At 70.0% G+C, this 111186-nt stretch carries 115 protein-coding genes, 5 tRNA genes and 1 pseudogene (1 of these 121 only partly in view); 36 read left to right on the top strand and 85 right to left on the bottom strand.

The annotated features are described in order from the left end of the window. Positions 1–130: 130 nt before the first annotated feature. The 3 genes from glmM to rplM all read right to left on the bottom strand — a co-directional run bounded on the left by glmM (position 131) and on the right by rplM (position 2792). On the bottom strand, positions 131–1489 hold the full coding sequence (gene glmM / locus AB0F01_RS06905; protein ID WP_362090637.1) for a phosphoglucosamine mutase: 1359 nt from the start codon (positions 1487–1489) through the stop codon (positions 131–133). A gap of 304 nt (positions 1490–1793) precedes the next feature. Continuing rightward, on the bottom strand, positions 1794–2306 hold the full coding sequence (rpsI, locus tag AB0F01_RS06900) for a 30S ribosomal protein S9 (protein WP_164335014.1): 513 nt from the start codon (positions 2304–2306) through the stop codon (positions 1794–1796). 42 nt (positions 2307–2348) lie between these two features. Beyond that, the gene (rplM, locus tag AB0F01_RS06895; RefSeq protein WP_019526965.1) at positions 2349–2792 is read right to left on the bottom strand and encodes a 50S ribosomal protein L13; all 444 of its coding nucleotides are present in this window, start codon (positions 2790–2792) and stop codon (positions 2349–2351) included. 891 nt (positions 2793–3683) lie between these two features. Between rplM and AB0F01_RS06890 the strand changes: the two genes are divergently transcribed. After that, positions 3684–4565, top strand: a complete 882-nt coding sequence (locus AB0F01_RS06890; RefSeq protein ID WP_362090635.1) for a hypothetical protein — start codon at positions 3684–3686, stop codon at positions 4563–4565. 295 nt (positions 4566–4860) lie between these two features. On the opposite strand, the gene truA is transcribed toward AB0F01_RS06890, so the two are convergent. From truA to AB0F01_RS06725, 33 genes are all read right to left on the bottom strand, one after another. Next, the gene (gene truA / locus AB0F01_RS06885) at positions 4861–5718 is read right to left on the bottom strand and encodes a tRNA pseudouridine(38-40) synthase TruA (RefSeq protein WP_362090633.1); all 858 of its coding nucleotides are present in this window, start codon (positions 5716–5718) and stop codon (positions 4861–4863) included. A gap of 82 nt (positions 5719–5800) precedes the next feature. Continuing rightward, the gene (gene rplQ / locus AB0F01_RS06880; protein WP_362090631.1) at positions 5801–6328 is read right to left on the bottom strand and encodes a 50S ribosomal protein L17; all 528 of its coding nucleotides are present in this window, start codon (positions 6326–6328) and stop codon (positions 5801–5803) included. 152 nt (positions 6329–6480) lie between these two features. Continuing rightward, positions 6481–7503 (bottom strand): DNA-directed RNA polymerase subunit alpha, encoded by a 1023-nt coding sequence (locus AB0F01_RS06875; RefSeq protein ID WP_362090629.1) that lies wholly within the window; start codon positions 7501–7503, stop codon positions 6481–6483. 144 nt (positions 7504–7647) lie between these two features. Then, the gene (gene rpsK, locus AB0F01_RS06870; protein WP_003956432.1) at positions 7648–8052 is read right to left on the bottom strand and encodes a 30S ribosomal protein S11; all 405 of its coding nucleotides are present in this window, start codon (positions 8050–8052) and stop codon (positions 7648–7650) included. 65 nt (positions 8053–8117) lie between these two features. Next, positions 8118–8498, bottom strand: coding sequence for a 30S ribosomal protein S13 (rpsM, locus tag AB0F01_RS06865; protein WP_164332821.1), 381 nt, complete (start codon positions 8496–8498; stop codon positions 8118–8120). A gap of 191 nt (positions 8499–8689) precedes the next feature. Beyond that, positions 8690–8803: a 50S ribosomal protein L36 gene (gene rpmJ / locus AB0F01_RS06860; protein WP_003974245.1), complete on the bottom strand. Its 114-nt coding sequence runs from the start codon at positions 8801–8803 to the stop codon at positions 8690–8692. A gap of 60 nt (positions 8804–8863) precedes the next feature. Next, on the bottom strand, positions 8864–9085 hold the full coding sequence (infA, locus tag AB0F01_RS06855) for a translation initiation factor IF-1 (protein ID WP_003948620.1): 222 nt from the start codon (positions 9083–9085) through the stop codon (positions 8864–8866). A gap of 158 nt (positions 9086–9243) precedes the next feature. Then, positions 9244–10080, bottom strand: coding sequence for a type I methionyl aminopeptidase (gene map / locus AB0F01_RS06850; RefSeq protein ID WP_362090626.1), 837 nt, complete (start codon positions 10078–10080; stop codon positions 9244–9246). Between the two features lie 148 nt (positions 10081–10228). Further along, positions 10229–10882: an adenylate kinase gene (locus AB0F01_RS06845; RefSeq protein WP_362090624.1), complete on the bottom strand. Its 654-nt coding sequence runs from the start codon at positions 10880–10882 to the stop codon at positions 10229–10231. Then, positions 10882–12195, bottom strand: coding sequence for a preprotein translocase subunit SecY (gene secY, locus AB0F01_RS06840; RefSeq protein ID WP_362090623.1), 1314 nt, complete (start codon positions 12193–12195; stop codon positions 10882–10884). Before secY ends, AB0F01_RS06845 begins: the two co-directional genes overlap by 1 nt. 233 nt (positions 12196–12428) lie before the next feature. Then, the gene (rplO, locus tag AB0F01_RS06835; RefSeq protein WP_362090621.1) at positions 12429–12884 is read right to left on the bottom strand and encodes a 50S ribosomal protein L15; all 456 of its coding nucleotides are present in this window, start codon (positions 12882–12884) and stop codon (positions 12429–12431) included. A gap of 2 nt (positions 12885–12886) precedes the next feature. Next, the gene (gene rpmD / locus AB0F01_RS06830; RefSeq protein ID WP_362090619.1) at positions 12887–13069 is read right to left on the bottom strand and encodes a 50S ribosomal protein L30; all 183 of its coding nucleotides are present in this window, start codon (positions 13067–13069) and stop codon (positions 12887–12889) included. Between the two features lie 2 nt (positions 13070–13071). Next, positions 13072–13677 carry a 30S ribosomal protein S5 gene (rpsE, locus tag AB0F01_RS06825; RefSeq protein ID WP_362090617.1) on the bottom strand — a complete coding sequence of 202 codons (606 nt, stop codon included), beginning with the start codon at positions 13675–13677 and terminating at the stop codon, positions 13072–13074. 41 nt (positions 13678–13718) lie between these two features. Then, the gene (gene rplR, locus AB0F01_RS06820) at positions 13719–14102 is read right to left on the bottom strand and encodes a 50S ribosomal protein L18 (RefSeq protein WP_164332814.1); all 384 of its coding nucleotides are present in this window, start codon (positions 14100–14102) and stop codon (positions 13719–13721) included. 3 nt (positions 14103–14105) lie between these two features. Continuing rightward, complete coding sequence (rplF, locus tag AB0F01_RS06815; RefSeq protein ID WP_164332813.1) at positions 14106–14645, bottom strand: 50S ribosomal protein L6; 540 nt, start codon at positions 14643–14645, stop codon at positions 14106–14108. A gap of 24 nt (positions 14646–14669) precedes the next feature. Next, on the bottom strand, positions 14670–15068 hold the full coding sequence (rpsH, locus tag AB0F01_RS06810; RefSeq protein WP_184760998.1) for a 30S ribosomal protein S8: 399 nt from the start codon (positions 15066–15068) through the stop codon (positions 14670–14672). Positions 15069–15308: 240 nt separating this feature from the next. Continuing rightward, the gene (locus AB0F01_RS06805) at positions 15309–15494 is read right to left on the bottom strand and encodes a type Z 30S ribosomal protein S14 (protein ID WP_003948630.1); all 186 of its coding nucleotides are present in this window, start codon (positions 15492–15494) and stop codon (positions 15309–15311) included. A gap of 5 nt (positions 15495–15499) precedes the next feature. After that, positions 15500–16057, bottom strand: coding sequence for a 50S ribosomal protein L5 (gene rplE / locus AB0F01_RS06800; RefSeq protein WP_019329632.1), 558 nt, complete (start codon positions 16055–16057; stop codon positions 15500–15502). Further along, positions 16057–16380, bottom strand: a complete 324-nt coding sequence (rplX, locus tag AB0F01_RS06795) for a 50S ribosomal protein L24 (RefSeq protein WP_164332812.1) — start codon at positions 16378–16380, stop codon at positions 16057–16059. Before rplX ends, rplE begins: the two co-directional genes overlap by 1 nt. A 2-nt stretch (positions 16381–16382) precedes the next feature. Then, complete coding sequence (gene rplN, locus AB0F01_RS06790) at positions 16383–16751, bottom strand: 50S ribosomal protein L14 (RefSeq protein ID WP_003992364.1); 369 nt, start codon at positions 16749–16751, stop codon at positions 16383–16385. Between the two features lie 135 nt (positions 16752–16886). Then, positions 16887–17174: a 30S ribosomal protein S17 gene (gene rpsQ / locus AB0F01_RS06785; protein ID WP_023587024.1), complete on the bottom strand. Its 288-nt coding sequence runs from the start codon at positions 17172–17174 to the stop codon at positions 16887–16889. Next, the gene (gene rpmC / locus AB0F01_RS06780; RefSeq protein WP_007494763.1) at positions 17174–17398 is read right to left on the bottom strand and encodes a 50S ribosomal protein L29; all 225 of its coding nucleotides are present in this window, start codon (positions 17396–17398) and stop codon (positions 17174–17176) included. Before rpmC ends, rpsQ begins: the two co-directional genes overlap by 1 nt. After that, positions 17398–17817 (bottom strand): 50S ribosomal protein L16, encoded by a 420-nt coding sequence (gene rplP / locus AB0F01_RS06775; RefSeq protein ID WP_125504725.1) that lies wholly within the window; start codon positions 17815–17817, stop codon positions 17398–17400. Before rplP ends, rpmC begins: the two co-directional genes overlap by 1 nt. Positions 17818–17822: 5 nt before the next feature. After that, complete coding sequence (rpsC, locus tag AB0F01_RS06770; RefSeq protein ID WP_164332810.1) at positions 17823–18647, bottom strand: 30S ribosomal protein S3; 825 nt, start codon at positions 18645–18647, stop codon at positions 17823–17825. Next, positions 18647–18994, bottom strand: a complete 348-nt coding sequence (rplV, locus tag AB0F01_RS06765) for a 50S ribosomal protein L22 (RefSeq protein ID WP_006130776.1) — start codon at positions 18992–18994, stop codon at positions 18647–18649. Before rplV ends, rpsC begins: the two co-directional genes overlap by 1 nt. Positions 18995–19038: 44 nt before the next feature. Beyond that, positions 19039–19320 carry a 30S ribosomal protein S19 gene (rpsS, locus tag AB0F01_RS06760; RefSeq protein ID WP_010036728.1) on the bottom strand — a complete coding sequence of 94 codons (282 nt, stop codon included), beginning with the start codon at positions 19318–19320 and terminating at the stop codon, positions 19039–19041. 12 nt (positions 19321–19332) lie between these two features. After that, a complete protein-coding gene (gene rplB / locus AB0F01_RS06755; protein WP_164332808.1) occupies positions 19333–20169 on the bottom strand; it encodes a 50S ribosomal protein L2 in 837 nt (278 codons plus the stop codon). Positions 20170–20219: 50 nt separating this feature from the next. Next, positions 20220–20639 carry a 50S ribosomal protein L23 gene (gene rplW, locus AB0F01_RS06750; RefSeq protein WP_362090612.1) on the bottom strand — a complete coding sequence of 140 codons (420 nt, stop codon included), beginning with the start codon at positions 20637–20639 and terminating at the stop codon, positions 20220–20222. Then, complete coding sequence (rplD, locus tag AB0F01_RS06745) at positions 20639–21298, bottom strand: 50S ribosomal protein L4 (protein ID WP_362090610.1); 660 nt, start codon at positions 21296–21298, stop codon at positions 20639–20641. The genes rplW and rplD overlap by 1 nt, the downstream gene beginning before the upstream one ends. Positions 21299–21306: 8 nt before the next feature. After that, complete coding sequence (gene rplC / locus AB0F01_RS06740) at positions 21307–21951, bottom strand: 50S ribosomal protein L3 (protein ID WP_030571197.1); 645 nt, start codon at positions 21949–21951, stop codon at positions 21307–21309. Between the two features lie 17 nt (positions 21952–21968). Continuing rightward, complete coding sequence (rpsJ, locus tag AB0F01_RS06735; protein ID WP_003948644.1) at positions 21969–22277, bottom strand: 30S ribosomal protein S10; 309 nt, start codon at positions 22275–22277, stop codon at positions 21969–21971. Positions 22278–22761: 484 nt separating this feature from the next. Further along, positions 22762–22950, bottom strand: a complete 189-nt coding sequence (locus tag AB0F01_RS06730) for a DUF397 domain-containing protein (RefSeq protein WP_362090607.1) — start codon at positions 22948–22950, stop codon at positions 22762–22764. Continuing rightward, a complete protein-coding gene (locus AB0F01_RS06725; protein WP_362090605.1) occupies positions 22947–23792 on the bottom strand; it encodes a helix-turn-helix transcriptional regulator in 846 nt (281 codons plus the stop codon). Before AB0F01_RS06725 ends, AB0F01_RS06730 begins: the two co-directional genes overlap by 4 nt. A 143-nt stretch (positions 23793–23935) precedes the next feature. Here AB0F01_RS06725 and AB0F01_RS06720 point away from each other — a divergent pair, with 143 nt between their 5' ends. After that, on the top strand, positions 23936–24409 hold the full coding sequence (locus AB0F01_RS06720) for an ATP-binding protein (protein ID WP_362090603.1): 474 nt from the start codon (positions 23936–23938) through the stop codon (positions 24407–24409). Positions 24410–24641: 232 nt separating this feature from the next. Here the strand turns inward: AB0F01_RS06720 and gdhA are convergent, their stop codons facing one another. After that, entirely contained in the window at positions 24642–26000 is a 1359-nt protein-coding gene (gene gdhA / locus AB0F01_RS06715) for an NADP-specific glutamate dehydrogenase (protein ID WP_362090601.1), read from the bottom strand. 594 nt (positions 26001–26594) lie between these two features. Between gdhA and AB0F01_RS06710 the strand changes: the two genes are divergently transcribed. The 9 genes from AB0F01_RS06710 to AB0F01_RS06670 all read left to right on the top strand — a co-directional run bounded on the left by AB0F01_RS06710 (position 26595) and on the right by AB0F01_RS06670 (position 36151). Then, positions 26595–27071: a hypothetical protein gene (locus tag AB0F01_RS06710; protein ID WP_362090600.1), complete on the top strand. Its 477-nt coding sequence runs from the start codon at positions 26595–26597 to the stop codon at positions 27069–27071. Positions 27072–27402: 331 nt separating this feature from the next. Then, entirely contained in the window at positions 27403–27918 is a 516-nt protein-coding gene (locus AB0F01_RS06705) for a TetR/AcrR family transcriptional regulator (RefSeq protein ID WP_362092469.1), read from the top strand. A gap of 198 nt (positions 27919–28116) precedes the next feature. After that, complete coding sequence (locus AB0F01_RS06700; protein WP_362090598.1) at positions 28117–28650, top strand: hypothetical protein; 534 nt, start codon at positions 28117–28119, stop codon at positions 28648–28650. Next, on the top strand, positions 28647–29312 hold the full coding sequence (locus AB0F01_RS06695; protein ID WP_362090596.1) for a hypothetical protein: 666 nt from the start codon (positions 28647–28649) through the stop codon (positions 29310–29312). Before AB0F01_RS06700 ends, AB0F01_RS06695 begins: the two co-directional genes overlap by 4 nt. After that, a complete protein-coding gene (locus AB0F01_RS06690) occupies positions 29312–31321 on the top strand; it encodes a putative T7SS-secreted protein (RefSeq protein ID WP_362090594.1) in 2010 nt (669 codons plus the stop codon). The genes AB0F01_RS06695 and AB0F01_RS06690 overlap by 1 nt, the downstream gene beginning before the upstream one ends. Before the next feature lie 501 nt (positions 31322–31822). Beyond that, positions 31823–32899, top strand: coding sequence for an ADP-ribosylglycohydrolase family protein (locus AB0F01_RS06685; protein ID WP_362092466.1), 1077 nt, complete (start codon positions 31823–31825; stop codon positions 32897–32899). Then, entirely contained in the window at positions 32896–33573 is a 678-nt protein-coding gene (locus AB0F01_RS06680) for a toxin glutamine deamidase domain-containing protein (protein WP_362090592.1), read from the top strand. Before AB0F01_RS06685 ends, AB0F01_RS06680 begins: the two co-directional genes overlap by 4 nt. Before the next feature lie 124 nt (positions 33574–33697). Next, a complete protein-coding gene (locus tag AB0F01_RS06675; protein WP_362090590.1) occupies positions 33698–34666 on the top strand; it encodes a LysR family transcriptional regulator in 969 nt (322 codons plus the stop codon). A 93-nt stretch (positions 34667–34759) separates the two neighbouring features. Next, positions 34760–36151, top strand: coding sequence for an alpha-lytic protease prodomain-containing protein (locus AB0F01_RS06670; RefSeq protein WP_362090588.1), 1392 nt, complete (start codon positions 34760–34762; stop codon positions 36149–36151). 92 nt (positions 36152–36243) lie between these two features. Here the strand turns inward: AB0F01_RS06670 and AB0F01_RS06665 are convergent, their stop codons facing one another. The 18 genes from AB0F01_RS06665 to AB0F01_RS06580 form a co-directional block, all read right to left on the bottom strand. Then, the gene (locus AB0F01_RS06665) at positions 36244–36573 is read right to left on the bottom strand and encodes a hypothetical protein (RefSeq protein ID WP_362090586.1); all 330 of its coding nucleotides are present in this window, start codon (positions 36571–36573) and stop codon (positions 36244–36246) included. A gap of 155 nt (positions 36574–36728) precedes the next feature. Further along, positions 36729–37655 carry a hypothetical protein gene (locus AB0F01_RS06660; RefSeq protein WP_362090584.1) on the bottom strand — a complete coding sequence of 309 codons (927 nt, stop codon included), beginning with the start codon at positions 37653–37655 and terminating at the stop codon, positions 36729–36731. Between the two features lie 177 nt (positions 37656–37832). Continuing rightward, on the bottom strand, positions 37833–39026 hold the full coding sequence (gene tuf, locus AB0F01_RS06655; protein WP_164350660.1) for an elongation factor Tu: 1194 nt from the start codon (positions 39024–39026) through the stop codon (positions 37833–37835). 170 nt (positions 39027–39196) lie between these two features. Then, a complete protein-coding gene (gene fusA / locus AB0F01_RS06650) occupies positions 39197–41323 on the bottom strand; it encodes an elongation factor G (RefSeq protein ID WP_362090582.1) in 2127 nt (708 codons plus the stop codon). Between the two features lie 39 nt (positions 41324–41362). Further along, entirely contained in the window at positions 41363–41833 is a 471-nt protein-coding gene (gene rpsG / locus AB0F01_RS06645) for a 30S ribosomal protein S7 (protein ID WP_003998848.1), read from the bottom strand. A 2-nt stretch (positions 41834–41835) separates the two neighbouring features. Then, a complete protein-coding gene (gene rpsL / locus AB0F01_RS06640) occupies positions 41836–42207 on the bottom strand; it encodes a 30S ribosomal protein S12 (RefSeq protein ID WP_003948652.1) in 372 nt (123 codons plus the stop codon). A gap of 271 nt (positions 42208–42478) precedes the next feature. Then, complete coding sequence (locus tag AB0F01_RS06635) at positions 42479–43036, bottom strand: DUF1707 and DUF4190 domain-containing protein (RefSeq protein WP_362090580.1); 558 nt, start codon at positions 43034–43036, stop codon at positions 42479–42481. Between the two features lie 369 nt (positions 43037–43405). Further along, positions 43406–47317: a DNA-directed RNA polymerase subunit beta' gene (locus AB0F01_RS06630; RefSeq protein ID WP_362090578.1), complete on the bottom strand. Its 3912-nt coding sequence runs from the start codon at positions 47315–47317 to the stop codon at positions 43406–43408. A gap of 111 nt (positions 47318–47428) precedes the next feature. After that, positions 47429–50914 carry a DNA-directed RNA polymerase subunit beta gene (rpoB, locus tag AB0F01_RS06625; protein ID WP_362090576.1) on the bottom strand — a complete coding sequence of 1162 codons (3486 nt, stop codon included), beginning with the start codon at positions 50912–50914 and terminating at the stop codon, positions 47429–47431. 599 nt (positions 50915–51513) lie between these two features. After that, entirely contained in the window at positions 51514–51900 is a 387-nt protein-coding gene (gene rplL / locus AB0F01_RS06620) for a 50S ribosomal protein L7/L12 (RefSeq protein ID WP_362090574.1), read from the bottom strand. A 114-nt stretch (positions 51901–52014) separates the two neighbouring features. Next, entirely contained in the window at positions 52015–52545 is a 531-nt protein-coding gene (gene rplJ / locus AB0F01_RS06615; RefSeq protein WP_164334174.1) for a 50S ribosomal protein L10, read from the bottom strand. A gap of 324 nt (positions 52546–52869) precedes the next feature. Next, on the bottom strand, positions 52870–53700 hold the full coding sequence (locus AB0F01_RS06610) for a DUF1396 domain-containing protein (protein ID WP_362090571.1): 831 nt from the start codon (positions 53698–53700) through the stop codon (positions 52870–52872). A 208-nt stretch (positions 53701–53908) separates the two neighbouring features. Further along, the gene (locus tag AB0F01_RS06605; RefSeq protein WP_362092463.1) at positions 53909–54808 is read right to left on the bottom strand and encodes a hypothetical protein; all 900 of its coding nucleotides are present in this window, start codon (positions 54806–54808) and stop codon (positions 53909–53911) included. Between the two features lie 225 nt (positions 54809–55033). After that, positions 55034–55759: a 50S ribosomal protein L1 gene (gene rplA, locus AB0F01_RS06600; protein WP_362090569.1), complete on the bottom strand. Its 726-nt coding sequence runs from the start codon at positions 55757–55759 to the stop codon at positions 55034–55036. An 85-nt stretch (positions 55760–55844) separates the two neighbouring features. Further along, positions 55845–56279, bottom strand: coding sequence for a 50S ribosomal protein L11 (gene rplK / locus AB0F01_RS06595; RefSeq protein WP_164334178.1), 435 nt, complete (start codon positions 56277–56279; stop codon positions 55845–55847). 180 nt (positions 56280–56459) lie between these two features. Next, positions 56460–57305 carry a transcription termination/antitermination protein NusG gene (gene nusG / locus AB0F01_RS06590; RefSeq protein WP_362090567.1) on the bottom strand — a complete coding sequence of 282 codons (846 nt, stop codon included), beginning with the start codon at positions 57303–57305 and terminating at the stop codon, positions 56460–56462. An 80-nt stretch (positions 57306–57385) separates the two neighbouring features. Beyond that, positions 57386–57673, bottom strand: a complete 288-nt coding sequence (gene secE / locus AB0F01_RS06585; RefSeq protein ID WP_164334180.1) for a preprotein translocase subunit SecE — start codon at positions 57671–57673, stop codon at positions 57386–57388. Between the two features lie 108 nt (positions 57674–57781). Then, positions 57782–57854 (bottom strand) — tRNA-Trp (locus AB0F01_RS06580). 271 nt (positions 57855–58125) lie between these two features. Between AB0F01_RS06580 and AB0F01_RS06575 the strand changes: the two genes are divergently transcribed. Together AB0F01_RS06575 and AB0F01_RS06570 are read left to right on the top strand one after the other, a co-directional pair. Further along, a complete protein-coding gene (locus AB0F01_RS06575) occupies positions 58126–59352 on the top strand; it encodes a pyridoxal phosphate-dependent aminotransferase (RefSeq protein WP_362090564.1) in 1227 nt (408 codons plus the stop codon). A gap of 287 nt (positions 59353–59639) precedes the next feature. Continuing rightward, positions 59640–60683: an adenosine deaminase gene (locus tag AB0F01_RS06570; protein WP_362090562.1), complete on the top strand. Its 1044-nt coding sequence runs from the start codon at positions 59640–59642 to the stop codon at positions 60681–60683. Between the two features lie 262 nt (positions 60684–60945). On the opposite strand, the gene AB0F01_RS06565 is transcribed toward AB0F01_RS06570, so the two are convergent. The 9 genes from AB0F01_RS06565 to AB0F01_RS06525 all read right to left on the bottom strand — a co-directional run bounded on the left by AB0F01_RS06565 (position 60946) and on the right by AB0F01_RS06525 (position 67020). Then, the gene (locus AB0F01_RS06565) at positions 60946–62001 is read right to left on the bottom strand and encodes a UDP-N-acetylmuramate dehydrogenase (protein ID WP_362090560.1); all 1056 of its coding nucleotides are present in this window, start codon (positions 61999–62001) and stop codon (positions 60946–60948) included. An 84-nt stretch (positions 62002–62085) separates the two neighbouring features. Beyond that, the gene (locus AB0F01_RS06560) at positions 62086–62466 is read right to left on the bottom strand and encodes a DUF3291 domain-containing protein (RefSeq protein ID WP_362090558.1); all 381 of its coding nucleotides are present in this window, start codon (positions 62464–62466) and stop codon (positions 62086–62088) included. A 245-nt stretch (positions 62467–62711) separates the two neighbouring features. After that, on the bottom strand, positions 62712–64148 hold the full coding sequence (locus AB0F01_RS06555; protein ID WP_362090556.1) for a DHA2 family efflux MFS transporter permease subunit: 1437 nt from the start codon (positions 64146–64148) through the stop codon (positions 62712–62714). A gap of 385 nt (positions 64149–64533) precedes the next feature. Next, complete coding sequence (locus AB0F01_RS06550; protein WP_362090554.1) at positions 64534–65133, bottom strand: TetR/AcrR family transcriptional regulator; 600 nt, start codon at positions 65131–65133, stop codon at positions 64534–64536. A gap of 422 nt (positions 65134–65555) precedes the next feature. Beyond that, positions 65556–65984: a MaoC family dehydratase gene (locus tag AB0F01_RS06545; protein ID WP_362092460.1), complete on the bottom strand. Its 429-nt coding sequence runs from the start codon at positions 65982–65984 to the stop codon at positions 65556–65558. Positions 65985–65992: 8 nt separating this feature from the next. Beyond that, positions 65993–66445, bottom strand: coding sequence for a MaoC family dehydratase N-terminal domain-containing protein (locus AB0F01_RS06540; protein WP_362090553.1), 453 nt, complete (start codon positions 66443–66445; stop codon positions 65993–65995). A 129-nt stretch (positions 66446–66574) separates the two neighbouring features. Next, positions 66575–66739 (bottom strand): 50S ribosomal protein L33, encoded by a 165-nt coding sequence (gene rpmG, locus AB0F01_RS06535; protein WP_003948671.1) that lies wholly within the window; start codon positions 66737–66739, stop codon positions 66575–66577. Positions 66740–66828: 89 nt separating this feature from the next. After that, positions 66829–66901, bottom strand: a tRNA-Met gene (locus AB0F01_RS06530). Positions 66902–66947: 46 nt separating this feature from the next. Then, a tRNA-Thr gene (locus AB0F01_RS06525) sits at positions 66948–67020 on the bottom strand. Between the two features lie 509 nt (positions 67021–67529). Here AB0F01_RS06525 and AB0F01_RS06520 point away from each other — a divergent pair. After that, on the top strand, positions 67530–68786 hold the full coding sequence (locus tag AB0F01_RS06520) for an amidohydrolase family protein (protein ID WP_362090551.1): 1257 nt from the start codon (positions 67530–67532) through the stop codon (positions 68784–68786). A 198-nt stretch (positions 68787–68984) separates the two neighbouring features. After that, positions 68985–69641 carry an SDR family oxidoreductase gene (locus tag AB0F01_RS06515; RefSeq protein WP_362090549.1) on the top strand — a complete coding sequence of 219 codons (657 nt, stop codon included), beginning with the start codon at positions 68985–68987 and terminating at the stop codon, positions 69639–69641. A gap of 82 nt (positions 69642–69723) precedes the next feature. Here the strand turns inward: AB0F01_RS06515 and AB0F01_RS06510 are convergent, their stop codons facing one another. The 4 genes from AB0F01_RS06510 to AB0F01_RS06495 all read right to left on the bottom strand — a co-directional run bounded on the left by AB0F01_RS06510 (position 69724) and on the right by AB0F01_RS06495 (position 71597). Beyond that, entirely contained in the window at positions 69724–69936 is a 213-nt protein-coding gene (locus AB0F01_RS06510) for a hypothetical protein (protein WP_164333294.1), read from the bottom strand. Between the two features lie 181 nt (positions 69937–70117). Then, positions 70118–70312, bottom strand: a complete 195-nt coding sequence (locus AB0F01_RS06505) for a hypothetical protein (RefSeq protein ID WP_362090547.1) — start codon at positions 70310–70312, stop codon at positions 70118–70120. Next, on the bottom strand, positions 70309–71283 hold the full coding sequence (locus AB0F01_RS06500; RefSeq protein ID WP_362090545.1) for a hypothetical protein: 975 nt from the start codon (positions 71281–71283) through the stop codon (positions 70309–70311). Before AB0F01_RS06500 ends, AB0F01_RS06505 begins: the two co-directional genes overlap by 4 nt. Before the next feature lie 218 nt (positions 71284–71501). Continuing rightward, positions 71502–71597, bottom strand: a tRNA-Tyr gene (locus AB0F01_RS06495). Positions 71598–72127: 530 nt separating this feature from the next. Between AB0F01_RS06495 and AB0F01_RS06490 the strand changes: the two genes are divergently transcribed. Beyond that, positions 72128–73288 (top strand): DNA sulfur modification protein DndB, encoded by a 1161-nt coding sequence (locus AB0F01_RS06490; RefSeq protein ID WP_053665103.1) that lies wholly within the window; start codon positions 72128–72130, stop codon positions 73286–73288. A gap of 195 nt (positions 73289–73483) precedes the next feature. On the opposite strand, the gene AB0F01_RS06485 is transcribed toward AB0F01_RS06490, so the two are convergent. Next, complete coding sequence (locus AB0F01_RS06485; RefSeq protein ID WP_362090543.1) at positions 73484–74035, bottom strand: hypothetical protein; 552 nt, start codon at positions 74033–74035, stop codon at positions 73484–73486. Between the two features lie 1257 nt (positions 74036–75292). Here AB0F01_RS06485 and AB0F01_RS06480 point away from each other — a divergent pair. Further along, a complete protein-coding gene (locus AB0F01_RS06480) occupies positions 75293–76081 on the top strand; it encodes an NUDIX domain-containing protein (protein WP_078936753.1) in 789 nt (262 codons plus the stop codon). On the opposite strand, the gene AB0F01_RS06475 is transcribed toward AB0F01_RS06480, so the two are convergent. After that, positions 76065–77072 (bottom strand): hypothetical protein, encoded by a 1008-nt coding sequence (locus AB0F01_RS06475; protein WP_053665146.1) that lies wholly within the window; start codon positions 77070–77072, stop codon positions 76065–76067. The genes AB0F01_RS06480 and AB0F01_RS06475 overlap by 17 nt on opposite strands. A 666-nt stretch (positions 77073–77738) precedes the next feature. Between AB0F01_RS06475 and AB0F01_RS06470 the strand changes: the two genes are divergently transcribed. The 8 genes from AB0F01_RS06470 (at position 77739) to AB0F01_RS06435 (ending at position 83504) form a co-directional block, all read left to right on the top strand. Further along, entirely contained in the window at positions 77739–78008 is a 270-nt protein-coding gene (locus AB0F01_RS06470) for a DUF6284 family protein (RefSeq protein ID WP_053665107.1), read from the top strand. Continuing rightward, entirely contained in the window at positions 78005–78538 is a 534-nt protein-coding gene (locus tag AB0F01_RS06465; protein WP_053665109.1) for a hypothetical protein, read from the top strand. The genes AB0F01_RS06470 and AB0F01_RS06465 overlap by 4 nt, the downstream gene beginning before the upstream one ends. Next, entirely contained in the window at positions 78535–79542 is a 1008-nt protein-coding gene (locus tag AB0F01_RS06460; protein ID WP_362090540.1) for a DUF2637 domain-containing protein, read from the top strand. The genes AB0F01_RS06465 and AB0F01_RS06460 overlap by 4 nt, the downstream gene beginning before the upstream one ends. Continuing rightward, complete coding sequence (locus AB0F01_RS06455; protein ID WP_053665148.1) at positions 79542–79883, top strand: RRQRL motif-containing zinc-binding protein; 342 nt, start codon at positions 79542–79544, stop codon at positions 79881–79883. Before AB0F01_RS06460 ends, AB0F01_RS06455 begins: the two co-directional genes overlap by 1 nt. 29 nt (positions 79884–79912) lie before the next feature. Then, positions 79913–80413: a hypothetical protein gene (locus AB0F01_RS06450; protein WP_362090538.1), complete on the top strand. Its 501-nt coding sequence runs from the start codon at positions 79913–79915 to the stop codon at positions 80411–80413. An 18-nt stretch (positions 80414–80431) separates the two neighbouring features. After that, a complete protein-coding gene (gene traA, locus AB0F01_RS06445) occupies positions 80432–80974 on the top strand; it encodes a plasmid transfer protein TraA (protein WP_053665115.1) in 543 nt (180 codons plus the stop codon). A gap of 14 nt (positions 80975–80988) precedes the next feature. Next, positions 80989–83037: a plasmid transfer protein TraB gene (traB, locus tag AB0F01_RS06440; protein ID WP_053665116.1), complete on the top strand. Its 2049-nt coding sequence runs from the start codon at positions 80989–80991 to the stop codon at positions 83035–83037. Positions 83038–83195: 158 nt separating this feature from the next. Beyond that, positions 83196–83504 carry a hypothetical protein gene (locus tag AB0F01_RS06435; RefSeq protein ID WP_053665118.1) on the top strand — a complete coding sequence of 103 codons (309 nt, stop codon included), beginning with the start codon at positions 83196–83198 and terminating at the stop codon, positions 83502–83504. A 28-nt stretch (positions 83505–83532) separates the two neighbouring features. On the opposite strand, the gene AB0F01_RS06430 is transcribed toward AB0F01_RS06435, so the two are convergent. Continuing rightward, positions 83533–84543: a hypothetical protein gene (locus AB0F01_RS06430; RefSeq protein ID WP_053665150.1), complete on the bottom strand. Its 1011-nt coding sequence runs from the start codon at positions 84541–84543 to the stop codon at positions 83533–83535. 202 nt (positions 84544–84745) lie between these two features. Here AB0F01_RS06430 and AB0F01_RS06425 point away from each other — a divergent pair, with 202 nt between their 5' ends. From AB0F01_RS06425 to AB0F01_RS06405, 5 genes are all read left to right on the top strand, one after another. Further along, positions 84746–85549 (top strand): hypothetical protein, encoded by an 804-nt coding sequence (locus AB0F01_RS06425; protein ID WP_053665120.1) that lies wholly within the window; start codon positions 84746–84748, stop codon positions 85547–85549. Then, positions 85546–86463, top strand: coding sequence for a bifunctional DNA primase/polymerase (locus AB0F01_RS06420; RefSeq protein ID WP_053665122.1), 918 nt, complete (start codon positions 85546–85548; stop codon positions 86461–86463). The genes AB0F01_RS06425 and AB0F01_RS06420 overlap by 4 nt, the downstream gene beginning before the upstream one ends. Positions 86464–86875: 412 nt before the next feature. Continuing rightward, positions 86876–88018 (top strand): DUF3631 domain-containing protein, encoded by a 1143-nt coding sequence (locus AB0F01_RS06415; RefSeq protein WP_362090534.1) that lies wholly within the window; start codon positions 86876–86878, stop codon positions 88016–88018. Between the two features lie 182 nt (positions 88019–88200). Further along, a complete protein-coding gene (locus AB0F01_RS06410) occupies positions 88201–88389 on the top strand; it encodes a helix-turn-helix domain-containing protein (RefSeq protein WP_199825946.1) in 189 nt (62 codons plus the stop codon). Between the two features lie 69 nt (positions 88390–88458). Beyond that, positions 88459–89826 carry a site-specific integrase gene (locus AB0F01_RS06405; RefSeq protein WP_362090532.1) on the top strand — a complete coding sequence of 456 codons (1368 nt, stop codon included), beginning with the start codon at positions 88459–88461 and terminating at the stop codon, positions 89824–89826. 164 nt (positions 89827–89990) lie between these two features. On the opposite strand, the gene AB0F01_RS06400 is transcribed toward AB0F01_RS06405, so the two are convergent. Beyond that, a tRNA-Tyr gene (locus AB0F01_RS06400) sits at positions 89991–90072 on the bottom strand. A 233-nt stretch (positions 90073–90305) separates the two neighbouring features. Between AB0F01_RS06400 and AB0F01_RS06395 the strand changes: the two genes are divergently transcribed. Then, a complete protein-coding gene (locus tag AB0F01_RS06395) occupies positions 90306–90794 on the top strand; it encodes a YajQ family cyclic di-GMP-binding protein (RefSeq protein WP_362090530.1) in 489 nt (162 codons plus the stop codon). Between the two features lie 164 nt (positions 90795–90958). Here AB0F01_RS06395 and AB0F01_RS06390 read toward each other — a convergent pair whose 3' ends face one another. Next, positions 90959–91225 carry a GlsB/YeaQ/YmgE family stress response membrane protein gene (locus AB0F01_RS06390; RefSeq protein ID WP_362090528.1) on the bottom strand — a complete coding sequence of 89 codons (267 nt, stop codon included), beginning with the start codon at positions 91223–91225 and terminating at the stop codon, positions 90959–90961. A 121-nt stretch (positions 91226–91346) separates the two neighbouring features. Here AB0F01_RS06390 and AB0F01_RS06385 point away from each other — a divergent pair, with 121 nt between their 5' ends. After that, positions 91347–92597 carry an APC family permease gene (locus AB0F01_RS06385; RefSeq protein WP_362090526.1) on the top strand — a complete coding sequence of 417 codons (1251 nt, stop codon included), beginning with the start codon at positions 91347–91349 and terminating at the stop codon, positions 92595–92597. Positions 92598–93096: 499 nt separating this feature from the next. Here the strand turns inward: AB0F01_RS06385 and AB0F01_RS06380 are convergent, their stop codons facing one another. From AB0F01_RS06380 to AB0F01_RS06325, 12 genes and pseudogenes are all read right to left on the bottom strand, one after another. Next, complete coding sequence (locus tag AB0F01_RS06380) at positions 93097–93492, bottom strand: YccF domain-containing protein (RefSeq protein ID WP_362090524.1); 396 nt, start codon at positions 93490–93492, stop codon at positions 93097–93099. Further along, complete coding sequence (gene htpX / locus AB0F01_RS06375; protein ID WP_362090522.1) at positions 93489–94352, bottom strand: zinc metalloprotease HtpX; 864 nt, start codon at positions 94350–94352, stop codon at positions 93489–93491. The genes AB0F01_RS06380 and htpX overlap by 4 nt, the downstream gene beginning before the upstream one ends. A gap of 252 nt (positions 94353–94604) precedes the next feature. Continuing rightward, a complete protein-coding gene (locus AB0F01_RS06370) occupies positions 94605–96104 on the bottom strand; it encodes an NADH-quinone oxidoreductase subunit N (RefSeq protein ID WP_362090521.1) in 1500 nt (499 codons plus the stop codon). Then, positions 96101–97675: an NADH-quinone oxidoreductase subunit M gene (locus AB0F01_RS06365; RefSeq protein ID WP_362090519.1), complete on the bottom strand. Its 1575-nt coding sequence runs from the start codon at positions 97673–97675 to the stop codon at positions 96101–96103. The genes AB0F01_RS06370 and AB0F01_RS06365 overlap by 4 nt, the downstream gene beginning before the upstream one ends. A 6-nt stretch (positions 97676–97681) precedes the next feature. Then, a complete protein-coding gene (locus AB0F01_RS06360) occupies positions 97682–99676 on the bottom strand; it encodes an NADH-quinone oxidoreductase subunit L (RefSeq protein ID WP_362090517.1) in 1995 nt (664 codons plus the stop codon). Continuing rightward, positions 99673–100104: an NADH-quinone oxidoreductase subunit NuoK gene (gene nuoK, locus AB0F01_RS06355; protein WP_362090515.1), complete on the bottom strand. Its 432-nt coding sequence runs from the start codon at positions 100102–100104 to the stop codon at positions 99673–99675. Before nuoK ends, AB0F01_RS06360 begins: the two co-directional genes overlap by 4 nt. Next, positions 100104–100940 (bottom strand): NADH-quinone oxidoreductase subunit J, encoded by an 837-nt coding sequence (locus AB0F01_RS06350; protein WP_362090513.1) that lies wholly within the window; start codon positions 100938–100940, stop codon positions 100104–100106. Before AB0F01_RS06350 ends, nuoK begins: the two co-directional genes overlap by 1 nt. Before the next feature lie 386 nt (positions 100941–101326). Next, positions 101327–101866 (bottom strand): annotated as a pseudogene (locus AB0F01_RS06345) (NADH-quinone oxidoreductase subunit I); the annotation flags it as partial. Next, positions 101866–102834 carry a complex I subunit 1 family protein gene (locus tag AB0F01_RS06340; RefSeq protein WP_362090511.1) on the bottom strand — a complete coding sequence of 323 codons (969 nt, stop codon included), beginning with the start codon at positions 102832–102834 and terminating at the stop codon, positions 101866–101868. The pseudogene AB0F01_RS06345 and the gene AB0F01_RS06340, both read right to left, overlap by 1 nt. Continuing rightward, positions 102831–104636 carry an NADH-quinone oxidoreductase subunit C gene (locus AB0F01_RS06335; protein ID WP_362090509.1) on the bottom strand — a complete coding sequence of 602 codons (1806 nt, stop codon included), beginning with the start codon at positions 104634–104636 and terminating at the stop codon, positions 102831–102833. The genes AB0F01_RS06340 and AB0F01_RS06335 overlap by 4 nt, the downstream gene beginning before the upstream one ends. Continuing rightward, complete coding sequence (locus tag AB0F01_RS06330; RefSeq protein ID WP_362092457.1) at positions 104633–105310, bottom strand: NADH-quinone oxidoreductase subunit B family protein; 678 nt, start codon at positions 105308–105310, stop codon at positions 104633–104635. The genes AB0F01_RS06335 and AB0F01_RS06330 overlap by 4 nt, the downstream gene beginning before the upstream one ends. Before the next feature lie 122 nt (positions 105311–105432). Beyond that, positions 105433–105855, bottom strand: a complete 423-nt coding sequence (locus tag AB0F01_RS06325; protein WP_362090508.1) for an NADH-quinone oxidoreductase subunit A — start codon at positions 105853–105855, stop codon at positions 105433–105435. A 350-nt stretch (positions 105856–106205) separates the two neighbouring features. Here AB0F01_RS06325 and AB0F01_RS06320 point away from each other — a divergent pair, with 350 nt between their 5' ends. From AB0F01_RS06320 to AB0F01_RS06305, 4 genes are all read left to right on the top strand, one after another. Next, positions 106206–107588, top strand: a complete 1383-nt coding sequence (locus tag AB0F01_RS06320; RefSeq protein WP_362090506.1) for a sensor domain-containing protein — start codon at positions 106206–106208, stop codon at positions 107586–107588. 279 nt (positions 107589–107867) lie between these two features. Next, the gene (locus tag AB0F01_RS06315; protein WP_362090504.1) at positions 107868–109253 is read left to right on the top strand and encodes a sensor domain-containing protein; all 1386 of its coding nucleotides are present in this window, start codon (positions 107868–107870) and stop codon (positions 109251–109253) included. 156 nt (positions 109254–109409) lie between these two features. Further along, entirely contained in the window at positions 109410–110069 is a 660-nt protein-coding gene (locus tag AB0F01_RS06310) for a response regulator transcription factor (RefSeq protein ID WP_362092455.1), read from the top strand. Positions 110070–110816: 747 nt separating this feature from the next. Then, positions 110817–111186: the start of a 2-oxoacid:acceptor oxidoreductase subunit alpha gene (locus AB0F01_RS06305; RefSeq protein ID WP_362090502.1), read on the top strand. 1559 nt of this gene lie beyond the right edge of the window; the window shows 370 of its 1929 coding nt (coding positions 1–370); its start codon is at positions 110817–110819; the stop codon falls past the right edge of the window.

Genomic DNA, 111186 nt, shown 5'->3' with positions numbered 1-111186 from the left:
CCCGGGCCGACCCCCGCCGAGCGGTGGCGGAGGTCGCCGGGCAGCCCGCGCCCTCACGAGCACCGGGCCGCCCCTGCCGACGGGCCGCCCCCGCCCCGGGGCCGCCCCGCCCAAGTCAGCCCAGGGCCGGTCAGCCCAGTGCCGACTTCACGGTGTCCGCGAGACGGCCGGCCACGGAGCGGGCCTGGTCGATGTCGGCGGCCTCCACCATGACGCGGACCAGCGGTTCCGTGCCGGAGGAGCGCAGCAGCACGCGGCCGGTGGCGCCCAGCTCCCGCTCGGCGTCCGACACGGCGGCGGCGAGTTCCGGGGACGTCGTCACCCGGGACTTGTCCACGTCCGGCACGTTGATGAGGACCTGCGGCAGCCGCTCCATGACCGACGCCAGCTCCCGCAGCGGGCGCCCGGTCTCGGCGACCCGGGCCGCCAGCATCAGGCCGGTGAGCGTGCCGTCGCCGGTGGTGGCGTGGTCGAGGATGATCACGTGGCCGGACTGCTCGCCGCCGAGGGCGTAGCCGTTGCGCTTCATCTCCTCCAGCACGTACCGGTCGCCGACCGCGGTCTGCACGAGGCGGATGCCCTCGCGCTCCATGGCCAGCTTGAAGCCGAGGTTGGACATCACGGTGGCGACGACGGTGTCGGAGCGCAGCGCGGACCGCTCGCGCATCGCCAGGGCGAGCACGGCGAGGATCTGGTCGCCGTCGACCTCCTCACCGGTGTGGTCCACGGCCAGGCAGCGGTCGGCGTCGCCGTCGTGGGCGATGCCGAAGTCGGCGCCGTGCTCCACGACGGCGGCCTGCAGCCGTTCGAGGTGGGTGGAGCCGCAGCCGTCGTTGATGTTGAGCCCGTCCGGCTCGGCACCGATGGTGACGACCTCGGCACCGGCCCGCGCGAACGCCTCCGGCGAGACCCGGGCGGCGGCGCCGTGCGCCTCGTCGAGGACGATCCGCAAGCCGTCCAACCGGTTCGGCAGGACGCCGACGAGGTGGGAGACGTAGGTGTCGAGTCCCTCCGCGTAGTCCCGCACCCGGCCCACGCCGGCGCCGGTCGGGCGGTCCCAGGGGGCACCGGTGCGGTGCTCGTCGTACAGGGCCTCGATGCGGTCCTCCAGCTCGTCGGCGAGCTTGTGGCCGCCGCGCGCGAAGAACTTGATGCCGTTGTCGGGCATGGCGTTGTGGCTGGCGGACAGCATCACCCCCAGGTCGGCGCGGAGCGCGCCGGTGAGGTGGGCGACGGCGGGCGTGGGCAGCACACCGACCCGCAGCACGTCCACGCCGGCGCTGGCCAGCCCGGCGACCACGGCGGCCTCCAGGAACTCCCCGGAGGCACGGGGGTCACGTCCCACCACGGCGGTCGGGCGGTGCCCCGCGAAGGTGCCCGCCTCGGCCAGTACGTGCGCGGCGGCCACGGAGAGGCCCATCGCCATCTCCGCCGTCAGGCCCGCGTTGGCGACGCCACGCACGCCGTCCGTGCCGAAGAGTCGTCCCACTTGTCCTCCTGAGGAAGCGTCAGTGTCGAATGACCGTGCCGTGGTGACGTCCCCGGCCGTGCCGGGGCGTTGGACCTGCCCGCGCGTTCGACGGTTGTGCCGCTGACGAAAGATGTGATGTGTTCGGCGGTCGTGATGCGTGTGCGGCTCGCGCATCCTGGCCACACCGGGCCCGACCATCCGATCACATTAGCCTTTGAGTGCCTTGTGTCGTTATACGCCCACGGCGGTGAAGAAACGAACGCCCCGGCGGCACGGGGCGTGCCGCCGGGGCGTTCGGATGACCTGCTTCGGCCAGCTGCGACTAGCGCTTGCTGTACTGCGGGGCCTTGCGGGCCTTCTTCAGACCGGCCTTCTTCCGCTCGACCGCGCGGTCGTCGCGGCGCAGGAAGCCGGCCTTCTTGAGCGGGCCGCGGTTGTTGTCGACGTCGGCCTCGTTCAGCGCACGGGCGACACCGAGACGGAGCGCACCGGCCTGACCGGAGACGCCGCCGCCCGCGATGCGGGCGATCACGTCGTAGCGGCCCTCGAGCTCGAGCACCTTGAAGGGCTCGTTGACTTCCTGCTGGTGCACCTTGTTCGGGAAGTAGTCCTCGAGGGTGCGACCGTTGATCTTCCACTTGCCGGAGCCCGGGACGATCCGGACGCGGGCGATGGCGTTCTTGCGACGGCCCAGGCCGGCGGCCGGCTGGGGCTCGCCGAAGCGGGACGCCATGGACTCCGAGGTGTACTCGCCCTCGACGGGGGCCTCGGACTCGGTGGTGTAGCTGTCGATGTCAAGCTCTTCGAGCGGCTGCTCGGCAGTGGTCTCGGCCACGATTCTCCTCAGATTCTGTTCAGTCTTAGGGGGTGGCCGGACTTACTGCGCGACCTGGGTGATCTCGAACGGCACCGGCTGCTGGGCAGCGTGCGGGTGCTGGTCGCCCGAGTAGACCTTCAGCTTCGAGAGCATCTGACGGCCCAGGGTGTTCTTGGGGAGCATGCCCTTGACGGCCTTCTCGATGGCCTTCTCGGGGTTCTTCGCCAGCAGCTCGTCGTAGCGGACCGAGCGCAGACCGCCCGGGTAGCCCGAGTGGCGGTACGCCATCTTCTGGGTCCGCTTGTTGCCGGAGAGGTGCACCTTGTCGGCGTTGATGATGATGACGAAGTCACCGGTGTCGACGTGAGGGGCGTAGATCGGCTTGTGCTTGCCGCGCAGGATGGAGGCCGCAGTGGAGGCCAGACGACCCAGGACGACGTCCTGAGCATCGATGACGTGCCACTGGCGCGTCACATCGCCGGGCTTGGGGCTGTACGTACGCACGGTTCGTAGCCTTCGCTTCTTCAGTGAATGGTCCTGACAAGGTCACCGAAGACGATCACGACAGCCCTGACCGCACAGCGGTGACGCAAACCGCGTGCTGGTCGCTGGTCATCGGCCCGGTGGACCGGTGTAAGGGCCCCTCACGTGAGAATGAGCAAGCCAATACACATAACGAACCTGCAGACTACCCGCCCGCGGCCGGACGGGTCAAAACGGGGCCCGTGCCGTCGGCCGCCCGGCCCGGCACCGGCGCCCCGCACCGATACGGCCACCGTACGCCGCCCCCGCCGGGGCCGCAGCACCCCGCCGCCCGGCCCGGCGGCCCGGCCGCACCGAGCACCGCACCCGCCGCCACCCGGCCGCCCCGGCCCGCGAGCAGCGGGCACAGGGGCGACGCCGGTGCGGTGACCGCTCCGCTCGTCCCGCCCGCCGGGGGCGCCAGGTATCCGCGGGGGCGGGAACGACTGCGGGGACCGCCGCCACCGAGGCTCCGGGCGTGCGCGGCGGCAGCACCGTGACGGACACCGCCGGGACGCCCCCGCGCGAGCCGCCCGGCGGAAGCCGTTCCGCCCCCACGGACGTGCGCCTCGTCATACGGCGCGCACCCTCATACGGCGCGCACCCACCGCATACAGCGCACCCCCGCCCGCCGCGCCCCGGCCGGCCACCCCGCACGGGCGCCCGGCCCGCCTCCGTCCGAGGTCACACGTGCCGCGCACCCCGCGGGTGCCGCCACGAGCGTCCCGCACACCGCCCGCCGGACCTCGTGGACGGGTCGCACCAACCACCCGCAGTTGTCGCTTTTGCTCCTCGGCATGCGGGCAACGCCAAGGGCCGCGCGGCCCGTTGAGGCGGACCAGTACACCCCGTGCCCCGTCTAAGATGCGCCCCATGAGTTATGGGCAGGGGGGACCTCAGCAGCAGTGGGATCCCTGGAAACCGCAGTCTCAGCAGCCCTGGAACAGCGGCGGCTCCAGCCAGTCGCCCGACTGGGCCGCGCTGGCCGACGCCTCCGAGGCCCGTCACAAACGCCGCCGTCTGTTCTTCATCGGCGGCGGCGCGCTGGCCGCCGTCGCGATAGGCACGGCCGTTGCGGTGGCCGTCGTCTCCGCGGGCGGTGACAACCGGACCGCCGGCGGCCCGTCGTCCCAGGTGCCCGGGGCCACCACGATCCCGAGCGCCGAGGCCACGGTGCCGTCGTTCGCCCCGACCAGCGCCCCGCCCCCGCTGGACCCCGCTGACTTCATCGCCAGCGCGAAGAAGGACCGGGCTCCGCTGGCCCCGGACGTCCTCTTCCCCGGCACGCAGCTCACCATGGGCGAGACGGTCTACAAGAAGGGCCCGACGGCCGACACCCGCAACTGCGGGTCCGCCGCCAAGGCCACCCTCCCCAAGGTGCTCGCGGACAACGACTGCACCCGCCTGATGCGCGTCACGTACACCAAGGACGGTGTGGCGGTCACGGTCGGCGTCGCCGTCTTCGACACCGAGGCCAGGGCGGCCGCGGCGAAGAAGCAGGCCGACAAGCGGAGCATCGTCAAGTCCCTCGCGGGCGGCGGCGTCAAGGAGTTCTGCGACGGAGCGGTCTGCCGTTCCACGACCAACTCGGTCGGCCGCTACGCCTACTTCACGCTGGCCGGGTTCACCGACGGCAAGGACGTGACGGAGAAGGACACCGCCGTGTTCGCCGCGGGCGACGACCTGGCGGAGTTCACCTTCCGTCAGATCAGCCGCCGGGGCGAGGCCCAGGCGTCGGCGGCGGCGAGCGAGTGACCCCGGGGGCCGGCCCGCAGAGCGCCCCCGGCGAGGTGGCCGCCCTGGCTGACGCCTGGAGGAGGACGGCCTGCGGGTCTGCCGGGGCTGGTCCGCCCGCTGCCGGCTCGAAGGCACGGCGAACGTCCAGGGCAAGGCCGCGCAGCGCCGGCACGCGACCTTCGTCCACGTCGAACTCACGCCGGACGCCCGGGGCGACGGGCCCGACGCGGACCAGGCCGCGCGGGGACTGTCGGGCCTGCTCACCACCTGGGCGGAGGGCTGACCGGCCGTCCCCGCGGCAGCGCGCCGTCGCTCAGCAGCAGCCCGATGGAGGCAGCGAACGCCGGTTGCGGGCCTCCTTGTTGCGGGCCGCCAGCAGCTCGTCGGCCGGGTAGCCGACCTCCTCCAGGGTCAGCCCGTGCGGCCGGACCACGTGTACGGCCGAGTCCCGTACGCCCGCCGCCAGCACCTTGCCCGGCCAGTCCGGCGGACGGTGGCCGTCGCCGACGAACAGCAGCGCGCCGATGAGCGAGCGCACCATGTTGTGGCAGAACGCGTCGGCTCGCACCGTCGCCGTGATCACCCCGTCCGGGCCCCGCTCCAGGCTCAGCTGCTGCAGCGTGCGGATGGTCGTCGCGCCCTCGCGCCGCTTGCAGTAGGCGGCGAAGTCGTGCTCGCCCAGCAGCGCCCGCGCCGCCTCGTTCATGGCGTCGACGTCCAACGGCCAGTCGTGCCACAGCACGTGCCCGCGCAGCAGCGGGTCGACCCCGCCCGGATGGTCGGTGACCCGGTAGGCGTAGCGCCGCCAGATCGCCGAGAACCGCGCGTTGAAGCCCGCAGGCGCCTCGGTGAGGGACCAGATCCGCACATCGCGCGGCAGCCGTCCCGCGAGCCGCTTCAGCAGCTTCTCCCGGTGCGCCTCCCACAGCTCCGCCGGCAGGTCCACGTGGGCCACCTGGCCGCGCGCGTGCACCCCGGCGTCGGTGCGCCCGGCCACGGTCAGCTCGTACGTCCGCTCCCCCGACCGCGTCACGGTGCGCAGGGCGTCCTCGATCTCCCCCTGCACCGTCCGCCGGCCCCCGGCCTGCTTGGCCCAGCCGTGGAAGGCGGCACCGTCGTAGGAGAGGTCGAGGCGGATGCGGACGTGTCCGGGCTGTACTTCGTCACTCACCTCGGCATCCTCTCAGAACACGGCAACGGGCCCGCTCCCCGGAGGGAACGGGCCCGTCGTGACCCTGGGGCCGCGGAACGCCTTACGCGTCCTTCGACTCCTCGGCCGGGGCCTCGGCGGCCTCGTCCTTGGTCAGGTCGGCCTTGGCGTCCTCGGCCGGGGCCTCGGCGGCCTCGTCCTTCTTGAGGGCGTCTTCCTTGACCGCGCGCTTGGTCGCGGCCTCGGCCTCACCGGTGGCCTCCTGGGCGACGGTCAGGGCCTCGACCAGCTCGATGACGGCCATGGGCGCGTTGTCGCCACGGCGGTTACCGATCTTGGTGATGCGGGTGTAGCCACCGGGGCGGTTCTCGTACCGCGGGCCGATCTCGGTGAAGAGCGTGTGGACGATGCTCTTGTCCGTGATGACCTGGAGCACCTGACGGCGGTTGTGAAGGTCGCCCTTCTTCGCCTTGGTGACCAGACGCTCGGCGTACGGACGCAGCTTGCGCGCCTTCGCCTCGGTGGTGGTGATGCGGCCGTGCTCGAAGAGCGACTTCGCGAGGTTCGCGAGCATCAGCTTCTCGTGCGCGGCGCTGCCGCCCATACGGGCACCCTTGGTGGGCTTCGGCATGGTTCTTCTCCCGTGTGTCTGCCCCGGCCGTATCAGGTACCGGAGTCAGTATCCGAGCAGGCGGCCGCCTGTCGGAGATCCGGACGGGGTCCCGGGGGAACCTGTCCGGAGGGTGCGGCGGGCCGCCGTGCGGCGGCCCCTCCGCGGAGCAGTCAGTACTGCTCGGTCTCTACGAACCCGGCATCCGCGTCGTCGTCCGCGCCAAAGGCGTCGGCGGCAGCGGTGGGGTCGAATCCAGGCGGGCTGTCTTTCAACGCGAGCCCCATGCCCGCCAGCTTCGCCTTGACCTCGTCGATCGACTTCGCACCGAAGTTGCGGATGTCGAGGAGGTCCGCCTCGGAGCGGGCGACGAGCTCACCCACGGAGTGGATGCCCTCACGCTTGAGGCAGTTGTACGACCGGACGGTGAGCTCGAGCTCCTCGATCGGCAGCGCCAGGTCGGCGGCGAGGGCGGCGTCCGTGGGGGACGGGCCCATGTCGATGCCCTCGGCGTCGATGTTGAGCTCGCGCGCCAGACCGAACAGCTCGACCAGGGTCTTACCGGCCGACGCCATGGCGTCACGCGGACGCATGGCCTGCTTGGTCTCGACGTCGACGATCAGCTTGTCGAAGTCGGTGCGCTGCTCGACACGGGTCGCCTCGACCTTGTAGGTCACCTTGAGGACCGGCGAGTAGATCGAGTCGACCGGGATCCGGCCGATCTCCTGGCCGACCTGCTTGTTCTGCACGGCGGAGACGTAGCCGCGACCGCGCTCCACGGTCAGCTCCATCTCCAGCTTGCCCTTGCCGTTGAGCGAGGCGAGGACGAGGTCGGGGTTGTGCACCTCGACACCGGCCGGCGGCGCGATGTCGGCGGCGGTGACCAGACCCGGGCCCTGCTTGCGCAGGTACATCACGACCGGCTCGTCGTGCTCCGAGGAGACGACCAGCTGCTTGATGTTGAGGATCAGGTCGGTGACGTCCTCCTTGACGCCCGGCACGGTGGTGAACTCGTGCAGGACGCCGTCGATGCGGATGCTGGTGACAGCAGCGCCGGGGATCGACGACAGGAGGGTGCGGCGGAGGGAGTTGCCGAGGGTGTAGCCGAAGCCCGGCTCCAGCGGCTCGATCACGAACCGGGAGCGGAATTCGTCGACGACCTCTTCGGTCAACGAGGGACGCTGAGCGATCAGCATGTGTGGATCAGATCCTTCATTCGTGGACGCCCGCTATTTGACGTCCGACGGAACCGCACCCGGTGAAAAGTGCGGGTACTGCAAGGGTACGGGCGATACGGCCCTTACGAGCCGTACCGCCCGGAACCTCAGGAAGCCGGTGCCTCAGACGCGGCGGCGCTTCGGCGGGCGGCAGCCGTTGTGCGGGGTCGGGGTGACGTCCTGGATGGAGCCGACCTCGAGGCCCGTGGCCTGCAGGGAACGGATCGCGGTCTCACGACCGGAGCCCGGGCCCTTGACGAACACGTCGACCTTGCGCATGCCGTGCTCCTGGGCGCGGCGGGCGGCCGACTCGGCGGCCATCTGCGCGGCGAACGGCGTGGACTTCCGGGAGCCCTTGAAGCCGACGTGGCCGGCGGAGGCCCAGGAGATCACGTTGCCGGACGGGTCCGTGATCGACACGATCGTGTTGTTGAACGTGCTCTTGATGTGCGCGTGGCCGTGAGCGACGTTCTTCTTTTCCTTGCGGCGCACCTTCTTGGCAGCGCCCTGACGTCCCTTGGGGGGCATCTCTTAACTCCTACGGGAGGTGGTCGGTCCTACAGCGAAGACCGTGGACAGGCGTCCGCTGCGGACTACTTCTTGCCCGGCTTCTTCTTGCCGGCGATGGCGCGACGCGGGCCCTTGCGGGTACGCGCGTTGGTGCTGGTGCGCTGACCGCGGACGGGCAGACCGCGACGGTGACGCAGACCCTGGTAGGTACCGATCTCGACCTTGCGGCGGATGTCGGCCTGGATCTCGCGACGGAGGTCACCCTCGGTCTTCAGGTTGTTGTCGACGTACTCGCGGATCGCGACGAGCTGCTCCTCGGAGAGGTCGCGAACGCGGGTGTTCGGGTCGACGCCGGTGGCGGCCAGCGTCTGCTGCGAAAGGGTCCGGCCGATGCCGAACACGTAGGTGAGGGCGATCTCCACGCGCTTTTCGCGCGGAATGTCAACACCGGAAACGCGTGCCATTCAATGGCTCCAGTTGGTTGTCGGAGGTCTTCCACAGGACCGGATCCCCGCCCGCCGTACCAGGTACGGACCGGGTCCCCGGCCTCCGAGCCGGGGGTGTCGAGCCGTGCGGCTCGGGACCTGCGTATGAACGTGTGTTGCTCGCGTCGCGCGAAGTCTGCGGAAAGACGCAGAGGGTGGACGTGCTGCGATCAGCCCTGGCGCTGCTTGTGGCGCGGGTTGTCGCAGATGACCATGACCCGGCCGTGACGGCGGATCACCCTGCACTTGTCGCAGATCTTCTTGACGCTCGGCTTGACCTTCATGGGATGTGAGGTTCTCCGGGTCAGTGCCATCACCCCGGCGGACCGGGGCGCGGGCAAGATCTACTTGTACCGGTAGACGATCCGGCCACGCGTCAGGTCGTACGGAGACAGCTCCACCACGACCCGGTCGTCAGGGAGGATGCGGATGTAGTGCATGCGCATCTTGCCGCTGATGTGTGCCAGGACCTGGTGGCCGTTCTGGAGCTCGACCTTGAACATAGCGTTCGGAAGAGACTCGACGACAGTGCCCTCGATCTCGATGGCACCTTGCTTCTTGGCCACGCTTCGCCCTTCGAATCGACTACCTTGATCGGCTCGGGCGTGCACCCCTCGGGATCCGAGCGCATGCGGACATGCGGGTGCACCAGAGCCGACGAGTCAGTCTACGTCAGGGCCCCCGGAAACACGAATCGAAGAAGTCTGCCCCACACGGGAGATCTTTAACCGAGCGGGTCGGGAGCGGCCGTGATGCCCATCTCCGCCAGCTTGGCCTTCCCGCCGTCCGGGGCGGTCAGCACCAGCGGGCCCTGCTCGGTCAGCGCCACGGAGTGCTCCCAGTGCGAGGACCAGGTGCCGTCGGTGGTGATCACGGTCCAGTCGTCCGACAGGACCTCCGTCTTCGGAGTGCCCAGGGACACCATCGGCTCGATGGCCAGGCAGAAGCCGGGGACCAGCTTGGGGCCCTTGCCGCGGCGCCGGTCGACGTAGTTCAGCAGGTGCGGGTCCATGTGCATCTCGGTGCCGATGCCGTGGCCGCCGTAGTCCTCGATGATCCCGTACTTGCCGCCGCCCGGCTTGGGCTGGCGGCGGATGTAGGTCTCGATGGCGCGGGAGATGTCGACCAGCCGGTTGCCCTGCTTCATGGCCGCGATGCCGGCCCACATCGACTCCTCGGTCACCCGGGAGAGCTCGATCAGCTCCGGGGAGTGACCGGAGCCGACGAAGGCGGTGTAGGCCGCGTCCCCGTGCCAGCCGTCGACGATGGCACCGCAGTCGATCGAGATGATGTCGCCGTCCTTGAGGACCACGTCGTCGGAGGGGATGCCGTGCACCACGACCTCGTTGACCGAGGTGCAGATCGTCGCGGGGAAGCCGCCGTAGCCGAGGAAGTTCGGCTTGGCGTTGTGCTCCGCGAGCACCTTGCGGGCGGCCTCGTCGAGGTCCTTCGTGGTGGCGCCCGGCACGGCGGCCTCGCGGGTGGCCGCGTGGATGGCCGCCACGACCAGCCCCGCCTCACGCATCGTGGCGATCTGCTCGGGGGTCTTGATCTGCACCATGGGGCCAGGGCCTTTCTCGGCCGGTGACGGGACCGGCGGCGGGTCGACGGACGACGGCGGACACCCTCAACGATACGGGGGACGCCGTCCGGCCCCGCGCACAGCTCGGCCGCGGCCCCCGCAGGGAACCGCGGCCGGGCGAAGACGGCTACTTGTCGTGCCGGAGCGCCTCCAGCGCCCGCCCGGTGACCTCGTCGACCGGACCCAGCGCCGAGATCGTCACCACGAGGCCCTGGGCCTTGTAGTAGTCGATGATCGGCTCGGTCTGCGTGTGGTAGACCTCCAGGCGCGTGCGCACGGTCTCCTCGGAGTCGTCGTCGCGCTGGTAGAGCTCGCCGCCGCAGCGGTCGCAGACGCCCTCCTGCTTCGGCGGGCTGTAGCTCACGTGGAAGACGTGGCTGGAGTCATTGCGGCAGATGCGCCGGCCCGCGATGCGCTTGACCACCTCGGCCTCGGGGGCCTCCAGGTCGAGCACCGCGTCCAGCTTGATGCCCTCGGTGGTCAGCAGTTCGTCGAGCGCCTCGGCCTGGGAGACGTTGCGCGGGAAGCCGTCCAGCAGGAAGCCGCCCTCGGCGTCGGGCTGCTCCATGCGGTCTTTGGCCATGGCGATCGTCACCTCGTCCGGTACGAGGTTGCCCGCGTCCATGTAGGACTTCGCCAGCTTGCCGAGCTCGGTCTGCCGGCTGATGTTGGCGCGGAACAGATCGCCCGTCGAGATGTGGGGGATGCGCAGTTTCTCGGCAAGGCGGGTGGCCTGCGTACCCTTTCCGGCACCCGGCGGCCCGACGAGGACGATTCGCATCAGCGGAGGAACCCTTCGTAATTGCGCTGCTGGAGCTGGCTCTCGATCTGCCTCACCGTCTCGAGACCGACACCCACGATGATCAGAATGCTGGTCCCGCCGAACGGGAAGTTCTGGTTCGCCCCGAAACCAGCCAACGCCATTGTCGGCACGAGAGAGATCAGGCCCAGATACAGCGAACCCGGCCAGGTGATCCGGTTGAGTACGTAGCTCAGGTACTCAGCGGTCGGTCGGCCAGCCCGGATGCCCGGGATGAAGCCACCATACTTCTTCATGTTGTCCGCGACTTCCTCGGGGTTGAACGTGATCGCCACGTAGAAGAACGCGAAGAACACGATGAGGAAGAAGTACAGGATGATGTGCGGCGTCGCGGACGGATCGGCCAGGTTCTTCTGGATCCAGGTCGCCCAGCCGGCCGTGGAGCCGGCGAACTGCACGATCAGCGCCGGGATGTAGAGCAGCGACGCGGCGAAGATGACCGGGATCACACCGGCCTGGTTCACCTTGAGCGGGATGTAGGTGGACGTCCCGCCGTAGGAACGGCGGCCGATCATGCGCTTGGCGTACTGCACGGGGATCCGGCGCTGGGCCTGCTCCACGAAGACGACCAGGCCGACCATCACGAAGCCGACGAGCATCACGGTGCCGAACTCGATCCAGCCGTCCGCCAGGTCGCCCTGCTCCTTGATGGCCCACAGGGCGGAGGGGAAGGTCGCGGCGATCGAGATGAACATCAGGATCGACATGCCGTTGCCCACGCCGCGGTCGGTGATGAGCTCGCCGAGCCACATCACGACGGCCGTACCGGCGGTCATGGTGATGACCATGGTGATGGTCACGAAGATCGACTGGTCGGGAACGATCTGGTTCGCGACCGGGCAGTCCTGGAAGAGCGCGCCGCTGCGGGCGGTGGCCACCAGACCGGTGCCCTGGAGGATGGCGAGCGCCACCGTCAGGTACCGCGTGTACTGCGTGATCTTCGCCGTACCGGCCTGGCCCTCCTTCTTCAGGGCCTCCAGTCGCGGGATCACCACGGTCAGCAGCTGCAGGATGATGGCCGCCGTGATGTACGGCATGATGCCCAGCGCGAAGATCGTGATCTGAAGCAACGCGCCACCGCTGAACATGTTGACCAGCCCGAACAGCCCCTGGTTGGCCTCGGCGTTGTCGATGCAGGCCTGGACGTTCCGGTAGTCGACGCCCGGGATCGGCACGTTGGTACCGAGCCGGTACACCACGATGATGCCGAGCGTGAAGAGCAGCTTCTTGCGCAGGTCGGGCGTCTTGAACGCCCGGGCGAACGCGGTGAGCACGGTGCCTCCTGCGACCCCCGCGCGTCTGCGTCAAGGGTGACGGTCTTGAGGTTCGACAAATACGTAACGGTCAACTGCCGCTCCGAGTGCCCGTGTGGGGCGCCCGGTGAAATTGGGCAGCGCAGGCCACCTTACCGGCGAGACTGCCGCCCTAGGAACGACCAACCGGGGATACCCCAAATGTGGGGTATCCCCGGTCGGGATCGCTCAAGTCATCGGCTCGTCCGAGGGGTTCAGACGAGCTCGGTGACGGTGCCGCCGGCGGCGGTGATCTTCTCCTTGGCGGAGCCGGAGACGGCGTCGACCGTCACCTGCAGCGCCACGGAGATCTCGCCCTGGCCGAGCACCTTGACGAGGCTGTTCTTGCGAACGGCGCCCTTGGCGACCAGGTCCTCGACCGTGACCTCCCCGCCCTCGGGGTAGAGGGAGGCGAGACGGTCCAGGTTCACGACCTGGAACTCGGTCTTGAACGGGTTCTTGAAGCCCTTCAGCTTCGGGAGGCGCATGTGCAGCGGCATCTGGCCGCCCTCGAAGCGCTCCGGAACCTGGTAGCGGGCCTTGGTGCCCTTGGTACCACGACCGGCCGTCTTACCCTTCGACGCCTCACCACGACCCACACGGGTCTTGGCGGTCTTGGCGCCCGGGGCGGGACGGAGGTTGTGGACCTTGAGCGGGTTCTGCTCCGCCATGATCAGTCGACCTCCTCGACCGTCACGAGGTGGCGGACGGTGTGCACCATGCCGCGGAACTCGGGACGATCCTCCTTGACGACCTGCGTGTTGATCCCCTTGAGACCAAGGGTGCGCAGGGTGTCACGGTGGTTCTGCTTGCTGCCGATGTAGGACTTGACCTGCGTAATCCTGAGCTGCGCCATGATTACGCACCCGCCCCGGCACGCGCACGGAGAAGAGCCGCGGGGGCGACGTCCTCGAGCGGCAGACCGCGGCGGGCCGCGATCTCCTCGGGACGCTGCAGGCCACGGAGGGCCGCCACGGTCGCGTGCACGATGTTGATCGCGTTGTCGGAGCCGAGCGACTTCGACAGCACGTCGTGAATACCGGCGCACTCGAGCACGGCACGCACCGGACCACCGGCGATCACACCGGTACCCGGGGAGGCGGGCTTGAGCAGCACGACGCCGGCAGCCTTCTCACCCTGAATGGGGTGCGGGATGGTGCCCTGGATGCGGGGGACCTTGAAGAAGTGCTTCTTGGCCTCCTCAACGCCCTTGGCGATGGCGGCCGGCACCTCCTTGGCCTTGCCGTATCCGACACCCACGGTGCCGTCACCGTCGCCCACCACGACCAGCGCGGTGAAGCTGAAGCGACGACCACCCTTCACAACCTTGGCGACGCGGTTGATCGCGACGACGCGCTCAACGTACGCGGTCTTCTCGGCGGCAGCAGCGCCGCCGTCACGGCCCTTCCGGTCCCGCCGCTCGCCGCCACCGGCGCCGCCACCGCGGCGCTGGGGTCCAGCCATTGGAATTACCTCTCTCTGTTTCCGCTAGCTCCGGAACCGGCTCAGAACTTGAGCCCGGCTTCGCGGGCGGCGTCCGCCAGGGCGGCGATGCGCCCGGCGTACTGGTTGCCACCACGGTCGAACACGACGGCCTCGACACCGGCGGCCTTGGCGCGCTCGGCGACCAGGGCACCGACCTGCTTGGCCTGCGCGGACTTGTCGCCCTCGCCACTGCGGATCGAGCTGTCCAGGGTGGACGCCGACGCCACGGTGTGGCCCTTCAGGTCGTCGATGACCTGCGCCACGATGTGGCGGTTCGAGCGGGTCACGACGAGACGGGGACGCTCCGCCGTACCCGCGACCTTCTTGCGGATCCGGATGTGACGGCGCTTGATCGCGGCGCGCTTGTAGGCGTCGCCCTTGAGGATCTTCTGCCCGTATGCCATGGCTTACTTACCCGCCTTTCCGACCTTGCGGCGGATGACTTCGCCCTCGTACTTGACGCCCTTGGCCTTGTACGGGTCGGGCTTGCGCAGCTTGCGGATGTTGGCCGCAACCTCGCCGACCTTCTGCTTGTCGATGCCCTCGACCGAGAAACGGGTCGGGGACTCCACCTTGAAGGTGATGCCCTCGGGGGCCTCGACCAGGATCGGGTGGCTGTAACCGAGGGAGAACTCCAGGTTCGAACCCTTGGCGAGCACGCGGTAACCGACACCGCTGATCTCGAGCTTCTTCACGTAACCCTGGGTCACGCCGGTGATCATGTTCGCCACCAGCGTGCGCGACAGGCCGTGCAGGGCCTTGTTCTGACGCTCGTCGTTGGGGCGGGTGACGTTGAGCACGCCGTCCTCGCCCTTGGCGATCTCGATCGGCGCCACGACGGTGTGGGTCAGCGTGCCCTTCGGGCCCTTGACCGCGACCGTACGGCCGTCGATGGTGACGTCCACGCCGGCGGGAACCGCGATGGGGAGCTTGCCGATGCGCGACATAGCTGTTTCCTCCGTTCCCTTCTGCTACCAGACGTAGGCGAGGACTTCCCCACCCACGCCCTTCTTGCCGGCCTGCTTGTCGGTGAGGAGCCCGTGCGACGTGGAGATGATCGCCACGCCGAGGCCGCCCAGCACCTTCGGCAGGGAGGTGGACTTCGCGTACACCCGGAGACCGGGCTTGGAGATCCGCTTGATGCCCGCGATGGAGCGCTCACGGTTGGGGCCGAACTTCAGCTCCAGGACGAGGTTCTTGCCGACCTCGGCGTCCTCGACCTTCCAGCCCGTGATGAAGCCCTCCTGCTGGAGGATCTCCGCGATGTGCGACTTGATCTTCGAGTGCGGCATCGCCACGGAGTCGTGGTATGCCGAGTTCGCGTTCCGCAGACGCGTGAGCATGTCTGCGATCGGATCAGTCATGGTCATGAATTGGCCTTCGGCCTCTCTCGCCGTGGTTTCCTGGTGCGCCATCCCTCTCCCCGATCCGAGACGGGACGGGTGCGGCGCGGTGGACCTACGGCGTAGTAAGCAATCATTGGCGGGCGGTGTGCCCGCGTGGCGTACGGGTACGGCGGGCGCCCAACCCCACAAGCCTAAGGCATGCGGAGTGGGCCCCCTGCCGTACCGGTTGCTTACCGAGAGCCCTGGTGGTCCCGAAGGACCGTCTTACCAGGAGCTCTTGGTCACGCCCGGCAGCTCGCCGCGGTGAGCCATCTCACGAAGGCACACGCGGCACAGGCCGAACTTGCGGTACACGGAGTGCGGGCGGCCACAGCGCTGGCAGCGGGTGTAGCCACGCACACCGAACTTGGGCTTGCGAGCAGCCTTAGCGATCAGAGCCTTCTTCGCCATCTCGCTCACGCCTCCTTGAAGGGGAAGCCGAGGTGACGAAGGAGCGCGCGGCCCTCAGCGTCGTTGGTCGCCGTGGTCACCACGGTGATGTCCATACCCCGGACGCGGTCGATCTTGTCCTGGTCGATCTCGTGGAACATGACCTGCTCCGTGAGACCGAAGGTGTAGTTGCCACGGCCGTCGAACTGCTTGGGGGACAGGCCGCGGAAGTCGCGGATGCGCGGCAGCGCGAGCGACAGGGTGCGGTCCAGGAACTCCCACATGCGGTCGCCACGGAGCGTGACGTGGGCACCGATCGGCTGGCCCTCGCGCAGCTTGAACTGCGCGATGGACTTGCGGGCCTTGGTGACGGCCGGCTTCTGACCGGTGATCGTGGTGAGGTCGCGGATGGCGCCCTCGATCAGCTTGGAGTCGCGGGCGGCGTCGCCCACACCCATGTTGACCACGATCTTGACGAGGCCGGGAACCTGCATGACGTTCTCGTAGGAGAACTCCTCACGCAGCTTGCCCGCGATCTCCTCGCGGTACTTCGTCTTCAGACGCGGAGTGGTGGTGGTAGCCATCAGATGTCCTCACCCGTCCGCTTGGCAACGCGGATCTTGTTGCCCTCGTCGTCGAAGCGGTAACCGACGCGCGTGACGACCTTCTTGCCGTCCTTCTCCACGACCAGCTGGACGTTGGAGACGTGGACCGGCGCCTCGGTGGTCACGATGCCGCCGGCCTGCGAACCGCCTGCCGTCGGACCGGCCTTGGTGTGCTTCTTGACCCGGTTGACACCCTCGACCAGGACGCGCTCCTCGCGCGGGTAAGCGGCAATGACCTTGCCCTGCTTGCCCTTGTCCTTGCCGGTGATGACCTGGACCAGATCGCCCTTCTTGATCTTCATGCTCACAGCACCTCCGGCGCGAGGGAGATGATCTTCATGAACTTCTTCTCGCGCAGCTCACGGCCGACCGGGCCGAAGATACGGGTGCCACGAGGGTCGCCGTCGTTCTTGAGGATGACGGCGGCGTTCTCGTCGAAGCGGATGTACGAGCCGTCCGGACGGCGGCGCTCCTTGACGGTGCGAACGATGACCGCCTTGATGACGTCACCCTTCTTCACGTTGCCGCCGGGGATCGCGTCCTTGACGGTGGCGACGATGACGTCACCGATGCCCGCGTAGCGGCGACCGGAGCCACCGAGCACACGGATGCAAAGGATCTCCTTCGCACCCGTGTTGTCGGCGACACGCAGTCGCGACTCCTGCTGGATCACGTCTATCTCCTGAATGTCTGCCGGTTCCCCGGGGGCCGCTCACTGTGAGCGGACGGCCCCCGGAGCCTGGCGGAACTTGTCCTGCGAGGGGTGCCCCGCGGGAACGTACTCGTGCAACTCCCTTGCGGGAATTGCTTACTTGGCCTTCTCGAGGATCTCGACGATGCGCCAGTGCTTCGTGGCGGACAGCGGCCGGGTCTCCATCAGGAGGACGCGGTCACCGACGCCGGCGGCGTTCTGCTCGTCGTGGGCCTTGAGCTTGCTCGTGCTGCGGATGACCTTGCCGTACAGCGCGTGCTTCTTGCGGTCCTCGACGGCGACGACGACGGTCTTGTCCATCTTGTCGCTGACGACGATGCCCTCGCGGGTCTTGCGGAAGCCCCGAGCCTCAGTGTTCGTCTCAGTCACGTTGTTCTCGCTCATCAGGCGTTCTCCACCGTTTCGATGCCCAGCTCACGCTCGCGCATCAGGGTGTAGATCCGCGCGATGTCCTTGCGGACCGCCTTCAGACGGCCGTGGTTCTCGAGCTGCCCGGTCGCCGCCTGGAAGCGGAGGTTGAACAGCTCTTCCTTGGCCTCGCGGAGCTTCGCGAGAAGCTCCTCGTTGCCCAGCTCGCGCAGCTCTGACGCCTTGGTACCGGCCGACATCACGCTTCACCTGCCTCGCGCTTGACGATCTTGCACTTCATCGGCAGCTTGTGGGCCGCACGGGTCAGGGCCTCGCGCGCGATCTTCTCGTTGGGGTACGACAGCTCGAACATCACGCGTCCGGGCTTGACGTTGGCCACCCACCACTCCGGGGAACCCTTACCGGAACCCATGCGGGTTTCGGCCGGCTTCTTGGTGAGGGGGCGGTCCGGGTAGATGTTGATCCAGACCTTGCCGCCACGCTTGATGTGACGGGTCATCGCGATACGAGCCGCCTCGATCTGGCGGTTCGTCACGTACGCCGGGGTCAGCGCCTGGATGCCGTACTCGCCGAACGCAACCTGCGTGCCACCCTTCGACATACCGGTGCGCTTGGGGTGGTGCTGCTTGCGGTGCTTGACCCTACGGGGGATCAGCATGTCGGTCAGGCCTCCGTTCCGGTGCTCTCAGCCGGAGCAGCGGCGGGAGCCTCGGCCTTGGGGGCCTCGGCGGCCGGAGCCTGCTGCTGCGGCTTGCGACCGCGCCGCTCGCCACCGCGGCCACCACGGGCCGGGCGGTCGGCACCGCCGCGCGCCGGGCGGTTACCCGCGCGGGCTGCGGCGTTCTCGGCGCGGACCTCGGCGATGTTCTTGACGTCGCCCTTGTAGATCCAGACCTTCACGCCGATGCGGCCGAAGGTCGTCTTGGCCTCGAAGAAGCCGTAGTCCACGTTCGCGCGGAGCGTGTGCAGGGGCACGCGGCCCTCGCGGTAGAACTCCGAGCGGGACATCTCGGCGCCACCGAGGCGGCCACCGCACTGGATCTTGATGCCCTTGGCGCCCGCCTTCATCGCCGACTGCATGCTCTTGCGCATGGCGCGGCGGAAGGAGACGCGGGAGGAGAGCTGCTCGGCGACGGCCTGGGCCACGAGCTGAGCGTCCGTCTCGGGGTTCTTGACCTCGAGGATGTTCAGCTGGACCTGCTTGCCGGTGAGCTTCTCGAGGTCACCGCGGATGCGGTCGGCCTCGGCGCCGCGGCGGCCGATGACGATGCCCGGACGAGCCGTGTGGATGTCCACACGGACGCGGTCACGGGTGCGCTCGATCTCGACCTTGGAGATGCCGGCGCGCTCCATGCCGGACGTCATCATCCGGCGGATGGCGACGTCTTCCTTGACGTAGTCCTTGTACAGCTTGTCGGCGTACCAACGCGACTTGAAGTCGGTCGTGACACCGAGCCGGAACCCGTGCGGGTTTACCTTCTGGCCCATTACCGGGTTCCTTCCTTGCTGCTGACGACCACGGTGATGTGGCTGGTCCGCTTGCGGATCCGGTAGGCGCGGCCCTGGGCGCGCGGACGGAACCGCTTCAGGGTCGGGCCCTCGTCGACGTAGGCCTCGGAAATGAAGAGGCTGTCGACATCGGTGTGGTCGTAGTTGTGCGCGGCGTTGGCAATGGCGCTGTCCAGCACCTTGCCCACCGGCACGCTCGCGGCCTGCGGGGCGAAACGCAGGACCGCCTGAGCCTCCGTGGCATCCATGCCACGGATGAGGTCCACCACGCGGCGGGCCTTCATGGGCGTGACGCGGATGTACCGCGCCTGGGCCCTGGCTTCCATGGTTGTCCCTTCAGTGTCTGTCATGGTCGATTGCACCCCGCCGACTAGCGGCGCTTCGACTTCCGGTCGTCCTTGACGTGGCCCCGGAAGGTGCGGGTCGGCGAGAACTCGCCGAGCTTGTGGCCGACCATCGACTCGGTGACAAACACCGGAATGTGGGTCTTGCCGTTGTGCACCGCGATCGTGTGGCCCAGCATCGCCGGGACGATCATCGAGCGACGGGACCAGGTCTTGATGACGTTCTTGGTACCGGCTTCGTTCTGCGCGTCCACCTTCTTGATCAGGTGGTCGTCGACGAAGGGTCCCTTCTTCAAGCTACGAGGCATCTCAACCCGTCCTTAGCGCTTCTTGTTCGTCTTGCGGCGGCGGACGATGTACTTGTTCGACGCCTTCTTGGGCGAACGAGTACGGCCTTCCTTCTGGCCCCAGGGGGACACCGGGTGACGGCCACCGGAGGTCCGGCCCTCACCACCACCGTGCGGGTGGTCCACCGGGTTCATCACGACACCGCGGACGGACGGACGGACGCCCAGCCACCGCTTGCGGCCGGCCTTGCCCCAGTTGATGTTGCTCTGCTCGGCGTTGCCGACCTCGCCGACCGTGGCGCGGCAGCGGGCGTCGACCAGGCGGATCTCGCCGGACGGCATGCGCAGGTGGGCCATGGTGCCCTCCTTCGCGAGCAGCTGCACCGAGGCGCCGGCGGAGCGGGCGAACTTGGCGCCGCCGCCGGGACGCAGCTCGATGGCGTGCAGCGTCGTACCGACCGGGATGTTGCGCAGGGCGAGGTTGTTGCCCGGCTTGATGTCGGCCCCGGGACCGTTCTCGACGCGGTCGCCCTGCTTCAGGTCACGCGGCGCGAGAATGTAGCGCTTCTCGCCGTCCGCGTAGTGCAGCAGCGCGATGCGCGCGGTGCGGTTGGGGTCGTACTCGATGTGCGCGACCTTCGCCGGCACGCCGTCCTTGTCGTGACGACGGAAGTCGATCACGCGGTAGGCGCGCTTGTGGCCGCCGCCCTGGTGGCGGACGGTCACACGACCGGAATTGTTACGGCCGCCCTTGTTGTGCAGCGGGCGGACCAGCGACTTCTCCGGCGTGGACCGCGTGACCTCGACGAAGTCGGCGACGCTGGAGCCACGACGGCCCGGGGTCGTCGGCTTGTACTTGCGGATACCCATTGTCTCTCAGTCCTCGGAAGTGATTCCGAAATCTGGACGATCCCGACCGCTTACGCGGTCGGACCGCCGAAGATGTCGATACGGTCGCCCTCGGCGAGGGTCACGATCGCGCGCTTGGTGGCGGCACGCTGGCCGAAGCCCGTACGGGTCCGCTTGCGCTTGCCGACGCGGTTGATCGTGTTGACGCCGGTGACCTTGACCGAGAAGACCGCCTGCACGGCCTCCTTGATCTGGGTCTTGTTGGAGCCAGGCGCGACGAGGAACGTGTACTTGTTCTCGTCGATGAGCGCGTAGCTCTTCTCCGACACGACCGGCTTGAGCAGCACGTCACGGGGGTCCGTGAACGCCTTGCTCGCCGGGGTGACGACGGTGTTCTTGCCTTCGGCCTCGTGGCGGCGCGCCTTGGCGACGCGACGGGCCTTGGCCGCCTTGGCGGCCTTCGAGGCGATCGAGGGGTGACGGGCAGCCATCAGACCTCGCTCCCTTCGTTGTCGTTGGCCTTGTTCGGGCCGGCGACGAAGGACTCGAAAGCGGCCTTGGTGAAGACCACGTCGTCCGAGACGAGAACGTCGTACGTGTTCAGCTGGCCCGGCTCCAGGATGTGGACCTGGGGCAGGTTGCGGGCGGACAGCCACGCGGCCTCGTCGGCGCGGTCGACGACCAGGAGCAGGTTCTTGCGCTCGCTGATCTTGCCGAACAGGCTCTTGGCGGCCTTCGTGGAGGGGGTCTCGCCCTCGACCACGCCGGTGACGACGTGGATGCGGTTGTGGCGGGCCCGGTCGGTGAGGGCGTGGCGCAGGGCCGCGGCCTTCATCTTCTTCGGGGTCCGCTGCGAGTAGTCGCGCGGCTGCGGGCCGTGGACGACGCCACCGCCGGCGAACTGCGGGGCGCGGGTCGAACCCTGGCGGGCGCGGCCGGTGCCCTTCTGGCGGTACGGCTTGCGGCCACCGCCGCGGACCTCGCCACGCGTCTTCGTCTTGTGCGTGCCCTGGCGGGCAGCGGCCAGCTGTGCGACGACGACCTGGTGGATCAGCGGGATGCTGACCTTCTCGACGTCGAAGATCTCCGAGGGGAGCTCGACGGTACCGGCCTTGTCGCCCGCCGGCGAAAGGATGTCAACAGTGCTCATCGGTTACCTCAGGCCCCCTTGGCCGCGGTGCGGACCAGGACGAGGCCGCCGTTCGGACCGGGAACCGCGCCCTTGATGAGCAGCAGACCCTTCTCCGCGTCAACGGCGTGGACGGTCAGGTTCTGGGTGGTGACCCGCTCGTTGCCCATGCGACCCGCCATGCGCAGGCCCTTGAACACACGACCCGGGGTGGCGCAGCCACCGATGGAACCGGGCGAGCGGTGCTTGCGCTGGGTGCCGTGTCCGGCGCCGAGACCACGGAAGTTGTGGCGCTTCATGACACCGGCGAAGCCCTTGCCCTTGCTCTTGCCGGTCACGTCGACCTTCACGCCGGCCTCGAACACCTCGGCGGTGACTTCCTGGCCCAGCGTGTACTCGGAGGCGTCCGCCGTGCGGATCTCGACGAGGTGACGACGGGGGGTGACGTCGGCCTTGGCGAAGTGACCCTTGAGGGGCTTGTTCACCTTGCGCGGGTCGATCTCGCCGAAGGCGATCTGGACCGACTCGTAGCCGTCGACGTCGTTCGTGCGGACCTGGGTGACGACGTTGGGGCCGGCCTTGACGACGGTGACCGGAACAACGCGGTTGTTCTCGTCCCACACCTGCGTCATGCCGAGCTTCTCGCCCAGGATGCCCTTGATCTGCTTAGCCATTCTCAGATCACCGGCCCTCAGAGCTTGATCTCGATGTCGACACCGGCCGGGAGGTCGAGTCGCATCAGAGAGTCAACGGTCTTGGGAGTCGGGTCGAGGATGTCGATCAGGCGCTTGTGCGTGCGCATCTCGAAGTGCTCGCGCGAGTCCTTGTACTTGTGCGGCGACTTGATGACGCAGTACACGTTCTTCTCAGTGGGCAGCGGCACCGGGCCCGCGACCGACGCACCAGTACGGGTCACCGTCTCGACGATCTTCTTCGCCGAGGAGTCGATGACCTCGTGGTCGTAGGCCTTGAGCCGGATGCGGATCTTCTGTCCCGCCATGGCTACTTCGTAGTCCTGTCTCTCGTGAACGCTCTGGTACCCGGTGGTTCCTGATGCCCGTCCCTCCGACCCACGCGGTCGGGCGTGTCGCAGTCCCGCTGACACAGATGTCCCTTGTTCGAACATCCCTGCGGGATTGACACGGCCCTACCAGAACCGCGGACCGGGGGCGGACGGCCCACCGGGCGCCTGGCCGGCGCCGCGCCCACGCTTCCCGGAAGATTCCCGTACGTCCGCCCCTACGCCTTCCGGCGCATTGCATGGGACGACGAGTACTGTGGGACTCGCTTCCGGTCCTCCCGGCGGGAGGCGCGCAGCATCAACACTCGACCGAGCAACTCGGACAGTCTGCCACAGCGGGCGGGAGCCTGGCCAATCGAGCCGGAGAGAATACCCCGAGGGTGACGTAGGTCAAACGCCCGCCGCGCGCACGGCCCGGACAGTGGACGCCCGGAGCGGTCGGATCCGCGACGCGTAGATGCGGTCAGCTCCGCGACGCGTAGGTCACGAAGTCCGCCCACGCCGCCGGCGTGAGCACCAGCCGCGGGCCGGAGACGTTCTTGGTGTCGCGGACGTGGACGGTGGTGGGGGTGGGGGCGATCTCGATGCAGTCGTTGCCATTGCTGCTGTCGCTGTAGCTGCTCTTGAACCACTGGAGTTCCGGCGTGCTCATAGCTCTCCGTAAATCTGCTCGATGAAGACCAGAGACTCCTCTGGCGTGAGCGCCTGAGCCCGGATGATGCCATGGCGTAGTTCGAGGATCCGGAGCTGCCTGGGGTGCGAGACCGGGCGGCCTGCGAAGTCACCGTCGGTACGGCCCATGCCTGTACCGTCCGCGAACTTGAGCACTTGAATACGACCCCCTGTGCCCGGGTGGTTCGCGCGGGCGGTCGGCATCACCTGAAGCTCCACGAACGGCAACTTCGCCAATTCCAGGATGTGTTCGAGCTGTCGGCGCAGCACCATTCTGCCCCCGACCGGGCGGCGCAGTGTCACCTCTTCCAGGACGAATCCGAACTCCGGTGCGGGTGAGCGCTCGAAGACGGCCGTCCGAGCCGTGCGGGCGGCCACCATGCGCTCCAGCTCGTCCGGCGAGTAGGCCGGACGCCAGGTGTGCAACAGCGACCGTGCGTACTCCTCCGTCTGCAACAACCCGTGGATGTTGTGGTTGCTGTACAGCAGCATCTCCACCGCCCGCCCCTCCAGCTCGGCCAGCTGCCGCACCTTCTTCGGATACCGGGCCTTCCGCATGTCCTCCATGAAGGCCCGCAGATGCCCCTGCGCCTTCAGGATCCGGTCCGCCCGGTCCAGGAACTCGGGGCGCGGGATGCGGGCCCCGCGTTCGATCTTGCGGATCATGTCCTCGCCGTACCCGAGGGCCGCCGCCAGCTCGGACACGCTCATCCCGGCGGACTCCCGGCAGACCTTGAGCAGGCGGCCCACCGCCTGCACCACCGGCTCGATCTCGTCGTCCGGTTCGACGTCCCAGCCCGCCTCGCCGACACCCTCGTCCACGGCTCCTCCTTCGCGCGTACGCGTGCTCGTACTCGTACAACGCCCGGGACAGCCGAGACAGCCGAGACAAAAGCCGGGACAGTGACGGTACGTGCAGGCAATGTCACTCCTCCACGGAAGCAGGCTCCGACACGCTGAGTGACGTGAACCAGGAAATCAGCGACTCGACGCGCCGAACTGCCGCCGTCCCGGTCCGGAACTTCAGCCTCCAGCTGTCCTCCACACCTCGCGGCGCCCGTCTCGCCCGGCTGCTCGCCACCGAGCAACTGCGCACGTGGGGGCTGCCGCCGCATCCCGCGGAGCTGATCGTCGGGGAGCTGGCGGCCAACGCCGTCACCCACGGCCGCGTCTCCGGCCGGGATTTCCGGCTGTTGCTGTACGTCGTCGGCGGCACGCTCCGTATCGAGGTCACCGACACACGCGGTGACCGACTGCCGTGCCCGCAGCGCTCCGTCGCCGAGAACACCGAGGATGCCGAGTCCGGCCGTGGTCTGCTGCTCGTGGATGCCCTCGCCGACCGGTGGGGAGTCGTCTCCGGCCCGCCCCCGCTCAAGACCGTCTGGGCCGAGGTGGGGGCGGGATCCATCGGTTCCCGGTCCTCCGACCCGTCCTCGTGACCGACAGGGCTGCTGCTCAGCGCGGGACGGGACGCCCGTACGGTGCCGGCTCGGTGCAGCGCGTCCCACGCCCCCGTGGTGGCCGCCGGCGGCGGCAGGCGGCCGGACCGCCGCCGGCCACGGGCCGGTACTGCCGTGCGGTCCGAGCGGCGCGGGCGCGAGAAGGCGGCGGTCCCAGGTCCGCTCGTACGGCACCCGGGACCGCCGCCCCTTCCGCGATGACGCGGGTGCGTCAGATGACGCCCTGCGCCAGCATGGCGTCGGCCACCCGCTCGAAGCCGGCGATGTTGGCGCCGGTCACGTAGTCGCCGGGGAAGCCGTAGCGCTCGGCGGTCTCGGCGCAGGTGGTGTGGATGTCGGTCATGATCCGGGCCAGCTCGTTCTCGACCTGGTCGGCCTTCCACGAGGTGCGCGAGGCGTTCTGCGTCATCTCCAGGGCGCTCACCGCGACCCCGCCCGCGTTGGCCGCCTTGCCCGGGCCGAAGGCGACCCCGGCCTGCTGGAGCAGCTGTACCGCCTCGGGGGTGGTCGGCATGTTGGCGCCCTCGGACACCGCCTTCACGCCGTGCCGGATGAGGGTGGCGGCGTCCTGCGCGTTCAGCTCGTTCTGCGTCGCCGAGGGCAGCGCCACGTCCGCCGGGACCTCCCAGACGCGCCCGCCGGGCACGAACCGGGCCGAGCCGCCCCGGCGCTCGGCGTAGTCACTCACGCGCCCGCGCTCGACCTCCTTGACCTGGCGCAGCAGCTCCAGGTCGATGCCCTTCTCGTCCACGACGTAGCCGCTGGAGTCGGAGCAGGTGACCGGGTTGGCGCCGAGGGCCGCGAGCTTCTGGATCGTGTAGATGGCGACGTTGCCGGAGCCGGAGACGACCGCCGTCTGACCCTGCAGGTCCTCGCCGCGCACCCGCAGCATCGCCTCGGCGAACAGCACGTTGCCGTAGCCGGTGGCCTCCGGCCGTATCAGCGAACCGCCCCAGCCGGCCCGCTTGCCGGTGAGCACGCCGCCCTCCCAGCGGTTGGTGATCCGCCGGTACTGGCCGAAGAGGTAGCCGATCTCGCGGGCGCCGACGCCGATGTCACCGGCGGGCACGTCGGTGTACTCCCCGATGTGCCGGTGCAGCTCGGTCATGAAGGACTGGCAGAAGCGCATGACCTCGGAGTCGCTGCGGCCCTGCGGGTCGAAGTCGCTGCCGCCCTTGCCGCCGCCGATGCCGAGGCCGGTGAGCGCGTTCTTGAAGACCTGCTCGAAGCCGAGGAACTTCACGATCCCGAGGTTCACCGAGGGGTGGAACCGCAGTCCGCCCTTGTAGGGGCCGAGGGCGGAGTTGTATTCGATCCGGAAGCCCCTGTTGACGTGAACGCGACCATTGTCGTCCTCCCACGGCACGCGGAAGATGATCTGCCGCTCCGGCTCGATCAGTCGCTCGACGAGCCCCGGCACGGCGTACTCGGGCCGCGCCGCGAGCACCGGCGCCAGCGTGTCCAGCACCTCGCGCGCCGCCTGGTGGAACTCGGGTTCGGCCGGGTTGCGGCGCAGGATGTCGGTGCGCAGCTGGTCGATGGCGGGCGTGGAGGCGTGGCGTGAGGTCACGGCGGTCCCTTTCTGGCGCGGCTGACACCGGTTCGGGAACCGGTGATGGGCGCTCGGCGCCATTGCCGCGCGCAGGACACGACGGTCCGGGACGGTCGCCCCGGACAACAGTCGACCCTTCAGTGTTACCCATGTGTAAACCGGAAGGCCAAGGGCCCCGGCCGGAACGTCCGCCATTTGAGACATGACAGCACCGGTTTCGGGACGCCACCGGGCCGCCGCACCGCCGGTCACGACAGTCCGGGACCGCGACTCCCCCCGCGCCCCGGCCGGACGCTCCGCTGCTCCCCGACCCCGGGCCGGGCCCCTGGCGGGGGTCCCGGTCAGCACCGACGCGGTCCCCGCAGGACGGATCAAGCGAAGCCGCTCCCCTGAACCATTCAACCCTCACCAAAATGCGGGCGACATTCGCCCCGAGCAGAGCGCTATTCGGCAACTCAAGGCGGACTGAAGACCTCACGAATGCGTAACGCCATGCAGAGCAGAACTGCCACGGCGTCGGCCGCATGGATGATGTGCTCACGACTGGACCAGTCGGGGGCTGACCACGGGCTGACCACCCCTGGCAGCACATCACCCATTCTCGGGGGAACAATGAAGCGCGAACTCCTGATGCATGCACGGCGTGCGGCGCTGATCTCCGCCGTCCTCCTGTGCGGCACCCTGGCCGCCTGCACGGAAAAGGGAGGTTCCGACGGGCCCGAGCCCCCCTCACCGTCCGCGTCGACCGTCGCGCCCCCTCCCCAGGAAGCACTGACAGCCCCCGAGGTCGAGCCGGGGTTCAAGGAAATAGTTTCAGAGGGCCCTCACCGCGGCGTCATGCCATTCGGCACGATCGGACTGCCGAAGGGGGAAATCTGGATCAAGGTGAACTGCATTTCCCGTTCGAAATCGGTGAACCTCGAACTTTCCCTGGAGAAGATCGGCGGATTCTCCGTCGGCTGCTCAGGCGTGTCCGTGGAGAAAACGGCACATCAGTTGAACCTGGAGGCAGCACGGAGACTCCACTTCACCGTGAACACGGAGGACTCCGTCCGCTGGTATGTGAGCATCCAGGCCCCCGCACGCTGACGCCGGGCCCTCCTCACGATCCGGAGGAGGGCCCGACTCAGGGCCTACCCGCGCCCTCCTCCCCCGCCGGGCGCCGCTGATTGGGGAGACTCCGCCTCCCTGGCCGCCTCGCTCCCCCATGCCTTGGTGCTGCGCCTCCCGTCTGCCATCATGCGCAAACGGAACAGCGTTCCGACGGCAGGGCAGGAGGAGCGGCTCGGTGAGCGACGGCAGCGACGGCGGCAGCGACGGCGGCAGCGGCAGCGGCAGCGGCAGCGGCAGCGGCAGCGGCAACGTCCCGGAGGGGGCTGCCGGGTCCCGGCGCAAGGACGCGCGGCGCAACAAGGCCGCGCTGCTCGACGCGGCCGCCGCGGCCTTCGTCGCCTCGGGCGTGGACGCCCCGGTGCGGGACATCGCGGCCCGGGCCGGCGTCGGGCTGGGCACCATCTACCGGCACTTCCCGACCCGGTCGGACCTGATCATCGCCGTGTACCGGCACCAGGTGGAGGCCTGCGCGGAAGCGGGCCCGGCCCTGCTGGAGAGCAGCGCCTCACCCTTCGAGGCCCTGCGGCAGTGGATCGACCTGTTCGTCGACTTCCTGGTCACCAAGCACGGCCTCGCCGAGGTCCTCCGCTCCGACCAGGCGGGCTTCGAGACCCTGCACGCCTACTTCCTGGAGCGTCTGGTCCCCGTCTGCGGCCGGCTCCTCGACGCCGCGTCCGCCGCGGGTGAGATCCGTACGTCCATCGAACCGTTCACCCTCATGCGGGGCGTCGGCAACCTCTGCATCGGCGGCGAGAACGACCCCGACTACGACCCGCGCCGGCTGGTCGGACTGCTGCTCACGGGACTGGGGCGGGCGGACTGACTCAGAGCCGTGCTCCCTGACCGCACCCCCGCACCGCCACGCTGCCCACGCTCCCTGCCCTCCCCCAACTCCCCCTGTGAGCCTTGCGTATCGATTCTGTGCGCGTCCTCGGGTCCAGTGGGGCCTGTGGTGTGAACGAGTCAAGTGTTGTGCCAGGCTTGGACGGTGACGGAATCCGGGGGCAACGGGAATCCGCCGGTGAGGCGGTCCCGACTGGCCGACTACGCAGAGATGACCGAGCCGCCGACGACCGAGCGGCCGGCGACGACCCCGCTGGCAGCGGACGGTGAGCACAGCGGGGAGCAGGCCGCCCCCGCCATCCGCACTCCGGCCCCCGACGAGCCTTCGGCAGCCGAAGTCGCCGAGCGGCGGCGGGAGTTCACCGCCCTGCTGGAGGCATTCCGGGACACCGCCGTCCTCGTTCCGCTCCGCGACGACGGCTGGCTCACCGCCGACTTCGGCGGCGTGCGCTGGATCCTGGCCTTCTCCGACGAGTCGGCGCTGGCCCGCTACGCGGTGGCCCGGGACGAGGCCCACCTGGAGTGGACGTACCGCACGGTCCTCGGGCACCGGCTGCTGGACGTGGCCGTCCCCGAAGCAGGTGTGCCCTGCGGTGTCGCCCTGGACGCGGCCGACGGCACCGAACACGCGGTGCTGTTCCCGCCGGTGACCGGAGTGGTCCCGGACGCCTGTGCGGTGGACCGGCTGCCCGCAGGAGGAGCGGCCCGGTGACGGCGGACGCGAACGGCCCCGACCTCGCGGCGGTCGGTCTCGACGAGGTGGCCCAGGGGCTCACTCTCGCGCTCAGCGAGCTGAGGGAACTGGGGATGATCGGCGAGGCCGGGACGGGCCGCGGCTTCAGCGACATCGCGCTGTCCGGTCTGGAGCTCGGTGCGGAGGGGCTCACCGGCGTCTTCTCCTCGTTCTGCGAGCGGTGGGAATGGGGGGTGCGCTCACTGATCAACGAAGGGAACGGCTTCGCCCTCAAGACCGGGCTCGCGGCCGGCACGTACTACGAGACCGACCAGTACGTGGAGGGCGCCCTGAAGATCGGCGTGAACTCCGTGATGGGCAACCCCTACGCCTCGGAGGAGGAGATCGCCGACAAGGACTGGAAGGAGGTGCTGTCGAGCAACGCGTTCACGCACGTCAGGGACGCCGACTACAGCAAGGAATCCTTCGACCGGGCCTGGGAGAACAGCGCCCAGGGCTGGAGGGACGCCGGCCGCGACATCATGACGTCCGACACCCTCGGCCTGCCGGGGACGGGACCGGACGTCGTGCGCGCGCAGATGGGGATCTCCGAGGCCGAGTACGAGGAGTGGCTGGACGAGAAGTTCGGTCCCTCGCCCGAGGAGCGGGCCCGTATGGAGGCTGACGGAGGCCCGGGCTGATGGGCGTACTCGACGACCTCGAGGACGGTTTCAGCAAGGTCAGGGACGGCCTCAACACCGGGCTGACCGTCATCGAGCACAGTGTCGACGCGGGAAAGAAGGTCCTCGGCGAGGGCGTCGACTGGGGTACCGACCGGCTCGGCGAGGGCCTGAACAAGGTCGGCCTGGAGGGCGCCGCCGACGCGGTGGAGGACTGGGGCGACGAAGTCGCCTCCGACCTCGGTGCCACACCCGGCGAGAAACAGCTCGGCCAGACCGACGAGGCCGACGAGCTGATCCACGGCAAACCGGAGAGGATCCAGAGCAGCGCCCAGCACCTGCGCGATTTCTCGGTCGCCTTCGACAAGGTCGGCTCGGGGATGAGGAAGATCGATTCCTCCCGCTGGCGCGGCGAGGGCGGCGACACCTTCCGCGAGAAGTTCGGCGTCCACCCCTCGAAGTGGCTGCGGGCCGCCGACGCCTGCGAGACGGCCGCGGGCGCCCTGGAGTCGTACGCGCTCACCGTCACCTGGGCACAGCGGCAGGCGCAGGAGGCGGTCCAGCTCTACAACGAGGGTCGGCGGGCCTCCGAGCGGGCTGTCGAGGACCACAACAAGCAGGTCGACGCCTACAACGCCAAGATCAGGGCGGGTCAGGACCCCGGTGCTGCCCCCGCGCCCTTCCGTGACCCCGGCAAGGAGAAGGTGCAGCGGGCGCGGGAGAAGCTCGCCGAGGCCCGCAATCAGCGCAACACGGCCGCCTCCGACGCCGAACACAGCATCAGGAAGGCCCTGGCCCACGCGCCCGCCGAGCCGCCGCCGCTGGAGCGCCTGGGCAACAACCTGCTCGACGGCTTCATGGCCGGCAATCTTGAAGCCACCCACCTGGCCGGCGGCGTGATCAAAGGCACCGCGGGCCTGGTCAGCTTCGTCCGCGGGGTGAATCCCCTCGACCCCTACAACCTGACCCACCCCGCTGAGTACTTGCAGAACGTCTCCATGACGCTCTCCGGGCTGGTCTCCGCCGTCGCCCAGCCCGAACGCACCCTGAACAACGTGGTGGAGGGGTTCAAGAAGGACCCCTCCGAGTTCATCGGGCGTCTCGTCCCCGAACTGCTCGGCACCAAGGGCGCCGGGCTGGCCCGCTCCGGGCTCCGCGTCGCCGTGAAGGAGGGCCTGGAGACCGGCGCCCGGTCCGGCCTGCGGGACGGCGTCGAGGCGGGCGCCCGGGCCGACTCGCCGCTCGGCGGGCGCGGTGCCCACACGGACTCCGTGGACGCCGGATCGGCGCGGGACTTCCTGGACGAGACCTACGACGGACCGGGGCGGGCGGACGCATCCGGCGGCGGGTACACCTACCGGCCCGATGTGGCCGACGACGTGTGGGACGGGCTGGCGCCCGACGCACGGCACCAGGTCGCCGCCGGCGAGCTCGAACGCGGCGCCCGTTCGTTCGCGGACCCCGACGACGCCATCGCCTACGGCCGGGACAACTGGAACCGCTATGTGGACGACCTGCCTCCCGAGGCCCGTCAGGCCCTGCGGGACTACACGGGGGAACCGCCCTACCCCGGCGCCCCCGGATACGCGACCTACCGGGAGATGAACGGTTACCTGCGGGGGGACATAGACCTGGGGACACCAGAGGTGATGAACAACATCCGGGAAGTCGACCGGGCACTTGCCGGGAATCCGTTGCGGGAAGACGTCATGGTGGTGCGAGGATCAGGCACCACACACCTCGATTACGACCAGGTGGAGGACCTCGTCGGCCGAACCATCACGGATCCCGGATACACGTCGTCGTCACTCGGCAACCACCCGGTGCCCAGCTTCGAGGGCAAGGACGCGATCCTGCGGCTGCGGGTGCCGGAGGGCACGCCCGCGGCGTGGGTGGAGAAGGTCAGCGACTTCGGCGTCACCGAGCGCGAACTCCTCCTCGGTCGGGACACCAGCTACCGGGTGACGCGCGCCTTCGAGGACGACAAGGGTCAGCTGCAGATCTACGGCGAGGTGCTGCCCCGTGATTGACTACCGGCTGGATGACGGGCCGGCTGGCGCCCCCTTCGAGCACCGCACATCCGCCCCCTACGAGGAAAGTTCACCAGCATGAGTTCCGAACGCCATGACCGCCGGGTCAACCCCCGCTTCGCCGAAAGCGTCGGCGGCTTCATCGTTCCGGGAGGGCCGCCGCGCTATTCCCGGCACACGGGACGCCCGGTGCGGTACGTGGCGATCGCCAACCCGGAGAACCAGGTGATCGGCTACGTATGGGCCAACGACGAGGACGACGCCGCAAGCGTGGTGCTGCACAGCACGGCGACCCCCGCCGAATCGAACATGGCCGGCGCATGGGTGTTCCACCTGCACCGCGCGAAAGAACGCGGTGAACGACCCACCCACGTGCTGGAGGAGATGCTGAGGAACCCGACCTCCGCGGGCGGTTCGCACATCGTCGCGGGCTCCCTCGCCGAGGCCGAGAGCATCGCCGTCCTCGACCACCTCACGGGACGGAAGTGGCGCCAGGACACCATCAAGGGCGGAGCGGTGGCCTCGATCTACGGCCTCGCCATCGGCGACGCCCTGGGCTATCCGACCGAATTCCTCGACCTCGCCGCACTCACCCGGCGCTACGGCTCCTGGCGGCAGCTGGAGCTGCCCCTGCAGGACGGGGTGGCCCAGGTGTCGGACGACACCCAGATGACACTGGCGGTGGTCGAGGCCCTCGCGGAGGCCTCGCTGGACGGCGTCTCCTCCGTGACGGCGGCGACGGTCGAACCGGCCCTGCGCAAGCACTTCGTGGCCTGGCTGCGCTCCCCCGACAACAACCGGGCCCCGGGCCGGACCTGCCTCGACGCCTGTGCGGCCCTCGAACGCGGGGTGCCGTGGCAGGAGGCCACCGTGCTGCCCTCCAAGGGGTGCGGGGCCAACATGCGGGTCGCGCCCGTCGCCCTGCTTCCCGGTCTGACGGCTGAACAGCGGGCAGGGGCGGCCCAGTTGCAGGCGGCGCTCACCCACGGCCACCCCACCGCGCTGGCCGCCAGCGACCTGACGGCGCACGCGGTGTGGCTGCTCGCCCACAACTGCCACCCGTCGGAGCTGTTGCCGCGCCTGCGCCACTACGGCCGGACGGCACGCCGGACCTACCACGGCGACTGGCTCGGGGACCTGGCCCAGCGGGCCGGCGCGGCCGATCCCGCCGCGTTCATCGCCCACGGCTGGGACGAGACCCTGGCGGCCCTGGACACGGTCGCCGCCGCCCTCGCACAGCCGGACCCGGAGCGCGACCCGTGCGAGGTGGCCGGTGGCGGCTGGATCGCCGAGGAGGCGCTGGCGGCCGCCGTCTACTGCTTCCTGCTCTTCCCCGAGGAGCCCGTCGCCGTCGTCCAGCGGGCCGCGTTCTCCTCCGGCGACTCCGATTCCATCGCGGCCCTGGCCGGAGCGCTCGCCGGGGCCTCGGTCGGCGGTCCGGCCTGGCCCGCCGACTGGGTGCGCGCCCTGGAGTACGGGGACCGTGTGCGGCCGCTGGTCGCCCCGTGGGACGCGGGCCACACCCACGCCCGCTGGGGCGGCCCGGGGCGCGGGACCGCGCCGGGGCGCCGCGCGTGAACCGGCCCGCGCGGCTGGCCACCGAATGGCTCCAGCAGACGTACGGCGGTCTGGTCGAGCTGAGCGCCCCCGACCCCGTGCACGAGACCCCGGCGGCCTGGCTGCTCGCCTGCCGGTCCGTGACGCAGCCCGGCTTCCCCCGCACGCCCATGCTGGCGGCGTCGGTCGTCGTCCCCCGGTACAAGGGGCTCCCCTTCCACCCCTCCCCTAGCGCCCCGCTCGCCGACCTCGATTCCGCCCCTGCCTGGGTGCTCGCCGACCGGCTGGTGTCCCAGCCCAAGCGGCTCAACATCCGCGGCCGGACGGTGGCCCTGCACCACCGGATCGACGGAACCGAGGCCAGTCCGCTGCCGTGGGCTCCCGGCCACGAGGCCCCGGGCTGGTGGGGGAGGCTCGTCCGGCGCTACTTCCCGGGGTTCCGGGAGACCCCGGCCGACGACTGGGACGACGTCGTCCGCGCGCTCAGCGGAGCCGGGCCGGACGCCCGGGGCCTGGTCTGGGTCCGGCGCGAACTCGGCGGCCAGGAGATCAGCGGTCACCTCGTCTACGCGCACAACAACGACGGCCGCGTGGTCCTCCTCGACGCCATGACCTCCTCGCTCGCCGAGCTGGACACCGGCGGGGTGCGCGAGCTCCGGCTGCTGCTCGCACCGCCCGGCGGCCGGGACTCCTGACCCACCCGCCGGACCGCCGGCGAGGGCGACGGCCCGGGGGCTGCCGAGCGGTGGACGCCACCTCGTCGACTCTGCTCCGTACCAAACCCTTGCCCCTGCCCCCGTCACGGCGCAAGCTCCCTCCATGGAGCTGGAGTTGCGGCATCTGAAGACGATCAGGGCGATCGCGGACGCGGGCAGCCTCACGCGGGCCGCGACCGATCTGGGGCTGGCGCAGCCCGCGTTGAGCGCACAGCTCAAGCGGATCGAACGGGCACTGGGCGGTGCGTTGTTCGAGCGGGGTCGGCACGGGGTGCGGGTCACCGCACTCGGCGAACTCGTGCTGGAACGCACCCGGGTCGTGCTGCCCGCGGTGACCGAACTCCAGCAGGAGGCGGCGCGTTTCGCCCGCACACCGCGCCCGGCCGCCGCACACCTCCGGCTGGGCGGCACACACGGCCCGCTGCTGGGCGCGCTCGTGGACCGGCTGGCCGGTGCGGTGTCCGAGGCCCGCGTCACCACCTGCACCTCCTGGTCCGACCGGGAGCTGGCCCGGCTGCTCGTCGAGGGCCGGCTGGACTTCGCGCTCGCCGGAACCTGCGGGTCCGCTCCCCCACCCGCCGCCGACGGACTGGTGTGGCGGGAGGTCGCGGTCGACCCGGTGTTCGTGATGCTCTCCGACGGCCACCCGCTGGCCGACCGCGCGGAGCTGGACCTGGCCGAACTGGCCGACGCGGAGTGGGCCTGCGTCCCGGGCGACGGCTGCTTCGGCGACTGCTTCACCGCGGCCTGCGCCCGCTCCGGGTTCACCCCCCGGCGGATGTACGAGACCGACACGGCGGCGCTGGTGCACCTCGTCCAGGTGGGCCGGGCGCTCGGGATGTGCCGGGCCGCCTTCCCCACCACACCCGGCGTCATCACCCGCCCGCTCACCGGCACTCCGCTGACCTGGCGGCACCTGCTGGGATGGCACTCCGTGAGCCAGCGGGACGCCCTCGCCACGACCGTCCTGGCCCAGGCCCGCATGGCCCACGCGGGGGTGGCGGCACGCAGCGACAGCTACACCGCCTGGCTCTCCGCCCGCCGCGACCCGGCACCCCCGGCCCTCCCATAACACCGTGCAGAGGGTCGACCGACGTCTTACGGCGCCCGGCCGGCCCTCCCTACGGTTTCGGCACCTCCCCACCCGACACCGAGGAGATGCCCCATGTCCTCCCTGCTCAGACGTCACCCCCGGGCCGGTGCCGCGGGCGCCGCGCTGGCCGCGACGGCCGCCCTGCTCGTGGCCGGGCTCAGCGGCTCCGCGAGCGCGGGCACCGCCCCCGACGCCCGGTCCGGCGGCGCGCCCTCGGCCGCGGACACCCTGCGCACCGACGCCGCCCCGCCCGCCCTGCTGAAGTCCATGGAACGCGACCTCGGCATCGACCGGAAGCAGGCGGAGCGGCGGCTGGTGAACGAGGCCGAGGCCGGGGCCACCGCGGGCCGGCTGAGCCTGGCCCTCGGCGCCGACTTCGCGGGCGCCTGGGTGTCCGGCGCCGACTCCGGCACCCTGACCGTGGCGACCACGGACACCCGTGACGTGCCGGCCATCGAGGCACGGGGCGCCGAAGCCACCGTCGTGCGCCACTCCCTCGCCGAGCTGGAGGCCGCCAAGGCCCGCCTCGACAAGGCGTCCGCCGGCCGCGACACCACCGGGGCGCCCGTCTGGTACGTCGACGTCCGCAGCAACCAGGTCGTCGTGCAGGCCGCACGCCCCTCCGCGGCCCGCTCCCTGCTCTCCGCGGCCGGCGTCGACACCTCGCTCGCCCGCGTGGAGAAGTCCGCCGAGCAGCCCCGTCCGCTCTACGACCTGCGAGGCGGCGAGGCGTACTACATCAACAACAGCGGACGCTGCTCCATCGGCTTCCCCGTCACCAGGGGCACCCTGCAGGGCTACGCCACCGCCGGCCACTGCGGACGGACCGGAGCCTCCACCAGCGGCCACAACCGGGTCGCCCAGGGCACCTTCCAGGGCTCCGTCTTCCCGGGCCGCGACATGGCCTGGGTCGCCACCAACAGCAACTGGACGGCCACGCCCTACGTGAAGGGCGCGGGCGGCCAGAACGTCCAGGTCACCGGCTCGACCCAGGCCCCGGTCGGCTCCTCCGTCTGCCGCTCCGGCTCCACCACCGGCTGGCACTGCGGCGTCATCCAGCAGCTGAACACCAGCGTGACCTACCCCGAGGGCACCATCACCGGCGTCACCCGCACCTCGGTCTGCGCCGAGCCCGGCGACTCCGGCGGCTCCTACATCTCCGGCAGCCAGGCCCAGGGCGTCACCTCGGGCGGCTCGGGCAACTGCAGCAGCGGCGGCACCACGTACTTCCAGCCGCTCAACCCGCTCCTGCAGAACTACGGCCTCACCCTGAAGACGACCGACGGCGGCGAGGAACCGCCCCCGGGCGGGGAGGAGCCGGGCGGCACCTGGTCCGCGGGCACCGTCTACCAGGCCGGCGACACGGTCACCTACGGCGGCGCCACCTACCGCTGCCTCCAGGGCCACCAGGCCCAGACCGGCTGGGAGCCCCCCAACGTCCCGGCCCTGTGGCAGCGCGTGTGACCACCGGCTGACCAACCCGACGGGCGAACCGACCGGCCCCGGGCGCACCCTGACGACGCGCCCGGGGCCGGACGGCCGTGCAGAACACCCTGTCAGCCAGCGCTTCCCGGCCTCTCCCCGGCCGCCGCGAAGACCTCCGTCATCGAGGTGGCGGCAATGGCCCGGCTGAGCCACAGATCCAGCACGCCGAGGTCATCACAGCTCTCGATACGCTCCCGGTCCCCCTCGGTCACCTCGACGCCCCGATGACGCAACAGCAGAAGGAGCGCACTCACCAGCCCCTCGGCCAGCCCCTCGGCCCGACCCTTCTCACGGCCCTCTTTACGGCCCTCCTGCCGGCCCTCCTGCCGGCCCTCCTCGCGGCCCTCCTGCCGGAGCTTCTGCGCGGTCTGCGACTGGAAGAAGGAGAGGTCGACGGCCATGAGATGCCTCCAGAGATCCGCGGCCCGGGACATGCCGAGGCCTTGTTCGTCCGTGCAGCCGACGCGCTCCGCGAGCTGCTCCCCGCCGTCACCCACCGCCCCCTCCGCCGCCAAGTGCGACGCCCCGGAGCCGGACGGCCGTGCAGAACGCCCCGTCAGTCAGCGCTTCCCGGCCTCTCCCCGGCCGCCGCGAAGACCTCCGTCATCGAGGTGGCGGCAATGGCACGGGTGAGCCACAGATCCAGCACGCCGAGGTCATCACAGCTCTCGATACGCTCCCGGTCCCCCTCGGTCACCTCGACGCCCCGATGACGCAACAGCAGAAGGAGGGCACTCGCCAGCCCCTCGGCCCGACCCTCCTCGCGGCCCTCCTCACGGCCCTCCTGCCGGAGCTTCTGCGCGGTCTGCGACTGGAAGAAGGAGAGGTCGACGGCCATGAGATGCCTCCAGAGATCCGCGGCCCGGGACGTGCCGAGGCCTTGTTCCGTGAGTTCGATGAAGGTGCCGGCGGTGGTCTCGTCGTCGGCCGACAGGCTTTTCAGCGCCTTTGCCAACGCGTTCAGTATGGCATCGGCTTCCGGCTCGCAACGGTGAAGAGCGGCCGAGAGAATCGTGAGCGGAATGTCCCGGGCGGCTTCGTCGGGGCTGTCGATCACCGGCACGTCGTTCGGCCCCAGGACCAGCGGTCGCAGGGTGAGGGCGGGCCACTGACGGGGGCCGATGTCGAACTGCTGGGCAGCCCAGGAAGCCGTCTTCCGGTCGGGGCAGACGACGAGCAGCACCGGTGGGATGCCGTACTTGGCGTACACGTGGGAGAGGTAGTAGGCCCAGCTGGCGGGCTTGTCCGCGCTGGGCGCGCTCTGCGACTCGACCGCCAGCACGAAACTGCCGTCCTCGGTCTCCATGCGCAGCAAGGTGTCCACCCGACGCTCCAACGGCCGCGTCTCCGTGAGGTCGGTGGAGAGTTCGGACGCGGACAAGGGTGGGGGGAAGGCGACGCCGAGATTCCTGGCGGCGCGTGCGAAGAGGCCCGGTTCCTGCTGGAAGATCCGGTGCAGGGCCTCATGGGATGAGCTGACCATGGCGCAAAACTATGGGCGCCGGCGGGTCCGCTTCGCGCAGATGCGCCATGCGTCCCGCGAACGAGTGGTCCGCACAGCAGGGAGCTGACGCCACAACGCAAGAGGGCCCGCACGACCGAAGTCGTGCGGGCCCTCCCAGGTGCTCGCAGCAGGAGCTACCAGGTCAGATCAGCAAGCTCACTTGTTGATCTTGGTGACCTGGCCGGCGCCCACGGTCCGGCCACCCTCACGGATGGCGAACTTCAGGCCCTCCTCCATGGCGACGGGCTGGATGAGCTCCACCTTCATCTCGGTGTTGTCACCCGGCATGACCATCTCGGTGCCCTCGGGGAGGGTCACGACGCCGGTCACGTCCGTCGTGCGGAAGTAGAACTGCGGGCGGTAGTTGTTGAAGAACGGGGTGTGGCGGCCACCCTCGTCCTTCGACAGGATGTAGGCCTGGGCCTCGAACTCGGTGTGCGGGGTGACCGAGCCCGGCTTGATGATGACCTGGCCGCGCTCGACGTCCTCGCGCTTGATGCCGCGGAGCAGCAGACCGACGTTCTCACCGGCCTGGCCCTCGTCGAGCAGCTTGCGGAACATCTCGATGCCGGTGACCGTGGTGGTGGTCTTCTCCGGCTTGATGCCGATGATGTCGACGGTCTCGTTGACCTTGAGGACACCACGCTCGATGCGGCCGGTGACGACCGTACCGCGACCGGTGATGGTGAAGACGTCCTCGATCGGCATCAGGAACGGCTTGTCGACGTCACGCTCGGGCTCGGGGATGGACTCGTCCACGGCCTTCATGAGCTCGAGGACGGAGTTGCCCCACTCCTTGTCGCCCTCGAGGGCCTTCAGAGCGGAGACCTTGACGACCGGAACCTCGTCGCCCGGGAACTCGTACTCGGAGAGGAGCTCACGCACCTCGAGCTCGACGAGCTCCAGGATCTCCTCGTCGTCCACCATGTCGGCCTTGTTCAGGGCGACGACGATGTACGGAACGCCGACCTGGCGGGCCAGGAGCACGTGCTCCTTGGTCTGCGGCATCGGGCCGTCGGTCGCGGCGACCACGAGGATCGCGCCGTCCATCTGGGCGGCACCGGTGATCATGTTCTTGATGTAGTCCGCGTGACCGGGGCAGTCGACGTGGGCGTAGTGACGCGACTCGGTCTGGTACTCGACGTGCGAGATCGAGATCGTGATACCACGCTGGCGCTCTTCCGGCGCCTTGTCGATCATGTCGAAGGCCGAGGCCTCGTTCAGGTCGGGGTACGCGTCGTGCAGCACCTTGGTAATGGCGGCCGTGAGGGTCGTCTTACCGTGGTCGATGTGACCGATGGTGCCGATGTTGACGTGCGGCTTAGTCCGCTCGAACTTCGCCTTCGCCACTGGGGTCCTCCTGTGGAGTGGTTCTGTACGCCTTACTTCATCGGCGCCAGGTGATCTGTGCTGGGAAACCCGGGCCCGGGGTGTCCCGCCAGGATGGCGGCGGGACACCCACCTGCAAGCTCCGGGGTCAAGCCTAAGGCGTGGGGACGCCCTCCGTTAAACGGAGCCCGTCACTCGCCCTTGGCCTTCGCGATGATCTCCTCGGCGACGTTCCGCGGAACCTCGGCGTAGGAGTCGAACTGCATCGAGTAGCTTGCGCGACCCGACGTCTTGCTGCGGAGGTCTCCGACGTAGCCGAACATCTCCGACAGGGGCACCAGGCCCTTCACGACGCGGGCACCGGCGCGCTCCTCCATGGCCTGGATCTGGCCACGGCGGGAGTTGATGTCGCCGATGACCTCACCCATGTAGTCCTCGGGCGTGGTGACCTCGACGGCCATCATCGGCTCCAGGAGCACGGGGCTGGCCTTGCGCGCGGCCTCCTTGAAGGCCTGCGAACCGGCGATCTTGAACGCGAGCTCGGAGGAGTCCACCTCGTGGTAGGCACCGTCGAGCAGCGTCACGCGGACACCGGTCATCTCGTAGCCGGCGAGGATGCCGAACTGCATGGCCTCCTGCGCACCGGCGTCCACCGAAGGGATGTACTCCTTCGGCACGCGGCCACCGGTCACCTTGTTGACGAACTCGTACGAGGCGTCGCCGCCCTCGATCGGCTCGATCGCGATGATGACGCGGGCGAACTGGCCGGTACCACCCGTCTGCTTCTTGTGGGTGAACTCGACCTTCTCGACCGACTTGCGGATGGTCTCGCGGTACGCGACCTGCGGCTTGCCGACGTTGGCCTCGACCTTGAACTCACGGCGCATGCGGTCGACCAGCACCTCGAGGTGCAGCTCGCCCATGCCGCCGATGATGGTCTGGCCGGTCTCCTCGTCCGAGTGGACCTGGAAGGAGGGGTCCTCCTCGGCCAGGCGCTGGATCGCGACGCCGAGCTTCTCCTGGTCGCCCTTCGACTTGGGCTCGATGGCGACCTGGATGACCGGGGCCGGGAAGTCCATGGACTCCAGGATCACCGGGTTCTTGTCGTCGGACAGCGTCTCACCGGTGGTGGTCTGCTTCAGGCCCATGACGGCGACGATGTCGCCGGCGCCCACCGACTCGATCTCCTCACGCTTGTTGGCGTGCATGCGGTAGATCTTGCCGATGCGCTCCTTCTTGCCCTTCACGGAGTTCAGCACCTGGGTGCCGGACTCCAGACGGCCGGAGTACACGCGGACGAAGGTGAGCTTGCCGAGGTGCGGGTCGCTCATGATCTTGAACGCGAGGGCGGCGAGGGGCTCCTCGTCCGACGGCTTGCGCTCGATGACCTTCTCCGCGTCCTTGACGTCGTGGCCCTCGATGGCCTCGACGTCGAGCGGGGAGGGCAGGTAGCGCACGACCGCGTCGAGCAGGGGCTGCACGCCCTTGTTCTTGAACGCGGTGCCGCAGAACACGGGGGTGACGGTGGTGCCGCCGCCCTTGCCGGACGCGATGGTGATCCGACGGATGGCCGCGTAGAGCTGCTCCGCGGTGGGCTCGGTGCCCTCCAGGTACAGCTCCATCAGCTCTTCGTCGTTCTCCGCGACGGCCTCGAGCAGCTTGCCGCGCCACTCCTCGGCGGCCTCGGTGTGCGTGGCCGGGATGTCGACGGTGTCGTACATCTCGCCCTTGGTCGCCTCGGCGGACCAGACGAAGGCCTTCATCGTCACGAGGTCGACGACGCCCTTGAAGTCGGACTCGGCGCCGATCGGCAGCTGCATGACCAGCGGCTGCGCACCCAGGCGGTCGGAGATCATGTCGACGCAGCGGTGGAACTCGGCACCGGTGCGGTCGAGCTTGTTCACGAAGCAGATACGCGGAACGCCGTAGCGGTCCGCCTGACGCCACACCGTCTCGGACTGCGGCTCGACACCGGCCACGCCGTCGAACACCGTGACGGCACCGTCGAGGACGCGCAGCGAGCGCTCCACCTCGACGGTGAAGTCGACGTGGCCCGGGGTGTCGATGATGTTGATGGTGTGGTCGATGTTCTCAAGCGGCCAGTGACAGGTGGTCGCAGCAGAGGTGATCGTGATGCCACGCTCCTGCTCCTGCTCCATCCAGTCCATGGTCGCGGAGCCCTCGTGCGTCTCACCGATCTTGTAGGAGACGCCCGTGTAGAACAGGATCCGCTCGGTGGTGGTCGTCTTGCCCGCGTCGATGTGGGCCATGATCCCGATGTTGCGGACCTTGGCCAGGTCAAGCGAAGTGGTAGCCATAAGGCTTCAGTCTTCTCTCGGTTTCGAAGGGGGTTTCGACTACCAGCGGTAGTGGGCGAAGGCCTTGTTGGACTCGGCCATCTTGTGCGTGTCCTCGCGCTTCTTCACAGCGGCACCGAGGCCGTTGGAGGCGTCGAGGAGCTCGTTCAGCAGACGCTCGGTCATGGTCTTCTCGCGACGGGCGCGGGAGTAACCGACCAGCCAGCGCAGCGCCAGGGTGTTGGCACGGCCGGGCTTGACCTCGACCGGCACCTGGTAGGTGGCGCCACCGACACGGCGGGACTTGACCTCGAGGGTCGGCTTGATGTTCTCGAGAGCGCGCTTCAGCGTGATGACCGGGTCGTTGCCGGTCTTCTCGCGCAGGCCCTCCATGGCGCCGTAGACGATGCGCTCGGCGGTGGAGCGCTTGCCGTTCAGCAGCACCTTGTTGATCAGGGAGGTCACCAGAGGAGAACCGTAGACCGGGTCGATGATGACCGGGCGCTTCGGGGCGGGGCCCTTACGAGGCATTCTTACTTCTCCTTCTTGGCGCCGTAACGGCTGCGAGCCTGCTTGCGGTTCTTGACACCCTGGGTGTCGAGCGAGCCGCGGATGATCTTGTAGCGAACACCCGGCAGGTCCTTCACACGGCCGCCGCGCACGAGCACGATGGAGTGCTCCTGCAGGTTGTGTCCCTCACCCGGGATGTAGGCCGTGACCTCGATGCCGCTGGTCAGACGCACACGCGCGACCTTACGCAGGGCCGAGTTCGGCTTCTTCGGGGTGGTGGTGAACACACGCGTGCAGACGCCACGACGCTGGGGCGAACCCTCGAGTGCGGGCGTCTTGTTCTTCTCGACCTTGTCCTGCCGGCCCTTGCGGACCAGCTGCTGGATCGTAGGCACTACTTCTCCGGTTTCTGTGTGCCGATTGGTACAGCTAACCTGGAACGTCACCGACCCACGCGGTCGGGTGTGTCGAATCACGCGGACTCCCGCCGCAAGGCAGAAAGAATGCGCAGATTGCGGTGGCCGTTCACAGCCCTCAGTGCGGTGGAAAGGCACGCACGAAGGCCAGGGCACACCCCAGGCACAAGGTCTGAGCGTACCTATCGCATTCGCTGCGGTCAAAACAAATGGGCCATGCCCCCGGCCTCGTCAAGGGCGTGTCCGCGTCTCAGCCCGTCGAGGTGAGCGCCAGCGCGAACGACACCATGAACAGCAGGACCCAGCCGGCCGTGGACAGCCAGCCGAGCACCAGTCCGACGAGCGCGAACCCGTCGCCCTCGTCACCGGTCCGCCGGATCTCGGAGCGCGCCGAATGGCCCAGGATGATCGCCGGAATGCCGGTGAGTCCGGCCGTGAAGATGCAGAGCCCGCCGCAGACGGCCGCCGCCACCGCCTTGCCGTTCGTCCGGGGCCTCGGCGGCACCGGCAGGAAGGCCGGAGGAACGCCCATGGGGGGCGCCGGGTGCGCCACCGGCCCCTGGGGCAGGTCGGCCACCAGCAGGGCCAGTTCGCCCACCGTACGGGCCGCGTAGGCCCGTGCCACGCGCCGGTCGAACTCGGACTTCTCCAGCCGGCCCTCGCCGTACCCGGACCGGAGCACGTCGACGGCCCGCTCCCGGTCGGCGTGCGAGGCCAGCATCGGGGAGCCGGCCTGGCCGGCCCATGGCTGCGGGACGCCGGGCCCCTGCTGCCAGGGCTGCCACTGCGGATACGGCGAATGCGACACCGAGCACCATCTCCCCCGTTGACACCGGGTCCCTCCATCATGCGCTGGAGCGGACGTTTTCGGCACTGTTACGGACGGAAACCATGGGCCGGTCGGTTCCCGGCGCCTCCGCGCGCCCGGCGTGAGCGGAAGCACACTCCGGCGTGCGCCGGGAGTCCGGACGCCCCCCGTTCAGGCCCCGAGTCCGGCCCGAGGACCCTGCCGGCGCCCAGGCCCTCCCCCGCAGTGCCGAGGCGGGCCCCCTGCCCCCGGCCCCGGCCCGGCCCGGCCCGGCCCGGCCCCGAAAGCCTCCCGTCCCGGGCCTGCCCGCACACGCCGAGGGGCGGCCACCCCGTACGGAGTGACCGCCCCTCGGATCAAGCTGCTCGCTTACTGGTTGTACGGACCGTAGTCGTAGTCCTCCAGCGGAACGGCCTGGCCGGAGCCGGTGCCGAACGGCGAGTAGTCGATGTCGTCGTAGCCGACGGCCGAGTACATCGCGGCCTTGGCCTCCTCGGTCGGCTCGACCCGGATGTTGCGGTAGCGGGACAGACCCGTACCGGCCGGGATGAGCTTACCGATGATGACGTTCTCCTTGAGGCCGATGAGGCTGTCGGACTTGGCGTTGATCGCCGCGTCCGTCAGCACTCGGGTCGTCTCCTGGAAGGAGGCGGCCGACAGCCAGGACTCCGTCGCCAGCGAGGCCTTGGTGATACCCATCAGCTGCGGACGACCCGAGGCCGGGTGACCGCCCTCCTGGACCACACGACGGTTCTCGGTCTCGAACTTCGACCGCTCGACCAGCTCGCCGGGCAGCAGCTCCGCGTCGCCCGACTCGATGATCGTCACCCGGCGCAGCATCTGCCGGATGATGATCTCGATGTGCTTGTCGTGGATCGACACGCCCTGCGAGTTGTAGACCTTCTGGACCTCGCCGACCAGGTGGACCTGGACGGCACGCTGACCCAGGATGCGCAGCACGTCGTGCGGGTTGGTGGCACCCACGGTGAGCTTCTGGCCCACCTCGACGTGGTCGCCCTCGCCGACCAGCAGACGGGAGCGCTTGGAGATCGGGTAGGCCGTCTCGTCGCTGCCGTCGTCGGGCGTGACGACGATCTTCTTGGTCTTCTCGGTCTCCTCGATCCGGATGCGGCCGGCCGCCTCGGAGATCGGGGCGACACCCTTCGGGGTACGGGCCTCGAAGAGCTCGACGACACGCGGCAGACCCTGGGTGATGTCGTCACCGGCCACACCACCGGTGTGGAAGGTACGCATCGTCAGCTGGGTGCCGGGCTCACCGATGGACTGGGCGGCGATGATGCCGACCGCCTCACCGATGTCGACCAGCTTGCCGGTGGCCAGCGAACGGCCGTAGCACATGGCGCAGGTGCCGACGGCGGACTCGCAGGTCAGGACCGAGCGGGTCTTGACCTCCGCGACGCCGCGGCCCACGAGCTCCTCGATGAGCACGTCGCCCAGGTCCGTGCCGGCCGGGGCCAGCACCGAGCCGTCGACCACGATGTCCTCGGCGAGGCAGCGCGCGTACACGGAGGTCTCGACGTTCTCCGTCTTGCGCAGCGAACCGTCCTCGAGGCGGTCGGCGATCCGCAGCTTGAGGCCACGGTCGGTGCCGCAGTCCTCCTCGCGGATGATGACGTCCTGGGAGACGTCGACCAGACGACGGGTGAGGTAACCCGAGTCGGCGGTCCGCAGGGCGGTGTCCGCCAGACCCTTACGGGCACCGTGCGTGGAGATGAAGTACTCCAGCACGGACAGGCCCTCACGGAACGACGCCTTGATCGGACGCGGGATCGTCTCGTTCTTCGCGTTCGACACCAGACCACGCATACCGGCGATCTGACGCATCTGCATCATGTTGCCTCGTGCACCCGAGTTCACCATCATGAAGATCGGGTTGGTCTTCGGGAAGTTGTCGTTCATCGCCTCGGCGACCTCGTTGGTCGCCTTGGTCCAGATCGCGATGAGCTCCTGCGTGCGCTCGTCCTTGGTGATCAGACCGCGCTCGTACTGCTTCTGGACCTTCTCGTCCTGCGCCTCGTAGCCGCGGACGATCTCCTTCTTCGCCTCGGGGACGACGACGTCGGAGATCGCGACGGTGACGCCGGAGCGGGTGGCCCAGTAGAAGCCGGCCGACTTCAGGTTGTCGAGCGTCGCCGCCACGATGACCTTCGGGTAGCGCTCGGCGAGGTCGTTGACGATCTCGGAGAGCTGCTTCTTGCCGACCTCGTAGTCGACGAACGGGTAGTCCTCGGGCAGCAGCTCGTTGAAGAGCGCGCGGCCCAGGGTCGTCGTCAGCCGGAACGGGTCGCCCTGCTGCCACTCGGCACCGCCGACGGGCTCGCCGTCCTCGCCCACCGGCGGGGTCCAGCCGCGCGGCGGGATGGTGCCGACCGGGAAGCGGACGTCGATCTTCGACTGGAGCGACAGCTCGCCCGCGTCGAAGGCCATGATCGCCTCGGCGACCGAGGCGAACGACCGGCCCTCACCCTTCAGCTCGCGCATCTCGCCGTCGGTGGTGAGGAAGAACAGACCGAGGACCATGTCCTGGGTCGGCATCGTCACCGGACGGCCGTCGGCGGGCTTGAGGATGTTGTTCGAGGACAGCATCAGGATGCGGGCCTCGGCCTGCGCCTCCGCGGACAGCGGCAGGTGCACGGCCATCTGGTCACCGTCGAAGTCCGCGTTGAACGCGGTGCACACGAGCGGGTGGATCTGGATGGCCTTGCCCTCGACCAGCTGCGGCTCGAAGGCCTGGATGCCGAGGCGGTGCAGCGTGGGCGCACGGTTCAGCAGAACCGGGTGCTCCGCGATGACCTCTTCCAGCACGTCGTACACGACCGTGCGGCCGCGCTCGACCATGCGCTTGGCCGACTTGATGTTCTGCGCGTGGTTCAGGTCGACCAGGCGCTTCATCACGAACGGCTTGAACAGCTCCAGCGCCATCGCCTTCGGCAGACCGCACTGGTGCAGCTTCAGCTGCGGACCGACGACGATCACGGAACGCGCGGAGTAGTCCACGCGCTTGCCGAGCAGGTTCTGACGGAAGCGGCCCTGCTTGCCCTTGAGCATGTCGGACAGCGACTTCAGCGGACGGTTGCCGGGGCCCGTCACCGGGCGGCCACGGCGGCCGTTGTCGAAGAGCGCGTCCACGGCCTCCTGGAGCATGCGCTTCTCGTTGTTCACGATGATCTCGGGCGCGCCGAGGTCGAGAAGCCGCTTCAGGCGGTTGTTGCGGTTGATGACACGGCGGTACAGGTCGTTCAGGTCGGAGGTCGCGAAGCGGCCACCGTCCAGCTGCACCATCGGACGCAGGTCCGGCGGGATGACCGGCACGCAGTCCAGCACCATGCCCTTGGGGCTGTTGGACGTCTGCAGGAACGCGGAGACGACCTTCAGGCGCTTGAGCGCACGGGTCTTCTTCTGGCCCTTGCCGGTGCGGATGATCTCGCGGAGCCGCTCGGCCTCCTCGTCGAGGTCGAAGGACTCCAGACGCTTCTGCAGCGCCGCGGCACCCATCGAGCCGTCGAAGTACGTGCCGAAGCGGTCACGCAGCTCGCGGTAGAGCAGCTCGTCGCCCTCGAGGTCCTGGACCTTGAGGTTCTTGAACCGGTTCCACACCTCGTCGAGGCGGTCGATCTCGCGCTGCGCACGGTCGCGCAGCTGCTTCATCTCGCGCTCGGCACCCTCGCGCACCTTGCGGCGCACGTCGGCCTTGGCGCCCTCGGCCTCCAGCTCGGCGAGGTCCGTCTCGAGCTTCTTGGCGCGGGCCTCGAGGTCGGCGTCGCGGCGGTTCTCGATCTGCTGGCGCTCGACGGAGACGTGGGCCTCCAGCGAGGGCAGGTCGCGGGTGCGGCGCTCCTCGTCCACGTACGTGATCATGTACGCGGCGAAGTAGATGACCTTCTCGAGGTCCTTGGGAGCCAGGTCGAGCAGGTAGCCCAGCCGGCTCGGGACGCCCTTGAAGTACCAGATGTGCGTGACGGGCGCGGCGAGCTCGATGTGGCCCATCCGCTCACGGCGCACCTTGGCGCGCGTGACCTCGACGCCACAGCGCTCGCAGATGATGCCCTTGAAGCGGACGCGCTTGTACTTGCCGCAGTAGCACTCCCAGTCCCGGGTCGGACCGAAGATCTTCTCGCAGAAGAGTCCGTCCTTCTCCGGCTTGAGGGTGCGGTAGTTGATGGTCTCGGGCTTCTTGACCTCGCCGTGGCTCCACTGACGGATGTCGTCAGCGGTGGCCAGGCCGATCCGGAGCTCGTCGAAGAAGTTGACGTCGAGCACTATGCGTCAATCCCTCTCAGGGTCGTAAGTCATGGGGTCTGAAACGGGGTCCTGGGGCCGGTCCGGAGGTTCAGGGAAATTCATCGCTGAACCTCCGGACCGCGGCTCCCGTCAGACCTCTTCGACGCTGCTCGGCTCGCGCCGCGACAGGTCGATGCCGAGCTCCTCCGCAGCGCGGAAGACGTCCTCGTCGGTGTCACGCATCTCGATGGACATACCGTCGCTGGACAGCACCTCCACGTTCAGGCACAGGGACTGCATCTCCTTGATGAGCACCTTGAAGGACTCGGGGATGCCGGGCTCGGGGATGTTCTCGCCCTTGACGATGGCCTCGTAGACCTTCACGCGGCCGGTGACGTCGTCGGACTTGATGGTCAGCAGCTCCTGGAGCGCGTAGGCGGCGCCGTACGCCTCGAGCGCCCACACCTCCATCTCGCCGAACCGCTGGCCACCGAACTGAGCCTTACCGCCCAGCGGCTGCTGGGTGATCATGGAGTAGGGACCGGTCGAGCGGGCGTGCAGCTTGTCGTCGACCAGGTGGTGCAGCTTGAGGATGTACATGAAGCCGACCGAGATCGGCTCCGGGAACGGCTCGCCGGAGCGGCCGTCGTACAGCCTCGCCTTGCCGGACGGGAGCACCATGCGCTCGCCGTCGCGGTTGGGGATGGTGTGCTGCAGCAGGCCCGCCAGCTCGTCCTCGCGCGCACCGTCGAAGACGGGGGTGGCGACATTGGTGCCGGGCTCGACGCGGTCGGCGCCGATGACCTGGAGCCGCTCCGCCCACTCCTCGGCGAGACCGGAGACGTCCCAGCCGCGGCTGGCGAGCCAGCCGAGGTGGATCTCCAGGACCTGTCCGGGGTTCATCCGGGACGGGACGCCGAGCGGGTTGAGGATGATGTCGACCGGGGTGCCGTCCTCCAGGAACGGCATGTCCTCGATCGGCAGGATCTTGGAGATGACGCCCTTGTTGCCGTGGCGGCCGGCGAGCTTGTCACCGTCGGTGATCTTGCGCTTCTGCGCGACGTAGACGCGCACCAGCTGGTTGACACCGGGGGGAAGCTCGTCGCCCTCCTCGCGGTCGAAGACGCGGACGCCGATGACCTTGCCGGTCTCGCCGTGCGGCACCTTCAGCGAGGTGTCGCGGACCTCACGGGCCTTCTCACCGAAGATCGCGCGCAGCAGGCGCTCCTCGGGCGTCAGCTCGGTCTCACCCTTGGGCGTGACCTTGCCGACGAGGATGTCACCGGCGATGACCTCGGCACCGATGCGGATGATGCCGCGCTCGTCGAGGTCGGCGAGGACCTCCTCGGAGACGTTCGGGATGTCCCGGGTGATCTCCTCGGGGCCCAGCTTGGTGTCGCGGGCGTCGACCTCGTGCTCCTCGATGTGGATCGAGGAGAGGACGTCGTCCTGCACGAGGCGCTGCGACAGGATGATCGCGTCCTCGTAGTTGTGGCCCTCCCACGGCATGAACGCCACGAGCAGGTTCTTGCCGAGCGCCATCTCGCCGTTCTCGGTGGCCGGACCGTCGGCCAGGACCTGGCCCTCGATGATCCGGTCGCCCTCGCTGACGATGACCTTCTGGTTGACCGAGGTGCCCTGGTTGGAGCGGGCGAACTTGTGCAGGCGGTACGTGATGTACGTGCCGTCGTCGTTCGCGGTGGTGATGTAGTCCGCGGAGACCTCCTGGACCACACCCGCCTTCTCGGCCTTGACCACGTCGCCGGCGTCGACGGCGGAGCGGTACTCCATGCCGGTGCCGACGAGCGGGGACTCGCTCTTGATGAGCGGCACGGCCTGGCGCATCATGTTCGCGCCCATGAGGGCACGGTTGGCGTCGTCGTGCTCGAGGAACGGGATCATGGCGGTCGCGACCGACACCATCTGGCGCGGCGAGACGTCCATGTAGTCGACGTCCTCGGGGCTGACGTAGTCGACCTCGCCGCCCTTGCGGCGGACCAGGACGCGGGCCTCGGCGAAGCGCAGGTCGTCGGTGAGCGGCGCGTTGGCCTGGGCGAGGACGAAGCGGTCCTCCTCGTCGGCGGTCAGGTAGTCCACCTGGTCGGTGACCTGGCCCTCGAAGACCTTGCGGTACGGGGTCTCGACGAAGCCGAACGCGTTGACCCGGCCGTAGGTGGCGAGCGAGCCGATCAGACCGATGTTCGGGCCTTCGGGCGTCTCGATCGGGCACATGCGGCCGTAGTGCGAGGGGTGCACGTCACGGACCTCGAAGCCGGCCCGCTCACGGGAGAGACCACCCGGGCCGAGCGCGGACAGACGACGCTTGTGCGTCAGCCCGGACAGCGGGTTGTTCTGGTCCATGAACTGGGACAGCTGGCTGGTGCCGAAGAACTCCTTGATGGAGGCGACGACCGGCCGGATGTTGATCAGGGTCTGCGGCGTGATCGCCTCGACGTCCTGCGTGGTCATGCGCTCGCGGACGACGCGCTCCATGCGCGCCAGGCCCGTGCGGACCTGGTTCTGGATCAGCTCGCCGACGCTGCGCAGGCGGCGGTTGCCGAAGTGGTCGATGTCGTCGGTCTCGACGACGACCGGCTGGCCGTTGTCGCCGACGGTCTCGATCTCACCGGCGTGGAGCTTCACCAGGTACTTGATCGTCGCGATGATGTCGTCGACGGTCAGGACACCGGCGTCGAGCTGCGTGTCCGTGCCCAGCTTCTTGTTGACCTTGTAGCGGCCGACCTTGGCCAGGTCGTAGCGCTTGGGGTTGAAGTAGAGGTTCTCGAGCAGCGTCTGCGCGGCCTCACGGGTGGGGGGCTCGCCCGGACGCAGCTTGCGGTAGATGTCGAGCAGCGCGTCGTCCTGGCCCTGGGTGTGGTCCTTCTCCAGGGTGGCGCGCATCGACTCGTACTCGCCGAACTCCTCGAGGATCTGCTCGGTGGTCCAGCCGAGCGCCTTGAGCAGGACGGTGACGGACTGCTTGCGCTTGCGGTCGACGCGGACGCCGACCATGTCGCGCTTGTCGATCTCCATCTCCAGCCAGGCACCCCGGGACGGGATGATCTTGGCGGAGAAGATGTCCTTGTCGGACGTCTTGTCGATGCTGGAGTCGAAGTACACGCCGGGCGAACGGACCAGCTGCGACACCACGACACGCTCGGTGCCGTTGATGACGAACGTGCCCTTGTTCGTCATGAGCGGGAAGTCGCCCATGAAGACGGTCTGGGACTTGATCTCGCCGGTCTCGTTGTTGGTGAACTCGGCCGTGACGAAGAGCGGGGCGGCGTACGTGAAGTCGCGCTCCTTGCACTCGTCGATGGAGTTCTTCGGCGGCTCGAAGCGGTGGTCGCGGAAGGTCAGCGACATCGACCCGGAGAAGTCCTCGATCGGGGAGATCTCCTCGAAGATCTCCTCCAGACCGGACTTGGTGGGGACGTCCTGACCGTTGTCCAGAGCCTGCTCGACGCGAGCCTTCCAGGCGTCGTTGCCGAGCAGCCAGTCGAAGCTCTCGGTCTGGAGCGCGAGAAGGTTCGGAACCTCGAGGGGCTCCTTGATCTTTGCAAAGGAGATGCGCAGCGGGGCGGTGCTGGCGCCGTTGTTCGTATTCGCGGTCGAGGCAGTGCGCGAGGCGGCCAAGAGGGGGTCCTTCCGAGGGCTCGGACTCACTACGCGCGTACCGGCCCCCCACTGTGCACGGACCTGGAGCCCTCTGATGAGGCCCGGAAAGGCCAGGTCAGAGATGGTCCAATCATCTGTGCTCGAGCGAGGGCATGCCCCTGGTGACGGGCAGGGGACAGCTAACAGGCAGCGCAAAGGGTCAGTGTAGCCACTTGGCACACTGATGTCCAGTGCGGGTTTTCGAGACCCTCGGAGGCCCTCGTTGTTCTCAACTCCTGCGACAAGGCGCTGCCCTCAACGCACCGTGATACTGCCCTCTTCGCCGTCGATCCATGCCTCGGATTCGGATCCTTGTGACGACGCGTCCTGAGAATTGCGCGCTGCGTGCGGTTCGTCAAGGCCCCCCTTGCCCGGGCCCTCGTCCACCGGGCGACCCCTGGCGGCCCGTCGAGGCACATCAAAGATCACCATACCCCCCGCCGTCCCGGGGGCAAGGCAGCCGCCGCCGGGCCCTCAGACACGGAAAAGCGACCACCCGGATGGATGATCGCTCTTCCGTGCTGACGCGTTACACATCCCGTGGGACGTGCTGCGGATCCTGCCGGATCCGCGAGGTCTTACTTGACCTCGACCGAGGCGCCGGCGCCCTTGAGGGACTCGGCGGCCTTCTCGGCCTGCTCCTTGTTGACCTTCTCGAGGACCGGCTTCGGGGTGCCGTCGACGAGGTCCTTGGCCTCCTTCAGACCCAGCGAGGTCAGCTCACGCACGACCTTGATGACCTGGATCTTCTTGTCGCCGGCGCCGGTGAGGATGACGTCGAACTCGTCCTTCTCCTCCTCGGCCGGGGCAGCCGGGCCGGCCTGGCCCGGGCCCGCGACGGCCACGGCCGCGGCGGCGGCGGTGACGTCGAACTTCTCCTCGAAGGCCTTCACGAACTCGGAGAGCTCGATGAGGGTCATCTCCTCGAACTGGGCAAGCAGCTCGTCCTGGGTGAGCTTCGCCATGATGGCGGTCCTTCCACTAAATCGGCAGGTGCCGGATGTACTGGGTGAGGCGGGCGTACGTCGGGCCCGCAACGACCCTCACCCGATGCGGTGAGGATCGGTCAGCGAGCCGAATTACTCGGCACCGCCCTGCTCGTCCTGCTTGGCACGAAGCGCGTCCACGGTGCGGACCAGCTTCGACGGGAGCGCCTGGAACACCTGGGCAGCCTGGGTCTGCTTGCCCTTGAAGGCGCCCGCCAGCTTGGCGAGCAGAACCTCGCGGGACTCGAGGTCCGCGAGCTTCTTGATCTCGTCGGCGGACATCGCCTTGCCGTCAAGGACACCGCCCTTGATGACGAGATTCGGGTTGTCCTTGGCGAAGTCACGAAGACCCTTCGCCGACTCCACCGGGTCACCGGTGACGAAGGCGACTGCCGTCGGACCGTTGAACAGGTCGTCCAGCGTCGAGATCCCGGCCTCGTTGGCCGCAATCTTGGTCAGCGTGTTCTTCACCACGGCGTACTGGGCGTTCTCACCGAGCGAACGGCGCAGCTGCTTGAGCTGGGCCACGGTGAGACCGCGGTACTCGGTCAGCACGGCAGCGCTGGAGTTGCGGAACTGGTCCGTCAACTCGGCCACTGCGGCAGCCTTGTCGGGCCTCGCCATAGAGCCTCGGCCTCCTTCCGGGTGATTCGGACCGCGCGGACCCGAAGGAGGACTGGGGAAAACGAAACGCCCCGGCGCAGGCGCACGGGGCGAGGCTCCACCGGTTCCGGCACCGCCTTGCGGCAGCGTCGACGTCCGGGAGCTCTTCCACAGTCACCTGCGCGGGTCGTCCGCAGTTCAGCGGATCCTTCGGCCACCGCGCCCTCTCGCGAGCGCACGGCAACGACCAGCGGTCTTTGGCTTCCTCAGGAGAGTACGGGAACGGCTCGCCGGGAGGCAAATCCGTTCCCCTGCCCCACGGCGGCCGGGGAGCGGACCGGCGGATCAGCCCTCCCCGAGACCCTCCAGCAGCTCCTCCAGGTCGGCGGTCTCACCGGCCGGCGGTGCCTCGACGGTGACGGGCTTGTTCACGTCGTGGAAGGTGATGGTCATGTCCAGCGGTCCGCCCGTGGCGTCGCCGCGCATCCGGAACCGCTTGGTGCGGTCCTCACCGTCCACCCACAGGTCCATGGTGAGCTCGTCCACACCCATGTCCTCGTACCGCTCGATGTTCTTCTCGCCGCGCTCGGCAGCCGCCGCGTCCTTCTTCTTCAGCGAGGCGCGCAGGTCGTCGAGCGTGACGGTGCCCGAGTACCGGGTGGTCTCGACGCCGTCGACCTTCTCCGTGCCGGCCTCTTCCACGTCCTTGGCGCCGGTGAGGAACCCGGCCTCGCCCGCCGGGTCCTGCTGGGCCCGGTCCGCGGCACCCCGGTCGGTCAGCGCCCCGTCGGCACCCGTCGCGGCCAGGTCGAACTTCATCCACCTCTTTCCGTCCATCTCCTCGGCCATGCCGGCGCCGCCGCCGATGTACATGACCTCGTCGACGAGGCGGATCTCGACGGTGCCGTCCGCGCCCTGGTCCAGCGCCCTCATCTTCATGCCCATGGCCGGCTCGGGCTTGAGCCGCATCACGGCCTCCCCCTCGACCCGGCCCTGCTCGGGCACCTCGCCGGTCAGGGTGTAGCGGAACGAGGTGAGGTCCCCGGTGCTCTTCGCCGCCTTGGCGACGGCGGCGGCCGGGGTCATGGCGGGCGAGTCGGTGTTCTGGGAACAGCCGACGGCCCCCGCGGCGAGCAGGAGCGCGGCCAGTCCGGCAGCGGGTACGGATGACTTCACGGATCCCCCAGGTGTCGGCCCCCGACGCAACTCCCCCCGGGGAACGCATGGTTGGCACTCGATGAAGTGGGGAGGCTATCCCACCGGAACGGCAGAAGCGTCCGATTTTCCGGGGCCGGGACCGGAGCCGGAGCCGGAACTGGGGCCGGAGCTGGGGCCAGGGCCGGGGACGACCGCCCTATACGTTCCCGCCGGGTACGGGCGGTGCCTAGGGCCCGCCGGACGGCCCGCCGCCCTCGCCCACCAGGTCCTTGACGTCCCTCGTGTCCGCGGCGGGCGGCGCCACGGTCGTGACGTCCACGCCGTAGCCGGAGTAGTACGCGGTCTGGGTCAGCTCGCCCGACGCCGTGTTCGCCCTCTCCACCTTCTTCACCAGCAGGCCCCGGTCGTCGACCCAGACGTCGACGGTCTGGGTGGTGACCCCGGCGCGGGTGAGCCGGTCCCTGAGGTCGGCCAGCTGGGCGGGGTCGAGCCCGGTGCCCCGGCTGTCCGCGCCGTCGAGGGCGGCCACGTCCACGGACCCCCGGTAGTGGGTGGCCCGCTCGCCGCGCACCCGCTCGTCACCGACCCGCCGGGCGTCCCCGCAGGCCAGCAGCAGTTTCACGGAGTGGTGAGGGGCGGTGTTGCGCATCTGGTCGCCGAACTGCGCCCCGGCCCCGCCGGTGAGCCCGTCCAGGTCCCGGTAGGCGTACCGGATCCAGTGCCGTCCTCCCGCCTGAGCGGCGAAGGCGTCGCCCATGCGGGCGTAGTAGGCGTCGGGGAGGTAGCGGGCCTCCATCGAGGTGCTGCCGAGCCGGCGCATGGCCTCGGCGACGCTGCCGCCGGTGTAGGTCAGGGTGAGGGTGCCGGTCAGGCCGTCGCGCCAGGACAGCACTCCGGTGGCCTTCATCGACATCAGGGCGCCCATGGTGGTGGTCGACTCGACCCGGGCGGAGCGCGCGCGACCGGTGGCCCGCTCGGCGCTCTTCAGGGCGGCGACGGACGCCGGATCCGCCGTGCTCTCCCGGCCCTGGGAGGCGTCGTGCCCGCCGGCGGCGCGGGAGGGGGACGCGGTGGGCCCGGAGGCAGTGGTGTCGCCGGAGGAACCGGTCGTCGTGCAGGCGGACATCGCGGTGAGGCCGGTGAGTGCGGCAGCCGCCGCCAGCGCGAGACCGGTGCGGCGCACCGAGATGATCGTCGTCGGTCCCGGTCCCACCCCTGTGCCCCCGTTCCTCCGTGCGAACCCCGTGTCGGCACCGTAGCGCAGACGGTCGGCGGGCGGGCCGGAACGGGGACGGGCCCCGCACCTGAGCAGGTGCGGGGCCCGTTTGACCGGTTGAGGTGAGCCGTGGGCTCAGACCGCGGCCGGGTCCTCCTCGACGAGGAGGTTGCGGGTGCGGTTCGGGTCGACCGGGATGCCGGGGCCCATCGTGGTGGTGATGGCGGCCTTCTTGATGTACCGGCCCTTGGCGGCGGACGGCTTCAGACGGAGGATCTCCTCCAGCGCGGCGCCGTAGTTCTCCACCAGCTTGGAGTCGTCGAAGGACGTCTTGCCGATGATGAAGTGCAGGTTCGAGTGCTTGTCGACGCGGAACTCGATCTTGCCGCCCTTGATGTCGTTGACAGCCTTGGCGACGTCCGGGGTCACGGTGCCGGTCTTGGGGTTCGGCATGAGACCACGGGGACCGAGCACGCGGCCGAGGCGGCCGACCTTGCCCATGAGGTCCGGGGTGGCGACGACGGCGTCGAAGTCCAGGCGGCCCTTCGACACCTCGTCGATCAGCTCGTCGGCGCCGACGATGTCGGCGCCCGCGGCACGCGCGGCCTCGGCACGGTCGCCGGTCGCGAAGACCAGGACCCGGGCGGTCTTACCGGTGCCGTGCGGGAGGTTCACGGTGCCACGGACCATCTGGTCGGCCTTGCGCGGGTCGACACCCAGGCGGAAGGCGACCTCGACGGTGCCGTCGAACTTGGTCGTGGAGGTCTCCTTGGCGAGACGGACGGCCTCGAGCGGGGCGTAGAGCTTCTCCCGGTCGACCTTGGCGTCCGCAGCGCGGAGAGACTTGCTGCGCTTGCTCACTACTTGCTCCTGTGGGTTCTTAGGAGTCGTGGTGCGGGCCGAGCAGGCCCTGCCACACTTCTGCTTCGGGTTGCGGGGGTGGAGGTCAGCCCTCGACCGTGACGCCCATGGAACGGGCGGTGCCGGCGATGATCTTCTCGGCGGCGTCCAGGTCGTTGGCGTTCAGGTCGGGCATCTTGGTGGTGGCGATCTCGCGAACCTGGTCGCGGGTGATCTTCGCGACCTTGTTCTTGTGCGGCTCGCCGGAGCCCTTGTCCACGCCCGCGGCCTTGAGGATCATCTTGGCGGCCGGCGGCGTCTTCGTGATGAAGGTGAAGGAGCGGTCCTCGTAGACCGTGATCTCCACCGGGATGACCCAGCCGCGCTGCGACTCGGTCGCGGCGTTGTAGGCCTTGCAGAACTCCATGATGTTGACGCCGTGCTGACCCAGCGCGGGGCCGACCGGCGGGGCCGGGTTCGCGGCACCGGCCTGGATCTGGAGCTTGATGAGCCCCGTGACCTTCTTCTTCTTGGGAGGCATGGCTCTCCGGGTCCTTTCATTCGGGTCCTGCCCGCGACCGGGAAACCACCCGGACGCAGGCATACCGCACAACGATAGCGGGTATGTATGCGCGGCCAAAAACCGAGCAGGTCAGCCGAGGGCGTGAGCGCTCGACTGACCTGCCCGGAAGCTGTCTGCCAGAGGGAACCGCGCGGAGCGCTAGTTCTTCTGGATCTGGTCGAAGGAGAGCTCGACCGGCGTCTCGCGGCCGAAGATCTCCACCAGGCCCTTGACCTTCTTGGAGTCGGGGTTGATCTCGTTGATGGTCGCCTGCAGCGTGGCGAACGGGCCGTCGGTGACGGTGACCGAGTCGCCGACCTCGAAGTCCAGCACCTGGACCTCGACCTTGCGCTGCGGAGCCGGCTTGCCCTCGGCCTCGGCGGCCTCGCGGGCGGCCTTCTCCTCGGCCTCCGGGGCGAGCATCTTGACGATCTCGTCCAGCGTCAGCGGGTACGGGTTGAAGGCGTCGCCGACGAAGCCCGTGACGCCGGGCGTGTGCCGCACCGCGCCCCAGGACTGGTCGGTGAGGTCCATGCGGACCAGGACGTAGCCGGGCAGCTTGTTCTGCCGGACCGTCTTGCGCTCGCCGTTCTTGATCTGGACGATCTCTTCCTCGGGCACCTCGGCCTGGAAGATGTAGTCCTCGACGTTCAGCGAGACGGCGCGCTGCTCCAGGTTGGTCTTCACGCGCTTCTCGTAGCCCGCGTAGGTGTGGATGACGTACCACTCGCCGGGCAGCGTCCGCAGTTCCTCGCGGAGCTTCTCGACCGGGTCGCGCTCGTCCTCGGCCTCCTCGGCCTCTTCGGAGGCCTCCTCGCCCGCGGCGGCGGCTTCCTCGCCCGCGGCGGCGCCGGCCTCGTCCGCGGCGGCGTCGGCAGCCTCGACCTCGGCGGAGGCCTCGGTGTCCGCGCTGTCCGCGCCGTCGACGGTGGCGAGCTCGTCCTCGACGGACTCGGCCCCTTCGCCCCGAGGCTCAACGGCGTCGTTCACGTTCGGGTCAGACACGGTGGCTGCTTCTTCCTGGATACATAGGGGTGGAACATGCGAAAGGAGCGCCGGGTACCTCGGCGCTCTTCGCTTGCGGCTCAGCCGAAGACGTATTTGGCGGCGTGACTGAATCCATAGTCGATCCCGGTGATCAGTCCGATCATGAGGACGACGAAGATGATCACGGCGGTCGTGTACGTCGTGAGCTGGTTGCGGGTCGGCCAGACCACCTTGCGGAGTTCCGCGATGATCTGCCGGTAGAAGAGCGCGAGGCGCCCCAGCGGACCCTTCTTGGCCCGCTTGCCGCCCTTGCGGGTCTTCTTCTTGGAGTCCGGAGCCTCGTCTTCGGCATCAGGCATGTCGATGGAGCCCACGGCGTCCGTCACTCGTCCTCACCTGATTCCGGGTCGTGGCCGTGCCGCGCCCGGTTTGAGCCGCACGGCGGTGCATTGCTGTACGTACATGCGCACACATCCTGGCGAAGGAGTGTGTAGCAGGGCCGGAGGGACTCGAACCCCCAACCGCTGGTTTTGGAGACCAGTGCTCTACCAATTGAGCTACGACCCTTTGTGTGTTCCCCAACGTACCGCATCCCACTCGTCGCCTGGTGTGCACCGGTCGGCGCGGGCCGTCGGAGGCCAACGAGGTGAGAGTGTACGTGGTCCTGGCCCGGGCGTCGAACAGAAAGCGCCCGTGGGGGCGTCTCCGGCCGGAGATCGTCCTGCTCGGGCAGGCCGGCCGCGGGGTGGTCCGGACTGGTGTTCAGGGGCCTGCCCGGTCCTGTTCAGTCTGTGAAACCCCTGTGCCGGGCGGGTTTCCGGTCTGGAACGATGGGCGCATGAGCGCTGCAACCCCTCCCTCCGAGCGCCGGGTCTCCGCCCGCATCGGCGCGATCTCCGAGTCCGCCACCCTCGCGGTGGACGCCAAGGCCAAGGCCCTCAAGGCCGCCGGGCGACCGGTGATCGGCTTCGGTGCAGGTGAACCGGACTTCCCGACGCCGGACTACATCGTCGAGGCCGCCGTCGAGGCGTGCAAGAACCCGAAGTTCCACCGCTACACGCCGGCCGGCGGCCTCCCCGAACTGAAGGCCGCGATCGCCGCCAAGACGCTGCGCGACTCGGGCTACGAGGTGGACGCCTCCCAGATCCTGGTCACCAACGGCGGCAAGCAGGCCATCTACGAGGCGTTCGCCACGATCCTCGACCCGGGCGACGAGGTCATCGTCCCCGCCCCGTACTGGACCACCTACCCGGAGTCGATCCGGCTGGCCGGCGGTGTGCCGGTCGAGGTGGTCGCCGACGAGACGACCGGCTACCGGGTGAGCGTGGAGCAGCTGGAGGCCGCCCGCACCGAGCGGACGAAGGTCGTCCTCTTCGTGTCCCCGTCGAACCCGACCGGCGCCGTCTACAGCGCCGAGGACGCCGAGGCGATCGGCCGCTGGGCCGTCGAGCACGGGCTGTGGGTGCTCACCGACGAGATCTACGAGCACCTCGTCTACGGCGACGCCACGTTCACCTCGCTGCCGGCGGTCCTGCCCGAGCTGCGCGACAAGTGCATCGTGGTCAACGGTGTGGCCAAGACGTACGCGATGACCGGCTGGCGGGTCGGGTGGCTCATCGGACCGAAGGACGTCGTCAAGGCGGCCACCAACCTCCAGTCGCACGCCACGTCCAACGTGTCCAACGTCGCCCAGGCCGCCGCCGTCGCCGCGGTCTCGGGCGACCTGGACGCCGTGGCGACCATGCGGGAGGCCTTCGACCGGCGCCGCCGCACCATCGTGCGGATGCTGAACGAGATCGACGGCGTGGTCTGCCCCGAGCCCGAGGGCGCCTTCTACGCCTACCCGTCGGTGAAGGCGCTGATCGGCAAGGAGATCCGGGGCAAGCGCCCGCAGAGCTCCGTGGAGCTGGCCGCGCTCATCCTGGAGGAGGTGGAGGTCGCGGTGGTCCCGGGTGAGGCGTTCGGCACGCCGGGATACCTGCGGCTGTCCTACGCCCTCGGTGACGAGGACCTGGTGGAGGGCGTGAGCCGGATCCAGAAGCTGCTGGCGGAGGCCCGCGACTGATCCGGCGGGTCTGATCCGGCAGGTCCGAGTCGGTGATCGTGGTCGGATGACCCTGGTCCGGTGGTCCGGGTCGGTCCCGGATCAGGGTGCCGGACGGCCGTCGTGCCCCCGAGTTTCCGAGCGGGCCGCTCCCTGCGGGGCGGCCCGCTCTTCCGTCCCGGTGCACGGGGCAGCGGGGCGGCGGACCGGCCACCCGCGTCGCGCGTACCGGCGCACTCACGTGCGAGCAAGACCACGTTCCGGGAAAGCGCTACCGGCTCGGACCGCGGGTGCGGCACGATCGGGCAATGGAACGTGTACGTGATGTCTCCCGGCTGCCGAAGGCCCATCTGCACCTGCACTTCACCGGGTCGATGCGCCCGACGACCGTCCTGGAGCTGGCCGACAAGCACGGTGTCCGTCTCCCGGAGACGCTGACCGACGCACTGACCAGCGGCGAGCCTCCCCAACTCCGCGCCACGGACGAGCGGGGCTGGTTCCGCTTCCAGCGGCTGTACGACGCCGCCCGCTCCTGCCTGCGGGAACCGGACGACATCAGGCGGCTGGTACGGGAGGCCGCGGAGGAGGAGCTGCGGGACGGCTCGGGCTGGCTGGAGATCCAGGTGGACCCGACGTCGTACGCGCCCCGGTTGGGCGGCCTGATCCCGGCGTTGGAGATCATCCTGGACGCCGTGGAGACGGCGCAGCGGGACACCGGGCTCCGGATGCGGGTGCTGGTGGCCGCGAACCGGATGAAGCACCCCCTGGACGCCCGCACGCTGGCCCGCCTCGCGGTGCGGTACGCGGACCGGGGCGTGATCGGCTTCGGGCTCTCCAACGACGAGCGGCGCGGGATGGCCCGGGACTTCGACCGGGCGTTCGCCATCGCGCGCGACGGCGGACTGCTGTCGGCCCCGCACGGCGGTGAGCTGGCCGGTCCGGCGTCGGTGCGGGACTGCCTGGACGACCTGGGCGCCACCCGGATCGGGCACGGGGTCCGGGCCGCGGAGGACGAGCGGCTGCTGAAGCGGCTGGCGGACCGCCAGGTGACCTGCGAGGTGTGTCCGGCGTCCAACGTGGCGCTGGGCGTCTACGACAAGCCCGAGGACGTGCCGCTGCGGAAGCTGTTCGAGGCGGGTGTGCCGCTGGCCCTGGGCTCGGACGACCCGTTGCTGTTCGGGTCCCGGCTGGCGGCCCAGTACGAGATCGCCCGGCAGCACCACGGTTTCTCGGACGCGGAGCTGGCGGAACTGGCCCGGCAGTCGGTGCGCGGGTCGGCGGCGCCCGAGGACGTCAAGAAGGAGCTGCTGGCGGGCGTGGACGCGTGGCTGGCGGAGCCGGTGACGGGCTGAAGGGTCGGCGGTGGGCGGCGGTGGGCGGTGGACTGGCGCCTCTCCCGGTCACCTGGTCCCGGCTCCCGGTCCGTGTCGTGGTCCCGGCCCGGTCTCCGTCGTGGTCGCGGGTTCCGTCCCTGTTCCGGGTGCCCGAGTAATCCTGTTCCGGGTTCCCCAGTGATTCCGTTCCGGTCTCCGTCGTGGTCCCGGAGGCGCGGGCTCCGAGCCGGTCGGGTCGTCGGGCTTCCGGTCGTCGGCGCCCGCCTCCCGGAGGCTCCGGTCAGAGGCTCACGCCGACCGTGACCGGTTCGTTGACGAGGGTGATGCCGAAGGTGCGGTGCACGCCGGCGACCACCTCGCGGGCGAGGGCCAGCAGGTCCTCCGTGGTCGCGTTGCCGCGGTTGGTCAGCGCGAGGGTGTGCTTGGTGGAGATCCGGGCGGGCCCGGTGCCGTAGCCCTTGGTGAACCCGGCCTTGTCGATCAGCCAGGCGGCGGAGGTCTTGGCCCGGCCCTCACCGGCGGGGTAGGCAGGGGGCTCCACGTCGGGGCCCAGGTGCCGCCGCACCCGCGCGCGGAACGCCTCGAAGGCGTCGGCGTCGAGGATCGGGTTGGTGAAGAAGGAGCCCGCCGACCAGGTGTCGTGGTCCTCCGGGTCCAGCACCATGCCCTTGCCCGCGCGGAGCTTCAGCACCGTCTCGCGCGCCGCCTCCAACGGGACGCGGTCGCCCGCCTCGACACCGAGCGCCCGGGCGGTCTCGGCGTACCTCAGCGGTCCGGAGAGGCCGCCCGCGTCCTCCAGGGCGAACCGGACACGCAGCACGACGTAGCGCTCGGGGTCGGCCTTGAAGCGGCTGTGGCGGTAGGAGAACGCGCAGTCCTCGTTGGCGAGGGTGACCGACTCGCGGGCGGTGCGGTCGTAGGCGATGACCTCGGTGATGGTGGAGGAGACCTCCTGGCCGTACGCGCCGACGTTCTGGATGGGGGTCGCCCCCGCCGAACCGGGAATGCCGGCCAGGCACTCGACCCCGGCGAGCCCGGCCTCCACGGTGCGGGCGACGGCGTCCGTCCAGACCTCGCCGGCCGCCAGTTCGAGGCGGGTGCCGTCCAGGTGGAAGCCGCGGGTGGCGATGACGAGGGCGGTGCCGTCGAAGCCCTTGTCGCCGATGACGAGGTTGGAGCCGCCGCCGATGACCAGCAGCGGGGTGCCGGTGTCGTCGGCCTCGCGGACGACGGAGATCACCTCGTCGTCCGTCGTCGCGGTGACCAGCCGGGTCGCGGGACCGCCCAGCCGGAAGGTGGTCAGCGGGGCGAGGGGGGCGTCGTGGAGTTCCTGCACGGGCCCAAGACTACGGCCCCCGCCGGTCGGGCCGACGGGGGCCGTGCGGACGTCACCGCGTCTCGGCACGGGACGGGCGCTGTGTCAGGTCAGGCGGCGGCGCACCTCGGTCCAGTCGACCGGGAGGTCGTCGCTCTGCGCCGTCCAGGAGACGAACTTCGCGTCCCGCATGTGTCGGGCGAGGCCGCGGGCCGTGGGTTCGTGCGGACCGGTCCGGGCGAAGGCGGAGAGCGCCTTGGGCGACTCCCAGGCGGAGAGGGTCCAGAAGGTGCGGCGGAACGGTTCGGCCCTGAGGGTGGCGCCGTACGCGCCGGGTGCCCTGCTCACCTGCCACCAGACGGCGGGGGTCTTCAGGAAGAACCGCAGGGCCCCCCACAGGCTGCGGGTCTCGAAACGGGAGGCGAAGACGTGCACCTCGGTGCGGGCCGGCGGGGTGTTCGGGACGGTCCAGGGGAGGGTGGGCATGACCGGTTCCTTCCTCGGGGCTCGGTGGGTTCCGGGTGGCGTGCTCGGTGGGGTGCGCTCGGTGGGGTGCTGGGTGGGTTCCGGGTGGCGTGCCCGGTCGGGTGCGCTCGGTGGCGTGTTCTGTGGGCTGCTCCTGGGGCTGGTCGAGGGACGCCATACGCGCTCGGTGGACTGCTCCACGGGTCGTCGACGGCGCTCGGTGCACTGCTCCCGGGGGCTGCTGGATGGCGGCCGGTGCCGGGCGGTCACGAGATCTTCTCGAGGGCCGGGGCAGCCGCCTCCGGTGCCGCCGAGGGGCGTTCGGGCCGCCGGCGGGCCGGGATGAGCAGTGCGGCGACTCCGGCGAGGGCGACGGCCGCGGACCCCGCCACGAGCGCCGGCCGCATGCCGTCGACGAACGTCTGACCGGTCTCGTAGCCGCCGCGCGCCGCGAAGATGGAGGCCATCACCGCGATGCCGAGAGCACCGCCCACCTCACGCAGCGCGTTGTTCGAGCCGGAGGCGATGCCCTGCTCCTCCTTGCGGACGCTGGACATGACCAGGTTGGCGGCCGGGGCGAAGAACAGGCCCATGCCGATACCGCTGATGATCAGTGCGGGCAACTGGGCGGCGTAGGAGACGTCGGTGGTGACCACGACGGCGAAGTAGGCGAGGCCCAGGGACTGCAGGAACAGCCCGACGGCGACGACCGGGCGTCCGCCGATGCGGTCGGAGAGGATGCCGGCGAGGGGCGCGGCCAGCATGGGCATACCGGTCCAGGGCAGCATCCGCAGGCCTGCCTCGGTGGGCGAGTAGCCGAGCACGTTCTGGAGGTACTGGGCGAGCAGGAAGATCGAGCCGAACATCCCGAAGAACATCAGCAGGCTGGCCGCGTTGATGCCGGAGAACGCCCGGGAACGGAACAGCCGCATGGGCAGCATGGGGTTCCTGGCGCGGGTGCTGTAGAGGACGAACCCGACGAGCAGCGCCGCACCGGCGAACAGGCCGGTGAGGACGAGGCCACCGGTCCAGCCGTCGGCGGGGCCGCGGACCAGGCCGTAGACGATGCCGAAGAGGCCGCCACTGGCCAGCAGGGTGCCGGGGACATCGAGCGGGGCTCCGGTCCCGTAGGACTCGGTGAGACGCAGACGGGCGAGCGGGATGAGGGCGAGGCCCAGCGGAACGTTCAGCCAGAAGATCCACTCCCAGGCGATGTGCTCGGTGAGGCTGCCGCCGACCAGGGGACCGGAGGCCACGGCGAGTCCGTTGACGGCACCCCAGACGCCGTACGCCGCACCGCGCCGGGCCTCGGGAACGGCGGCCGTGAGCAGGGTCAGCGTCAGCGGCATCATCACCGCCGCACCGGCTCCCTGGACCGCGCGGGCGGCGATGAGGGAGTCGATACCGGGAGCCATGGCCGCGGCGGCGGAGGACGCGGTGAAGATGCCGAGGCCGACCATGAAGAGACGCCGGCGCCCGAAGCGGTCACCGAGGGCGGCGCCGAACATCAGAAGTACGGCGAAGGTGAGCGTGTAGGCGCTCACGGTCCATTCGAGGTCGTGCAGCGCGCCGCCGAGGTCCTCGCGGATGGAGGGCAGCGCGGTGGTGACGACGAGGTTGTCCAGGGCCGCCATGAAGCCGGCGACGCTGGTGATCACGAGGGCCCAGACGGCTTCCCCGCGACGTTCGGATCGAGGTGACATCGCTCCCCCAGGAGGTGCTCGCTCGTTGATTAGTAATTGATGACTAACTTCCGAGGTCAGAACGGACCGATCCACCCGGTACCGACCGGGCGGGGCGGACCACCGACCCATGAACCCTTTGCTCGCTGGAACGGCGCCCCGAAGGACACGGTCTCCGGCACACGATCGCCGGACGTGATGCCCGGAACGCTCTCCCGCACGTGACCGTCGGGCGTGATCCTGCGACGTGACCGCTGGAACGTGATCGCCGAGGACGACCGTTGAAATTCGTGCTTCCCTGTAGTTCTCTGTGCTTTTCTGCACGTCTCTGCGCTTCTGCCGTGCACGTTGACGCGCGGGCGTTCGGTCCGCCCGGCCCACGGGTCCGCCCAGGGCAACAGGCCCTCTAGGCCGGCGGCCCCTCCGGCGCGGGCTCCGGGTGATCCCGCTCCGCCTGCTCCGGTTCGGGCAGGGCAAGCCCTTCCCAGACCCGGTGCTCCGGCGGGAACCCCATGGCCGCCAGGCAGTTGATGAGCATGCCGTAGGCCATGAAGGTCGTCGTCTCACGGACCTCCGCCCCGAGAGCGAGGTGGGCGGTGTCCCACAGGCGCATCCAGCCGTCCCTCACCCGGGCGCCGAACTCGTGGTCGCCCTCGCGCTCGGCGGCGGCCACCGCGAGGTACATCTGCATCTGCATCTGCAGTTGTTCCGGCTGTTCGGCGATCGTCTTGTTGTACGCCTGCGCCATGGCACGCAGTGCGTCCTCGCCCGTCAGACCCTCGGCCGCCTCCTCGAAGCTGCGGATGGTGCCTTCCACGCAGTACTCGGCTGCCGCGAGGAAGATGGCCTTCTTGCTCGGGAAGAGCCGGAAGAGGTACGGCTGCGAGACACCGACCCGCTGGGCGATGACCTCCGTCGACGTGCCGTGATACCCGCCACGTGCGAATTCGGCCGTCGCCGCGCGGATGACACTCCGCCGCCGCTCCTCTGCACTCATCCTGGCCATGCAATGAAGTTAGTGCTCAATCACTAACCATGTCAAGAGGAAAGCGCCGGTGACGAATGCCCGTACTGAACGCGGGGGCGAGGGGCGGGGGGCGGGCGGGGTGACGTTTGCCTGTGTCACCTGTGCATGACCTGCCTGCATGCCCGCACGGGGTGCGCGTTTCGACTGACCCGCGCGATCTGCCCGATCTGCCGATGACTGCGCTGCGCTACGACGCAAGAGGGGCGCTCTCGTCGAGAACGCCCCCTTGCCCGTCCGTCCCGGCCCGTCGGCCCACAGTCCGGCCTCGCCCTGGCGCCGGTCGGGCCGGCCCGACCGATTCCGCCGGCCCCGCCGCCCCGACTGATGCGAGTGCGACTGGTGCGGCTGCAGCCGCAGCCGCACCACGATCCGACCGCGCGATCGGGCGCCGCGCGACCGCCTCAGGCGAGCCGCACGACCGCGCGGGACATGCCGAGCACCTTCTGCCCCGCACTGGTCACCGTGAGGTCCACGCGGACCGTGTTGTCGTCCAGCTTGGCCCCCACCTTGCCGCTCACCTCGATGGTGGCCCCCTGGTCGTCGTTCGGGACGACGACGGGCTTGGTGAACCGCACGCCGTACTCGACGACCGCGCCGGGGTCCCCGGTCCAGTCGGTCACCACGCGCACCGCCTCGGCCATCGTGAACATGCCGTGCGCGATGACGTCGGGCAGACCGACCTCCTTGGCGAACTTCTCGTTCCAGTGAATGGGGTTGAAGTCCCCGGAGGCACCCGCGTACTGGACGAGAGTGGCGCGGTTCACAGGGAACGTGCGGGCGGGCAGCTCGGTGCCGACCTCGACATCCGCATAGGCGATCTTCGCCGTCATGGTGTTCGTCACGCCCCCTCGGCCGCGCGGGCCACCAGCTTGGTGCGGGCGGTCACGACGTGCTCACCGGCCTCGTCGTAGACATCTCCGCGGATGTCCAGGAAGTCGTTGCCCGCCATCGACTTGATGCCCTCGATGGTGGAGACGACGGAGAGCCGGTCACCGGCCCTGACCGGGCGGGTGTAGGCGAACTTCTGGTCGCCGTGCACCACCCGGCTGTAGTCCAGGCCGAGCTGCGGGTCGGCGACGACCTGCCCCGCGGCCTTGAAGGTGATCGAGAAGACGAAGGTCGGCGGGGCGATCACGTCCGGGTACCCCAGCGCCTTGGCGGCCTCGACGTCCGTGTAGGCGGGGTTGTCGTCCCCGACCGCCTCGGCGAACTCACGGATCTTCTCCCGGCCCACCTCGTAGGGCTCGGTGGGCGGATACGTCCGCCCCACGAAGGACTGGTCCAACGCCATGCGCGCGGCACCTCCTGTGTCGGGTGTTGACGAGCGTCGTCGACGGGCAGTGGAGAAGTCGACGGGCAGTGGGAAACGACGCGAGGCCGCCCCCAGTGGTACGGGGACGGCCTCGTGTACGAGCCTGATTTATCGCGTCTCGCGGTGCGCGGTGTGCGCATTGCAACGCGGGCAGTGCTTCTTCATCTCAAGACGGTCCGGGTTGTTACGCCGGTTCTTCTTGGTGATGTAGTTCCGCTCCTTGCACTCCACGCAGGCCAGCGTGATCTTCGGGCGGACGTCGGTGGCAGCCACGTGAGTGCTCCTTGACGAACGGATTGACTTGAATTAACGCAGAAAGAGTAGCCGATCGAAGGACCGACCCCGCAATCGGCTACTGTCTGTAGCGGTGACCGGACTTGAACCGGTGACACAGCGATTATGAGCCGCTTGCTCTACCGACTGAGCTACACCGCTGAGATGCGGTCGGACCCCGCCTCGCGACGGGAACCTCACACACCAGAGCCCCAAAACGGAATCGAACCGTTGACCTTCTCCTTACCATGGAGACGCTCTGCCGACTGAGCTATTGGGGCGAGCGAGGAAGACATTACACGCTCCGCGGCCGATCGCCCAAATCCGATTCGCGGGTCTGATCCACTCGGATCCGCGGGTCCGAGTGGATCAGATCCGAGGGTCCGATCCACTCGGATCCGAGGGGCCGCGTCACCAGGATCAGGCGGTCCGCCTCCCTCGGAGGCATCTGTCCGCCCGCTCGGAACCGCTGCTCTCCCCCTTCTCCCTCGGGTCCGCCCTTCCCCCTCGAGTCCTCCCGTCCTCCCCGTCCTCCCGTCCTCCCGTCCTCCCCCGGGTGCCCTCCGCCGGCCACGGGCAGGTCGCCGCGTCACCCGCCTTCCCCCCGCACCGTTCGGGGCGCACTGTCCGCCCGCACACCACCACGCCGGTACGACTATTGCGCTCCTCCCGGCGAGGGACGGATCGCCACCCTAGGCTCTACTCACTCTGCGTGATCTTGCCTCTGAGTGATCTTGTCACTGCGCGGTCCTGCGGGTCCTTCGCGCGCAGCCCGAGCCCCTGGAGTGCGATGCCCGACAGCCAGCCGCAGCCGCCGTTCTCCTCCTCGTCCTCCGGCGCGGCCGCCCCGCCCCCGCTCCTGCTGTGCGGCGCCCGGCTGATCGACGGCCGGAGCGTGGACGTGCGGCTGGGCGGCGGGCGTATCGAGGCGGTCGGCACGCCCGGCAGCCTCGCCGTGGACGGCTCCCGCGCGGGCGGCGCCCGGGTCGACCTCACGGGCCACCTGCTCCTGCCCGCCCCGGCCGAGCCCCACGCCCACCCCGCGACGGCGCTGTCCGCCGACATCGGCGGCCCGGTGCCCTACGACCCCGAGTCCGTCCAGCGCCGGGCGACCGAGGCGGCGCTGCTCCAGCTCGGACACGGGGCCACGGCGCTGCGCGCCCACGTGCGGGTGGGTGACGTGGCCGGTCTCGGCGCGCTGACCGCGGTGCTCCGGGCGGCGCGTTCGCTGCGGGGGCTGACGGAGCTGACCACGGTGGCGATGCCACGGCTGCTGACCGGAGTGGCCGGCGCGGAGGCACGGGCGGTCCTGCGGGACGCGATGAAGATGGGCGCGGCCGTGGTGGGCGGCTGTCCGGACCTGGACCCCGACCCCACGGGGTACGTGGAGGCGGTCCTGGAGGTCGCGGCCGAGCACGGCTGCCCGGTCGACCTGCACACCGACGCCGCCGAGCCGGCCCGGCTCACCCGCCTGGCGGCGATGGTCGGCGGGCTGCGCCCCGGGGTCACCCTCGGTCCCTGCGCCGGCCTCGCCCGGCTGGCCTCCGACCAGGCCGCCCGCACGGCGGACCGGCTCGCGGCGGCCGGGGTGACGGTGGTGTGCCTGCCCCAGGGCGGCTGCGGTGCCGCGGACCGCCGGGGTACTGCTCCGGTGCGGCTGCTGCGCGCGGCCGGCGTCCGGGTCACCGCGGGAAGCGGCGCCCTGCGGGACGTGTCGAACCCCGTCGGCCGCGGCGACCCGCTCGAGGCGGCGTATCTGCTGGCCTCCGGGCACGGCCTGCCCCCCGCCGACGCCTATGCCGCGGTGAGCGCATCGTCGCGGGCCGCGCTGGGCCTGCCCGAGGTGCGTGTGGAGGCGGGTTTTCCGGCCGAGTTGCTGGCGGTGCGGGCGGACAGTCTGCCGGGCGCGCTGTCCCTGGCGTACAGCCGTGTCGTGGTGCACCGGGGCCGGGTGGTGGCCCGCACCAGCGCCGTGCGCGAGTACCGCGGTTCGGCGACGACGTCGGAGCTGGGCCTGCCGCGCCAGGGACGCGGCGGGACCCCGTGAGCGGCGGTGGGCGTACAGCGCCCTCGACTGCCGCCCCCCGTCGAGGAGTTGCCTGACACCGCGGCGGTGTTCGGCAGCGGGTCGGCCCCCGGCACGGGCCGACCACACCGACGTTCCCGCGGCGGTGAATGCCGAAATCCGGAGTGGCGCATGCGCGTGGCGCGGCGAACGAGGGCCGCCCGGCGTACGGTCGAAGACATGCGCATTGTCATCGCTGGTGGTCATGGTCAGATCGCGCTGCGGCTGGAGCGGCTGCTCGCGGCGCGCGGATACGAGGCGGCGGGCATCATCCGCAAGCCCGAACAGGCGGACGAACTGCGGCGGCTGGGTGCCGAACCGATCGTCCTCGACCTGGAGTCGGCGAGCGTGGAGGAGGTCGCAGAGCCGCTGGAGGGAGCGGACGCGGCGGTGTTCGCGGCCGGAGCGGGTCCGGGCAGCGGGGCGGCGCGCAAGGAGACGGTGGACAAGGCGGCGGCGATCCTCTTCGCCGACGCGGCCGTCCGCGCGGGCGTGCGCCGCTTCGTCGTCGTGTCGTCGATGGGCGCCGACGCGTCCCACCCGGGCGACGAGGTCTTCGACGTCTACCAGCGGGCCAAGGGCGAGGCGGACGACTACGTGCGCGGCCTGGACGCCCTCGACTGGACCATCCTGCGGCCCGGCATGCTCACCGACGACGCGGGGACCGGCCTGGTCCGCCTGGAGGCCCACACCGGCCGCGGTCCCATCCCCCGCGACGACGTGGCCGCCGTCCTGGCCGAGCTGGTGGACACCCCGGCGACGGCCGGGCTGACCCTGGAGCTGATCAGCGGGCAGGCCCCGGTCTCGGTGGCGGTGAAGTCGGTGGCGGGCAACTGAGCCGCGACCGGGGCGCAACGGCGGACAGACGCGAACGTCCGGGCGCCCTCCGAGTCCGGGCGCCCGCAGGGTCCGGTCGCCCTCAGAACAGCGGCATCTGACCGGGGAACTCCGGCAGGACGTAGCCGTCCAGCCCCGGCTGCTCGGCTCCGGGGCGGGCCTGCCGCCGTGAACCCGGGCACGACGTGAGCTCCCCGCTCTGCCGTGCGCCGGGCGGATCGTGACGCGCGTACCGCCCGGCGACGACGGCGATCTCACGACGGCATTCGGGACACGTTCTGCGACGGGACGACATACCGCCAGTGTGCCCGCGCCGGGTCCGGCCCAGAGCGAGAGGAACCCCTGCGCGCCGCGGAAACGCGGAACGGAGGGGTTCCTCCTGGCTTGCGTGCGTACGGCGGCTTCCCACCGCGCCCGCGCCCGTACCCGTACCCGTACCCGGGACCGGCCGTCGCCCGGGACCGGCCGTCGGGACGTCAGGACCTCGGATCTCGCTCGGTCCAGCCCCGGCCGGCCCGTCGGCGCAGGACGGCCGCCCCGCCCAGCGTGGCCGTCAGGAGGACCGCCACCAGGGCGCACGTCGCCCACACCGGCAGTTCCAGCGCCCGCAGCACCAGCGCGCAGACCACACTGACCACCGCGACCGTCAGTGCCGCGGCGCTGTTCCTCACGAGTACTTGCAGTTCTTGTCGCTGACGATCTTCCACTTGCGCTTCGAACCGAACTTGTTCTGGTAGCACTTCTTCGGCTTCAGCTTCTTCACCTCGGCCCACGTCGGGAAGAGCACCTTGCCGCCGACCGCGAGACCGCAGGCGGTGCCGAGGATCAGCTTCGCCTTGCCGCAGATGTAGGCCAGGCCGACCTCCACGCCGAAGCCCACGGCGAGGGCGGCGGCGCCGAGTTCGTGTCCCCACATGTTGATGTAGACGCCCCAGCCGAAGGTGACCTTCGGGTCGGCGACCACCGGGAACGCGGTGTTCTCGTTCGTGTCGATGTCCTGGACGAGGGTGTGCCCCTCGGCCGTGTAGCGGGTCGGCACCGGACGGCCCTGCGCGTCCTTCGCCCAGGGGGCGGCGACGGAGCCGGCGACCGTCTCCTCCCCGTCCTCTCCCTGCTCGACGATGTCGAAGCCGCCGTCGTCGTCCGGGCGCAGCGAGGCGCCGTCCGGGAGGTCCAGTTCGAACCGGTGCCGGGTGGGCGCGGCGCTGTCCTTGAGGGTGACGAGCGTCCGGACGGATCCCTCCACCGTGGGCTGCACGGCGAGGTCCACGGAGGGCGCGGCGCCCGGGTAGACGACGGTGCCGCTGCCCGCCTTGACACCGTTCACGTCCTTGGCGCCGGCCAGGCGGAGGGTGAGGCGGTCACCGTCGGTGCCGCCGACCTCCACGGGGCCGTTGGCCGTGGCCGGGGCGGTGATGGTGACGGACTCCGCCTCGCGCTCGACGGTGGCTTCGGCGGAACCGTCCGCCCGTTCACGGGACGGAGCGAGGTCGGTCGCGCCCGTGGCGCGTTCCACGACAGCCGCGGCCTGGGCCACGGAGTTCGCCGACGGCCCGTCAGCAGCGACGGCCGGAGCGATGGTCCCCACCAGAGCGGCGGCGGTGATCGCCGCGATACCGGCCAGCGGACGCCGGTACGACATTGCCCGAAGCAACGTTTCCCCCAGTTTTCGATTGTTCGATCGGTCGTTCCCGTCGGCATGGTCGGTGCCGACGGCGGAGATGATCTTCCGTGTGTTTTCAGCCGCTGTAAAGCTGGGGTGACGGGGCTCACAGCCAGGGCGGGAGGACTGCGCTTCCAGGCATGCCGAAGGGCCCGTGACCTGCTGGACAGCAGGTCACGGGCCCTTCGTTTCCCGTGTGGCGGCGCCAGGATTCGAACCTGGGAAGGCTGAGCCGGCAGATTTACAGTCCGCGCGACAATCAACCATGACCCGCGTCTTCTCTGATCACCACCCGGGCGACCCCACAGATGCCCCAGGCTGCGGCAGGTGATGGGGGTGTAGTGGTCGGGGACTGCGGGCCCATACCGGACCTCCCCCGATATCTCCCCGGCAGCAGTGTGCCCTTTCTACCCGTCGCCGACGCCATCCGACGGCTCGACGGAGGGCCTCTCACCCTTCTGGCTGTGGAGCTCGGAGTCCGCGCCTTCGCGACCCTCCCGGTTGATCTCGTCACGAAGTCGACGCAGCGCACGTACAGCAGCGACAGCGCGGTCCGCCAGGGTCGGGATCCGATCGAGAACGTACTCGGTCACGAGGAAGATCCCCCCAAGGAGTAACACCGCCGCCGCGGCCCATCCAGCAGTGGGCATAACTCTCTGCCTTCGATCCGACGCGCATGCGCGCGTCATTGCGGAAGACGCCCGAGGACCACACGCGCCCCCTACGTCACATTGGGGCAGTGACATTAACGTAGGAAGCCGCTACGCGCAAAACCGGTGTACTGTTTGACGTAGCTCAGGGAAAATCTGACGTAGGAGGCAGCATGGAGCTACAGCTTCCCGGCATCGGGTACAGGCAGGGGAACCGCCTCATGGTCACGACAGCCATGGACCCCGTCGCTCTCGTCAAGACGGTCGCCCAGCCGGATCCGTGGAACCCCGTAGGAACGCAGCCCCACGGCAACCGCCCGCAGGACAAAGCTCACAGGAAAGGCATCGCCGAGTACCTCGAAAGCGAGGAGCAGTTCGTACTTGGCGCTGTCGTGCTCTACGCAAAGAAGACCGAAGCCCGGTTCGAGCCGGAGCCGGGCAAAGAGGAGCGCGCAGTCATGCCTGGCACTCTCTACCTCAACTACGGCGCGCAGTTCGATGTCGGTGACGGTCAGCATCGCATCGGCGCGTACTCCGATGTCATCCAAGCCCACAGCGAGGACGACGACCCCGTCATGAAGCGGCTTCGCAGCTCTGGGCAGCCCTTGGTTGTTGTCATCGACGACAATCCGCTTCATCGCGCGCAAGACTTCACCGACCTGCAGCGCAACGCCAAGCCGCCGTCCGCCAGCATCGGCCTCAGCATGGACCGTCGGCAACCGATCAACCGGCTCATGATCCAACTGGTGCAGTGGCCCGAACTCAGAATCTTCGGCAAGGAGGCCGACCGCGTCGAGTTCTTCAAGGACTCCCCCGGGAAGCTCAGTGCCAAGCTCTTCTCGTTCAAGACGATCCGCTACCTCAGTGGTACGGCACTGATCGGCGTCTCACAGCGGGCGACCAAGACCTGGGACAAGGCTGTGAACGAGTACGTGGAGGCATACGCCGACGAGGCCCGGCAGAAGCTGACGGATCTCTGGTCAGGTTTCGCAACTTGGCCGGACATCGCGCAGGTCCTCTCCGGCAATCGGACTGCAGCAGATATGCGGGAGAAGACGTACCTCGCCAGCTCCGGAGTGCTCTACTCGATCGCCTACGCCGTATACATGGCGTCTACGGAGCACAAGATCCCGGTCAAGGACGCCATGGCACGCCTCTCCGGTGTGAAGTACACCCGTCCAGGTACGCCAAAGCCTGGGGAACTTCTAACCGCAGAGGACACTCCCTTCGCGGGCACCCTCGTCGACCCTGAGTCAGGGAAGGTCGGATCGGGCCGGCCCGCCTGGGAAGCTGCTGCTGAGGTCCTACTCCAGCACATCAGGGCTAGCTCCTGACGTTGCTGTTGGGCCGGCCTGATCTGGATTCTGGCCGGCCCATTTACAGTCTGCGGACCGAACCTTTGCTGAAGTGCGTAGACGCACGAAGCAGTCGCCGATGCCCCACAGACTCCCCATGACGGGCCATCTAGAGGCCCGCGTGCTTGCCAACGTGCTGAGTGAAGCCTTCACAGCCTCACCCGCAGATGTTCGCTACAGCCAGCCCAAAAACCATTCAAGTAGGTAACTCAATACCGTGCCGCTCTTCACTTCCGCCAAGAGTAGAGCAACCAAGGCGACAACCAAAGAAACGAGCGACACCCACAGCGCAATCCGCCCTATCTTGAATGTATCGATCGATGCACCAAGCGACGCTACCGCGGTGAGGATTTCTCGGTAATCCTTGTCCTCAGTTGCCAGTTCTGCCACCTGTTCCTTCTGCTGGTCCGCCAACATCTGCGTGAAGTTGACCGAGGGGAAACCTTGACCGGCAGGCGCCAACCGACTAGCCAGCCAAGGCGCATCTTCCATCGTGAAAACAGGAACGCTGCCAGAGCTGACATGGCTATCATGAAATTGCGGGAGGTCTCGCACTGCACTGCTCAGATCCATGCTGAGCGCCAAGAATGAATCACGCATTCTCCTTAGCCGTCTGGCACTGAATTTTCCATGCTGCGTACGCGCTTCGTCACGCAGCTTCGAGTAGTCGACTTGCATAACATCAAGGTAGTCGGAGAGCGACAGGAAGCAGAGCGCTTCACGCACCTCCGTATTACACCTACTAGCTATCGCGGTCACATTCTGGCCACCATATGCATCCAGATGTGATAGCGCAGAAATAACCGTACTCAGATTCCCGCATAGGCCCCACACGTGCTCATCAAGCTCTGTAGATGCACGTTCCCTGACCGGCTCAAGTACCAGGCCAGGGAGATTAGGAGACGTGCGAAGGTAGTGATGTTCAGACACTCCCAGGGCCCGAAGCGCTGTAGCCATTTCTCGCGGTATTTCAGAACCTTGCGCGGGATCGTGCCCTTCGAAAATGAGCAGATCAACCAGCGACTGAGGCACACCTCGTCGCGCGAAGGAACCGGGAAAATTTGACGTCATCCACTTTCGAGCCTCTGCATGTAGGTGACGACGAGTGCGCTGCACAACTCGGAAAGTAGTCCACTGTCTATCCTGAACGATGGGCCTCCCCCTACGCCAAACGATGGACGGATCTCTCGGCTTCTTCCATTCTTTATCGAGCAACCCCATCCCCTCTTCTGAGAGCCGGAAAAATGCGGCGACTGCTGTCAAGCCATCACCTACTTGACTGGCAGTAAGCTCGATTGATGAGAAGATCGCATTCAGGTTTCCACGGATGGCATCAGGCTCAATCCAACCTGTAGCACTCACAACCTTTCCGACTCTCCACCAGGTCGCCCCCCTACCACTGCGCGACCGCTCCAGAGACGCCCTGTTTCCCTCACCGAGAGAGTGCATCCGCCCGGAGTCCCATGACTTACGCGCCAGTGCACGCTTCAGTGCATTCAGCTCACTCGGCGGGAAAAGATCCACCACCCAGATTCCCGGCACCTGCACCCGTTCACCCGGAGGGACGGCCACATTATGCAGCGGATCCTCGCGGCTCCAGACACGGTAACGATCTCGCTCATTGTACGGATGGAGCAGGTTTAGGCCGTATACCAACCAGCCTCGAATCCTTCTCGTAAGAATCCGACGCATGCGCGACCTCAGGAGCCAAGAAATACACTTATAAGGCGCGTCGTACCAGCGTCTACCTTCTCCAATTTCGGGAACGCGTCGAAACGCCTCTTCCAAGTATCGACTGTCGTAGGTCACCAGCCGTCCCCTCCCCGGTGAGTCACACAGCACATATCGCAAGAAGACGTCCAGTTAAGCAGGTGACATGCATTATGGGTCGGAGCTCAGAGGGCAACGCCTCCGGTTCCCCCCAGACATGCCCTCTCCCGCTACGCTGGTACGCACCACGTCAGAACGGAGAGTGCTCCGCGGATGGGACCGAAGACGAGCAAGGTCTACGAGACGCTTCGCGCGCGACTCGCGGCAGGCGAGTACGCGGTCGGCGACAAGCTCCCCTCAGAACGCACACTCGTGGAAGAACTCGGCATCGGCCGGACGGCTCTACGGCAGGTGCTCGCCCGTCTCGTCTCCGAGGGGCTGTTGGAGGTTCGGGGACGGAGTTCGTACCGGGTGCCGGGCGCGGTGAGTGTTCAGCGTCCGGAAGGGCTGGAACCCTGGCGCATCCACGGCGAGCGCGACGTGTACGACAACCGGTGGGTGAGACTCCAGCTCTGGGACGTGGAGCCGCCGGGGGTGAAGCGGTTCGAGCATCACGTCGTGAGGCTTCACCACGTTGCGATTACCGCCGTCGTTGACGATCAGGACCGCGTTTTGATGATGTGGCGCTACCGCTTCGTGCCGAAGCAATTCGGCTGGGAGCTCCCCGGCGGCATCGTGGACGAGGGGGAGGATCCTGCGGACACGGCGCTGCGGGAGACCGTCGAAGAGACGGGGTGGCGGCCCAAGTCGCTGGAGCACGTCGTGAGCTATCAACCCATGGTCGGCATGGTCGACTCTCCGCACGAAATCTTCGTGGGACACGGCGCTGAGAAGGTCGGGGAGCCGACCGACCTGGAAGAGGCCGGGCATATCGAGTGGGTACCGCTGGCGGACATTCCCGGGCTCATGGCCCGTGGTGAGCTGCTGGGCTCTGGCACCCTCGTTGCCCTGCTCCACATCCTCGCCGCACGGCGCACTCAGGGACTCACAACCGCGCACTGAGCAGGTCGACGCGACGACGCTGCCGGACCGAGCCGGTGCGGCCCGCCAACAAGCGAGCCTGCCGCAGGTGCGTGCCAGCGTCGTCGTACTCAGCTCGCGTGAGATGGGCTTGCGCCAGGTCGGCATGAAGGCCAGCCCGGGCGCGCACGAACGTCGGGTCCATGACCTCAAGCGCACCGTAAAGGCTGGTGACTGCCGACTCCTCCCCGAGGAGAGCGAGCACGTTGCCTTGCCACCGGGCGAGATGGGCGCCGTTAAGGAAGATGCTCAACATGTCCGGGTCCCGGTCCTCGGGGCCCGGCGGAATGACGGCCATGGCTGCTTCCAGCGCACGCCGACTGTCGTCGGGCATCTCGGCATGCGCGCACAGCTCGGCTTCCGCGGCGTACAGCCACGCCCGCAGCCGAGCGGAACCGGAGGAACCGGCAGTGCGCTGTGCGTCGCGCACCAGATCGACGGCGAGCGCCGACCGCCCCGCCTCGCAGAGCACGTACGCCTGCTCGCCCATGGCGTGAGCCAGGTACATCGGTTCTTCAGCGTCGCGGGCCGCCCGCTTGGCAAGTTCGTAGTGCCGCCATGCTCGCTCAACCGCTCCCGAGTCGATCGCTTGCCACGCTGCGAGAGTCGACGCACCGGCGAGCGCGAGCGCCACGGGCCGGCGCGCGCTGGGCAATACCGCAAAGTTGAGTGCGTCTTCGAGGGCGGAGAGATGGCCGGTCATCTGGTCGACCAGGGCCGCGGCGCCCCTCTGGCGATCCATGGTGCGCAGTAGCTCGGTCTGATCATTGAACGCTCTCACCATGGACTCACCGACACTGCTCGCCGAGTCGATTCGGCTCAGCAGGTCGTCGTAGCCGTCCGCGTTTGGTGCCGCCGGTACCGGGTCGGCGTCCCGCAGTTCCCCGTCCGTGACGCCGAGGAGCTGCCGCAGGACGCGTGCGTACCGGTCTGAAATGGTGCGCTTGCCGTTCTCCCACTCGGAGACATACACCCGCAGACTCGCGGTCGACGCAACGTCCGTGAGGTTCCGTCGGGCGTACTGCTCGATCTCGCGAATCAGTCGCTCCTGCGACCATCCGCGCGCCGTCCGCGCGTTGCGAAGTCCCGTACTCACGGGCGACCTCCCGACGTTGGTTCCGCTCGCACCTTGCCAGCATGGCGCACGTCTCCGCAGGTCAAAAGCCCTTAACAGGCCGGATGTTAAGCCCTGTTGGCTACCGCAGACCCTGCCGCAAGAGGTCTTCTGGAGATGCGCCGCGACGGGGTGGTCATCACCCGAAACAGCGAACCACCTTGACACTGGTGCGCACCAGATGCAGTCTACTGGTGCGCACCAGATTACGGGCTGGTCCTGGATTCGCGATGCGCGAGACGAACGCCTGGAGGGCTCCGTGAAACGGGCTCGAAGGAAGCGCCGGCTCTTTGACAACTGCATAGGTGGGCCCCGTCTCCCCGAGTCGAAAAGACGGACCGCGCGGCAACGCCGCGTTCGACCTCTCCGCAGCTCGTCTGCTGCGGGCCGGTTGCCTCCGCTGCACGTCTTGTACGTGCAGCGTTGAGGGGAGCCGGATCTACCGACTTCAACGGCGCGCGGCCCCGGGTGGCTAGACCCGGGGCCGCTGTTCGGGCCGTTCCTCTCTGGAAGGAACCACGACCCATGAACCACATCGTTACTGTTCAGGACGCTGTTACCGCGTTCGCCGACTTCATGGAGCCGACGGATGCGGAGCTGGACGCGATCGAGCGGGAGCTCCCGCTGATCCTCGCGGGTGTCGACCTGGTCGACGCGCAGATCATCGCTCTAGACCACGTCCCGAACGAGATGGACAACCGGCGTATCCGCCGGGCCCGGAACCGGGTGCTGGCCGCCTGCCGGGAGCTGGCGAACCGCCCGGCCGGCGCGAGCCTGCCCGGGGGTGCCGCGTGATCCGCATCGTCACCCGGGCCCGCCTCGCCCGGCTGGAGGACGACGCCCGCACCGCGACCGAGCAGGCCCGGCAGACCAGCGTGGCCGCGAACGAGGCGTTCGGCCGGCATGTGCGGGAGCTGTTCGCCGTCACGGACCGCGCGGAGCGGGCGGAGGCGGTCACGGATGAGGTGCGGGCGATGTTCGCTCGCGCCATCGAGGAACTGTCCGAGGCGCAGCAGGAGCTGCTGCTGAAGGTCATCGAGATTCGCCGGCTGCGTGAGGAGCTTCAGCGTGGGCCGGTGGCGGGCGACACGTTGACGGTGCTCATGCACCACGGTGAGCCGCACGCCGTCTACGCCTCCCGCGACGACGCGCACGCCGACACCGCCACGCACGGTCTGCCGGCGGATCACGTGTGGACGCCGTGCGATGAACGCCCGGCCGCCGCGTTCACGTGGCGCTGCGAGGCGTTCGTCTACGACCCCGGCTCCAACGGGTTCCACCGCGCCCACCCGCCCGCTCCGAGGGCGCTGGGGGGTGCGGCGTGAACAGTGTTCAGACGCGTTCAGCGGAGCGCGCTCTGTCGGGCGGCACGTGGCTGATCGTGTGCGGGGCGATGCTCTATTCCATCCTGACCGTGACGCCGCTCATGGCGGCGCACACGGCGGAGGCGTGGGACTGGACGGCGCCGATCCTGCCCCTGGTGGTGGACGCCGCCGTCGTGATCGTGGTGAAGCTGGATGACGTGCTGGCCCGTCTCGGGGGGCACGGCGGCCGATGGCCCATGGTGCTGCGGTGGATGACCGGGCTGATGACGCTCGCCCTCAACACCGCCGACTCCGCACTGAAGAAAGACCTGGTCGGTGTGGCCGTCCACTCGGTCGCGCCGCTGCTGCTCATCGTCACCGCAGAGACCAGCCTCGCCTACCGGCGCGCCATCGCCGCCGCCGTAGCGGCGCAGGAAAAGCAGGAGCGCGCCGAGCGGGAGCGACAGGAACAGGCGGCCCGCGAGCGTGCCGAACGGGCCCGTGCCGAGGCCCGGGAGGAGCGCGAGCACGCCGCCATGCTCGCCCGTGAACAGCGTGAGCACGAAGCCGCGCTTGCCCGTGAGCAGGCCGAGCGGGAAGAGCGCGCGGCCCGTGAGGAGCGGGCCGCGCGGGAGCGAGCGGAGGCTGCCGAGCGGGCCGAGCGTGAACGCCGTGAACGCGAGCGTGAACAACGTGAACAGGAGCGGTTGCGGCGTGAACGGCAGGCCCGGGAGCGGGCCGAGACCGAGCGGCGCGAGCGTGCCGAGCAGGCGGAGCGTGAACGCCGTGAGCGCGAGGAGCGTGCGGCCCGTGAACGCGCCGCGCTGCTGAACCGCGGGCCCGCCGTCGGCAAGCTTCCGGAGGATGAGGCGCGCCGGATCGTGGCCGCCGCGTTCGCCTCGGACATGTCGGTGCGGTCGGCCGCTGAGCTGTGCGGCTGGTCGGTGGGGTGGGTCTCCGCCCGCTACGCCGAGCACCGCGAGCCGAGCGCGCGTGGTGCTGAGCTGGCCATCGCGAGCCAGTGATGGCCAGTGTCCCGGTCTACCGGTGGCGCCTGGCCCCTGATGGCCTGGCCACCCGCCGCCAACTGCGGGCCCGCGGGCTGCGGCCCGGCGGTCAGGACGTGGCCGCGCAGGTCGAGCGTCCGCGGCGTCGCCGCGGCCCGTTGGTCGCTTACCTCTACTCGATCGAGCAGGCCAAGCCGGTGCGTCCGATGACGCCGGCGAAGTGGGCGGCGTTGGCCAAGGCCAACGCCGCCCGCCGTATCTGCCCCGCCTGCCGGCGGGATGCCGGATACGTCGTCCCGCCCTCTCTCGGCATGTGCGTGACCTGCGCCTTCCCCGACGACGAACAGCGCGCCGCCTGAACCTCCCATCGACTTCCCTGGAGTCTGCTGTGTCCAGTCGTACCCGTGCCCGCGGCGTGAAGACGGCCGCCTCGGTGCACACCGTCCGTATCCCCCGCCAGCGTGGCCGGCGCGGCGCCGACCCGTTCGTCGTGGTCGTGCCCGAACGCCCGTCCCTGACCCGTGAGGCGCTGGCCGTGGTCGGGGGCTGGCTGTGGCGCTCGCGCCGCGCCCTCGCCCCGACCGCTCTCGCCGTGCTGGCCCTGCTGGTGGCCGGCCTGCTGCACGTCATCGCGTGGTGGTCCGGCCTGCTGCTCGCCCCGACCGCCGCGGGCCCGCTGGTGTGGCTGCTGGTCATGCAGCGCCGCCGCCCCGCCACCGGCTCCGTCCTCATCTGGCGTATTGGCCTGGCCGCGCTTACCTCGTCCGCGTTCGCCTGGCTCGCCGTCGCCGCGGGGTTCGGGCCGCTAGCCGGGGCGCTGGAGCTGTGGTGGCTGCTCACCCTGATCGCCGCTCAGTCCGCATGGCTCATCGTCCGCCGCACCCACTGACCTGCGAGGAGACCCGCAATGGCAACCACGACGCGTAACGGCACCACGGGTGCCGACAACGGCAAGGGCCACAAGTTCGCCAACGCCGGCGCCGCCGCGGGCGGTTTCGTCGGCGCCCTGGGCGGCTCGTTCGTCCCCCCGGTCAACGTCACCGTGAACAACAACAAGAACGGCGCCGCCCGCGGCGGCGGTGGCCGCTCGCCCGCCGAGTCCCTGCTTCCGGCCCCGGAGTTCACCTCGCCGGCGCAGGTGAGGAACTACTGCAACACTCTGCGGGCCGCCGCCGTCACTCTCTCGATCGAGGTGGCGATGGGCGCCGAAATCCTCAAGGGCGTACTGGCCGCGGTGCCGGACCCGGACGGGCGGGCGTTCGGGTCGCGGGTGCGGGCGGCGAAGGTGGCCCGCAAGATGCAGCGCTCCGCTGACGCCCTGCGGGACGCGGCGAAGAACGCCGCCGCCTGCTACGCGGTATTCCAGCAGGAGTACGAGGAGGAGATTAACCGGGTGCGCCACCGTGCCCGTAAGCCGCAGCAGCCGGTCATGAACTGGGCTCAGCAGTAGAAGGGGGTACGACCATGGCACGCAAGTGGACCGACCAGGGTGGCCGGGCGTACCCGCTCGCCGTCCCCGACGACATGAACGGTGGCACGGGCGGTTCCGTCCGTGGCTACCTGCTGAACCGGGCCAAGCCGCACCTTCCGCCGTGGCTCGCCGTCGGCGGCGTCGGCCTGGCCGGTGCGCTGGGGAACTGGCGGTGGTCCGACAGTTCCGCGGCCGGCGTCGGCCTCACCCTCGCCTCCGTCGCGCTGACCGGTGTCACGTGGTGGGCGGGCAAGGCCACCAGCTCCCAGCGCCGCCTGCACTCGGCCATCACCGTGGCCGCCGGCTCCGCGTGGGTCACTGCCGCGTGCCTGGCCGGCCCCACCGCCGGCCCGGTCGATGACCTGTACCTGATGGGCGGCCCGGCCGTGGCACTGTCGTGGAACGTGCGGATGGTCATGCGCCGCACCGACACGACCGGCGAAAGCGGGGACAAGGGCCTGCTGGAGAAGGTCGGGCTGGCCCGGGCGCAGATCGGGGCGGCGAAGGTGGAACCGAACCGGGTCACCGCCCCGGTCGCCCTCGCCCCGGGCGAGCAGACCAACGACGACATGGCCAAGGCACTCGGCAACCTCGCCTCCGCCCTGGACCTGCCGACCTCCGCCGTGCGCTACACCCCCGACCCGGACTCGAACCGGCGCGGGGACCTGGTCATCGTCCCGGAAGACATGCTCGCCGAAACCGTCGAGTGGGAAGGCCCCTCCAACCTGGGCGGGTCGATCGCGGAACCGCTGGTCATCGGCCGCTACGACGACGGCGCCCCGCTGGTCCTGTGGCTGCCCGGCGACCCGGACGCGGGCCGCAACTCCACCCACGTCCTCGTCGCCGGCGGCACCGGATCCGGCAAGGGCGACACCGCCCTGAACCTGCTGACTGAGGTGCTGTCCCGGCGGGACGTGGTCGTCTGGTTCTCCGACCCCAAGGCGTTCCAGGATTTCGCGCCCCTGCGGCCGGGCCTGGACTGGGCCGCCGAGGGCGGCACGGACACGGAAGTCATGGTGGCCGCCGTCCAAGAGGCCATCCCGGCGCGTACGCGCTGGTTGGGTGCGCACGGCTACCGACAGTGGGTGCCCGCCGCCGCGCAGTCGCAGAACGACCCGGAGCACTCCTGCCGGGCCGACGGCCGGGTGTGCAACTGCCCAGGGATGCCGTTCCTGGTCACCTGGTTCGAGGAGGCCGCGAACACGCTGCGGGCGCTGGGGGATGACGCGTTCACCGGCATCGCGCAGGAGGCCCGGTCCGCGGGGATCTCGCTGATCGTGTCCCTGCAACGGCCGTCGTACGACCAGATGTCCACCTCCACCCGCGCGTCGCTGCCGTCGGTGGTCGCGCTGGGCTGTGACCCGCGGGATGAGGGGTTCTGCCTGCCGGACGAGGTGCTGGCCGCGGGCGCCCACCCCGGAGCGTGGGGCAACCGCCGGCCCGGATACTGCTACGTCGTCTCACCGGGCATCCCTGAGGACCGCTACCCCTCCCCGGGCCGCACCCGCCGCTTCACCCACCGGGCCGTCCCGGTCATGGAGCTGCTGGCCACCTGGGTCCAGCGCAACGGCGCCACCGCCGACCCGGTCACCGCCGGCGCGGCCGTGGGCGTCGCCGGCACCGCCTACACCGGCCGCACCCCCGACGGCGCACAGCCGGCCGCCCTGCGGGCCGTCCCCGAGGAGGACGACGACATGAACCACAGCGGACTGCTCATCGACCCCGAAGACGCCGGCATCGACCCCGAGGCGGACCTGCCCGGGGCCGAGGACGGCGACGACGCCCCGATCTTCGGGCAGGAGACCGGCCGCAAGCCCTCCCCGGAAGAGGCGCGAGAGCTGTTCGCCGCGGCCCTGGCCGAGTTCGAGGAGAACGGGCAGATGATCGTGGGCCCGAAGGACTTCACCGACTGGTGCGACCGGCACAACCTGTCCCGCCCGTGGGTGTCCGCCCGCCTTAAGGAAGCCGCCGTGGACGGCCGGTTGCAGGCGACGAACACCACCGGCCGGTGGCGCATCGTCCCCGCCATGACCGCCGCCTGACACCTGACACCGTCACGGCCGCCTGACAGTCAAACCCCTAGGCAGACGCGCCGTCACGCGCCCCTGACACCCGGCCGTGACACCCGTCTGACACTCCACCCGCGCGGGCCCGAGCCACCTCCGTGGTGCGGGCCCGGCGCACACCCGAGGGAGTTCTGATGACCCACCGCGACCCGCCGGGGATCATCGCCCCGCACATCCCCGCCGATGCCTACCGCCGCGCCGAGACCACCGGCGCTCCCATCGTGGTCGTCGTTCACCACACCGACCGCACCGGCCGGCCGCTGCGGCACTACCTGTTCCCCATCGCGGTCGCCGGCGCCGGCGTCATCGGCGTGTTCGGACTCGTGGCCGCATTCGTCGCGCTGCTCGACTTCGCCATCCACACCGCCGTCGCCATCGGCGCCGCCGCCGGACCCATCGGAGTGGGCGGCATCAGCCTCCGACTCGCCCGCGGCAAGCACTGACAGAGCCGGCCGTGCCGCCCCTTGTGGTTCAGGCCGTGGCCGGCGGAAGCGGGAAACCCGCAAAGCCGTCCGCGGTCTTCGTCACCAGGGCAATGCCCTCTGCCTCCAGCAGCGACCGCAGGTCCGCGGTGGGCTCCTCCGGCAACAACACCGCCAGACGAAGCCCATCCGGCACGTCGATGTGGCGCCGGTAGTCGAGCAACTGGCCGATCGCCATCCGCACGTACTCGCGCGTGGCCTTGCCCTTGGCCTCGTACAGCACGTTGTCGGTCGCGTCGTACGGGTCCGTGAGGAAGGCACCGCGCTCACCCGTCACACGGATCTGGAAGCGATGCACGACGTGCCCGTGCGCGGCCGCATGCTTCTCGAACGCGGTCACGAGCCTGCCTTCCCGACGCAGCACCGTCCGCGCCCCACCCGTGATGTTCGCCGTGGTGGAGTCCGTGCCGTGCTGCTCCGTGGGGACCGCCGTCGCGGACGTGCCGGCGGCACCCTCTGTGGCAGGCGGCACCGGCAGGGCCTGCGTCGTGGACGCGGTCTGCATCGTGTCCTGGTCGGTCAGTGCCAGGGTGACGCCCGGTGCCGGCCGCAGACGGAAGACGTACAGCCGACGGCCAGGCTGGCCGTTGGCCTGCGTCCACCGCTCCTCATAGGGCTGAACCGGGTCAACAACGACCTGCCCAATATACCGCTGCCGCACCGTCTCCGTGTCGCCCACGGTGCCGTCGGCGACGAACAGGTGCACATCCCGGCCGGCCTGCACGTGGTTCAGCAACGACCGATTGCGATCGGTCAATTCCTGATCCGCGGGAGGCTGTCCGGCACCGGTGTACAGATACAGGACGCCGAACTCGTCGTCGTCCGTGCGGCCATCGAAGGTGTAGTCGTGTTCCTTGCCGGCCGCCGGGTCGGAGAAAACGAAGATGTTCTTCGTCTGGTTGGCCGGCACAATGCCACCGCCGTACTGCGAACCACCGTACGCCGCAGCGAGTTCCGCGCGCGTGGTGAGAGATCCCTGAGCAAGGTCAAGACTCGACATGCCGCGAAATCTAGCGGCCACCACTGACAATCCCCCGATCTTGCCCGCCGATCCGCGGGCGAGCAGGAGCGACCCGCTCACGCCAATGAAACCGGGCCGCTCCTATCCACCTGCCCCAAACAGACCTGTGGAGGTCTCCAGCATGACGCAACCCACCACCCTCCCGCGAGCCTTACCGACGGGAGCTCCCGCCGTGAGCGGGATGCGGTTCTACCTGACCACCCACAAACGGCACTGGCTCCGCTGGACCAACGTGCCGCTGTTCTTGAAGTCGGAGCACTGGGACCGTGCCGTCAAGTGGGACGTAGCCCAGGGCCCCTACGCCGTCGACTCCGGCGGATTCATGGAGCTGAAGGAAAAGGGCACCTGGACCCGCACCCCCCGCCAGTACGTCGACTCTCTGCGCCGCATCTGGGAACACGTCGGCCCCTACGACTGGGCCGCACAACAGGACTGGATGTGCGAGGAAGCCATCATCCACGGCGGCTGGTTCGGCGGACAGTACTTCGTCGGCACCCACCTCAGCGTCGCCGAACACCAGCGCCGCACCGTCGCCAACTTCCTCGAACTGCGCTCCCTCGCCCCGGACCTGCGCATCGCCCCGGTTCTTCAGGGGCGCAGCACCCCGGAGTACGAGCGGTGCGTGGAACTGTTCGAGAACGCCGGAGTCGACCTGCGGCGTGAGCCGGTGGTCGGTTTGGGGTCGGTGTGCCGGTTGCAGTCCACCCGCCAGGGCGCCGCGATCGTCACCGCCATGGCCGCACACGGCTTCCGCCTGCACGGCTTCGGGTTCAAGATCCTCGGCCTGGAACGCGTCGGGCACCTGCTCGCCTCCGCGGACTCCGCCGCCTGGAGCTCCCACGCCCGCCGCCGCCCGCCCCTGCCTGGCCACACGCACAAGAACTGCGCGAACTGCATCGACTACGCCCTGAAGTGGCGCGAGCGCGTCATCAACTCGATCCCCACCCACCAGCAGACGCTGCTCACCGACCGGAGGGCAGCATGAACCAGCCCCTGACCGCCGATCTGACCTGCCTGCCGCTGCTCGCCTCCGCGCTCACCAGCGCGGAACGCGGCTGGCCCGTCATCCCCCTACACCCGCGCGCCAAGCGACCCGCCGGGCACGCCGAACGCGACTGCCCCCGCACGGGCCGGTGCGCCAGCGGGCACCGCAAGCCCGAACAGCGCGCCACCACCAACCCCGACCTCATCCACGCCACCTGGGCTACACGCCCCTACAACGTGGGGATCGCGACCGGCCCGGCCGGGCTGCTCGTGGTCGACCTGGACGTGTGCAAGCCCGAAGAACCAGAAGGAGCGCCAGACGGCGCCACTTCCTTGCAAGCGCTCTGCGAGCGCGCCGCCCAGGCCATCCCCACCACCTACCGGGTGCGGACCGCGCGCGGCGGGGAACACCTGTACTTCACCGCCCCGGCCGGCGTGCGGCTCAAGTGCAGCGCGAACCGACTCGGACCCCACATCGACACCCGCGCATGGGGTGGCTACGTCGTCGCCCCCGGCAGCACCACCCCAGACGGCACCTACGAGGTGACCGACGACGCCCCCGTGGCGCCGCTGCCGGGATGGCTGGCCGAGCGGCTCGCCGAGCCGGACCGGCCCGCTGTCGTCCCCCTAACCCCGGTGCGGGACGGCACACGGGCCGCGCGGACGGCGCTGGAACGGGAGTGCGCCGCGATCGCCGCCACGACCGACGGCGGGCGCAACAACACCCTTCACCGCAGCGCCTGCAAGGTCGCACGGTTCGTCGCGTGGGGCGACCTTCCCCGGGACGTGGCAGAGCAGGCAATCCAGGGGGCGGGGGAGTCCACGGGCCTGCCGCCGGCCGAGTGCCGCACCACCATCCGCAGCGCCATGGACTGGGTCATCACCCACGCCACCCCACGGCAGGCAGCCTCATGACCGGCCCCAACTCCCCCCACCTGGATTGCCCCACCAGCACTCCCGACCGGCCACAAGCCGCTCCACAGCCTGTGGACGCGGCGGGTGTGGGCGAGCCGAAAGGCGCCGCCCGTAAGGGCGTCGTAACTGCCCTTTTCCCGAACCGCTCCACGGCCCCGCCCGGGGGCAACCCGACTCTCGACGCGCCCGGTATCCGGATCTTCGCTCCGCCGGTCTACCGGCACCACTACGACGGCGCCCGCTGGTCCACTCGGCCCGGAGCCCTGCCCACCGCCGCCTATGCCTGCCGCTGCGGGCAGACCGGATCCGCCACCGGCCCCGAGAAGGTGGCTGCGCTGGTCGCCGAGTTCGACGCCCACCGATCCACCTGCACGGGAGCTCCCGCCGCAACTTCCGAAGGGAGGGCCGCCGCATGACCGCCAACGACGGCGCCGCTCTGCTCAACGAGGTGGAAGCCTTCCACCGCCGCTTCAACGTCTTCCCGCACGAGGCCGCGTTCGTCGCGGTGACGCTGTGGGACGCGCACGCGCACCTGCTGGACTGCTTCGACTCCACCCCTCGTATCGCGTTCCTGTCCCCGGAGCCGGGGTCCGGAAAGACGCGGGCGCTGGAGATCGTGGAAACGCTCGTGCCGCAGCCCATGACGGCCGTCAACGCGTCCGCCGCCGCCCTGTTCCGCTCCGTGTCGTCGGGCAACGGCAAGCCCACCATCCTGTTCGACGAGATCGACACGGTCTTCGGGCCCAAGGCGGGGGACAACGAGGAACTGCGCGGCTTCCTCAACGCCGGCCACCGCCGCACCGGGGTCACATACCGATGCATCGGGGACGGCGGGCAGCAGACCGTGCAGGCGTTCCCCTCCTACTGCGCGGTCGCGGTCGCCGGTCTCGGATCCCTGCCCGACACGATCATGAGCCGGGCCGTCGTCATCCGCATGCGCCGCCGGGCCCGCAACGAGAAGGTGGAACCCTTCCGGGCCCGCGTCCACGAGGCCGAGGGACACAAGCTCCGTGACCGGCTCGCCACCTGGGCAGAGCAGGCCCGCGCGTCCGTCGTAGACGCGTGGCCCGAGATGCCGGAAGGGGTCACCGACCGGCCCGCGGACGTGTGGGAGCCGCTGCTCGCGATCGCGGACGCCGCCGGCGGCCACTGGCCCGACCGGGCCCGCGAAGCCTGCGTCACCCTGGTGACCGCGTCCAAGGCCAACGACAAAGGCAGCCTCGGCGTCCGGCTGCTGACCGACCTGCGCGACCACGTCATGGCCGGCATCGACCGGCTTCCCACCGTCGCAATCCTGGACCGGCTCAACGCCCTGGACGACGCCCCGTGGGCGGACCTGCACGGCAAACCGCTCGACAACCGGCGCCTGTCCAAGATGCTCGCCGAGTACATGACGGCGGACAACGAGCCCATCGCCTCCCGCAACATCAAGACCGCCGGGAGCGTCTTCAAGGGCTACTACGCCGCCGATCTCTGGGACGCGTGGGCCCGCTACTGCCCCCCACCCCCGGAAAGTCCGCTACCTCCGCTACCCGGCACCGAAAACGTGGCCTGACCAGCAGTTACGCGGTAGCGGCAACCAGTGTCGGTTGCCGCTACCGCCCCGCTACCCATCCGCTACCGCTACCCCTTCCCGCTACCCCGAACAGGCCCCTGACCTGCACGGTAGCGGCGGTAGCGGAAGTAGCGACCCCTGGAGGGTCCCCCGGACGACCACCCCGAGAAGGAGTCATCACCTTGGCTGGCACCGAGATGCTCAAGCTCCCCGAAGTCCTCACCGAGATCGGCATGAGCCGCGCTGCCTTCTACCGCATGCGCGCCCGTGGGCAGGCGCCGCGACTCGTGAAGCTGCCCAACGGTCACCTGCGGGTCCGCCGCACCGACCTGGACAACTGGCTCAGCAACCTGGACTCCCCCGCCTACTGATCGCACCGACAGACCAACCCATCCACGGGGCCCGGTATGAGCCGGGCCCCGTTCGCAGGAAGGCCCCCGATGGGGAAGACGTACGACGTTCGAATTTGGTCCGTCCGGCAGCGCAAGGATCGTGGACAGACCTCCGCGGAACTGCGCTGGAAGACGGGCGAGACTCCGCACTCGCAGACGTTCCGCACCAAGACATTGGCAGAGGGCCGTCGCGCCGAGTTACTGCGGGCCGCTCATGCCGGCGAGCCGTTCGACGAGTCGATCGGGGCACCGCTCTCCGAGCTGCGCCGGCGCAACGACGTCAGTTGGTACCAGCACGCCCGCGAGTACATCGAGATGAAGTGGCAGCACTCCCCCGGCTCCACACGCCGGACGCTCGCGGAAGCCATGGCCACCGTTACGCCCGCTCTCATTAGGGACGCCAAGGGCATGGCTGATGCTCAGACGGTACGGACGGCCCTCTATAGCTGGGCATTCAACGTGAGCCGCCGTGACCAGGAACCGCCGGACGACGTGGCCGCCGTGCTGGCATGGTTCGAGCGGAAGTCCCTGCCCACGTCCGCGCTGGCCGACCGCATGCAGGTACGCGCCGCCCTGGACGCCTTGACCAAGAAACTGGACGGCACCACAGCAGCAGCGTCGACCATCCGCCGGAAGCGGGCCATCTTTCACAACGCACTCGGCTACGCAGTTGACGCCGGACGTCTGACGGACAACCCCCTGCCACAGGTGCAGTGGAAGTCCCCGGAGCAGGTCGCGGAGGAACTGGACCCCGCCTCGGTACCGGACCCCCGGCAGGCTCTCGCCCTGCTCGATGCCGTGCGTACGCAGAGCCCCCGCGGGCGGCGCCTGGTCGCCTTCTTCGGCTGCATGTACTACGCGGCGGCACGGCCGGCGGAAGTCATCGGCTTGCGTCTCCAGGACTGCGACCTGCCCCGCCGAGGGTGGGGCACTCTGCGACTCCGGGAAACCCGCCCGCGCTCGGGGTCGGCCTGGACGGACAGCGGAGAGGCGCACGACCGGCGAGGGCTCAAGCACCGGCCCCGGAAAGCAGTCCGCACCGTCCCGATCCCGCCCGATCTCGTGAACCTGCTCCGGTGGCACGTCACCGCCTACGGCGTCGCCCCCGACGGGCGACTGTTCCGAACGCAGCGCGGAGGACTCATCCAGGACACCGGATACGGCGAAGTGTGGGCGGAAGCCCGGACGCGCGCCCTCACGCCCGCTCAGTGCACGTCGCTGCTGGCGAAGCGTCCATATGATCTTCGCCACGCCGCCGTGTCCACGTGGCTCAGTTCCGGCGTGGAGCCGCAGGAGGTAGCAGCGCGCGCCGGCCACAGCGTGGCCGTTCTGTTCCGGGTGTACGCGAAATGCCTGGACGGTGGCGCCGCCACGGCGAACGCCCGGATCGAGCGGGCACTGAGGAACGGCACCTAGGACGGCCGGAAGCTGCCCCACGCCTGCCCCACACGGACTGGTCAGCACCCGAATCAGGCTGAGACACACCGGGAAAAAGCACCCATAACGATCAGGTCGTACCCGTCAACGCCGAAAGGGCCTGCGATCAGCATTGCTGCTGGTCACAGACCCTTTCGGTCGTGTGGCGGCGCCAGGATTCGAACCTGGGAAGGCTGAGCCGGCAGATTTACAGTCTGCTCCCTTTGGCCGCTCGGGCACACCGCCGGGTTTGCTGCCGATGCACCGCCTTGCGACGCTGCTCCGTGGCAACGACGTAAACAATACCCGATGGGCAGGGGTGCTTCGCCACCCGATTGATCGCCGCCCGGCGGGCCCGGGGTGGCTAGGCTTGGGCGGATGCGGCGCGGGCCCGGTACGGGGCCGCTCGGCCGCTCACGTTCGCCGGTACGGATGCGGTTCGCAGCCGATGCGCACCCTGATACAAGGAGCCACAGGACATGGCCGACTCCAGTTTCGACATCGTCTCGAAGGTCGAGCGGCAGGAGGTCGACAACGCCCTCAACCAGGCCGCCAAGGAGATCTCGCAGCGCTACGACTTCAAGGGCGTGGGCGCCTCGATCTCCTGGTCCGGGGACAAGATCCTCATGGAGGCCAACTCCGAGGACCGGGTGAAGGCTGTCCTCGACGTCTTCCAGTCCAAGCTGATCAAGCGTGGCATCTCGCTGAAGGCCCTGGACGCCGGTGAGCCGCAGCTCTCCGGCAAGGAGTACAAGATCTTCGCGACGATCCAGGAGGGCATCTCCCAGGAGAACGCGAAGAAGGTGGCGAAGATCATTCGCGATGAGGGCCCCAAGGGCGTGAAGGCCCAGGTGCAGGGCGAGGAGCTGCGGGTCACCTCGAAGAGCCGCGACGACCTGCAGGCGGTCATCGCGCTGCTGAAGGGCAAGGACTTCGACTTCGCGCTGCAGTTCGTCAACTACCGGTAGCCGCCGGGTGCTTCGCGCCATGGGACCACCGGGCGGTCGGTGCCCTAGGGGGCGTCCCTGCGCGAGGCGAGACGAGCTGACGGAACGGTACGGCAGCACGAAGAAGGGTGGGCACCGGCGGTGTCCACCCTTCGTCGTGTCCGGCCGCGGTGTGTCGGGCGGTGTCAGTCGCGTGAGTGGCCGAAGAGCAGGCGGTAGGCGATCAGGAGCACCAGGGAGCCGCCGATCGCGGCGACCCAGGTGGTGCCGTCGTAGAAGTCCTTGGTGATCGGGTGGTCGAGCCAACGGGACGAGATCCAGCCGCCGATGAACGCGCCGGCGACGCCGATCAGGGTCGTGCCGATGAGGCCGCCCGGGTCGCGGCCCGGCAGCAGGAACTTCGCGATCGCCCCGGCCAGCAGCCCCAGGATGATCCAACTGATGATCGTCATACTCCGTTCCTGCCCTTTCCTGCCGTGCCACACCCTCCTGTCTCCGGGTGTTCATGCCTTTGTGGTGTGGAGGACGCCGTGGGGGCGCCGGGTGGTTGCGGTGATCAGTAACGTGCAGCTCATGACTGCCTCCTCGGGCCCCGGTCTCCGCCGCACCCTCGGTGTCGGCGACGCCGTGGTCATCGGCCTCGGTTCGATGGTGGGCGCCGGGATCTTCGCCGCGCTCGCGCCCGCCGCTCAGGCGGCCGGCTCGGGGCTGTTGCTCGGGCTCGCCGTCGCCGCCGTGGTGGCGTACTGCAACGCGACGTCCTCGGCACGGCTGGCCGCCCGCCATCCCGCTTCCGGTGGCACCTACGTGTACGGACGGGAGCAGCTCGGCGAGTTCTGGGGGTACCTCGCCGGCTGGGCCTTCGTGGTCGGGAAGACGGCCTCCTGCGCGGCGATGGCACTCACCGTGGGCGCCTACGTCTGGCCGGACCGGGCGCACGCCGTGGCGGTGGCCGCGGTGGTGGCGCTGACCGCGGTGAACTACGGCGGGGTCCAAAGGTCCGCGCGGTTGACGCGGGTGATCGTGGCCGTCGTCCTCGCCGTCCTCTCGGGTGTCGTGGTGGCCGCGCTGTCGTCCGGGCAGGCCGAGGCCGGGCACCTGTCCCTCGGGGCGTCGGGCGGGGTCGGCGGGGTGCTCCAGGCGGCGGGGCTGCTGTTCTTCGCCTTCGCCGGGTACGCGCGTATCGCGACGCTCGGCGAGGAGGTCCGTGACCCGGCGCGCACCATCCCCCGCGCGATCCCGCTCGCGCTGGGGATCGCCCTGGTCGTCTACGCGGCCGTCGCTGTCGCCGTCCTTTCGGTGCTGGGGCCGGACCGGCTGGCGCAGGCCACCGCTCCGCTGGCCGACGCGGTGCGGGCGGCCGGGGTGCCCTGGCTGGTGCCCGTGGTGCGGGCCGGTGCGGCGGTGGCGGCGCTCGGATCGCTGCTCGCGTTGATTCTGGGGGTGTCACGGACCACGCTGGCCATGGCACGGGACCGGCACCTACCGGCCGCCCTGGCGGACGTGCATCCGCGTTTCCAGGTGCCGCACCGGGCCGAGCTGGCCGTGGGTGCCGTGGTCGCCGTCCTGGCCGCGACGGTGGACGTGCGGGGCGCCATCGGGTTCTCCTCCTTCGGGGTGCTGGTGTACTACGCGGTGGCCAACGCCTCCGCCTGGACACTGCGGCCCGGGGTGGCGGCGCGCGTGGTGCCGGCCGTCGGGCTCGTGGGGTGTGCCGTGCTGGCCTTCTCCCTGCCCGTCGGCTCGGTGGTGGCCGGTGCGGGCGTGCTGGCGGTGGGTGCGCTGGTGTACGGGGCGCGGCGGGGGACGGCCGCGCTGCGGTAGGCCGGCGGTCGGCCACCCGGCCCTCCCGTGATCCGGACGGCGTCGGGACGGGGTGGGAACGGTGGTCGCCGGGCGCGGGGCAGCGGTTGCGCCGGGCACCCGCCCGTGGTGGTCGCCGGGCGTGCGGTGTGCGGTACGTGCGGTGTGGTCATGCGTCCATCGTGGGGCCGGTTCTCGGTGAGCGGGGAGACCTGTGGACAACCGACGGCTTGTGGACAACCGATGACCGGTGGGCAACCCGCCGCAACGCGCGGCGTTCGGCGGCTGTCATGGCTACGTCGCCGACCCCGATGATCACGGCTGGGAGGTGTGCCCCAACCCGGGTGGTCGGTCACCGACGACGGCACCGTGACGCTGACAGCTGTCGAGACACCGGACACGGCGGGCTGAGGCCGCTTCGTCGCCCCTACGATCCAAAGGGACCCCACGGATCCCACGGCGAGCGCAGAGGCGCGGCACTGGCCCGCTGGTACACCGCTAGTACGCCGCTAGTACGCCGCTAGTACGCCGACGTGAACGGGCGGTCCGTGCGGACGATCTCGCGGCCCATCGGGAGCAGGGAGACCGGGATCAGCTTGAAGTTGGCGATGCCGAGCGGGATGCCGATGATCGTAAGGCACAGGGCGATGCCGGTGGCGATGTGGCCGAGGGCCAGCCACCAGCCGGCGAGGAGCAGCCACAGGACGTTGCCCACGCAGGACGGCGCGCCCGCGTCCCGGCGTTCGACGGCCTCGTACCCGAAGGGCCACAGGGCGTAGACGCCGATCCGGAACGCGGCGATCCCGAAGGGGATGCCGATGATGGTGATGCACAGCAGCACGCCTGCGAACAGATAGGCGAGGAAGAGCCAGAAGCCGCTGAGGACGAGCCAAATGACGTTCAGGATGGTCTTCACTGGGGGCGACCTGCCATCTTCTCGAGCCGGGCGATGCGTTCGGCCATCGGCGGATGGGTGGAGAACATCTTCGACAGCCCCTGGCCCGGCCGGAACGGGTTCGCGATCATCATGTGGCTGGCCGTCTCGATCCGGGGCTCGGGGGGCAGCGGGAGCTGCTTGGTGCCTATGTCCAGTTTGCGCAGGGCGGCGGCGAGTGCGAGCGGATCTCCGGTGAGCTGGGCGCCCGAGGCGTCGGCCTCGTACTCGCGGGAGCGGCTGATGGCGAGCTGGATGAGGCTGGCGGCGAGGGGGCCCAGGATCAGGATCATCAGCATGCCGAGGATGCCGGGGCCGTCGTCGTCACTGGAGCGTCCGATCGGGATCAGCCACGCGAAGTTCACCAGGAACATGATCACGGAGGCGAGGGCTCCGGCGACCGACGAGATCAGGATGTCGCGGTTGTGGACGTGGCTGAGTTCGTGGCCGATGACGCCGCGCAGTTCCCGCTCGTCGAGCAGGCGCAGGATGCCTTCCGTGCAGCACACGGCGGCGTTCCGTGGGTTGCGGCCGGTGGCGAAGGCGTTGGGTGCCTCGGTGGGCGAGATGTACAGCCGGGGCATGGGCTGGCGGGCCTGCGTGGAGAGATCGCGGACCATGCGGTACAGCCCGGGTGCCTCGAACTCGCTGACCGGGCGGGCCCGCATCGCGCGCAGGGCGATCTTGTCGCTGTTCCAGTACGCGTAGGCGTTGGTGGCCAGGGCGACGACGACGGCGACGACGAGGCCCGTGCGGCCGAAGAAGCTGCCGATGACGATGATGACTGCGGACAGTCCCCCGAGGAGGACCGCGGTCCTGAGCCCGTTGTGCCGGCGGTGCACGGTACGCCCTCCAAGTCGTGCGGCAGGGGGACCCTTGCGCTTGCTCGCTGATCTTCCGTCCGACCTGTGACGGCACGGGTCTGTGCTGTCACGTCCAGTGGACCCTTCCCTTTCGGTCAACGCCAGGCGGGGGGCACGAGTTCCCATGGCCCCGTGGTGGCGCGTGTCAGCCGTCCGGGTGAGGTGGGGTCCCGGTGGCGGACGCGTGCGTGCCGGGTGCCCCGCGCCGGGCGTCGGATGCCCTGCCGGGGATCAGAAGAGGCCGGTGCCGGTGAAGCGAACGATCAGCTGGGGCGCCCCCGACAGGGCGACGCCGAGGACGCCGGTGAGGGCCAGGGCGGCGGTGAGCGGGGCGGGGAGGCGGTGCCGGGCCGGTGTGCCGTCGGGGGCGCGGAACAGCAGGGCGGTCCACCGGAGGTAGTAGACGAGCGCGATGACGACGTTGACGGCCATGACGACGGCGAGCCAGCCGAGTCCGGCGTCGACGGCCGCCGCGAAGACGGTGACCTTGGCGAAGAGGCCGATGATGCCCGGTGGCAGTCCGGCCAGGCAGAGCAGGAAGAAGCCCATGAGGAGGGCGGTGAGCGGGTTGGTGGCGTAGAGGCCGCGGTAGTCGGCGACGCGGTTGAGGCGGTGGCCGCGGCCGACCAGGGCGGCGACGGCGAACGCGCCGAGGTTCACGGCGGCGTACATGAGGGCGTAGGCCACGGTGGAGCCGATGGACTTCTCGGCGTCACCGGAGTACGCGGCGGCCGCGATGGGGACGAGGAGGAAGCCGGCCTGCCCGATGGACGACCAGGCGAGGAGGCGTACGGCGCTGTACGCGCGGCCGGCCCCCTGCCGGAGCGCGCCGACGTTGCCGACGGTCATGGTGAGCGCGGCGAGCACGGCGAGGGCGGGCCCCCACACGTCGGCGTAGGACGGCAGGGCGACGACGGTGACCAGGATGAGGCCGGTGAAGCCGACGGCCTTGCCGATGACCGACAGGTAGGCGGCGATCGGCAGGGGGGCTCCGACGTAGGTGTCGGGCACCCAGAAGTGGAAGGGCGCGGCGGCGGTCTTGAAGGCGAAGCCGACGAGGGTGAGGACGACGCCGGTCTGGGCGAGGGTGTGGAGCTGTCCGTCGACGTCCTGGATGCGGGTGGCGATGCGGGTGAGGTGGAGGCTTCCGGTGGCGGCGTAGAGGAAGCTGACGCCCATCAGGGTGACCGCGGTGGCGGTGACGGACGACAGGAAGAACTTCAGCGCGGCCTCGGAGGACCTGCGGTCGCCGTGCCGGAGGCCCACCAGGGCGAAGGCGGGCAGGGAGGCCACTTCCAGGGCGACGACGAGCGTCGCGAGGTCGCGGGCGGCGGGCAGCAGGGCGGCGCCCGCGGCGGAGGACAGCAGCAGGAACCAGTACTCGCCGCCGGGGAGCCGCCGGCGGTCGTCGTCGAGGGCGGTGACGGACAGCAGGGCGGTCAGGAGGGCGCCGCCGAGGACCAGGAACTGGATGACGAGGGTGAAGCGGTCGGCGGTGTAGCTGCACGTGCCGGGGTCGCCGACCAGGCAGAAGGTGCTGCGGTCGGCGTCGAGGAGCGGCAGCAGCATGAGGGTGGCGGCGGCGAGCCCGGCGACGGCGAGGCCGCCCAGCAGCGGTTTGCGGTGTTCGGCGACGAACAGGTCCGCGACGAGGATCAGGAGTCCGGTGACCGCCGCGAGGGTGGGCGGGGCGATGGCCAGCCAGTCGACGGACTGGACGAGGGAGCTCATCGGATGCCTCCTGCGAGGAGCTGCTGGACGGCGGGGTCGGTGAGCTTCAGCAGGGCTCCCGGCCACAGCCCGGCGACGACGGTGAGGACGACGAGCGGTGTCCAGGCCGCGAACTCGTGGCCGCGCACGTCGGTGAGGGCCGGCGCGTCCTGCGGAGCGGCGCCCATGCAGACGCGGCGGACCACGACGAGCAGGTAGGCGGCGGTCAGCAGGGTGCCGAACGCGCCGATCGACATGAAGGTCAGGAAGGCGGGCCGGCTGAGGCCCTCGGCGGGGTCGAAGGCGCCGAACAGGGCGAGCATCTCGCCCCAGAACCCGGCGAGGCCGGGCAGGCCGAGGGAGGCGACGGCGGCGAAGGCGAGGAGGCCGCCGAGTCGGGGGGCCCTGCCGTAGAGGGCGGCGCCGGTCTGCTGGGCCAGGGCGTCGAGGTCGGTGCTGCCGGTGCGCTCCTTGAGCCCGCCGACGAGGAAGAACAGCAGGCCGGTGATCAGGCCGTGGGCGATGTTGGCGAACAGGGCGCCGTTGACCCCGGTCGGGGTCATGGTGGCGATGCCGAGGACGACGAAGCCCATGTGGCCGACGGAGGAGTAGGCGATGAGGCGTTTGAGGTCGCCGTTCGCGCCGGGCCGGGCGAGGGCGAGGCAGGCGAGGGACCCGTAGATGATGCCGACGACGGCGAACGCGGCGAGGTAGGGGGCGAAGGTGCGGAAGCCGTCGGGGGCGGCGGGCAGCAGGATCCGGACGAACCCGTAGGTGCCCATCTTGAGCAGGACACCGGCCAGCAGGACCGATCCGACGGTCGGGGCGGCGGTGTGGGCGTCGGGCAGCCAGCTGTGCAGGGGCCACAGCGGGGTCTTGACGGCGAGCCCGATCCCGATCGCCAGAACGGCCGTGACCTGCACGGATGTGGTCAGGGAGCGGCCGTTGTCAGTGGCGAGTGCCACCATGTCGAATGTGCCCGCTTCGATGCCGATCAGGAGCAGGCCGAGCAGCATGACCACGGAGCCGAGCAGCGTGTAGAGGATGAACTTCCAGGCGGCCTCGGCCCGGCCCTCGCCGCCCCAGCGGGCGATGAGGAAGTACATCGGGATGAGGACCATCTCGAAGGCCAGGAAGAACAGGATCAGGTCGAGGACGGCGAAGGTCGCCAGGGTGCCGGACTCGAGGACGAGCAGCAGGGCGACGAACGCCTTCGGGGACGGCCCCGCGGGCGGCTTGACGTAGGAGTAGAGGGCGCTCAGGAAGGTCAGCAGGGCGGTCAGGACCAGAAGGGGGAGTGAGATGCCGTCGGTGCCGAGGTGGATGCGCACGTCGAGTGCGGGGATCCAGCTGATGTCGGTCGTGGCCTGCATCCTGGACGGCTGGTCGTGGTCGAAACCGGCCGCGAGGACGAGGGCGGCGAGGAGGACGGCTCCGGTGACTGTGACGCCGTGCCGGAGCACGGCCTGCTCGGGGGACTTCCCCTTCAGCCCGGGCGGCGCGGGCAGCAGGGCGGTCGCGGCACCCAGGAGCGGGCCGACGACGAGAAACGCCAGAAGGAACTGCATCACGGACTCGCTGATATCGATCACGCCTGCTCACGCTCCCGTGGCGACGAGGACGGCGGCGACCGCGAGGACGACGGTGCCGGCGAGCAGCGCGCTCACATAGGTCTGCACATTGCCGGTCTGGGCTCGGCGCACCGCGGTCCCGAGCCAGCGGGGCAGCGTGCCGGCACCGCGGACGTAGGTGTCGACGACCTCCCGGTCGAGGAACCGGACGAGTGCGGCGGCGGCCCGCACCGGGCGGACGAAGAGGGCCGTGTAGACGGCGTCCAGATGGAATCCGGCGGCGGCGTGCCGGTGCAGGGGCCCCAGCAGCAGCCGTCCCGGGTCGGCCGGATCGGGCGCGCCCGCGATGTCGCCGTAGGCGGGCCGGTGGGCGGCGATGGCCGCCGCCTCCACCTCCCCGGCGTCGCCCTCGCGGCGGGCGGCCACGGCGCCGAGCGGTGTGCCGGCCGCATGGGCGGTGGTGTGCCGCCAGGTGGCGTAGGTGACGATGCCGCCGACCAGGGCCACGCCCGTGCCGAGGACGGAGGTGGTGAGGCTGGGTGTGAGGCCGTGCCCGTCGAACCAGTCCGGCAGCGCGCGGAACGCGAGGCCGCCCAGGGCGAGGGAGGGGACCGCGAGGACCCAGAGCACGGCGGTCATCGTCAGCGGCTGCCGGCCGTGGTCGGGCGCCTCGGCGCCGTGGCCGCGGAAGGCCAGCAGCCACAGACGCGTCGCGTAGGCGGCGGTGAGCAGGGCGGTGACCAGGCCGGCGAGGAGGACGATCCATCCCGCTGCGGCGGGGGTGCGGTCGGTGTGGCCGGTGACGACGTGTTCGGCGGCGCCGAGCACGGCCTCCTTGGAGAAGAACCCGCTGAACGGGGGGATGGCGGCGAGCGCGAGCAGGGCCACGGTCATCGTCCAGTAGGCGTCGGGCACACGGTCGCGCAGGTGGCTCATGCGGGACATGGCGGCCAGGGAGTTGGTGCCGGCGGCGTGGATGACCACACCGGCGGCGAGGAACAGCAGCGCCTTGAAGGCGCCGTGGGACAGGAGGTGGAAGACGGCCGCACCGCGGTCGGCGACGGCGAGGGCGCCGGTCATGTAGCCGAGCTGGCCGATCGTCGAGTAGGCGAGAACGCGTTTGATGTCGTCCTGGGCGAGCGCGGCCAGTGCCGACCCGGCCATGGTCACGGCGGCCATGACGGCGAGGACGGTCATCGCCGCCCCGGACGCCTCGAAGAGGGGGAGCAGCCGGGCGACGAAGTAGACACCGGCGGCGACCATCGTGGCGGCGTGGATGAGCGCGGAGACGGGGGTCGGGCCCGCCATGGCGTCGGGCAGCCAGGTGTGCAGCGGGAACTGCGCCGACTTGCCGGCGACGCCTGCCAGGAGGAGCAGCGCGATCAGCGTGGGGTGCTCGATGCCGCCGCTCGCCACCGCGCCGAGGACCCGGGTGATGCGGAAGGACCCGGCCTCGTGGGCGAGGGCGAACAGGCCGATGAGGAAGGGGACGTCGCCCAGTTTGGTGACCAGGAACGCCTTGAGGGAGGCCGCGCGGGCCTCGGGGGTCTCCCAGTAGTGGCCGACGAGGAAGTAGGAGCAGATGCCCATCACTTCCCAGCCGACCAGGAGCACCATCAGGTCGCCGGAGTAGACGACCAGGAACATCGCGGAGGTGAACAGGGAGACGAGCGCCGCGTAGGAGGGATAGCGCGGGTCGGTGCGCAGGTAGCCGGTGGAGTAGATCTGCACGCATGAGGCGACGACGCCGACCACGACGGCGGTGAGGGCGGCGAAGCCGTCGATGTGCAGGGCGAGTTCGATGGGCACGGACCCGGTCGGGGTCAGCTCGGTGGCGGCGTCGACCGCCCGGCCTCCGCCCTGCCGCCCGGCGACGACCGCGGCCAGAACGAGGGAGGTGAGGGTCGGCAGGACCGCGAGCGGGCGCACGAAGCCGGGGGCGGTGCGGCCGAGGAGCAGTCCGGCGATCGCCCCGAGGAAGGGCAGCAGGGGGACGAGGACGGCGAGGGTGGTCGTGGTCACGCGGTGGCCTCAGCCTTCTCGGCGGCCGGCCCGGTCGCCTGGGCCGCGGGAGCGTCGCTGTCGGAGGCGCCGTCGGAACGGTCACCGCCGTCGGGTTCGTCGGGGCCGTGGCCCTCGGCGGTGTCGCGGAGCTTGTCGATGTCCGCGGTGCCCCGGTTGCGGTGGACGGCGAGGACGATGGCCAGCCCGATGCCGATCTCCGCCGCGGCGATGGCGATGGTGAACAGGGTGAGGGCCTGCCCGGAGTGGAGGGTCTCCTCGGCGGCACGGCTGAGCCACACGTCGAAGGCGACCAGGTTCAGGTTGACCGCGTTGAGCATCAGCTCGACCGACATCAGGACCAGGATCGCGTTGCGGCGGGCGAGGACCCCGTACAGGCCGGTGCAGAAGAGGAGGACGGACAGCACGGCGGGATAGGCGAGGTGCATCAGCGGTCCCCTTCCGGGTCACCGTGCCCGTGGCCGGGGGACGGGGCGGTGCCGGCGGGCTTCGACGCGCCGGCGTTCCCGGTGGCAGGGGTGTCCCGGGGGGTTCCGGCACCGGTCGCCGTGGCTCGGCGACCGGTGCGCCGTGTCGTTCCAGGGGTCCCGTTGCCGCTGGGGGACTTGGCGGCCCCGGTGCCCGGGACGGTTCCGACGGGGCCGTCGGCGGGGGTGGTCCGGACGGGGTCGGCCTTCGCCTTGCGGGACAGCACGATCGCGCCGACGAGAGCGGCGAGGAGGAGGACGGAGAGTGCCTCGAACGGGAGGACCCAGTGCTGGAAGAGGCTCGCGCCGGTCACCTCGGTGGATCCGGCGGGCGCGCCGTCCAGGTCGATCCAGGTGGTGCGGAAGGCGTCCACGACGACCCAGACCAGGGTGCCCGCGGCGGCCACCGCCACGGCGAGCGCGAACCACCGGTTGCCCGAGTCGGCGTCCGGGGAGCGCCCGATGGGGGCCCGGGTCAGCATCAGACCGAACAGGATGAGGACGATGACCGAACCGACATAGATGAGGACCTGCACCCAGGCGATGAACTCGGCCGTGAGCAGCAGGTATTCGACGGCGAGACCGCCCAGGGCCACCACCAGCCACAGGGCGGCGTGCACCAGTTGCCGGGTGGTGACGGTGATGACGGCGGCGCCGAGGGTGACCAGGCCGACGAGGAGGAAGGTGATCTCCACGCCCGTGGGCGAGAGGAACCCGTGGGACTCCGCCGCCAGATGAGGTGCCTGGGGAGCACCGGTGCGCACCGCCAGGTCGGCGACGCTCGCTGCGAGGGTCATTCCCGGCCCTCCTGCCGTGGGCGCCGTGACTGCTGCCGGCCGTCCGCGTCGCGTGCCTCGCCGGTGCGGTCCGGACGGCTCGGCTGATCCGGGTTGCTCGGCTGATCCGGGTTGGCCGCCCGGTCCGGGCGGCCCATCTCGTCGGACCCTTCCGACTGGCCCGGCTCCGGCTGGCGCTGCTGGTCCGGCTCGCGCGGCTGGTCCGACTGGCGCTGCTGGTCAGACTGGCGCGGCTGGTCCAGCTCGCGCGGCTGGTCCGACTGGCGCTGCTGGTCCGTCTGCTGCTTGGACTCGCCGGCGGGGCGGGTCGGGGACTCGGCGGCGCGGGCCTGTTCTTCGGCGTGCGGGACGGTGCCGGCGGGAGCAGCCGGGGGCGCGGGCGCCTGGGCGGCGGCGGACGCCTGGGCGGCGGCCAGCTTGTCGGCGGTCTTGCGGGCGGCGGCGAGTTCCTTGGGTTCCTCGGCACCGGGGTCGAGGGCAGGCGGGGCCGGCACCGTCCACATCCACTCGCGGAGCTTGTCGCGCTCGTGGGTGAGGTCGCGGATGTCGGTCTCGGCGTACTCGAACTCGGGTGACCAGAACAGGGCGTCGAAGGGGCAGACCTCGATGCAGATACCGCAGTACATGCAGAGGGAGAAGTCGATGGCGAAGCGGTCCAGGACGTTGCGCTGGCGTTCCCGGCCACCGGGAGCCGCGGGCGGGACGGTCTCCTTGTGGGAGTCGATGTAGATGCACCAGTCCGGGCACTCGCGGGCGCACAGCATGCAGACCGTGCAGTTCTCCTCGAAGAGTGCGATCACCCCCCGGCTGCGCGGGGGCAGGTCGGGCTGGGTGTCCGGGTACTGCGCGGTGACGGACTTCTTCGTCATGGTCCGCAGGGTGACGGCCAGCCCCTTGGCCAGGCCGCTGCCGGGGACGGGAGCCATTACGCGATCACCACCTTGACGATGCCGGTGAGGGCGATCTGAGCGAGGGCGAGGGGGACCAGGACGGTCCAGGCGAACTTCTGCAACTGGTCCTCGCGCAGCCGGGGATGGGTGACGCGGAGCCAGATCACCACGAAGGCGAGGACCGCGGTCTTCAGCAGGGTCCAGACCCAGCCGAGTCCGTCGGCGCCCCACGGGCCGTGCCAGCCGCCCAGGAACAGGACGGTGGTCAGCGCGCAGAGGACCACGATCCCGGCGTACTCGGCGAGGAGGAACAGGGCGAAGCGCAGACCGGTGTACTCGGTGTAGGCGCCGAAGATGATCTCCGCGTCGGCGACGGGCATGTCGAAGGGCGGGCGCTGGAGTTCGGCGAGCCCGGCGACGAAGAAGACGAGCGCGCCGGTGATCTGCCAGGGCAGCCACCACCACTCGAAGGCGTCCAGGATGCCGACGAGCGAGACGGTGCCGGCCGCCATCGCCACGGAGGCGGCGGTGAGCAGCATCGGCAGTTCGTAAGCCAGGAGTTGGGCGGCGGTGCGCAGGCCGCCGAGGAGGGAGTACTTGTTGGCGGAGGCCCAGCCGGCCATGAGCGAACCGAGGACGCCGACACCCATGACCGCGAGGACGAAGAACAGGCCCGCGTCGATCACCTGGCCCACGGCCCCCTCGCCCGGCCCGATCGGGATGGCCAGCAGCACCAGCAGGTACGGCAGGAGCGCGACGGCCGGGGCGAGCTGGAAGATGCGGCGGTCGGCACGGGCCGGGACCACGTCCTCCTTCTGCGCGAACTTCACGCCGTCGGCGATGAGCTGGGCCCACCCGTGGAAGCCGCCCGCGTACATGGGACCCAAGCGGCCCTGCATGTGGGCCATCACCTTGTGTTCGGTCTGACCGACGAGCAGGGGGAAGGTGAGGAAGACGACGAAGACGATGAGGAGTCGCAGGGCGACGTCGAGCACGTCGGTCACCGCCGGCCTCCCCGGTTGTCGTCGGCGTCGCCGGATCCGTCAGACCCGTCGGAGTCGGCAGCCGTGTCGTCGGTCGGCTCAGTCGGCGCGGGGGGTCGTCCCGGGGCCGGGGCGGCCCCGGTGCGGCTCCCCGTACCGGGGCCGTTTTCCGCGCACGTGTTGCCTTCGGCGCCGGGACTGCCGGCAGTGCCGGCGCCCGTGCCAGAGTCACCGTCAGCATCAGTGCCGGCGCCCGTGCTGGAGCCACCGTCAGCATCAGCGCCCGTGCCCGTGCCGGGGCCGCCTGCCGTGTCGGCCTTGCCGGTGCCCGTGCCGGTGCCGCGGTCGTTCTGGGTCTTCTCCTGGGCTGTGGCGGACTTCCCGGTACCGGCCTTCGGGTCGGTGCCAGGGCGTGCGTTGCCTCCGGCGGCCCGCTCGGAGTGCTCGGCTTCGTGCCCGGGCGCGGGCCGGTTGTCAGCTTCGGCCGGGTCGGCGGTCTCCTCGAAGGCGGGGCGGGCGTGGTGCCAGGGGGCGTCCGGGCTGCGGGGCCCGGCGGGAGGCCTGGCCTCCGTGACGGGTGCGGTCCCTCGCCCGGCACCGTCGTCCTTGGCGGGAGGCTCCTCGGCGGAGGGGTTCTCGGTGGAGGTGTCCACGGCCGAGGTCTTCTCGACGGCGGCCTTCTCGGCCGGGGCGTCCCGGCGCTGCCGGCTCGCCCGCTGGCTCGCCGAGCCCTCGGACGCGCTGCGGGTCCGCCGGGCGGGCCGCGCGGGGCGGGCGCCTGCCGCGGGTGCCTCGGACGTCCCGGGTGTCTCGGAGGTCCCGGGTGTCTCGGACGTCCCGGGTGTCTCCGAGGTCCCGGGTGCATCGGCCGGGGTGCCTGACGTCGTGTCGGAGAGGGGCGCGCCGGGGGGTGCCGACGGCTGGCCGGCCGACTGGCTCACCGACCCCTGCGCCGCCGAACGCATCCGCCGGGGCGGTCGGCCGCCCCCGGTGGGACCGCTGGGAGCCCTCTCGACCGGACGCTCCTCCGTACCCGCCTTCGTGTTCGCCCCCGTATCCGCCTCCGTGCCCCTGCCTGTCCCTGTGCCCACGTCCGCGGCGCGGCCGGTGCCGCTGCTCGGCGGGGTCGGCGACTGGCCGGCCGAGCCGTCCGCGGCCGAGCGGGTGCGGCGGACCGGACGGTCACCGGCGGTGCGGCCGGCCGCACCGGCTGCCCTGCCCGCTCCCCGGGCCGGACGGGCCGGAGCCGCGGGGAGCCGGCCCTTCAGCGGGCCCCACTCGTTGGGGTCGGGGACGCCCGGGGGCAGCATCTGACGGCGGCGCGGACCACCGTGCTCGGACTCGCCGGGCTCCTTCGCACCCGGCCACGCCTTGGCGACCCGGGCGGCGAGGACGAAGTCCTTGCGCAGGGGGTGTCCTTCGAAGCCCTCGGGCAGCAACAGGTGGTCCAGGGCCGGGTGACCGGTGAAGTCGATGCCGAACATCTCGAACGTCTCGCGCTCGTGCCACGCGGCGCCCGCGTAGACGTCCACGGCGGTCGGAAGGGCCGGGGATTCGTGCGGGACGGTGGTGCGCAGCAGCAGCCGGCGCACCGGTGACAGCGCGGCGACGTGGGCGGCGACGCGGAAGCCCATGCCGGGTTCGTCGACCGCGCTCAGCCAGTCGAAGTAGGTGCAGCCGAGACGGTCGCGTGCCGTCTCCAGAGCGGTGATCCAGGAGGCGGGCGGCACGTCGACGGTGAGGACGTCGTACGACTCCTCGGCCGTGGCGTCCGCGCCGAACAACGCCTCGGTACCGTCGGGGAGCCAGCCGACCGTCGTCATCGGTCACCCTCCGCACCCGTCGTGCCCGACGCGCCGTCCGCAGCACCCGGCGTGCCCGCAGCCCCCGCCGCACCCGTGGCATCCGCGGCCTCCACCGATCCGGTGGCTCCGGGCGCCCCCGGCTCGGGCGGCCGTACGAGCCCGCTCTGCAAGGCCGCCGCGGACGGACGCTGCGCCGCGTACCGCTCCCCCAGCGACTCCCGGGCGATCTTCTCCTGGAGTTTGAGGATGCCCTGGAGCAGCGCCTCCGGGCGGGGCGGGCAGCCGGGGACGTAGACGTCGACGGGGATGATCTGGTCGACGCCCTTGGTGACGGAGTACGAGTCCCAGTACGGGCCGCCGCAGTTGCTGCACGCGCCGAAGGAGATGACGTACTTCGGCTCCGGCATCTGCTCGTACAGGCGCCTCACGGCGGGCGCCATCTTGTCCGTGACCGTGCCGGACACCACCATCAGGTCGGCCTGGCGCGGCCCCGGTGCGAACGGGATGACCCCGAGGCGGATGAAGTCGTGGCGGGCCATCGACGCGGCGATGAACTCGATCGCGCAGCAGGCGAGGCCGAAGTTGAAGACCCAGAGCGAGTAGCGGCGGCCCCAGTTGAGGATGACCTTCATCGGCTCGGGGGCCAGCCGGGACAGGAGCCCCAGCCTGGCACCGCCCTCGGCGGGCGGCATCGCCGGGTCGGGCAGCAGCACCGGCTCGGCGCCCCGGTCGGCGGGGGACGCAGAGGCGGCTGGGGAGGCGGCTGGGGCCGCGGAGGTCGCGGGGGTCCCGGGAGTCGCAGGGGTCGCGGGGGTCACGTCCATGTCAGGACGCCCTTCCTGTATGCGTACAGCAGTCCGACGGCGAGGAAGCCGAGGAAGATGAACATCTCCACCAGGGTGGTCGCGCCGTAGCCGTCGGCGGCGAAGACGGTCGCCCACGGGAAGAGGAAGATCGAGTCGACGGCGAAGATGACGTAGAGGAAGGCGTAGACGTAGTAGCGGACCTGGGTGTGGGCCCAACCCTCGCCCACCGGGTCGACACCGCATTCGTACGTCATCAGCTTCTCGGGCGTGGGGACGACGGGCCGCAGCAGCCGGCCCGCGCCGAAGGCCACGGCGACGAACAGCACGCCGACGACGGCGAGCAGTCCGACGACCGAGTACGCCTGGAAGTAGTCCGCCGCGACGACTGTCGAGTCGATGGCGGTCGAGTCGACGACGGTCGGTTCCCGCACGTCCGCCCCTCACTCCTCGGCTGTGTTGTCCCTGATCCGCGCCTGTGACCGTCGGCCGGTACCCGACGGGCCGTCGGACACACTCCCGTCCGGGCCGGTCCGTCCAGGCCACGTCCCGGCCGTGCGGACTGTCCGAGCCGTCCGAGCCGTCCGAGCCGTTCGAACAGTCCGAGCCGTTCGTCCCGGCCGTCGTCCGAGCCGACGATCTGTACGGACGGGAGTCTAGGCCCTGATAAAGGCACGGTAAGCAGCCCGTCACCCACTCCGCGCGCGGGGTGGGGTTTTCCCCAGGGGACGAGGGCGGTCGCCCTCATGGCGCGGGCCCCCGGGTGACGGGCAGGCTAGGGCTCATGACCAAGCATGGCGACCCCGGCGACTCCGGCGGCATCGGCGGCATCGGCGGCTCCGGTGACTCCGGCGACTCCGGCGACTCCGGTGGGCTCCGCGTCCGCGTGGACCGCGGGGCGGGCGACGACCGTCCGCCGCCTCCCCGTTTCGCGTACGACCGGCACACCTGGAAGGAGATCGCCCATCTCCTGCTGAACCTCCCCGTGTCGCTGGTCGGTTTCACCTACGTGGTGACCGTGCTGTTCACGAGTGCCCCGCTGACCGTCACCGTCATCGGGCTCCCGCTGCTCGCCGCCGCGCTGATGGGTGCGCGGCTGCTCGGGAAGGCGGAGCGGGCCCGGGCGAGGGCGTTGCTGGGCGTGCGGATCGAGGAGCCGAGCCGGCTGCCGATGCCGGGCTCCGCCGGGTTCTGGCAGCAGCTGTGGATGGCGCTGAAGGACCCGGTGGGCTGGCGCACCATGCTGTACGAACTCATTCGGCTGCCGTGGGGCGTCCTCACCTTCTCCGTCACGCTGGTCTCGCTGTTCGTGCTGTGGCCGGTGCTGCCCTACCTGGCCCGCGCGATGACCGAGGTGGACCGGGCGATGGTCAGGGGGCTGCTCTCCCCGTCCGACGAGCTGGAACGGCGCATCGCCGAACTGGAGTCGGACCGGGGCGTGGTGGTCGACACGGCGGCGGCCGACCTGCGCCGGATCGAACGCGACCTGCACGACGGCGCGCAGGCCCGGCTGGTCAACCTCGCCATGGGACTGGGCCTGGCCAAGGAGAAGCTGCTGGAGGACCCGGACACGGCGGCTGCGATGGTCGAGGAGGCCCACGGCGAGGTGAAACTGGCCCTGCAGGAACTCCGGGACCTGGCCCGGGGCATCCACCCCGCGGTGCTGACCGACCGGGGCCTGGACGCGGCGCTGTCGTCGGTGGCCACACGCTGCACGGTGCCGGTGAAGGTGACCGTCGACCTGACCGAGCGCCCGGCCGCCGCGATCGAGGGCATCGCGTACTTCACGGTCTCCGAGCTGCTGCAGAACGTGAGCAAGCACAGCGGTGCACGGTCCGCCTCGGTCGACGTGTGGCGCGCCGACGACCGGCTGCTGGTGCAGGTGGAGGACGACGGCCACGGGGGCGCGAGTCTGGAACGGGGCACGGGGATGCGCGGACTCGCCGATCGGCTCGGAGCGGTCGACGGGCTGTTCGTCGTCGACTCCCCGCCGGGCGGCCCGACGACGGTGACGGCGGAACTGCCCTGGCGCGACCGCGCCGAGGACCGTGCCGACGGCGCCCGCGCGCAGCACACCCCACCTGCCCCGCCGACGTCCCACACCCCGCACACCCCGTCCTCCCCGCACACCCCGCCCACGCAGCCCCCGCACCCGACGGCGCGCTGAGGCGCACGTCGGCCCAGCCCACCCCCGCACCCCGCACCCCGCACCCCGCGAACGGACCTGCCCCCGCCCTCGTTCCCCCTGGGTACGGGGGCGCCGGCCGTGCGCCGGGCCGACGGGCACGGCCGGCACGGAAAGGGCCCCCGCAGTGGGGTTAACCCCCGGTCCAGGACTGCGACGGACTCCATGGTCCGCCGACCTGCGACGGAGCAGGCTGGAGTACGACAGCACGGCCGTGGAGTACGACAGCACAGCCGCCGGACGGGGAGAGGGACGACGCCGATGGCCACCGACTACGGACAGGGCGACGGGTACGGCTACGGGCCGGCCCACGGACTCGGCAGCGGACCGGGGCGCCGGGGCACCGCCGGGCGCCGTCACCGGCTGCCGGCCGCGCTGCGGGCGCCGGTCGAGGGGCGCACCTGGCGGGAGCTGGGATACGTCCTGCTGAGCCTGCCGATCAGCATCGTGCTGTTCACCTACGCGGTCACGATGGTGTCGCTGGGGGCCGGTCTGCTGGTGACCTTCCTGGGCGTCCCAGTGCTGGCGGCGGCGCTCGCGGGGTGCCGCGGGATCGGCGTGCTGGAGCGGGCGCGGGCCCGGGTGCTGCTGGACCTGGAGGTCGAGGAACCGGAACCCGTGCGGATGAAGAAGCCGGGGGCGATGGCCTGGATGGGGGCGGTGCTCAAGAGCGGCACCTCCTGGCGGGCCCTGCTGTACTCGGTGCTCCAGATGCCGTGGGCGGTGTTCACCTTCACCGTGACGGTGACGTTCTGGTCGATCGGCTGGACGCTGCTGACGTACCCGCTGTGGTTCTGGGTGTTCCCGGCCTTCGGCAGCCAGGGCGGCATACAGCTGTACGGGGACGGGCAGCACCGCATCTATCTGGACAACGCCTTCGAGGTGACGGTGACCGCGCTGGTCGGCCTGCTGTTCACGATCGCCACGCCGTGGATCGTGCGGGCGCTGACGACGGTCGACCGGGTCATGGTGCACGGGCTGCTGGGTCCGTCGCGGCTGGCGACGCGGGTGGTGGAGCTGGAGTCGGACCGGGGCGTGGTGGTCGACACGGCGGCGGCCGACCTGCGCCGCATCGAACGCGACCTGCACGACGGCGCACAGGCCCGGCTGGTCAACCTCGCCATGGGACTGGGCCTGGCCAAGGAGAAGCTCCGCGAGGACCCGCAGGCCGCGGCCCACATGGTGGACGAGGCGCACGGCGAGGTGAAGACCGCGCTCCAGGAGCTGCGGGACCTGGCCCGGGGCATCCACCCGGCGGTGCTGACCGACCGGGGCCTGGACGCGGCGCTGTCGTCGGTGGCCTCGCGCTGCACGGTGCCGGTGCGGGTCGAGGTGGACCTGACCGAGCGGCCCGCGTCGGCGATCGAGGGCATCGCGTACTTCACGGTCTCCGAGCTGCTGCAGAACATCAGCAAGCACTCGGGCGCGACCGCGGCGAGCGTGGAGGTGTGGCGGACGGAGGACCGGCTGCTGCTCCAGGTGACGGACAACGGTGTGGGCGGCGCCGACGTGTCCGTCGGCTCCGGCCTCGCGGGGCTGGCGGAGCGGCTGGACGCGGTGGACGGCATCCTGGTGGTCGATTCGCCGGCGGGCGGCCCGACCCGCGTGACGGCCGAGCTGCCGTGGCGCACCGAGCCGCACCGGTGAGCCCTGCGCCCCGGTACCCGCACCCGGCGGCGGACACTCCCGCACGCGTTCCCCTCCGCATGTCCGGGACGAACTGGGATGCTGTTCCTGTCGACCGGACCGCCACACGGGCGGTGCCGGGACAGGGCTGGGGGGCCGAGGAACGTGGAGGACAGGGTGCGGGTGGTCATCGCCGAGGACTCGGTGCTGTTGCGGGAGGGACTGACCCGGCTGCTGACCGACCGGGGCCACGACGTGGTGGCCGGGGTCGGCGACGGCGAGGCGCTGATCAAGACCGTCGGCGAACTGGCCGACCAGGGGGAACTCCCGGACGTGGTCGTCGCCGACGTCCGGATGCCGCCGACGCACACCGACGAGGGCGTGCGCGCGGCGGTGCAGCTGCGCAGGTCGCACCCGGGGGTGGGGGTCCTGGTGCTGTCGCAGTACGTGGAGGAGCGCTACGCCACCGAGCTGCTCGCCGGTTCCAGCCGGGGCGTCGGCTACCTGCTGAAGGACCGGGTGGCCGAGGTGCGCGAGTTCGTGGACGCGGTCGTACGGGTGGCCGGGGGCGGTACGGCCCTGGACCCGGAGGTGGTCGCCCAGCTGCTCGGGCGCAGCCGCAAGCAGGACGTGCTCGCGGGACTCACCCCTCGGGAGCGCGAGGTCCTGGGGCTGATGGCCGAGGGGCGCACGAACTCGGCGATCGCCCGGCAGCTGGTGGTGAGCGACGGCGCGGTGGAGAAGCACGTCAGCAACATCTTCATGAAGCTGGGGCTGTCCCCGAGCGACGGCGATCACCGCAGGGTGCTGGCCGTGCTCACCTATCTGAACTCCTGATCCGCCCCCGGTGGGCGGTAGGTCGGTGAGGATCTCGGCGCGGGCCCGCCCCGCCGTCCGGGCCCGCCCCTCGACCGTCTCGCCCGTCGTGAGTCGTTCGCCCGTCGTGACTCGTTCGCCGGTCCTGAGTCGTCCGCCCGACCTGAGTCGTCCGCCGGTCCTGAGTCGTCCGCCCGACCCGTCCGTCGCCGCCGCTCCGTCGTCGTCCGTCCGTCGCCGCCTCTCCGTCGCCGCCTCTCCGTCGCCACCGCCTCTTGGTGACCGATGCCCGGGACCCGGATTACGGTTCACTCCCGCCGGTACCCGAACCCTGAAGGTCGCAGGTTCCCAACCCTGAAGGCGCAGGTCCCCGACCCCGGAGCCCTCCCCGACCCGGCGCCTTCCCGAACCCGGGACTTTCCCGGATCCGGAGGGCTCCAGGTCCCCGGGGCTTCCGCGACCGGCGCCGCTCCCCGGCGGACGCGCGCCCGCCCGTACGGGCGATTTCCGTGGCCGCGGGCGCGGCGGTGTGACCGGGCGCCGAACCGGCGCGGGAGCGGGCCGCGTCTTGGATGGCAAGGGTGCGGACCCGGGAACGGGCGGGATGCAAGGGAAAAGGCGGGACACATCGGTGCGTCGTGACGGGCCGCGTTCGGGTCCAACATGCGAATCACTCAAGGAAGGCGACCCTTACGGACGTAGGGTTGATCCAGGGAGGGCCTGCGGGAGGGCCCGTCCCGGACAGCCGCCTCGAGGAGGTCCAGTTCAGTGACCAGTCAGGTCAGCAGCCCAGCGGAGCAGGCCGACGGAGCAGTCGTAGGAGAGCAGCGCACAGCGGCGGGGGCGAAGGACGTCCGCCGGCTCGACCGGGTGATCATCAGGTTCGCGGGGGACTCGGGTGACGGCATGCAGCTCACCGGTGACCGCTTCACCTCCGAGACCGCGTCCTTCGGCAACGACCTGTCGACGCTGCCGAACTTCCCCGCGGAGATCCGCGCGCCGGCCGGCACCCTGCCGGGTGTCTCGTCCTTCCAGTTGCACTTCGCCGACCACGACATCCTGACCCCGGGTGACGCGCCGAACGTGCTGGTGGCGATGAACCCGGCCGCCCTGAAGGCGAACGTCGGGGACCTGCCGC

Source organism: Streptomyces sp. NPDC029526, from assembly GCF_040637405.1.
In the GTDB taxonomy this organism is placed as follows: domain Bacteria; phylum Actinomycetota; class Actinomycetes; order Streptomycetales; family Streptomycetaceae; genus Streptomyces.
Note: the sequence above shows the minus strand (reverse complement) of the source record. Positions and strands in the feature narration are given on the sequence as shown.

What these genes read in the sequence shown, in the direction of transcription:
- AB0F01_RS06890 (WP_362090635.1), top strand. Translation starts at nt 3,684, where the DNA reads ATGAGTTATGGGCAGGGGGGACCTCAGCAGCAGTGGGATCCCTGGAAA.
- rplQ (WP_362090631.1), bottom strand. Translation starts at nt 6,328, where the DNA reads ATGCCGAAGCCCACCAAGGGTGCCCGTATGGGCGGCAGCGCCGCGCAC.
- AB0F01_RS06875 (WP_362090629.1), bottom strand. Translation starts at nt 7,503, where the DNA reads ATGCTGATCGCTCAGCGTCCCTCGTTGACCGAAGAGGTCGTCGACGAA.
- rpsK (WP_003956432.1), bottom strand. Translation starts at nt 8,052, where the DNA reads ATGCCCCCCAAGGGACGTCAGGGCGCTGCCAAGAAGGTGCGCCGCAAG.
- rpsM (WP_164332821.1), bottom strand. Translation starts at nt 8,498, where the DNA reads ATGGCACGCGTTTCCGGTGTTGACATTCCGCGCGAAAAGCGCGTGGAG.
- rpmJ (WP_003974245.1), bottom strand. Translation starts at nt 8,803, where the DNA reads ATGAAGGTCAAGCCGAGCGTCAAGAAGATCTGCGACAAGTGCAGGGTG.
- map (WP_362090626.1), bottom strand. Translation starts at nt 10,080, where the DNA reads ATGGTGCAGATCAAGACCCCCGAGCAGATCGCCACGATGCGTGAGGCG.
- AB0F01_RS06845 (WP_362090624.1), bottom strand. Translation starts at nt 10,882, where the DNA reads ATGCGAATCGTCCTCGTCGGGCCGCCGGGTGCCGGAAAGGGTACGCAG.
- rplO (WP_362090621.1), bottom strand. Translation starts at nt 12,884, where the DNA reads ATGGCGGAGCAGAACCCGCTCAAGGTCCACAACCTCCGTCCCGCCCCG.
- rpmD (WP_362090619.1), bottom strand. Translation starts at nt 13,069, where the DNA reads ATGGCGCAGCTCAGGATTACGCAGGTCAAGTCCTACATCGGCAGCAAG.
- rpsE (WP_362090617.1), bottom strand. Translation starts at nt 13,677, where the DNA reads ATGGCTGGACCCCAGCGCCGCGGTGGCGGCGCCGGTGGCGGCGAGCGG.
- rplR (WP_164332814.1), bottom strand. Translation starts at nt 14,102, where the DNA reads ATGGCATACGGGCAGAAGATCCTCAAGGGCGACGCCTACAAGCGCGCC.
- rplF (WP_164332813.1), bottom strand. Translation starts at nt 14,645, where the DNA reads ATGTCGCGCATCGGCAAGCTCCCCATCGCGGTTCCCGCCGGCGTGGAC.
- rpsH (WP_184760998.1), bottom strand. Translation starts at nt 15,068, where the DNA reads ATGACCATGACTGATCCGATCGCAGACATGCTCACGCGTCTGCGGAAC.
- AB0F01_RS06805 (WP_003948630.1), bottom strand. Translation starts at nt 15,494, where the DNA reads ATGGCGAAGAAGGCTCTGATCGCTAAGGCTGCTCGCAAGCCCAAGTTC.
- rplE (WP_019329632.1), bottom strand. Translation starts at nt 16,057, where the DNA reads ATGGCTACCACCACCACTCCGCGTCTGAAGACGAAGTACCGCGAGGAG.
- rplX (WP_164332812.1), bottom strand. Translation starts at nt 16,380, where the DNA reads ATGAAGATCAAGAAGGGCGATCTGGTCCAGGTCATCACCGGCAAGGAC.
- rpsQ (WP_023587024.1), bottom strand. Translation starts at nt 17,174, where the DNA reads ATGAGCGAGAACAACGTGACTGAGACGAACACTGAGGCTCGGGGCTTC.
- rpmC (WP_007494763.1), bottom strand. Translation starts at nt 17,398, where the DNA reads ATGTCGGCCGGTACCAAGGCGTCAGAGCTGCGCGAGCTGGGCAACGAG.
- rplP (WP_125504725.1), bottom strand. Translation starts at nt 17,817, where the DNA reads ATGCTGATCCCCCGTAGGGTCAAGCACCGCAAGCAGCACCACCCCAAG.
- rpsC (WP_164332810.1), bottom strand. Translation starts at nt 18,647, where the DNA reads ATGGGCCAGAAGGTAAACCCGCACGGGTTCCGGCTCGGTGTCACGACC.
- rplV (WP_006130776.1), bottom strand. Translation starts at nt 18,994, where the DNA reads ATGGAAGCCAGGGCCCAGGCGCGGTACATCCGCGTCACGCCCATGAAG.
- rpsS (WP_010036728.1), bottom strand. Translation starts at nt 19,320, where the DNA reads ATGCCTCGTAGCTTGAAGAAGGGACCCTTCGTCGACGACCACCTGATC.
- rplB (WP_164332808.1), bottom strand. Translation starts at nt 20,169, where the DNA reads ATGGGTATCCGCAAGTACAAGCCGACGACCCCGGGCCGTCGTGGCTCC.
- rplW (WP_362090612.1), bottom strand. Translation starts at nt 20,639, where the DNA reads ATGGCTGCCCGTCACCCCTCGATCGCCTCGAAGGCCGCCAAGGCGGCC.
- rplD (WP_362090610.1), bottom strand. Translation starts at nt 21,298, where the DNA reads ATGAGCACTGTTGACATCCTTTCGCCGGCGGGCGACAAGGCCGGTACC.
- rplC (WP_030571197.1), bottom strand. Translation starts at nt 21,951, where the DNA reads ATGGCTAAGCAGATCAAGGGCATCCTGGGCGAGAAGCTCGGCATGACG.
- rpsJ (WP_003948644.1), bottom strand. Translation starts at nt 22,277, where the DNA reads ATGGCGGGACAGAAGATCCGCATCCGGCTCAAGGCCTACGACCACGAG.
- AB0F01_RS06730 (WP_362090607.1), bottom strand. Translation starts at nt 22,950, where the DNA reads ATGAGCACGCCGGAACTCCAGTGGTTCAAGAGCAGCTACAGCGACAGC.
- AB0F01_RS06710 (WP_362090600.1), top strand. Translation starts at nt 26,595, where the DNA reads ATGAAGCGCGAACTCCTGATGCATGCACGGCGTGCGGCGCTGATCTCC.
- AB0F01_RS06690 (WP_362090594.1), top strand. Translation starts at nt 29,312, where the DNA reads ATGGGCGTACTCGACGACCTCGAGGACGGTTTCAGCAAGGTCAGGGAC.
- AB0F01_RS06675 (WP_362090590.1), top strand. Translation starts at nt 33,698, where the DNA reads ATGGAGCTGGAGTTGCGGCATCTGAAGACGATCAGGGCGATCGCGGAC.
- AB0F01_RS06670 (WP_362090588.1), top strand. Translation starts at nt 34,760, where the DNA reads ATGTCCTCCCTGCTCAGACGTCACCCCCGGGCCGGTGCCGCGGGCGCC.
- AB0F01_RS06665 (WP_362090586.1), bottom strand. Translation starts at nt 36,573, where the DNA reads ATGGCCGTCGACCTCTCCTTCTTCCAGTCGCAGACCGCGCAGAAGCTC.
- AB0F01_RS06660 (WP_362090584.1), bottom strand. Translation starts at nt 37,655, where the DNA reads ATGGTCAGCTCATCCCATGAGGCCCTGCACCGGATCTTCCAGCAGGAA.
- fusA (WP_362090582.1), bottom strand. Translation starts at nt 41,323, where the DNA reads ATGGCTACCACTTCGCTTGACCTGGCCAAGGTCCGCAACATCGGGATC.
- rpsG (WP_003998848.1), bottom strand. Translation starts at nt 41,833, where the DNA reads ATGCCTCGTAAGGGCCCCGCCCCGAAGCGCCCGGTCATCATCGACCCG.
- rplL (WP_362090574.1), bottom strand. Translation starts at nt 51,900, where the DNA reads ATGGCGAAGCTCACCCAGGACGAGCTGCTTGCCCAGTTCGAGGAGATG.
- rplJ (WP_164334174.1), bottom strand. Translation starts at nt 52,545, where the DNA reads ATGGCGAGGCCCGACAAGGCTGCCGCAGTGGCCGAGTTGACGGACCAG.
- AB0F01_RS06605 (WP_362092463.1), bottom strand. Translation starts at nt 54,808, where the DNA reads ATGTCCGCCTGCACGACGACCGGTTCCTCCGGCGACACCACTGCCTCC.
- rplK (WP_164334178.1), bottom strand. Translation starts at nt 56,279, where the DNA reads ATGCCTCCCAAGAAGAAGAAGGTCACGGGGCTCATCAAGCTCCAGATC.
- AB0F01_RS06575 (WP_362090564.1), top strand. Translation starts at nt 58,126, where the DNA reads ATGAGCGCTGCAACCCCTCCCTCCGAGCGCCGGGTCTCCGCCCGCATC.
- AB0F01_RS06570 (WP_362090562.1), top strand. Translation starts at nt 59,640, where the DNA reads ATGGAACGTGTACGTGATGTCTCCCGGCTGCCGAAGGCCCATCTGCAC.
- AB0F01_RS06560 (WP_362090558.1), bottom strand. Translation starts at nt 62,466, where the DNA reads ATGCCCACCCTCCCCTGGACCGTCCCGAACACCCCGCCGGCCCGCACC.
- AB0F01_RS06555 (WP_362090556.1), bottom strand. Translation starts at nt 64,148, where the DNA reads ATGTCACCTCGATCCGAACGTCGCGGGGAAGCCGTCTGGGCCCTCGTG.
- AB0F01_RS06550 (WP_362090554.1), bottom strand. Translation starts at nt 65,133, where the DNA reads ATGGCCAGGATGAGTGCAGAGGAGCGGCGGCGGAGTGTCATCCGCGCG.
- AB0F01_RS06545 (WP_362092460.1), bottom strand. Translation starts at nt 65,984, where the DNA reads ATGACGGCGAAGATCGCCTATGCGGATGTCGAGGTCGGCACCGAGCTG.
- AB0F01_RS06540 (WP_362090553.1), bottom strand. Translation starts at nt 66,445, where the DNA reads ATGGCGTTGGACCAGTCCTTCGTGGGGCGGACGTATCCGCCCACCGAG.
- AB0F01_RS06520 (WP_362090551.1), top strand. Translation starts at nt 67,530, where the DNA reads ATGCCCGACAGCCAGCCGCAGCCGCCGTTCTCCTCCTCGTCCTCCGGC.
- AB0F01_RS06515 (WP_362090549.1), top strand. Translation starts at nt 68,985, where the DNA reads ATGCGCATTGTCATCGCTGGTGGTCATGGTCAGATCGCGCTGCGGCTG.
- AB0F01_RS06510 (WP_164333294.1), bottom strand. Translation starts at nt 69,936, where the DNA reads ATGTCGTCCCGTCGCAGAACGTGTCCCGAATGCCGTCGTGAGATCGCC.
- AB0F01_RS06500 (WP_362090545.1), bottom strand. Translation starts at nt 71,283, where the DNA reads ATGTCGTACCGGCGTCCGCTGGCCGGTATCGCGGCGATCACCGCCGCC.
- AB0F01_RS06490 (WP_053665103.1), top strand. Translation starts at nt 72,128, where the DNA reads ATGGAGCTACAGCTTCCCGGCATCGGGTACAGGCAGGGGAACCGCCTC.
- AB0F01_RS06480 (WP_078936753.1), top strand. Translation starts at nt 75,293, where the DNA reads ATGGGACCGAAGACGAGCAAGGTCTACGAGACGCTTCGCGCGCGACTC.
- AB0F01_RS06470 (WP_053665107.1), top strand. Translation starts at nt 77,739, where the DNA reads ATGAACCACATCGTTACTGTTCAGGACGCTGTTACCGCGTTCGCCGAC.
- AB0F01_RS06455 (WP_053665148.1), top strand. Translation starts at nt 79,542, where the DNA reads ATGGCCAGTGTCCCGGTCTACCGGTGGCGCCTGGCCCCTGATGGCCTG.
- traA (WP_053665115.1), top strand. Translation starts at nt 80,432, where the DNA reads ATGGCAACCACGACGCGTAACGGCACCACGGGTGCCGACAACGGCAAG.
- traB (WP_053665116.1), top strand. Translation starts at nt 80,989, where the DNA reads ATGGCACGCAAGTGGACCGACCAGGGTGGCCGGGCGTACCCGCTCGCC.
- AB0F01_RS06435 (WP_053665118.1), top strand. Translation starts at nt 83,196, where the DNA reads ATGACCCACCGCGACCCGCCGGGGATCATCGCCCCGCACATCCCCGCC.
- AB0F01_RS06430 (WP_053665150.1), bottom strand. Translation starts at nt 84,543, where the DNA reads ATGTCGAGTCTTGACCTTGCTCAGGGATCTCTCACCACGCGCGCGGAA.
- AB0F01_RS06425 (WP_053665120.1), top strand. Translation starts at nt 84,746, where the DNA reads ATGCGGTTCTACCTGACCACCCACAAACGGCACTGGCTCCGCTGGACC.
- AB0F01_RS06420 (WP_053665122.1), top strand. Translation starts at nt 85,546, where the DNA reads ATGAACCAGCCCCTGACCGCCGATCTGACCTGCCTGCCGCTGCTCGCC.
- AB0F01_RS06415 (WP_362090534.1), top strand. Translation starts at nt 86,876, where the DNA reads ATGACCGCCAACGACGGCGCCGCTCTGCTCAACGAGGTGGAAGCCTTC.
- AB0F01_RS06405 (WP_362090532.1), top strand. Translation starts at nt 88,459, where the DNA reads ATGGGGAAGACGTACGACGTTCGAATTTGGTCCGTCCGGCAGCGCAAG.
- AB0F01_RS06395 (WP_362090530.1), top strand. Translation starts at nt 90,306, where the DNA reads ATGGCCGACTCCAGTTTCGACATCGTCTCGAAGGTCGAGCGGCAGGAG.
- AB0F01_RS06390 (WP_362090528.1), bottom strand. Translation starts at nt 91,225, where the DNA reads ATGACGATCATCAGTTGGATCATCCTGGGGCTGCTGGCCGGGGCGATC.
- AB0F01_RS06385 (WP_362090526.1), top strand. Translation starts at nt 91,347, where the DNA reads ATGACTGCCTCCTCGGGCCCCGGTCTCCGCCGCACCCTCGGTGTCGGC.
- AB0F01_RS06370 (WP_362090521.1), bottom strand. Translation starts at nt 96,104, where the DNA reads ATGAGCTCCCTCGTCCAGTCCGTCGACTGGCTGGCCATCGCCCCGCCC.
- nuoK (WP_362090515.1), bottom strand. Translation starts at nt 100,104, where the DNA reads ATGCACCTCGCCTATCCCGCCGTGCTGTCCGTCCTCCTCTTCTGCACC.
- AB0F01_RS06350 (WP_362090513.1), bottom strand. Translation starts at nt 100,940, where the DNA reads ATGACCCTCGCAGCGAGCGTCGCCGACCTGGCGGTGCGCACCGGTGCT.
- AB0F01_RS06335 (WP_362090509.1), bottom strand. Translation starts at nt 104,636, where the DNA reads ATGACGACGGTCGGCTGGCTCCCCGACGGTACCGAGGCGTTGTTCGGC.
- AB0F01_RS06330 (WP_362092457.1), bottom strand. Translation starts at nt 105,310, where the DNA reads ATGCCGCCCGCCGAGGGCGGTGCCAGGCTGGGGCTCCTGTCCCGGCTG.
- AB0F01_RS06320 (WP_362090506.1), top strand. Translation starts at nt 106,206, where the DNA reads ATGACCAAGCATGGCGACCCCGGCGACTCCGGCGGCATCGGCGGCATC.
- AB0F01_RS06315 (WP_362090504.1), top strand. Translation starts at nt 107,868, where the DNA reads ATGGCCACCGACTACGGACAGGGCGACGGGTACGGCTACGGGCCGGCC.